General features: G+C 67.6%; 109 protein-coding genes, 1 tRNA gene and 2 pseudogenes (2 of these 112 cut by a window edge). 58 read left to right on the top strand and 54 right to left on the bottom strand.

Features of this window, described 5'->3' with window-relative positions; all coding sequences use genetic code 11:
- Both AC1RRR_RS19685 and AC1RRR_RS19680 read right to left on the bottom strand, forming a co-directional pair.
- Window positions 1-1,435, bottom strand: the 5' portion of a protein-coding gene (locus AC1RRR_RS19685) for a 6-pyruvoyl-tetrahydropterin synthase-related protein (protein WP_492815574.1). Its footprint begins 314 nt before the window's first position; 1,435 of the gene's 1,749 nt are visible here — the first part of the coding sequence; its start codon is at window positions 1,433-1,435; its stop codon lies off the left edge, out of view.
- A gap of 57 nt (window positions 1,436-1,492) precedes the next feature.
- Window positions 1,493-2,752, bottom strand: a complete 1,260-nt coding sequence (locus AC1RRR_RS19680) for a type III PLP-dependent enzyme (RefSeq protein ID WP_492815573.1) — start codon at window positions 2,750-2,752, stop codon at window positions 1,493-1,495.
- 237 nt (window positions 2,753-2,989) lie between these two features.
- On the opposite strand from AC1RRR_RS19680, the gene phnC reads away from it, so the two are divergent.
- The 8 genes from phnC (at window position 2,990) to AC1RRR_RS19640 (ending at window position 12,688) form a co-directional block, all read left to right on the top strand.
- Window positions 2,990-3,784, top strand: a complete 795-nt coding sequence (gene phnC, locus AC1RRR_RS19675) for a phosphonate ABC transporter ATP-binding protein (protein ID WP_492815572.1) — start codon at window positions 2,990-2,992, stop codon at window positions 3,782-3,784.
- Entirely contained in the window at window positions 3,781-4,812 is a 1,032-nt protein-coding gene (phnD, locus tag AC1RRR_RS19670; RefSeq protein WP_492815571.1) for a phosphate/phosphite/phosphonate ABC transporter substrate-binding protein, read from the top strand. The genes phnC and phnD overlap by 4 nt, the downstream gene beginning before the upstream one ends.
- A gap of 8 nt (window positions 4,813-4,820) precedes the next feature.
- A complete protein-coding gene (phnE, locus tag AC1RRR_RS19665) occupies window positions 4,821-5,651 on the top strand; it encodes a phosphonate ABC transporter, permease protein PhnE (protein WP_492815570.1) in 831 nt (276 codons plus the stop codon).
- 172 nt (window positions 5,652-5,823) lie between these two features.
- On the top strand, window positions 5,824-5,970 hold the full coding sequence (locus AC1RRR_RS19660) for a hypothetical protein (RefSeq protein ID WP_492815569.1): 147 nt from the start codon (window positions 5,824-5,826) through the stop codon (window positions 5,968-5,970).
- Window positions 5,971-6,078: 108 nt separating this feature from the next.
- The gene (locus AC1RRR_RS19655) at window positions 6,079-8,487 is read left to right on the top strand and encodes a TonB-dependent receptor (protein WP_492815568.1); all 2,409 of its coding nucleotides are present in this window, start codon (window positions 6,079-6,081) and stop codon (window positions 8,485-8,487) included.
- Window positions 8,488-8,750: 263 nt separating this feature from the next.
- A complete protein-coding gene (locus AC1RRR_RS19650) occupies window positions 8,751-10,010 on the top strand; it encodes an OprO/OprP family phosphate-selective porin (protein WP_492815567.1) in 1,260 nt (419 codons plus the stop codon).
- 70 nt (window positions 10,011-10,080) lie between these two features.
- Entirely contained in the window at window positions 10,081-11,124 is a 1,044-nt protein-coding gene (locus tag AC1RRR_RS19645; RefSeq protein WP_492815566.1) for a substrate-binding domain-containing protein, read from the top strand.
- Between the two features lie 250 nt (window positions 11,125-11,374).
- Complete coding sequence (locus AC1RRR_RS19640; RefSeq protein ID WP_492815565.1) at window positions 11,375-12,688, top strand: hemolysin family protein; 1,314 nt, start codon at window positions 11,375-11,377, stop codon at window positions 12,686-12,688.
- Here the strand turns inward: AC1RRR_RS19640 and AC1RRR_RS19635 are convergent.
- Together AC1RRR_RS19635 and AC1RRR_RS19630 are read right to left on the bottom strand one after the other, a co-directional pair.
- The gene (locus AC1RRR_RS19635; RefSeq protein WP_492815564.1) at window positions 12,685-13,314 is read right to left on the bottom strand and encodes a Vgb family protein; all 630 of its coding nucleotides are present in this window, start codon (window positions 13,312-13,314) and stop codon (window positions 12,685-12,687) included. The genes AC1RRR_RS19640 and AC1RRR_RS19635 overlap by 4 nt on opposite strands.
- 9 nt (window positions 13,315-13,323) lie before the next feature.
- Window positions 13,324-14,544, bottom strand: coding sequence for a helix-turn-helix domain-containing protein (locus AC1RRR_RS19630; protein ID WP_492815563.1), 1,221 nt, complete (start codon window positions 14,542-14,544; stop codon window positions 13,324-13,326).
- A gap of 129 nt (window positions 14,545-14,673) precedes the next feature.
- Here AC1RRR_RS19630 and AC1RRR_RS19625 point away from each other — a divergent pair, with 129 nt between their 5' ends.
- Both AC1RRR_RS19625 and AC1RRR_RS19620 read left to right on the top strand, forming a co-directional pair.
- Window positions 14,674-15,447 carry a DUF899 domain-containing protein gene (locus AC1RRR_RS19625; RefSeq protein WP_492815562.1) on the top strand — a complete coding sequence of 258 codons (774 nt, stop codon included), beginning with the start codon at window positions 14,674-14,676 and terminating at the stop codon, window positions 15,445-15,447.
- Between the two features lie 2 nt (window positions 15,448-15,449).
- Entirely contained in the window at window positions 15,450-15,671 is a 222-nt protein-coding gene (locus AC1RRR_RS19620; RefSeq protein WP_492815561.1) for a hypothetical protein, read from the top strand.
- Here AC1RRR_RS19620 and AC1RRR_RS19615 read toward each other — a convergent pair.
- Both AC1RRR_RS19615 and AC1RRR_RS19610 read right to left on the bottom strand, forming a co-directional pair.
- Window positions 15,668-16,759, bottom strand: a complete 1,092-nt coding sequence (locus AC1RRR_RS19615) for a glycosyltransferase family 4 protein (protein WP_454718067.1) — start codon at window positions 16,757-16,759, stop codon at window positions 15,668-15,670. The genes AC1RRR_RS19620 and AC1RRR_RS19615 overlap by 4 nt on opposite strands.
- Complete coding sequence (locus AC1RRR_RS19610) at window positions 16,759-17,601, bottom strand: UDP-2,3-diacylglucosamine diphosphatase (RefSeq protein ID WP_454718066.1); 843 nt, start codon at window positions 17,599-17,601, stop codon at window positions 16,759-16,761. Before AC1RRR_RS19610 ends, AC1RRR_RS19615 begins: the two co-directional genes overlap by 1 nt.
- Before the next feature lie 274 nt (window positions 17,602-17,875).
- Between AC1RRR_RS19610 and AC1RRR_RS19605 the strand changes: the two genes are divergently transcribed.
- Window positions 17,876-18,505, top strand: coding sequence for a TetR/AcrR family transcriptional regulator (locus AC1RRR_RS19605; RefSeq protein WP_492815560.1), 630 nt, complete (start codon window positions 17,876-17,878; stop codon window positions 18,503-18,505).
- Between the two features lie 3 nt (window positions 18,506-18,508).
- Here AC1RRR_RS19605 and AC1RRR_RS19600 read toward each other — a convergent pair whose 3' ends face one another.
- The 4 genes from AC1RRR_RS19600 to AC1RRR_RS19585 all read right to left on the bottom strand — a co-directional run bounded on the left by AC1RRR_RS19600 (window position 18,509) and on the right by AC1RRR_RS19585 (window position 21,827).
- The gene (locus AC1RRR_RS19600; protein ID WP_492815559.1) at window positions 18,509-19,096 is read right to left on the bottom strand and encodes a hypothetical protein; all 588 of its coding nucleotides are present in this window, start codon (window positions 19,094-19,096) and stop codon (window positions 18,509-18,511) included.
- A gap of 33 nt (window positions 19,097-19,129) precedes the next feature.
- A complete protein-coding gene (locus AC1RRR_RS19595; RefSeq protein ID WP_492815558.1) occupies window positions 19,130-20,113 on the bottom strand; it encodes a cupin-like domain-containing protein in 984 nt (327 codons plus the stop codon).
- Window positions 20,114-20,182: 69 nt separating this feature from the next.
- Complete coding sequence (locus AC1RRR_RS19590) at window positions 20,183-21,295, bottom strand: pyridoxal phosphate-dependent aminotransferase (protein ID WP_492815557.1); 1,113 nt, start codon at window positions 21,293-21,295, stop codon at window positions 20,183-20,185.
- A 64-nt stretch (window positions 21,296-21,359) separates the two neighbouring features.
- Window positions 21,360-21,827: an Lrp/AsnC family transcriptional regulator gene (locus AC1RRR_RS19585; protein ID WP_492815556.1), complete on the bottom strand. Its 468-nt coding sequence runs from the start codon at window positions 21,825-21,827 to the stop codon at window positions 21,360-21,362.
- 122 nt (window positions 21,828-21,949) lie between these two features.
- Between AC1RRR_RS19585 and AC1RRR_RS19580 the strand changes: the two genes are divergently transcribed.
- From AC1RRR_RS19580 to AC1RRR_RS19560, 5 genes are all read left to right on the top strand, one after another.
- Window positions 21,950-22,210, top strand: coding sequence for a DUF6356 family protein (locus AC1RRR_RS19580; RefSeq protein ID WP_492815555.1), 261 nt, complete (start codon window positions 21,950-21,952; stop codon window positions 22,208-22,210).
- Window positions 22,207-23,211 carry a putative sulfate exporter family transporter gene (locus AC1RRR_RS19575; RefSeq protein ID WP_492815554.1) on the top strand — a complete coding sequence of 335 codons (1,005 nt, stop codon included), beginning with the start codon at window positions 22,207-22,209 and terminating at the stop codon, window positions 23,209-23,211. The genes AC1RRR_RS19580 and AC1RRR_RS19575 overlap by 4 nt, the downstream gene beginning before the upstream one ends.
- A 66-nt stretch (window positions 23,212-23,277) precedes the next feature.
- On the top strand, window positions 23,278-24,708 hold the full coding sequence (locus AC1RRR_RS19570; RefSeq protein ID WP_492815553.1) for an amino acid permease: 1,431 nt from the start codon (window positions 23,278-23,280) through the stop codon (window positions 24,706-24,708).
- A gap of 70 nt (window positions 24,709-24,778) precedes the next feature.
- A complete protein-coding gene (locus tag AC1RRR_RS19565; protein WP_454718055.1) occupies window positions 24,779-25,927 on the top strand; it encodes an acyl-CoA dehydrogenase family protein in 1,149 nt (382 codons plus the stop codon).
- A gap of 228 nt (window positions 25,928-26,155) precedes the next feature.
- Window positions 26,156-27,766 carry a methyl-accepting chemotaxis protein gene (locus AC1RRR_RS19560; protein ID WP_492815552.1) on the top strand — a complete coding sequence of 537 codons (1,611 nt, stop codon included), beginning with the start codon at window positions 26,156-26,158 and terminating at the stop codon, window positions 27,764-27,766.
- Between the two features lie 108 nt (window positions 27,767-27,874).
- On the opposite strand, the gene AC1RRR_RS19555 is transcribed toward AC1RRR_RS19560, so the two are convergent.
- Window positions 27,875-28,186 carry a hypothetical protein gene (locus AC1RRR_RS19555; protein WP_066686217.1) on the bottom strand — a complete coding sequence of 104 codons (312 nt, stop codon included), beginning with the start codon at window positions 28,184-28,186 and terminating at the stop codon, window positions 27,875-27,877.
- 297 nt (window positions 28,187-28,483) lie between these two features.
- Here AC1RRR_RS19555 and AC1RRR_RS19550 point away from each other — a divergent pair, with 297 nt between their 5' ends.
- The 13 genes from AC1RRR_RS19550 (at window position 28,484) to AC1RRR_RS19490 (ending at window position 41,653) form a co-directional block, all read left to right on the top strand.
- Entirely contained in the window at window positions 28,484-30,505 is a 2,022-nt protein-coding gene (locus AC1RRR_RS19550) for a methyl-accepting chemotaxis protein (protein WP_492815551.1), read from the top strand.
- 2 nt (window positions 30,506-30,507) lie between these two features.
- Window positions 30,508-30,795, top strand: a complete 288-nt coding sequence (locus AC1RRR_RS19545; protein WP_454718051.1) for an STAS domain-containing protein — start codon at window positions 30,508-30,510, stop codon at window positions 30,793-30,795.
- The gene (locus AC1RRR_RS19540) at window positions 30,792-31,157 is read left to right on the top strand and encodes a response regulator (RefSeq protein ID WP_099581620.1); all 366 of its coding nucleotides are present in this window, start codon (window positions 30,792-30,794) and stop codon (window positions 31,155-31,157) included. The genes AC1RRR_RS19545 and AC1RRR_RS19540 overlap by 4 nt, the downstream gene beginning before the upstream one ends.
- A 68-nt stretch (window positions 31,158-31,225) precedes the next feature.
- The gene (locus AC1RRR_RS19535) at window positions 31,226-33,499 is read left to right on the top strand and encodes a chemotaxis protein CheA (RefSeq protein ID WP_492815550.1); all 2,274 of its coding nucleotides are present in this window, start codon (window positions 31,226-31,228) and stop codon (window positions 33,497-33,499) included.
- Between the two features lie 3 nt (window positions 33,500-33,502).
- A complete protein-coding gene (locus AC1RRR_RS19530; RefSeq protein WP_454718049.1) occupies window positions 33,503-33,970 on the top strand; it encodes a chemotaxis protein CheW in 468 nt (155 codons plus the stop codon).
- The gene (locus AC1RRR_RS19525; RefSeq protein WP_492815549.1) at window positions 33,970-34,839 is read left to right on the top strand and encodes a CheR family methyltransferase; all 870 of its coding nucleotides are present in this window, start codon (window positions 33,970-33,972) and stop codon (window positions 34,837-34,839) included. The genes AC1RRR_RS19530 and AC1RRR_RS19525 overlap by 1 nt, the downstream gene beginning before the upstream one ends.
- Window positions 34,839-35,873 (top strand): protein-glutamate methylesterase/protein-glutamine glutaminase, encoded by a 1,035-nt coding sequence (locus tag AC1RRR_RS19520; protein ID WP_492815548.1) that lies wholly within the window; start codon window positions 34,839-34,841, stop codon window positions 35,871-35,873. Before AC1RRR_RS19525 ends, AC1RRR_RS19520 begins: the two co-directional genes overlap by 1 nt.
- A gap of 3 nt (window positions 35,874-35,876) precedes the next feature.
- A complete protein-coding gene (locus AC1RRR_RS19515) occupies window positions 35,877-36,266 on the top strand; it encodes a response regulator (protein ID WP_454718046.1) in 390 nt (129 codons plus the stop codon).
- Window positions 36,266-36,826, top strand: coding sequence for a chemotaxis protein CheD (locus AC1RRR_RS19510; RefSeq protein ID WP_454718045.1), 561 nt, complete (start codon window positions 36,266-36,268; stop codon window positions 36,824-36,826). The genes AC1RRR_RS19515 and AC1RRR_RS19510 overlap by 1 nt, the downstream gene beginning before the upstream one ends.
- A 5-nt stretch (window positions 36,827-36,831) precedes the next feature.
- A complete protein-coding gene (locus tag AC1RRR_RS19505; RefSeq protein ID WP_454718044.1) occupies window positions 36,832-37,215 on the top strand; it encodes a DUF8776 family protein in 384 nt (127 codons plus the stop codon).
- A 6-nt stretch (window positions 37,216-37,221) separates the two neighbouring features.
- Window positions 37,222-37,824 carry a response regulator gene (locus AC1RRR_RS19500; RefSeq protein WP_492815547.1) on the top strand — a complete coding sequence of 201 codons (603 nt, stop codon included), beginning with the start codon at window positions 37,222-37,224 and terminating at the stop codon, window positions 37,822-37,824.
- Window positions 37,821-38,291, top strand: coding sequence for a chemotaxis protein CheE (locus tag AC1RRR_RS19495; RefSeq protein ID WP_492815546.1), 471 nt, complete (start codon window positions 37,821-37,823; stop codon window positions 38,289-38,291). Before AC1RRR_RS19500 ends, AC1RRR_RS19495 begins: the two co-directional genes overlap by 4 nt.
- Before the next feature lie 293 nt (window positions 38,292-38,584).
- Window positions 38,585-41,653, top strand: coding sequence for a TonB-dependent receptor (locus AC1RRR_RS19490; protein ID WP_492815545.1), 3,069 nt, complete (start codon window positions 38,585-38,587; stop codon window positions 41,651-41,653).
- A gap of 62 nt (window positions 41,654-41,715) precedes the next feature.
- On the opposite strand, the gene nagA is transcribed toward AC1RRR_RS19490, so the two are convergent.
- From nagA to AC1RRR_RS19475, 3 genes are read right to left on the bottom strand one after another with little or no spacing between them, the layout of a single operon-like run.
- Entirely contained in the window at window positions 41,716-42,852 is a 1,137-nt protein-coding gene (nagA, locus tag AC1RRR_RS19485; protein WP_492815544.1) for an N-acetylglucosamine-6-phosphate deacetylase, read from the bottom strand.
- Window positions 42,852-43,925: an SIS domain-containing protein gene (locus AC1RRR_RS19480; protein WP_492815543.1), complete on the bottom strand. Its 1,074-nt coding sequence runs from the start codon at window positions 43,923-43,925 to the stop codon at window positions 42,852-42,854. Before AC1RRR_RS19480 ends, nagA begins: the two co-directional genes overlap by 1 nt.
- Before the next feature lie 14 nt (window positions 43,926-43,939).
- The gene (locus AC1RRR_RS19475; protein WP_291872081.1) at window positions 43,940-44,683 is read right to left on the bottom strand and encodes a GntR family transcriptional regulator; all 744 of its coding nucleotides are present in this window, start codon (window positions 44,681-44,683) and stop codon (window positions 43,940-43,942) included.
- Window positions 44,684-44,978: 295 nt separating this feature from the next.
- Between AC1RRR_RS19475 and AC1RRR_RS19470 the strand changes: the two genes are divergently transcribed.
- From AC1RRR_RS19470 to nagE, 4 genes are all read left to right on the top strand, one after another.
- Complete coding sequence (locus AC1RRR_RS19470) at window positions 44,979-47,642, top strand: TonB-dependent receptor (protein WP_492815542.1); 2,664 nt, start codon at window positions 44,979-44,981, stop codon at window positions 47,640-47,642.
- Between the two features lie 290 nt (window positions 47,643-47,932).
- Entirely contained in the window at window positions 47,933-50,206 is a 2,274-nt protein-coding gene (locus tag AC1RRR_RS19465; protein ID WP_492815541.1) for a family 20 glycosylhydrolase, read from the top strand.
- Between the two features lie 38 nt (window positions 50,207-50,244).
- On the top strand, window positions 50,245-52,728 hold the full coding sequence (gene ptsP, locus AC1RRR_RS19460; protein WP_492816570.1) for a phosphoenolpyruvate--protein phosphotransferase: 2,484 nt from the start codon (window positions 50,245-50,247) through the stop codon (window positions 52,726-52,728).
- 18 nt (window positions 52,729-52,746) lie between these two features.
- On the top strand, window positions 52,747-54,486 hold the full coding sequence (gene nagE, locus AC1RRR_RS19455; protein ID WP_492815540.1) for an N-acetylglucosamine-specific PTS transporter subunit IIBC: 1,740 nt from the start codon (window positions 52,747-52,749) through the stop codon (window positions 54,484-54,486).
- On the opposite strand, the gene AC1RRR_RS19450 is transcribed toward nagE, so the two are convergent.
- Window positions 54,483-54,866: a response regulator transcription factor gene (locus tag AC1RRR_RS19450; RefSeq protein WP_454718034.1), complete on the bottom strand. Its 384-nt coding sequence runs from the start codon at window positions 54,864-54,866 to the stop codon at window positions 54,483-54,485. The two genes, nagE and AC1RRR_RS19450, sit on opposite strands and share 4 nt — an antisense overlap.
- 164 nt (window positions 54,867-55,030) lie before the next feature.
- On the opposite strand from AC1RRR_RS19450, the gene AC1RRR_RS19445 reads away from it, so the two are divergent.
- Window positions 55,031-57,856 (top strand): PAS domain S-box protein, encoded by a 2,826-nt coding sequence (locus AC1RRR_RS19445; protein WP_492815539.1) that lies wholly within the window; start codon window positions 55,031-55,033, stop codon window positions 57,854-57,856.
- Between the two features lie 12 nt (window positions 57,857-57,868).
- A complete protein-coding gene (locus tag AC1RRR_RS19440) occupies window positions 57,869-58,294 on the top strand; it encodes a response regulator transcription factor (protein ID WP_291872087.1) in 426 nt (141 codons plus the stop codon).
- On the opposite strand, the gene AC1RRR_RS19435 is transcribed toward AC1RRR_RS19440, so the two are convergent.
- The 7 genes and pseudogenes from AC1RRR_RS19435 to AC1RRR_RS19405 form a co-directional block, all read right to left on the bottom strand.
- A complete protein-coding gene (locus AC1RRR_RS19435; RefSeq protein ID WP_492815538.1) occupies window positions 58,295-59,107 on the bottom strand; it encodes a DNA adenine methylase in 813 nt (270 codons plus the stop codon).
- Window positions 59,108-59,158: 51 nt separating this feature from the next.
- Window positions 59,159-59,248 (bottom strand) — tRNA-Ser (locus tag AC1RRR_RS19430).
- 103 nt (window positions 59,249-59,351) lie between these two features.
- Window positions 59,352-59,771, bottom strand: coding sequence for a PaaI family thioesterase (locus AC1RRR_RS19425; protein ID WP_454718030.1), 420 nt, complete (start codon window positions 59,769-59,771; stop codon window positions 59,352-59,354).
- Between the two features lie 81 nt (window positions 59,772-59,852).
- Window positions 59,853-60,698 (bottom strand): MBL fold metallo-hydrolase, encoded by an 846-nt coding sequence (locus AC1RRR_RS19420; RefSeq protein ID WP_492816568.1) that lies wholly within the window; start codon window positions 60,696-60,698, stop codon window positions 59,853-59,855.
- Window positions 60,699-60,801: 103 nt separating this feature from the next.
- The gene (locus AC1RRR_RS19415; RefSeq protein WP_492815537.1) at window positions 60,802-61,509 is read right to left on the bottom strand and encodes a hypothetical protein; all 708 of its coding nucleotides are present in this window, start codon (window positions 61,507-61,509) and stop codon (window positions 60,802-60,804) included.
- Between the two features lie 127 nt (window positions 61,510-61,636).
- Window positions 61,637-61,722 (bottom strand): annotated as a pseudogene (locus AC1RRR_RS19410) (hypothetical protein); the annotation flags it as partial.
- Between the two features lie 9 nt (window positions 61,723-61,731).
- Window positions 61,732-62,757, bottom strand: coding sequence for an RluA family pseudouridine synthase (locus AC1RRR_RS19405; protein WP_492816566.1), 1,026 nt, complete (start codon window positions 62,755-62,757; stop codon window positions 61,732-61,734).
- A 107-nt stretch (window positions 62,758-62,864) separates the two neighbouring features.
- Here AC1RRR_RS19405 and AC1RRR_RS19400 point away from each other — a divergent pair, with 107 nt between their 5' ends.
- Together AC1RRR_RS19400 and AC1RRR_RS19395 are read left to right on the top strand one after the other, a co-directional pair.
- Complete coding sequence (locus AC1RRR_RS19400; protein WP_492815536.1) at window positions 62,865-65,351, top strand: TonB-dependent receptor; 2,487 nt, start codon at window positions 62,865-62,867, stop codon at window positions 65,349-65,351.
- 85 nt (window positions 65,352-65,436) lie between these two features.
- Window positions 65,437-67,134: an alkaline phosphatase D family protein gene (locus AC1RRR_RS19395; protein ID WP_492815535.1), complete on the top strand. Its 1,698-nt coding sequence runs from the start codon at window positions 65,437-65,439 to the stop codon at window positions 67,132-67,134.
- Here AC1RRR_RS19395 and AC1RRR_RS19390 read toward each other — a convergent pair.
- Window positions 67,131-67,757, bottom strand: a complete 627-nt coding sequence (locus AC1RRR_RS19390) for a LysE family translocator (protein WP_492815534.1) — start codon at window positions 67,755-67,757, stop codon at window positions 67,131-67,133. The two genes, AC1RRR_RS19395 and AC1RRR_RS19390, sit on opposite strands and share 4 nt — an antisense overlap.
- Before the next feature lie 45 nt (window positions 67,758-67,802).
- On the opposite strand from AC1RRR_RS19390, the gene AC1RRR_RS19385 reads away from it, so the two are divergent.
- Window positions 67,803-68,816, top strand: a complete 1,014-nt coding sequence (locus AC1RRR_RS19385; protein WP_492815533.1) for an acyltransferase family protein — start codon at window positions 67,803-67,805, stop codon at window positions 68,814-68,816.
- Here the strand turns inward: AC1RRR_RS19385 and hisI are convergent.
- Complete coding sequence (hisI, locus tag AC1RRR_RS19380; RefSeq protein ID WP_492815532.1) at window positions 68,774-69,172, bottom strand: phosphoribosyl-AMP cyclohydrolase; 399 nt, start codon at window positions 69,170-69,172, stop codon at window positions 68,774-68,776. The genes AC1RRR_RS19385 and hisI overlap by 43 nt on opposite strands.
- A gap of 62 nt (window positions 69,173-69,234) precedes the next feature.
- Between hisI and AC1RRR_RS19375 the strand changes: the two genes are divergently transcribed.
- Window positions 69,235-70,119, top strand: a complete 885-nt coding sequence (locus AC1RRR_RS19375; protein ID WP_492815531.1) for a DUF817 domain-containing protein — start codon at window positions 69,235-69,237, stop codon at window positions 70,117-70,119.
- Window positions 70,120-70,249: 130 nt separating this feature from the next.
- Here AC1RRR_RS19375 and folE read toward each other — a convergent pair whose 3' ends face one another.
- The gene (gene folE, locus AC1RRR_RS19370; RefSeq protein WP_454718022.1) at window positions 70,250-70,882 is read right to left on the bottom strand and encodes a GTP cyclohydrolase I FolE; all 633 of its coding nucleotides are present in this window, start codon (window positions 70,880-70,882) and stop codon (window positions 70,250-70,252) included.
- 180 nt (window positions 70,883-71,062) lie between these two features.
- Between folE and cysS the strand changes: the two genes are divergently transcribed.
- Both cysS and AC1RRR_RS19360 read left to right on the top strand, forming a co-directional pair.
- On the top strand, window positions 71,063-72,454 hold the full coding sequence (gene cysS, locus AC1RRR_RS19365) for a cysteine--tRNA ligase (protein ID WP_492815530.1): 1,392 nt from the start codon (window positions 71,063-71,065) through the stop codon (window positions 72,452-72,454).
- Between the two features lie 5 nt (window positions 72,455-72,459).
- A complete protein-coding gene (locus tag AC1RRR_RS19360; RefSeq protein WP_492815529.1) occupies window positions 72,460-73,221 on the top strand; it encodes a 3-oxoacyl-ACP reductase in 762 nt (253 codons plus the stop codon).
- A gap of 64 nt (window positions 73,222-73,285) precedes the next feature.
- Here the strand turns inward: AC1RRR_RS19360 and AC1RRR_RS19355 are convergent, their stop codons facing one another.
- The gene (locus AC1RRR_RS19355; RefSeq protein WP_492815528.1) at window positions 73,286-73,570 is read right to left on the bottom strand and encodes a GIY-YIG nuclease family protein; all 285 of its coding nucleotides are present in this window, start codon (window positions 73,568-73,570) and stop codon (window positions 73,286-73,288) included.
- A 135-nt stretch (window positions 73,571-73,705) separates the two neighbouring features.
- On the opposite strand from AC1RRR_RS19355, the gene AC1RRR_RS19350 reads away from it, so the two are divergent.
- The 6 genes from AC1RRR_RS19350 to AC1RRR_RS19325 are packed head-to-tail and all read left to right on the top strand — an operon-like array spanning window position 73,706 to window position 78,970.
- A complete protein-coding gene (locus tag AC1RRR_RS19350; protein WP_492815527.1) occupies window positions 73,706-74,167 on the top strand; it encodes an SRPBCC family protein in 462 nt (153 codons plus the stop codon).
- A gap of 24 nt (window positions 74,168-74,191) precedes the next feature.
- Window positions 74,192-74,653 carry an iron-sulfur cluster assembly scaffold protein gene (locus AC1RRR_RS19345; RefSeq protein ID WP_492815526.1) on the top strand — a complete coding sequence of 154 codons (462 nt, stop codon included), beginning with the start codon at window positions 74,192-74,194 and terminating at the stop codon, window positions 74,651-74,653.
- A 55-nt stretch (window positions 74,654-74,708) separates the two neighbouring features.
- On the top strand, window positions 74,709-74,963 hold the full coding sequence (yidD, locus tag AC1RRR_RS19340; RefSeq protein ID WP_291872102.1) for a membrane protein insertion efficiency factor YidD: 255 nt from the start codon (window positions 74,709-74,711) through the stop codon (window positions 74,961-74,963).
- A complete protein-coding gene (gene thrS, locus AC1RRR_RS19335) occupies window positions 74,960-76,942 on the top strand; it encodes a threonine--tRNA ligase (RefSeq protein ID WP_492815525.1) in 1,983 nt (660 codons plus the stop codon). Before yidD ends, thrS begins: the two co-directional genes overlap by 4 nt.
- Window positions 76,942-77,868 (top strand): glycosyltransferase family 2 protein, encoded by a 927-nt coding sequence (locus AC1RRR_RS19330; protein ID WP_492815524.1) that lies wholly within the window; start codon window positions 76,942-76,944, stop codon window positions 77,866-77,868. Before thrS ends, AC1RRR_RS19330 begins: the two co-directional genes overlap by 1 nt.
- A gap of 37 nt (window positions 77,869-77,905) precedes the next feature.
- A complete protein-coding gene (locus AC1RRR_RS19325) occupies window positions 77,906-78,970 on the top strand; it encodes an alpha/beta fold hydrolase (protein ID WP_492815523.1) in 1,065 nt (354 codons plus the stop codon).
- A gap of 6 nt (window positions 78,971-78,976) precedes the next feature.
- Here the strand turns inward: AC1RRR_RS19325 and AC1RRR_RS19320 are convergent, their stop codons facing one another.
- Genes AC1RRR_RS19320 through AC1RRR_RS19310 form a run of 3 tightly spaced genes read right to left on the bottom strand, consistent with a single transcriptional unit; the run spans window position 78,977 to window position 81,917 of the window.
- A complete protein-coding gene (locus tag AC1RRR_RS19320) occupies window positions 78,977-79,342 on the bottom strand; it encodes a hypothetical protein (protein ID WP_492815522.1) in 366 nt (121 codons plus the stop codon).
- Complete coding sequence (locus AC1RRR_RS19315; protein WP_492815521.1) at window positions 79,339-80,238, bottom strand: hydroxymethylglutaryl-CoA lyase; 900 nt, start codon at window positions 80,236-80,238, stop codon at window positions 79,339-79,341. Before AC1RRR_RS19315 ends, AC1RRR_RS19320 begins: the two co-directional genes overlap by 4 nt.
- A complete protein-coding gene (locus AC1RRR_RS19310; protein WP_492815520.1) occupies window positions 80,235-81,917 on the bottom strand; it encodes an ArnT family glycosyltransferase in 1,683 nt (560 codons plus the stop codon). The genes AC1RRR_RS19315 and AC1RRR_RS19310 overlap by 4 nt, the downstream gene beginning before the upstream one ends.
- Before the next feature lie 56 nt (window positions 81,918-81,973).
- Between AC1RRR_RS19310 and AC1RRR_RS19305 the strand changes: the two genes are divergently transcribed.
- Together AC1RRR_RS19305 and AC1RRR_RS19300 are read left to right on the top strand one after the other, a co-directional pair.
- Window positions 81,974-82,699 carry a glycosyltransferase family 2 protein gene (locus AC1RRR_RS19305; protein WP_492815519.1) on the top strand — a complete coding sequence of 242 codons (726 nt, stop codon included), beginning with the start codon at window positions 81,974-81,976 and terminating at the stop codon, window positions 82,697-82,699.
- Window positions 82,700-82,795: 96 nt separating this feature from the next.
- The gene (locus AC1RRR_RS19300; RefSeq protein ID WP_492815518.1) at window positions 82,796-83,218 is read left to right on the top strand and encodes a hypothetical protein; all 423 of its coding nucleotides are present in this window, start codon (window positions 82,796-82,798) and stop codon (window positions 83,216-83,218) included.
- Here AC1RRR_RS19300 and AC1RRR_RS19295 read toward each other — a convergent pair.
- A complete protein-coding gene (locus AC1RRR_RS19295; protein WP_492815517.1) occupies window positions 83,215-85,239 on the bottom strand; it encodes an FkbM family methyltransferase in 2,025 nt (674 codons plus the stop codon). The genes AC1RRR_RS19300 and AC1RRR_RS19295 overlap by 4 nt on opposite strands.
- A gap of 19 nt (window positions 85,240-85,258) precedes the next feature.
- On the bottom strand, window positions 85,259-85,720 hold the full coding sequence (locus AC1RRR_RS19290) for a tRNA (cytidine(34)-2'-O)-methyltransferase (RefSeq protein ID WP_492815516.1): 462 nt from the start codon (window positions 85,718-85,720) through the stop codon (window positions 85,259-85,261).
- 201 nt (window positions 85,721-85,921) lie between these two features.
- On the opposite strand from AC1RRR_RS19290, the gene petA reads away from it, so the two are divergent.
- The 3 genes from petA to AC1RRR_RS19275 are packed head-to-tail and all read left to right on the top strand — an operon-like array spanning window position 85,922 to window position 88,625.
- On the top strand, window positions 85,922-86,473 hold the full coding sequence (gene petA / locus AC1RRR_RS19285; protein ID WP_492815515.1) for a ubiquinol-cytochrome c reductase iron-sulfur subunit: 552 nt from the start codon (window positions 85,922-85,924) through the stop codon (window positions 86,471-86,473).
- Between the two features lie 5 nt (window positions 86,474-86,478).
- Window positions 86,479-87,765, top strand: coding sequence for a cytochrome b (locus tag AC1RRR_RS19280; protein ID WP_492815514.1), 1,287 nt, complete (start codon window positions 86,479-86,481; stop codon window positions 87,763-87,765).
- Window positions 87,766-87,770: 5 nt separating this feature from the next.
- Window positions 87,771-88,625 (top strand): cytochrome c1, encoded by an 855-nt coding sequence (locus AC1RRR_RS19275; RefSeq protein ID WP_492815513.1) that lies wholly within the window; start codon window positions 87,771-87,773, stop codon window positions 88,623-88,625.
- A 63-nt stretch (window positions 88,626-88,688) separates the two neighbouring features.
- On the opposite strand, the gene AC1RRR_RS19270 is transcribed toward AC1RRR_RS19275, so the two are convergent.
- Both AC1RRR_RS19270 and AC1RRR_RS19265 read right to left on the bottom strand, forming a co-directional pair.
- Window positions 88,689-89,159, bottom strand: coding sequence for a GNAT family N-acetyltransferase (locus AC1RRR_RS19270; RefSeq protein WP_492815512.1), 471 nt, complete (start codon window positions 89,157-89,159; stop codon window positions 88,689-88,691).
- A gap of 18 nt (window positions 89,160-89,177) precedes the next feature.
- Window positions 89,178-89,942, bottom strand: a complete 765-nt coding sequence (locus AC1RRR_RS19265; protein ID WP_492815511.1) for a pepsin/retropepsin-like aspartic protease family protein — start codon at window positions 89,940-89,942, stop codon at window positions 89,178-89,180.
- A gap of 95 nt (window positions 89,943-90,037) precedes the next feature.
- Between AC1RRR_RS19265 and AC1RRR_RS19260 the strand changes: the two genes are divergently transcribed.
- Complete coding sequence (locus tag AC1RRR_RS19260) at window positions 90,038-90,727, top strand: TMEM175 family protein (protein WP_492815510.1); 690 nt, start codon at window positions 90,038-90,040, stop codon at window positions 90,725-90,727.
- Between the two features lie 9 nt (window positions 90,728-90,736).
- Here AC1RRR_RS19260 and AC1RRR_RS19255 read toward each other — a convergent pair whose 3' ends face one another.
- The 7 genes from AC1RRR_RS19255 to AC1RRR_RS19225 all read right to left on the bottom strand — a co-directional run bounded on the left by AC1RRR_RS19255 (window position 90,737) and on the right by AC1RRR_RS19225 (window position 95,474).
- A complete protein-coding gene (locus AC1RRR_RS19255; protein ID WP_492815509.1) occupies window positions 90,737-91,438 on the bottom strand; it encodes a hypothetical protein in 702 nt (233 codons plus the stop codon).
- 75 nt (window positions 91,439-91,513) lie between these two features.
- Window positions 91,514-92,194 carry a dienelactone hydrolase family protein gene (locus tag AC1RRR_RS19250; protein WP_492815508.1) on the bottom strand — a complete coding sequence of 227 codons (681 nt, stop codon included), beginning with the start codon at window positions 92,192-92,194 and terminating at the stop codon, window positions 91,514-91,516.
- Window positions 92,187-92,891 carry a dienelactone hydrolase family protein gene (locus AC1RRR_RS19245; protein WP_492815507.1) on the bottom strand — a complete coding sequence of 235 codons (705 nt, stop codon included), beginning with the start codon at window positions 92,889-92,891 and terminating at the stop codon, window positions 92,187-92,189. Before AC1RRR_RS19245 ends, AC1RRR_RS19250 begins: the two co-directional genes overlap by 8 nt.
- Window positions 92,892-92,945: 54 nt before the next feature.
- Complete coding sequence (locus tag AC1RRR_RS19240) at window positions 92,946-93,434, bottom strand: hypothetical protein (protein ID WP_492815506.1); 489 nt, start codon at window positions 93,432-93,434, stop codon at window positions 92,946-92,948.
- A complete protein-coding gene (locus AC1RRR_RS19235; protein WP_492815505.1) occupies window positions 93,431-93,937 on the bottom strand; it encodes a L,D-transpeptidase family protein in 507 nt (168 codons plus the stop codon). The genes AC1RRR_RS19240 and AC1RRR_RS19235 overlap by 4 nt, the downstream gene beginning before the upstream one ends.
- A gap of 4 nt (window positions 93,938-93,941) precedes the next feature.
- Window positions 93,942-95,042 carry a redox-regulated ATPase YchF gene (gene ychF / locus AC1RRR_RS19230; protein ID WP_492815504.1) on the bottom strand — a complete coding sequence of 367 codons (1,101 nt, stop codon included), beginning with the start codon at window positions 95,040-95,042 and terminating at the stop codon, window positions 93,942-93,944.
- An 87-nt stretch (window positions 95,043-95,129) separates the two neighbouring features.
- On the bottom strand, window positions 95,130-95,474 hold the full coding sequence (locus tag AC1RRR_RS19225; RefSeq protein WP_492815503.1) for a hypothetical protein: 345 nt from the start codon (window positions 95,472-95,474) through the stop codon (window positions 95,130-95,132).
- Between the two features lie 147 nt (window positions 95,475-95,621).
- Here AC1RRR_RS19225 and AC1RRR_RS19220 point away from each other — a divergent pair, with 147 nt between their 5' ends.
- A complete protein-coding gene (locus tag AC1RRR_RS19220) occupies window positions 95,622-96,452 on the top strand; it encodes a pirin family protein (RefSeq protein ID WP_492815502.1) in 831 nt (276 codons plus the stop codon).
- 3 nt (window positions 96,453-96,455) lie between these two features.
- On the opposite strand, the gene AC1RRR_RS19215 is transcribed toward AC1RRR_RS19220, so the two are convergent.
- From AC1RRR_RS19215 to AC1RRR_RS19200, 4 genes are all read right to left on the bottom strand, one after another.
- Complete coding sequence (locus AC1RRR_RS19215; protein ID WP_492815501.1) at window positions 96,456-96,740, bottom strand: hypothetical protein; 285 nt, start codon at window positions 96,738-96,740, stop codon at window positions 96,456-96,458.
- A 170-nt stretch (window positions 96,741-96,910) separates the two neighbouring features.
- Entirely contained in the window at window positions 96,911-97,111 is a 201-nt protein-coding gene (locus AC1RRR_RS19210) for a con-10 family general stress protein (protein ID WP_454717995.1), read from the bottom strand.
- Between the two features lie 73 nt (window positions 97,112-97,184).
- Window positions 97,185-97,481 (bottom strand): hypothetical protein, encoded by a 297-nt coding sequence (locus AC1RRR_RS19205; protein ID WP_492815500.1) that lies wholly within the window; start codon window positions 97,479-97,481, stop codon window positions 97,185-97,187.
- 71 nt (window positions 97,482-97,552) lie between these two features.
- Complete coding sequence (locus AC1RRR_RS19200) at window positions 97,553-98,587, bottom strand: SDR family oxidoreductase (protein ID WP_492815499.1); 1,035 nt, start codon at window positions 98,585-98,587, stop codon at window positions 97,553-97,555.
- Window positions 98,588-98,678: 91 nt separating this feature from the next.
- Here AC1RRR_RS19200 and AC1RRR_RS19195 point away from each other — a divergent pair, with 91 nt between their 5' ends.
- Window positions 98,679-99,611, top strand: a complete 933-nt coding sequence (locus AC1RRR_RS19195) for an AraC family transcriptional regulator (RefSeq protein ID WP_492815498.1) — start codon at window positions 98,679-98,681, stop codon at window positions 99,609-99,611.
- On the opposite strand, the gene AC1RRR_RS19190 is transcribed toward AC1RRR_RS19195, so the two are convergent.
- The 4 genes from AC1RRR_RS19190 to AC1RRR_RS19175 form a co-directional block, all read right to left on the bottom strand.
- Window positions 99,603-100,448 carry an alpha/beta fold hydrolase gene (locus tag AC1RRR_RS19190; RefSeq protein WP_492815497.1) on the bottom strand — a complete coding sequence of 282 codons (846 nt, stop codon included), beginning with the start codon at window positions 100,446-100,448 and terminating at the stop codon, window positions 99,603-99,605. The genes AC1RRR_RS19195 and AC1RRR_RS19190 overlap by 9 nt on opposite strands.
- A gap of 26 nt (window positions 100,449-100,474) precedes the next feature.
- Window positions 100,475-100,723, bottom strand: coding sequence for a helix-turn-helix domain-containing protein (locus tag AC1RRR_RS19185; RefSeq protein WP_492815496.1), 249 nt, complete (start codon window positions 100,721-100,723; stop codon window positions 100,475-100,477).
- The gene (locus AC1RRR_RS19180) at window positions 100,723-101,325 is read right to left on the bottom strand and encodes a DUF2975 domain-containing protein (RefSeq protein ID WP_492815495.1); all 603 of its coding nucleotides are present in this window, start codon (window positions 101,323-101,325) and stop codon (window positions 100,723-100,725) included. The genes AC1RRR_RS19185 and AC1RRR_RS19180 overlap by 1 nt, the downstream gene beginning before the upstream one ends.
- A 64-nt stretch (window positions 101,326-101,389) precedes the next feature.
- Window positions 101,390-102,628, bottom strand: a complete 1,239-nt coding sequence (locus AC1RRR_RS19175; RefSeq protein ID WP_492815494.1) for a M24 family metallopeptidase — start codon at window positions 102,626-102,628, stop codon at window positions 101,390-101,392.
- Between the two features lie 107 nt (window positions 102,629-102,735).
- Between AC1RRR_RS19175 and AC1RRR_RS19170 the strand changes: the two genes are divergently transcribed.
- Both AC1RRR_RS19170 and AC1RRR_RS19165 read left to right on the top strand, forming a co-directional pair.
- A complete protein-coding gene (locus AC1RRR_RS19170; RefSeq protein ID WP_492815493.1) occupies window positions 102,736-103,035 on the top strand; it encodes an autorepressor SdpR family transcription factor in 300 nt (99 codons plus the stop codon).
- Window positions 103,032-103,406 carry an ammonium transporter gene (locus AC1RRR_RS19165; RefSeq protein WP_492815492.1) on the top strand — a complete coding sequence of 125 codons (375 nt, stop codon included), beginning with the start codon at window positions 103,032-103,034 and terminating at the stop codon, window positions 103,404-103,406. The genes AC1RRR_RS19170 and AC1RRR_RS19165 overlap by 4 nt, the downstream gene beginning before the upstream one ends.
- A gap of 9 nt (window positions 103,407-103,415) precedes the next feature.
- Here AC1RRR_RS19165 and AC1RRR_RS19160 read toward each other — a convergent pair whose 3' ends face one another.
- From AC1RRR_RS19160 to AC1RRR_RS19145, 4 genes are all read right to left on the bottom strand, one after another.
- Window positions 103,416-104,165 carry a tetratricopeptide repeat protein gene (locus AC1RRR_RS19160; RefSeq protein ID WP_492815491.1) on the bottom strand — a complete coding sequence of 250 codons (750 nt, stop codon included), beginning with the start codon at window positions 104,163-104,165 and terminating at the stop codon, window positions 103,416-103,418.
- Between the two features lie 32 nt (window positions 104,166-104,197).
- Window positions 104,198-104,815, bottom strand: coding sequence for an aminoacyl-tRNA hydrolase (gene pth, locus AC1RRR_RS19155; protein ID WP_492815490.1), 618 nt, complete (start codon window positions 104,813-104,815; stop codon window positions 104,198-104,200).
- Window positions 104,816-104,905: 90 nt separating this feature from the next.
- Window positions 104,906-105,505, bottom strand: coding sequence for a 50S ribosomal protein L25/general stress protein Ctc (locus tag AC1RRR_RS19150; RefSeq protein WP_492815489.1), 600 nt, complete (start codon window positions 105,503-105,505; stop codon window positions 104,906-104,908).
- A 158-nt stretch (window positions 105,506-105,663) separates the two neighbouring features.
- Window positions 105,664-106,731, bottom strand: a complete 1,068-nt coding sequence (locus AC1RRR_RS19145; protein ID WP_492815488.1) for a hypothetical protein — start codon at window positions 106,729-106,731, stop codon at window positions 105,664-105,666.
- Between the two features lie 140 nt (window positions 106,732-106,871).
- On the opposite strand from AC1RRR_RS19145, the pseudogene AC1RRR_RS19140 reads away from it, so the two are divergent.
- Window positions 106,872-106,976 (top strand): annotated as a pseudogene (locus AC1RRR_RS19140) (hypothetical protein); the annotation flags it as partial.
- A 47-nt stretch (window positions 106,977-107,023) separates the two neighbouring features.
- Here AC1RRR_RS19140 and AC1RRR_RS19135 read toward each other — a convergent pair.
- Both AC1RRR_RS19135 and pgeF read right to left on the bottom strand, forming a co-directional pair.
- Window positions 107,024-107,962 carry a ribose-phosphate pyrophosphokinase gene (locus AC1RRR_RS19135; RefSeq protein ID WP_454717983.1) on the bottom strand — a complete coding sequence of 313 codons (939 nt, stop codon included), beginning with the start codon at window positions 107,960-107,962 and terminating at the stop codon, window positions 107,024-107,026.
- 138 nt (window positions 107,963-108,100) lie between these two features.
- Window positions 108,101-108,443: the 3' end of a peptidoglycan editing factor PgeF gene (pgeF, locus tag AC1RRR_RS19130; RefSeq protein ID WP_492815487.1), read on the bottom strand. It continues 449 nt past the right edge of the window; only the last 343 of its 792 coding nucleotides appear in the window; its start codon lies beyond the right edge, outside the window — the gene reads right to left on this strand; the stop codon is at window positions 108,101-108,103.

Raw genomic sequence — 108,443 nt, 5'->3', positions numbered from 1 at the left:
GGGCGGCCTCGACGGCGACAGCGAGACTGCCGTCCGGGAACAGATTGGCAGCCGTGACCCTGGCGCCGTCGGTCTCGGCGGCGGCCAGCGGCAGGTTGGCGAAACCGCTCATGCAGAACGGATCGGCCATGTAGCGGGGGCCGCCGCCGAAGGTCGCTGGCAGGTGTTCCTCGGGCGCGCGGTGGCAGGCGATCTCGCGCGTGGTCTGGGGCGTGGCCTTATCGCCGACCTGCAGCAGGTGGAAGGCGATGGCCTCCTTCTGCATCGAAAAGCCGCGCGCGGTCGGCGCGGCGGCCGCGATCAGCAGCACAACCAGCAGCCAGCGCCGGCTGCCGTGCGCGGCGGCCAGGACGATCGCGGTGACGGCGGCGAACTCCATGCCCAGCAGCAGGCGGTAGGGGAACTGGGCCTTGGCCAGGACCTGACCGGTCAGGCCGTGCCAGGGCCAGGGCAGGGCGTAGAGGGTGAAGGCGATCAGCACACCGGCGCCCCAGGCCAGGGCCTCGCGCCGGGGCGAGGAGAGCTTGCGGCCGGCTGCGGCGACGATCGCCGCCAGGGCCGCGCCCGCGACGCCGTAGGCCAGCCAGGCCATCGACGTCGAGAATGGCTGCTGAGGCCAGCGATGCGGGGTGATCAGCGCCCAGTCATAGGGATCGGTGCCGGTCCACATCGTCCGCATCAGGGCCAGCTTCTGCATCGCGAGGGCCGGGCCCAGATAGCTGGCGGCGGCGGCCAGGCCCAGCAGGCCGGCGGCGGCGCAGCGCAGCAGGACGGCGCGGCGCTGGTCCTTCGGTGCGTCCAGCAGCTGGTGGACGACATAGGCCGGCAGCACGGTCACGCAGATCAGCATGGCGATGGCCAGGTGCGACATGACCAGGGCGGCGAAGGCCAGGGCCGCGCCGGGGACCCAGGCCCACGACCGCGCCGCGCGCTCCAGGCATAGGGCCAACAGGGGCAAGGTGGCGTAGGCCATCGTCTCGCCGATCGAGCCTCGGACATAGACGCTGACCAGGTGATAGGGCGCGGCGACATAGACCAGCGCGCCGACCAGCGCCCAGGCGTCGCCGGCCCGCGATCGCAGCCAGGCGTACATCGCCGCGCCCGAGCCCAGCATCATCAGGTAGCTGGTCCAGGCCAGGATCATCGGGTGGTCGATGGTCCCGAAGGCGTAGCGGACGAAGGCGGCGACGTAGAAGGCCAAGGGCGGATAGAAATAGAACGACGACGCGCCCATGCCGTCCCAGGCCCCGTGCAGCCAGCGCGGCGGGAAGTGGCCCTGGGCCAGGGTGTTGTTGAATTCCTGCACCCAGACGGCGTTGAACACGTAACTGTGGGTGAAGCCCGCGCCGTGGCCCAGGTCGTGACGCAGCAGGCAGAAGCTCTGGAAGGCCAGGACCAGCAGGACGACCGGCCAGCGCAGCGTCAGGTTCGACATCGGGCTACTCGAAAAAAGGCGAGGCCATCAGACCCCGCCTTCGTCATTTCGGTCGTCTTAGCGACGGCGCTTGCGCTTGCCCGCCGCGCCCTTCGGACGCGAGAAGCGGACGATCTTGCGCTCTTCGTTTTCCTGGCGGACCGCCGGGATCGAGCGCTTGGCCAGGCCGTACATCGAGGCCATCGGGGCGTCCTGCACCTGCGCGGTGTCGGTCTCGCCGAAGCCGTTGAAGCGGGTCGACATGGCGACGCCGTAAGCGCCCAGCATGCCGATCTCGATGTAGTCGCCCTCGTCGACGCTTTCCGGCAGGTAGAACGGGCCGGGCATGTGGTCGACGCTGTCGCAGGTCGGGCCGTAGAAGCGGAAGGGCTTGAGGCCTTCTTCCACGACTTCGCCGTTCTTGCGGAACAGCTTCACCGGGAAGGGCCACTTCATGTGCGCGGCGTCGAACAGCGAGCCGTACGACCCGTCGTTCAGATACAGCGCGTCGCCCTTCTTCAGCTCGACCTTGACCAGCAGCGACGAGGCCTCGGCGACCAGGGCGCGGCCCGGCTCGCACCAGAGCTCGGTGGTCTCGTGGACCATCATCTCGGCGAAGCCGCGGTCGATGGCGGCCAGATACTCGGAGAGATCCGGCGGGACCATGCCCGGATAGATCGACGGGAAGCCGCCGCCGACGTCGACGACATCGGCCAGCACGCCGGCGCGGACGAGCGCGCGCGAGGCCTGGGCCATCGCCGCCTGGTACGCCGTCGGGCGCATGCACTGGCTGCCGACGTGGAAGGACACGCCCATCAGGTCCTGGGTGGCGCGACGGGCGGCCAGCAGCAGGGCGGGGGCGTTGTGGGGCTCGACGCCGAACTTGCCCGACAGGCTGTAGGCCGCGCCCTCGGCCTGCACGCCCATGCGGACGATCAGGTTGAGGTCCTTGGCCTGGCCGGTGGCGTCCAGGATCTTGGCCAGTTCTTCGTGGGTGTCGAACGAGAAGGTCTTCACGCCATGGTCGAAGTACGCGGCCGAGATGGCGACGCGGCTCTTGACCGGATGCATGAAGGCCATGCGCGAGCCCGCGGCGTGTTCGGCCACGAGTTCGATCTCGTTCAGCGACGCGACGTCGAAGGACCGGACACCAGCTTCCGCCAGCTCACGGATCACCCACGGCGAAGGATTGGCCTTCACCGCATAAAAGACGTCGCCTTTAAATTCGGACTGGAACCAGCGCGCAGCTACGGAAACCGCGTCAGGCCGCACGAGTGCGACGGGACGTTCCGGTGACCGCTCACGGACCAGGTCCAGGGGAGATTGGTACGTGCGCAATTCACGTAACCCCCTGTTGGAAGTTAAACCCAGGCCGGCGTTAGCAGCGTTTTAGAGGACTTCGGGTCCGCCGGAGCGAGCGAAATAGGGTCATTGTTCCGGGATGTAAAGACCCTTTTGCAGCCCCGGTTTGGGGCGAATTGATCCACTGGTCGTCACAAATCCATTGCGAACCTTCCCCAAACCGGAGATCGCATTTCCCAAGCACCGAAACCACGTTAAGGATTCGCCCCGACCATGACGTCGGACCCAGTTCTCTCGATCCGCGCCGCATCCAAGACTTTCGGGTCTAGGCGCGCGCTGGACCAAGTCTCCCTCGACGTTGCGCGGGGCGAGATGATCGCGCTCATTGGCCCTTCGGGCTCCGGGAAATCCACGCTTCTGCGCTCGATCGACGGTCTGCAGACCATCGATGAGGGCGCCGGTGTGATCACCGCCTTCGGCGGACCGGTGCAGGCCAAGGGCAAGGTGTCCAGCGATGTGCGCAAGGCGCGCATCCGCATCGGCTTCATCGCTCAACAGTTCAACCTGGTCGGTCGTCTGTCGTTGTTCAGCAACGTGGCGCTCGGTTCGCTGGGCCGGATTCCTTTCTTGTCTGGGCTGTTCGGCCGCTGGCCGAAGGAAACCCGCGAGGCGGCCATGGCGGCCCTGGCCCGCGTCGGCGTGGCCGACTACGCCGCCCAGCGCGCCAACACCCTGTCGGGCGGCCAGCAGCAGCGCGGCGCGATCGCCCGCGCGCTGGTCCAGAAAGCCAAGATCATCCTGGCCGACGAGCCGGTGGCCTCGCTGGACCCGGTCTCGGCCCGCAAGGTCATGGAAATCCTGCGCGACCTGAACAAGACCGACGGCCTGACGGTCGTCGTCACCCTGCACCAGGTCGACTACGCCCTGCGCTACTGCGACCGGGTCGTGGCCCTGAAGGCCGGCCAGAAGGTCTATGACGGCCCCGCCGCCGGCCTGAAGCGCGACAAACTCATCGATATCTACGGCCCGGAATTCGAGGACGTGTTCTGGGAAGGAGCCCCGCAATGATCAGCCGTCGCTCGGCCATCGTAATCGCCGCCAGCCTGTCTGCCCTGGCCCTCGCCTCGTGCGGCAAGAAGCCCGAGGCCGCCGCGGGCGCCAAGGACACGGTCACTTTCTCGATCCTGTCGACCGAGTCGGCCCAGAACATGGAGGGCTACTGGAAGCCCATCCTGGCCGACATGGAAAAGCAGACCGGCCTCAAGGTGAAGCCGTTCTTCTCGTCCAACTACTCGTCGCTGATCGTCGCCATGGGCGCCAAGCAGACCGACCTGGGCTGGTTCTCGAACCAGTCGGGCCTGGAAGCCGTGCGCCGCTCGGGCGGTGAAGTCTTCGCCCGCACCTTCGATCCGTCGGGCACCGACGGCTACAAGTCGGTGATCATCGTCCCGGCCGACAGCAAGCTGACCCTTCAGGACCTTCTGAAGTGCGACAAGACGCTGAACTTCGGCATCGGCGACAAGAAGTCGACCTCGGGCACCCTGGCCCCGATGACCTACGTGTTCATCCCGGCCGGCGTGAAGCCCGAGAACTGCTTCAAGACCGTGCTCAGCGCCAGCCATGACGCCAACCTGGCGGCCGTGGCCAACCACAAGCTGGACGCCTCGACCAACAACACCACGGCCCTGCGCCTGAACGCCGTCCGCTCGGACAACAAGACCGGCAAGGTCAAGGTGATCTGGGAGTCGCCGACCCTGCCGGAAGACCCGATCGTCTGGCGCAAGGACCTGGATCCGGTCGTGAAGGAAAAGCTGCGCCAGTTCTTCCTGACCTATGGCCAGGGCGACACGCCCGAGGCCGCCACCCAGCGCGCCAACCTGGCCAAGCTGTCGATGGGCGGCTTCAAGCCGGCCGACGACAGCCACCTGCTGGTGGTGCGTGAGATGGAAGCCCTGGAGCAGCTGGGCCTGGCCAAGGAAACCGGCGATCAGGCCAAGATCGCCGCGGCCCAGAAGAACCTGGACGGCATCAAGGCCGAGCGCGTCGCCGCCGAAGGCAAGGCCGGCGCGGTTCCGGCCGCGCCGCCGGCTAACTGAGCCTTTTCATGCGCGAGACCATTCCGGCCCCGCCCTCTCTGGCTCCGCCTAAACGCTCGACGACGGCCATGGCCTTCGACGCCCTGATCTGGGGCGGCGTGGCCATGCTGCTGATCATCAGCTTCAAGCCGGCCGAGATCGACAAGTTCCCGCAGCTGTTCACCGAAGCCGGAAGGATGCAGGAGTTCGCGCGGGGCTTCTTCTCGCCGTTCACCGATCCCAAGGCGTTCATGGCCGCCGACTGGGGCCTGTACGTCGGCAAGATGTGGCAGACGATCCAGATGGCGCTGTGGGGCACATTCCTGGCCATCATCGTCGCCATCCCGCTGGGCCTGCTGGGCGCGGGCAACATCACGCCGGTGTGGATCCAGCAGCCGGTGCGCCGTGTGCTGGACCTGATCCGCTCGATCCCCGACCTGGTGGTGGCGCTGATCTTCATCACCGCCGTGGGCCTGGGGCCGTTCGCCGGCGTCATGGCGCTGATGTTCAACACCGGCGGCGTGCTGGCCAAGCTGTTCGCCGAAGCCGTCGAGTCGATCGACAAGGGCCCGGTCGAGGGCGTGCGCGCCACCGGAGCGGTCAAGCTGCAGGAGATCGTCTGGGGCGTGATCCCGCAGGTGGCCCCGCTGTGGACCAGTTACGCGCTGTACCGCTTCGAATCGTCCAGCCGCGCCGCGACGGTGCTGGGCCTGATCGGGGCCGGCGGCGTCGGCCAGGTGCTGCTCGATAGCGTCAACGCGTTCCAGTACGACCAGACCGGCTGCATCGTGCTGGTCATCGTGGTGGCCGTGTCGCTGATCGACCTGCTGTCGCAGATCATCCGGACCCGACTGCTGTAGACGCCACGCAATGGGGACGCCGCAAACGTCCGGAACCGTCCGAAATATCCAGGGCGCGCCGACCAACCGTCGGCGCGCCCTTCTCGTCTCAGGTGTGCTTCGTTCCGCAAATGGGGCGAAAAAGTGTCACTCCCGACCGTAGTCATCGAACAATGTTATCGATGATAAGTGCATGAATTCCATGTTCTTACGTGTATCTGGTAACGATGTTATCGCGATGCTGGAGTCTAATTGGGAGTTGCGTCGGCGTTTCAGCCTGGAAACATTTTCGGCGGCTGCTCGCGCCATGGGCGAACTCATTCCGGATATTCGTCGATAGCCGCAAATGCCGCATATTTATCACGTCTTAAAACGTACACATCCGCGTCACTGAACCATCACTGCATAGGGACTATCCCCCCGGCCAACCAAAACAGGGGTGTTTCCTATGCGGAACTATTTCGGTGGAGCGGCGACCGCCGTTCTCATGATGGCGATGGCCCAGAGCGCCTATGCCGCCGACGCGACGCCGGCCGATGACGGCACGTCCCTCGAGCAGGTCGTCATCACCGCCACCAAGCGTGAGACCAACCTTCAAAACACGCCGATCGCCGTCTCGGTGCTGAGCGCCACGGCCATGGCCGACCGCCACGCCGAAAGCCTGATCAGCCTGATGGACGGCGCTATCCCGTCGCTGCGCGTCGCCACCTTCGAAGCGCGCCAGTCGGCCCTGACGGTCGGCATCCGCGGCATCGTGCCGTTCGACGCCAACCAGACCGCCCGCGACCAAGGCGTCGGCGTCTATATCGACGGCGTCTATCTGGGCCGCCAACAAGGCCTGAACGTCGCCCTGCTGGACCTGGAGCGCGTCGAAGTGCTGCGCGGCCCGCAAGGCACGCTGTTCGGCCGTAACACCGAAGGCGGCGCGGTCAGCATCGTCTCGAAGGGCCCGTCGGGCGTGGCCGGTGGCCGCATCGTCGCCGGCGTCGGCAACTACGGCGCCTACACCGCCGAGCTGCACCAGGACTTCCAGGAGTTCAACGGCCTGTCGTTCAAGGTCGACGGCCTGCTGCAACACCAGGATCCGACCATCAAGAACCCGATGGCGGGCCAAGCCGGCTGGAACCAGTACGACCGCAAGGGCGGCCGCATCCAGGCCCAGTACAAGCCGAACGACAAGTTCAGCGCCCTGATCGCCGTCGACTACGCCAAGGACGAGAACACCCCGTTCTTCAGCCAGCTGATCAACTACAACCCCTACGGCAAGCGCGTCCGCACCCTGGCTGAAGTCACGGCCACGGCCAGCGCTCCGGCCGGCACGATCAACCCGCTGGCCCCGCTGGTGAAGATCCACACCGACCGCCAGAAGGTCTCGGACATCGGCACCGTGCAGCAGCCCAGCGTCGACGAGACGGGCGGCGCCATGATGACGCTGAAGTACAACGTCGCCCCGAACCTGCAGCTGCGCTCGATCACGGCGGCCCGCGCCGTCGCGACGAACCAGTGGGACAACTCGGGCGTCGAAGCGCGTAACGTCTTCGCCCCGAACGCCACCTTCGGCCGCTACAGCCTGTCGGACCTGTATCAGAACCAGTACAGCCAGGAATTCCAGGCTGTCGGCGACTTCGGCGACACCTTCGAGTACGTCGCGGGCCTGTACTACTTCAAGGAACACGCCAAGGAATCGGCCGCCACGCCGTTCACCAACCAGTGGAACGCCGACGGCACCGCCTACACGATCCGTTCGTCGGCCGGCACCTCGAAGGCCGCCGCCGGCACCGCCGGCTGGGAACGCGGCACGCGCTTCCTGACTCGCGCCTCGCAAGCCGACGCCGAGAGCTACGCCATCTACGGCCAGGGCACCTACACCCCGGCGACGATGGAAAAGCTGCACCTGACGGTCGGCGGTCGCTACACCAAGGACAAGCGCGACGGCACGCTCTACATCGTCAACGGCAAGGCCACGAACTTCACCTTCACCTACGACAAGGGCCGCTTCGACCCGCTGGTGAACCTGGCCTACGACGCGGCTGAAGGCGTCAACCTGTACGCCAAGTTCTCGACCGGCTACCGCGCCGGCGGCGCCAACGACCGCTCGCAGACCTTCCAGGCGTTCGACGCCGAAAAGGTCAAGGCGTACGAAGTCGGCGCCAAGATGGACTTCCTGCAGAACCGCGTCCGTCTGAACCTGGCGGCCTACGCCATGGATCGCACCGGCACCCAGATCGACTTCGACAACGTCGACACCACCCCCGGCAGCCCGACGCAAGGCGCGCACACCGAGGAAACCCGCAACGCGCCGGGTACGTCGAAGATCAAGGGCTTCGAAGCGGACCTGACCGCCCAGGTGACCGACCAGATCGTGGTCGGCGTCTCGTACGCCTACACCGACGTGAAGGTGCCGGCCGCGCCGTTCCCGTTCACCGGCAACGCCGACGTCCCGCAAGGCACGCCGTTCCCGGTCAACGTGGTCTACACGCCGCCGAACGCCGCCTCGGCCTATATCGACTTCAAGCAGCCGGTCGGCTCGATGACGTTCAAGGCTCACCTGGACGCCAACTACGCCGACGCCCAGTACTCGTTCCAGACCGAGTTCGCCGACGTCTCGCCGACCGGCAAGCTGGTCCAGAACGTGGCCGTGAAGGGCGACAGCAGCTTCATCGTCAACGGCAACCTGACCTTGGGCGACATCGCCATGGGCGACGCCGGTTCGGCCAGCCTGTCGCTGTGGGCTCGCAACCTGCTGAACGAGTCGCACATCTACCGCATCTCGGCCGCCAACCGCGGCACGATCGGTGACTATGCGAACTTCAACCCGCCGCGCACGTACGGCATCGAACTGCGCGTGAAGTACTAGGATACCTGACGAAGGGCGGCTCGGTGAGCCGCCCTTCCGACCCTTGAGTAAAGCGTCCGGCACTCGTCGGTAGACGGATTTTCTTTGTGACGTTTGGCAATGGTCTTGTTGCTGGAACGACACAGATTAACCGGCTGAAAACACTTGTCGTTTGGCTGTCATAAATTGGTGGCTGAACCGTCACGTACCGCCGTTATCCCGCAAACATCCTGATCCCGCCCAGCACGGGTGAGAGAGGCAGGGGCACTCAAGGGGATACTCAAATGAGCAGCAAGACCTCGCTGGTCGCCGGTTCGGCGCTGGGCGTTGCGCTGGCCCTTGGCCTGGGCGTCGCGGCCCAAGCCCAGGACATGTCTTATCGCTGGGCCGGCGCGCCGCAGTTCAGCAACGACGACGTCATGTTCAAGTTCCGTGGACGGATTCTCGTGGACTACGTCAATCAGGACGTGACCCGCGATGGCCCCGGCGGCGATTTCAAGACCAGCAACTGGCGCGGTCGCCAGGTGTTCCTGGGCGTCGAAGGCAAGCTGAACAACTACTTCGCCTATAAGGCCGAAGGCGGCTGGGTGAACGGCGGCGCGGCCTCGTGGGACGACGTCGTCATCGAGTACAAGCCGAACGAACAAGTCTCGCTGCTGTTCGGGAACATCAAGGCCGCCGGCCTGGAAAACCTGACCTCGACCCGCTTCATCACCTTCATGGACCGTGGTCCGTACGGTGACTTCGGCGTCGACAGCTATCTGGTCAGCGCGGTCGCCAAGTATCAGGGCTTCAACTACTCGGCCACGTTCGCCGTCCAGGGCAACAGCATCAACACCGCTGACGTCGCCAATGCCGGCGCCGACAGCAAGGAGCGCTTCGGCCTGACCGCGCGCGGCCACTTCGCCCCGATCAACACCGACACCGACAAGCTGCACGTCGCCCTGTCGTACCGCTACCGCAACCGCGGTGACGAAAGCGCCTTCGCCTATACCGGCCGCACGACGACCGCCTATACGAACGGCACCACGTTCTACACCACGGGCGCCATCGGCAACCGTGACAAGACCCTGGCCGCCGAGGCCATGTACATCCACGGTCCGTTCTCGGTCCAAGGCGAATACTCGAACATCGACGTGACCCGGGTCGGCGGCGCCGCCACCGGCAAGGATCCGAAGGTCAAGGTGGGCTACGCCTTCGTGTCGTTCTGGCCGACCGGCGAGATGCGCAACTACGATCCCGCCGCCGGCGAGATCAAGCGTCCCAAGATCCTGAACCCGGTCACGGCCGGCGGCATGGGCGGCGTCGAGCTGGCCCTCCGCTACGACTATGTCGACCTGGGCGACGCCTACGACACCCTGAACGTCAAGCCGGCGACCTCGCAGGCTGGCAAGTACACCGGCTGGACCCTGGGCCTGAACTACTACCCGGTCTCGTATGTCCGCTTCCAGGCCAACTATACCGACGGCAAGTCGGACAATATCGGCCTGAACCAGGACTACGACATCAAGCAGTTCCAGCTGCGCGCCCAGCTGGACTTCTAAGACACGCCAAGTTCTTCGGGCGGGCCGATCACGGCCCGCCCGATCCCTCTTTTGTCCTTAGGAACTGACCATGAAGAAGCTCCTGTCCTGCGCGGCCGCCGCCGTCGCCCTGTCGGGCCTGGCCGCCGTCCCCGCCCACGCCGCCCGTGACTATGTCTGGGCCGCCGGCTCCTCGACCGTGTTCCCGTTCGCCACCCGCACCGCCGAAAACTACGCCAAGAAGTCGGGCAAGAAGGCTCCGAAGGTCGAAAGCCTCGGCACCGGCGGCGGCATCAAGCTGTTCTGCTCGGGTAATGGCGAAGGCTTCCCCGACATCGCCAACGCCTCGCGTCCGATGAAGAAGGCCGAGTTCGACGCCTGCGCGTCGAAGGGCATCAAGGACATCATCGCCATTCGCATCGGCTTCGACGGCATCGTCATCGCCACCGACAAGGACGGCGCCGACTACAACTTCAAGACCGAGAACCTGTACATGGGTCTCTCGAAGACGGTCCTGAAGGGTGGCCAGTTCATCGCCAACCCGAACAAGAACTGGGACGACGTCGCCGGCGGCCTGCCGGGCAACCGCATCCAAGTGTACGGCCCGCCGCCCACGTCGGGCACCCGCGACGCCTTCGTGGAACTGGCCATCGAGGCCGGCGCCCGCAAGTATCCGACCCTGGACGCCATCCGCTCGGACAACGAAAAGAAGTTCAAGGGCCTGGTCGACCCGCTGCGCGGCGACGGCTGGATCGACGCCGGTGAAAACGACAACGCCATCGTCGGCACCCTGACCAAGACCCCGGGTTCGGTCGGCGTCTTCGGCTGGTCGTACCTCGAAGAGAACATGGACAAGATCAAGGGCGCCTCGGTCAACGGCGTGAAGCCGTCGGCCCAGACGATCTCGGACGGTTCCTACCCGCTGTCGCGCACCCTCTTCATCTACGTGAAGAAGGCCAACATCGGCGTGACCCCGGGCCTGGAAGATTTCCTGAAGGAATTCACCTCGGACGCCGCGACGGGCCGCGGTGGTTACCTGCAAGGCCGTGGCCTGATCCCGCTGCCCCCCGGTCAGCACGCCGCCCAGAAGGACGTGGTCGCCAAGAAGACCACGATGCCGCGTCCGGCCGCCTAACTGGAGCTTGGCAGCCGAAAGTGTAAGCGGTTTCGGCGCCCGCCAAGCTCCAATGCTTAGAACCGAGCCTGCTTGTCCGTTTCGGACATCCGAAACGGGCAGGCTCGGCGATCTGAAGCGTCTCAAAATATGACGAACGCCGTGGTCCTATGGGCCACGGCGTTTTTCTTTGTATAGTGGCAGGGCCGGGCCTCCCCCATGCCCGCGCCGCGGTCGCCGTCCGGGCCCGCGTCCTTGACCCTGCAGGGCCATGATTCTCGTCGCGCTCGCCGTCGTCTTCCTCCTCGTTCTTCTGAACGGGGTTTTCTCCATGTCCGAACTGGCCGTCGTCTCGGCCCGCAAGGCTCGCCTGCAAGGCTTCGCCGAGCGGGGGGACAAGGGGGCCAAGCTCGCCCTCGACATGGCCGAGCATCCGACGCGGTTCCTGTCGGCCGTGCAGGTGGGCATCACCCTGATCGGCATCTTCGCCGGCGCCTACGGCCAGGCCACCATCGCCGCGGCGCTGGATGCGTGGCTGGAAGCCAGTGTCCCGGCCCTGGCCAAATATTCCGAAGCCATCGCCACCGGCGTGGTCGTCGTCGGCCTGACCTATGTCTCGGTGATCCTGGGCGAGCTGGTGCCCAAGCGCCTGGCCCTGATGTTCCCGGACGTCATCGCCCGCAGGATGGCCCCGTTCCTGGCGATCGTCGCCATGGTGCTGCGCCCGTTCGTGACCCTGCTGACCGTCTCCACGGCCGCCGTGCTGAAGCTGCTGGGCGTGCGCGACGAGCGCAACAACGGCGTCACCACCGAAGAGATGGAAGCCGTCCTGGCCGAAGGGGCCGACGCCGGCCTGATCGAGCCCGAGGAGCGGGCGATGATCAACGAGGTGCTGCGCCTGGGCGATCGCCCGGTGCGCGTGGCCATGACCCCGCGCCGCGACCTCTTCTGGGTGTCGCTGGCCGACAGTCCCGAGACGGTCCTGTCCGAAATCCGCGCTAGCGCCCATTCGCGCATCCTGGTGGCCACCGAGGACGACCTGGACGGCGACATCGGCGTCGTCCTCAAGAAGGACCTGCTGGACGCCTGCCTGTCGGACCAGCCCCTGGACCTGAAGGCCCACGTGCAGCAGCCCGTGGCCATCCCCGAGACCATGTCGTTGCTGAAGGCCCTGGCGGTCTTCAAGCAGACTAGTCTGCACATGGCCCTGGTCGTCGACGAATTCGGCTCGCTGCAGGGCGCGATCACGCCCCTGGACCTGCTGGAAATGATCGCCGGCGACTTCCCCGAGGATCACGACGACGACGAAAAGCGCTTCATCCGTCGCGAGGACGGCAGCTGGCTGATCGACGCCCGCCTCGACATCCAGGAACTGAACGATCACCTGGGCGAGAACTTCGAGGCCGACGGCGGCTACCACACGGTGGCCGGCCTGATCCTGGACCGCCTGGGCCGTATCCCCTCCGAAGGCGAACACGTCTCCATCGGCGCCTTCGATCTGGAGATCGTCGACATGGACGGCTCGCGGATCGACAAGGTCATCCTCAAGCACTGCAAGCGCGGCAAGGGCGAGGCCGAGGGCTAGGCCCGACGCACCCGCCGCAGCCGGCCGCTGGAGCCGCCGCCACAGAAGAACCCGCCTTCGCCGTCGGCCTCCAGGCCAGAGACGAAGACGCCTTGCGGCATGTCCAGGGTTTCCAGCACCTCGCCGGTCGCGGGATCGACCCGCCGCACGTCCATGGCGTCCTCTTCGTGCGCGCCGTGCCATAGCGCGTTGCCCGTCCAGGTGACGCCGGTCACGAACCGGTTGGACTGGATGGTGCGCTGGATGGCTCCGGTCTCGGGATCGACCTGATAGATCTTGCGGTCGCGATACTGGCCCACCCACAGCGAGCCCTCGGCCCACGCCAGCCCTGAGTCCTTGCCGCCGCCGGGCGCGGGGATCGAGGCGAGCACCTCCCCGTTCGTCGGGTCGATCTTGACGATCCGGTCCTCGGACAGCTGGAACAGGTGGCGGCCGTCGAAGGCCGAGCCGGCGTGGGCGGCGATGTCGATCGTGCGCACGACCTCGCCCGTGTCGGGGTCCACGGCCTTCAGGCTGTCGCCGGCGGCCACCCACACGTGGCGACCATCGAAGGTCACGCCATGGACGTGGTCGACGCCGGGGAAGGGGCCGTATTCGCGAATGATCTGGGCGGCTGAATTTTGCATGTCGTCACCCTAGGGGCCGGCGAGACCGGTGGGGAGTAACAAGGGCGTCGTGATTCCGGGCAAGGGCGGGATCGTCCAGCGCCGGGCGCGTCCGTGGCCGACCGCGCGGGCCTTGTCGGCGGCCGCCAGGGCGTCCAGGGCCCGCTGCACCGTGCGCTGGCCGGTGTCGAGCGCCAGGGCCAGGGCCGAGCTGGACCAGGCCTCGCCATCGGACAACAGGGCCAGGACGGCCGCGTGCCGTTCATCGACGGGGCTGGCCAGCACCACGACCCGCGTGGAGGCTTCCGGTTTCAGGACGAAGCCGCGCGGGGTGGCCGACAGGCCCAGCAGGCCGCGCGCCGTCGCCCGCAGCCGGCCGATCTCGACCCGCAGTCGGGCGCGATGGCTCTCGTCGACTTGCCGTGCGCCGAAGGCGCGAGCGGCGAGGAGCTCGCGCGAGACGTCGCCGGGCCAGGCTTCAGCCAGAGCGCGGGCCAAGGCGAACAGCACCGGGCGGCGGGCCAGCGAGACCTCGCCGCCTGGCGCACGCAACACGCTGCGGCGCGCATCGACCAGCAGAGCGTCGGCGGCGTACAGCGCCTCGACCTCGGCTAAAGACAGCGATCGTTCCGCGCCAGCTTCGATCAGCCGGGCGGCTGGGGCGTCCAGCATCCGGCGGGCGGCGGCGACCTCGGCCATCAGGTCGGGGATGCCGGCCCGCCACGCGCTGGCCTCCGCCCGGTCCAGTGTCGCCCGCGCGACGCCGGCTTGCTGGCGACGCATCGCGATCCCGGCTTGGGTGAGGGCATGGATGGCCCGCAGCGCCGGCGGCAGGGCGTCGGGATCTTGCGTCGCCAGCCGTTGCTCGGCCTCGTCGAACCGGCCGATCAGCACTAGGCGACGGATGTCGAGATAACGGGCGTGCGCCGCATTGGCCCGGTCGCCGTGCGCCGCTAGAGCGCCCGCCGCGGCCTCCAGCGCCTTCGCCGGCCAGGCCAGGTCGCGCGAGGCCAGGGCGATCTCCGCGCGGGCCACGACGCAGCGGGCGCGGGCTACGGTCTCGGCGGGCGAGAAGGCGCGCTCGGCGTCGCGCAGCAGGATCTTGGCGCGCGGGAAGTCGCCCAGTTGGGCCATGGCGATGCCGCGCAGGGCCAGGGCGGGAGGATCATCGCGCAGGGCCACGCGCTTGAGCGCGCCCAGCGGATCGCCGGCCGCCAGAGCTCGCGCGGCGGCCGTGATCAGCGAGTCCATCGAAATCCCGTCACACTTGTCACTCCCACCGCAACACGATCCCACGCCAAGCCTGTCGGATCGGCGAGGGCAGGACCGTCCTTGTCGGACTCGTCCGCGTTCGCGTGCAGCACAGGGATTGCAGAAGCCATGACGACATCGACCCAAGACGACCACAAGACCGGCGCGTCGGCGATACATAAGCCGGCCATCGTCTCGCCCAAGGACTGGGAGGCGGCCTGGACGGCCATGCTGGTCAAGGAGAAGGCCCAGACTCGCGCCCGCGACGCCTTGGCTGCCGAGCGCCGCCGCATGCCGTGGATGGCGGTGGAGAAGGACTATGTGTTCGACGGCCCGAACGGCAAGGTCAGTCTGCTGGACCTGTTCGAGGGCCGTCGCCAGCTGATCGTCTACCGCGCCTTCTTCGAGCCGGGTGTGCACGGCTGGCCCGAGCATGCCTGCCGAGGCTGCTCGCTGGGCGCCGATCAGGTCAGCCACCTGGCTCACCTCGACGCCCGCGACACGACCCTGGCCTATGTCTCGCGCGCGCCCCAGGCCGACATCGCGGCGCTGAAGGCCCGGATGGGCTGGAAGATGCCTTGGTACGCCCTGACCGACAGCTTCGACGCCGATTTCGGGGTCGACGAATGGCACGGCCACAACGTCTTCATCCGCGACGGCGATCGGATCTTCCGCACCTACTTCGTGAATGTCCGCGGCGACGAGGCGCTGGGCACGGTCTGGAGCTATCTCGACATCACTCCGCTGGGCCGCCAGGAGATCTGGGAGGACTCGCCCGAGGGCTATCCCCAGACCGCGCCGTACCAGTGGTGGAACTGGCACGACAGCTACGTCGAGGGCGCGGCGCCCGACCAGCGCTGGGTCGAGATCTCCGACGCCGGCCAGACCTGGAAGGAAGACTGATCATGGCGCGCCGTCTTGTCCGGCTGTCGCGCTGGCTGGCCTTGGCGGCGACGCCGACCTTCACGGCGATGGCGCTCTGGACCGTCATCGCCGAAGCGGGCGCGCCACGGATGATCTGCTCCGTGGTCGCGCCCGCGCCGCTGACGGGCATGGTCCCGATGTACCTGCTGATGGCGGTGTTCCACCTGCCGTGCTGGGTGCGCCTGCTGAGGCGGCGAGCTTAGGCCGCCGTCTTCTTCCGCAGGCGCGCCAGGCGGCGCAGGCGACGCCAGAAGCGCGTCTTCTCCGGCTCCGGATAGGGCTGGAGGTTGCGGTAGAATTCCTCGGCGCAGGAGCGCCAGGAGAACTTCTCGGCGAACTTGCGGACCACGACGCGGTCCAGGTCCAGGCACGCCAGGCAGGCTTCCTTGAGGCCATCGGTCTGGCCGGGGGCCAGGACGCCGGCGTTGGAGCCGGGGATGATGTCCACCGGACCTGGAGCCGAGAACGCCGCCACGGGCACGCCGGCGGCCATGGCCTCCAGGATCACGAGGCCGAAGGTGTCGGTCAGCGACGGGAAGCAGAAGACGTCCGCGCCGCCGAAGTAACGGGCCAGCTCGTCGCCGAACTTGGCGCCCAGGAACTTCACTTCGGGATATTTCTCGGCCAGCTCTTCAAGCTGGGGGCCGGCGCCGATCACCACCTTGGTGCCCGGCAGGTCCAGGCTGGCGAAGGCCTCGATGTTCTTCTCGACGGCCACGCGGCCGACATTGAGGAAGATCGGACGGGCCAAGCCCTCGAACGGGTCGGGGGCGCCTTCTTCGCGCGGCTTGAAGATGTCGGTGTCGACGCCGCGCGACCAGGGCGACAGGTTGCGGAAGCCATGCTTGGCCAGCTCGTCGCGCATGGTCGGCGTGGCCACCATCAGGCGGCCCGACGGCTTGTGGAACCAGCGCATGTAGGTGTAGCCGGCCGCTAGCGGCAGCGGCAGGCGGGCCGAGACGTATTCGGGGAACTTGGTGTGGTAGCTGGTCGTGAACGGCAGCTTCCACTCCAGGCAGATCCGACGCGCGGCCAGGCCGATCGGACCTTCAGTGGCGATGTGGATCGCCTCGGGCTCGAACAGCTTGAAGCGCTCCTGCACCGGCTCATAGGCGCCGATGGCCAGCTTGATCTCGGGATAGGTTGGCAGCGGGAAGGTCGGAAACTGTTCCGGGCTGACGATGTCGACGACATGGCCCATCGCGCGCAGTTCCTGCGTCACGCGGCTCAGGGTGCGCACCACCCCGTTGACTTGAGGTTCCCAGGCGTCGGTAGCAAGCAGAATTCGCATCAGGCGGCGGCGGGCTCCGGCAACGGCTCTTCGATCCCGTCAGCGGTTGAAGCGGTGGTTGAACGCGCGCGGTCGATCACCGACCATGACCGCAGCTTGGCCCATTCCAGGATCTCGAGATGGCCGTCGGCGTGCTCGGCCAGGGCCGTGCAGCTTTCGACCCAGTCGCCGTCGTTGATGTAGCGGATGCCGTCGATGTCACGCATCTCGGCCTTGTGGATGTGACCACAGATCACGCCGTCCACCCCCCGACGCCGAGCTTCGTCGGCCACGGCGGCCTCGAAGTTCTCGATGAAATGCAACGCGTTCTTCACCTTGACCTTCAGATAGGCCGACAGACTCCAGTAGCCGAACCCCAGGCGACGCCGCAGGCGGTTCACCACAGTGTTCAGCATGAGGATGGTTCTATAGGACCAATCCCCGAGGAAGGCGAGCCACTTGGCGTGCTGGACGACGCCGTCGAACTCGTCGCCGTGGACAACCAGGTAGCGCTTGCCGTCGGCGGTCTCGTGGATCACGTCGCGGGCGACGATGACGCCGCCGAAGTGGACGCCGCAGAAGTCACGGATGCGGTCGTCGTGGTTGCCGGGGACGTAGATCACCTCGGTGCCCTTGCGGGCCATGCGCAGGATCTTCTGGACCACGTCGTTGTGGGCCTGGGGCCAGAACCAGCCGCTGCGCAGTTTCCAGCCGTCGATGATATCGCCGACCAGATACAGCTTTTCGCACTCGATATGCCGGATGAAGTCCAGCAGCAGCTCGGCCTGGCAGCCGCGCGTGCCCAGGTGCAGGTCGCTGATGAAGACGGAACGGTAGCGGCGAACGGCGACGTCGGCGCTCATGGTCGAACCCCCGTTGAGATGCCGTCAGATCGTTCCGTCCCCGGATCGGAAGATAGCGGCCAACGGCTGGCGATTAAGCTGATTGCGTGTCGCTTTAATGAAATGGGCGTGCGGCCGATTTGCCGTTGTCGCGGCGAAGCTTCTGTTGCGTCTGCCCGTGAACTGCTCAATTTCAGCGCAGTCGTCAAAAAACTGGACGCAATAGCAACCCCTTTTGCCGCTTGGGGTTGGGCTAGCTGTTGCGGTGCAACATCCATCGCACTAAGTCACCCCGATGGACGCCGCCCGCCTCGCCAAGGATACCCCCAAGTCGCAGAAGACCCGTGCGCGGATTCTGGACCAGGCCATGCGTCTGATCGCCGAGATCGGCTATCACGCCGCCACCAACCCGGCGATCGCCGACGCGGCCGGCCTGACGCGCGGGGCGATGCTCTATCACTTCCCGACCCGCGAGGCCCTCGTCGAGGCCGCCGTGGCCCATATCCAGGCCGAGCGCTCGACCCTGTTCCGCACCGCCGCCGGCAGCCTGCCCAGCGGCGCCGACGTCACCGAGCACGCGATCGACAGCTATTGGGACCTGCTGCACTCGGCGCCGTTCGTGGCGTTCGCCGAGCTGGAGGCCGCCGGTCGCACCGACCCGGCCATCCACGCCCTGCTGGCCCCGGCCCAGGCCGAGTTTGACCGCGCCCAGGCGGGCGACGACCTGGTTAAGATCCTGCACGCCGGCGCCGGCCCGCGCTTCCAGGCCAGCCGCGATCTGGCCCGGTTCATGCTGGAAGGCCTGGCGCGCTCGACCCTGACCTACGACAAGGACGGCCGGAAGGAGCGCCTGCTGCAGGTCATCAAGCGCGCCACCCACATGCTGAACCGCAAGGGCGACATTCAGGACCTCTGGCCGGAATAGGTCTCAGCTCTTCCGGGTGATCTCGATCGCCTGCCAGGCCGCATTGGGGCCTTGGCCGTCGGGATCGAAGCTGTAGTGCACGGCGCGCCAGTCCTGGCCGACCACGCGATGCCAGCCGACGGCGCTCCAGCCTTCCGGGAAGTTCAGCGGACCCCGGAAGTCGGGCAGGCTGAGCGGCGAGCCCAGCACCTTCACATAGCGCAGCTGCTTTTCCATCGCGGCCTGATCGACCGACTGGAAATAGACCCGGCAGAACGACGTGCCCGTATAATCCCCGACCGCCAGTATGACCGATTGGCCGGCGATCTGGCCGCGACGCACATCGGCGTATTGGATCAGTTCCTTGCCGCGAAGCAGCGTCGGGATCGCGTCGCCCTGCAGGCGCTCCCAGCCCTCGATCCGGACCTTGCGCAGCATCTCGCCATGATCGGCCGACTTGATGCAGACGTCGCCGAACGCTTCCAGCGGGCTGTAATAGTCGGCCGCGACCGTCGTGGCGGCGGCGCGGACGTGGTTCAGCTGGAGGACGCCCACCGCCGCCACGGCGATGGCGGCGCCCAGGAGTGACAGCGTGCGACGATCGGTTTTCATAACCGAAAGTTGAGCCACGACGCCGGCTCGCCGTCAACCGGAGAGCTTCTTACCCAGCACCTGGCGGATGCGTTTGGCGTCTTCCTCGGAGAGCTCGCCTAGCATGCCGCGGACGCCCTCTGGCAGGTGCGCCGTCGCCGTGTCGGGATCGCCGAACACATAGTGGTCGAACGTGCTCTTCCAGGCCGCCCGCTGATGCGGCGGCAAGGCGCGCAGCGCCAGCACCGCGTGCAGGAAGGCGTCCATGGCCTGGCCGCGTCCGGCGGGCGCGTTGGCCCACCAGTAGTTGGTCAGCAGGTTCACCGGCTCCAGCGAGCGCACGTGGTGCCACCACAGGTACGGGATGTAGAGCGCGTCGCCGGGCTCCAGCTCGACGACCTCGGAGACCTCCAGCGCTCGGGCGAAGTTGGGGTAGCGCTCCAGGTCCGGTTCATCGAACGAGACCATGCTGATCGGCGGACCGCCGGGGGTCTTTTCGAACGGGCCGATATAGAGGTCGGCGACGGCCTCTGGCGGGAACAGGGTGAAACGGCGGCGGCCGGCGACCACGCAGGCCAGGTTCTCGTACGGATCCTGGTGGGCGGCGACGATCACCCGGTTGCCCAGCCACAGTAGCGGCTCGACCTCGGGCGCCAGCAGCGGCGAGACGTTCTCGGCGGCGAAGCCGGGCAGATGGGCGCGGGTCGAGATCGATTGGGCCGCCAGGGTCGCCGGGTTCTCGACCTCGCGATTGGCCAGCAGGAACTCGAAGCTCTTGGAGAGGCGCGCGCGGCCGCCCTGGAAGTTAAAGCCCGACAGGTCGTCATTGTAGAAGAACCGGCCGCCGACCTCGGGCGGGACGACCAACGTGCCGACCGGCTCCTGGCGGTCGAAGCGAGCCAGGTAGTCGAACAGGGCCTCGTCGCTCTGGCGCGCGGCGGCGACGGCTGGCCAGTGGGACACCAGGCCCCGGAACACGACCGGCCGGGCGGCCGGGACGATCTCCGCGTGGAAGCGATCGGCGTCGATCGCGTTCATTTCGACTACAGGCATGACAGGTCACTGATCAGACGAGGTCTGACCAATAGGGCGTTCCCGCCAGCCCGCCTAGGCCTTGAGGGCTTTGGGCAGCACGGTCGCGAAGTAGTCCAGCTCGGCCGGGCTGGCGGTGCCGACGCGGATCCAGGTCGAGTGGGCCGGGCTGTCGAACACCCGCACCTCGACGCCCATCGCCGCTAGCGTCTTCTGGAAGGCCAGGTTCGGCTTGCCGCAATCGACGAAGACATAGGTGCCGTGCGAGGGCAGGTACTTCAGGCCATTGGCCTGGCAGATGGCGTAGATCTTCTTGCGGCAGCCTTCGAGATAGGCCTTCGCGCCGGCCAGATAGGGCTGGTCGCCATAGCAGGCCGCCGCAGCCGCCAGACCCGGGCGGCCCTTGTGGGTCGGGATCATGCTCTTCAGCGTCTTCACCCGGTCGGGGCGCGCGGCGATGAAGCCGACGCGGAGGCCGGCCATGCCGTAGACCTTGGAGAAGGTGCGGGCGACGATCACGTCGTGGCCGGCGCGGACCAGGTCCATCATCGAGTTGCGCACGGGATCGGGGCTGATCTCGATATAGGCCTCGTCGACGATCACCGGCCGGGTCTTGGCGACCTCGATGCAGAAGGCCCGCAAGGCGTCGGTGTCCAGCAGCAGGCCGGTCGGATTGTTGGGATTGCAGACATAGACCGCGCCGGCGTTGGTCGCCTGGGCGCGGGCGGCCAGGGCCGGCAGGTCGATCTGCTGGTCGGCGGCCAGCGGGACCCATTCCAGCTTGGCGCCCTGACGCTCGGCATAGAGCAGCGGCGTGGCGTAGCTGGGCTGGGCCGAGACCACGGGACCAGTCTTGCCGAACGCCGTCGACAGCAGCGACAGGGCCTCTAGCGAGCCGTTGCACAGGCCGACCTGCTCGGGCTTGAGGGCGTCGCGCTGGGCGATCAGCTTGACCAGCGGCGGTTCCAGCGCCCAGGCGTAGTAGGGCGTTTCCAGCAGGGCGTCGGCGGCGGCCTTGCGGGCGGCCGGGGCGGGGCCGAACGGGTTCTCGGTGACGCCCAGATGGGCGCGGATGGCCGGCGGGGCGGTCGGATCGACCGAGGTCTCGGCCCCTAAAACCAAGGAGGGGGCCAAAGAGGGCGCGAGGGCCGCGCCGCCGATCAGAAGTCCACGCCGGGTCGCATCCATGGGTCACGCTCCACTCGAAATCGGAGCCTAAGTGAAGCGCGACCGTGACATCCGCGCGACGGCGTCAGGTCGGACAGATTGGCAGGGCCGTCGTGAACTTGATCTGCTCCATCGCGAAGCTGGACGAGACGTCGGTGAGCGGGGCGGTAGCGATTAGGCGCTTGTAGAAGCGGTCATAGGCGGCGATGTCGCGGACCACGACCTTGAGCAGGTAGTCGACGTCGCCGCTCATCCGGTAGAACTCGACCACCTCCGGCAGGGCCTTGGCGCCGGCCGCGAAGGTCGTCAGCCAGTCCTCGTCGTGACGGCCGGTCTTCACCGCCACGAAGACGGTCAGGCCCAGATCCAGCGCCTCGCGATCGAGCAGCGCGACACGAGCGGTGATCACCCCGGCGTCCTGCAGGCGTTTGACCCGTTTCCAGCACGGCGTCTGGGTCAGGCCGACCCGCTCAGCGATGTCGGCGATCGCGACCGTGGCGTCCTCCTGGAGAATGGCCAGGATGCGCCGGTCGATTTGGTCGAGATCGATCATCTCCAGAACCCCGCAATCGAAGAATGGAATTCTCTCTACGCCGCGATCAGCGCGCAATCCAGTAATGCCTTTCTTCGAATCCTCGCCATCCTAGGGAGCCTCGGTAACCGCGCGAGGCGTCCATGGACCTGTCGTTCACCCGTCATCCCAAGTCGGTCGGCGAAAGCTACGGCGAGCACATGGGCGTGGCTTGGAGCTTTGGCTTCACCCTGCTGGGCGCGGGCCTGGCCTGCATCGTCCACGGCATCCTGCCCTTCGCCTTCGAGCGCACCGGCAGCCAGACGGTCCGCCGCCTGAACGAGCGCCTGTCGAACCGCTGCGCGCAGGCCGATTCCCATTCGGCCGACGCCCACTTCCCCCGCGGCGAAACCGTCCGGGGATGACCGCCGCCACGCTCAAGCTGAGTGCTGGCCGTCTCGGCCCCGGCCTGGTGGCCGGCGTGCTGCTGGCGGTGCTGGCCAAGCTGCTGGCCACGAGCCTGCACGCGCCCGCCCCGCTGATCGCGGTGGTGCTGGGCATGATGCTGGGCGCGCTGGGCCTGCAGGCGCAGCTGGGCGCGGGTCTCGATATCTTCGCCAAGCCGGGTCTGCGCCTGGGCGTGGCCATGATGGGCGCCCAGATCAGCTGGGCCGAATTCGCCGCCCTAGGCGGTCCGGCCATTCTGGCCAGCGGCGTCGTGGTGCTGGGCGGCCTGGCCATCGGCGCGGCTGCCGGCGTGGCCTTGGGCCTGCCGTTCGCCGAGGCCTTGATCGCGGCCGCCGCCTGTTCGATCTGCGGGGCCTCCGCTGCGCTCGCCGCATCGCAGGCCGCACCGGCCAGCCCCGCCAACCAGCGCACGACGGCCCTGGTCATTGTCGGCGTCAATCTGCTCTCGACCGTGGCCATGCTGGCCTATCCGCCGCTGGCCCACGCCCTGGGCCTGACCGCCCACCAGGCCGGGGTGTTCTTCGGTCTTTCGATCCATGACGTCGCCCAGGTGGCGGGCGCGGGGGCCTCGGTGTCGCCCGAGACCGCCAGCACGGCGGCGCTGGCCAAGCTGGCCCGCATCGTCTGGCTGGGCCCGGCGGTGATGCTGATCGGCTTCATGCTGATGCGCAGCAAGGAGGGCGGCGGCGTCGTCTCGGGCATCAAGGCTCCGCCGCTGTTCGTGCTGGGCTTCTTCGCCCTGGCCGGGGCGCGGGCGCTGAACCTGATCCCCGCCGCCATGGTCTCCACCCTGATGGCCTGCTCCAGCTTCCTGCTGCTGGCCGGCGTTGGCGCGATCTCGGCCAAGCTCGGTCCCAAGGCCCTGCTGGAGGTCAAGCCGAAGCTGGCCCTGATGCTGGGAACGGTCACAGTCGCCGTCGCCGTGCTGGCCTACGCCCTGACGAGAATTTTCTTCTAACATTCAAGGCTTGGCTGGGCACGAAACCCGCTTCATGGTCCCGACACGAGTCGGAGGGACCCTAAAGTGAGCTTCTGGACGCGCCGCAAGGCGATCGACACCATCACCGCCGGACACGCGGACAGCCATCAACTGAAAAAGACCCTGAGCTGGTACCATCTGGTCGCGCTGGGTGTCGGGGCCATCGTCGGCACCGGCATCTACACCCTGACCGGCGTGGGCGCGGGCCTGGCCGGGCCCGGCGTGATCCTGTCGTTCCTGATCGCCGGCGCGGTCTGCGCCTGCGCCGCGCTCTGCTACGCCGAGCTGTCGACCATGATGCCGGCGGCGGGCAGCGCCTACACCTACAGCTACGCGGCCATGGGCGAGCCGGTCGCCTGGTTCGTCGGCTGGAGCCTGATCCTGGAATACACGCTGGTCTGCGCGGCCGTGGCGGTGGGCTGGTCGGCCCACGCCCATGGCCTGTTCGCGGCCGCCGGCTTCCCCGACTATCTGCTGGCCGGCCCGCACCAGGGCGGCGTGGTCAACCTGCCGGCCGTGATCATCTCGATGGCGGTGGCGGGCCTCCTGGCCCTGGGCACCCGCGAGAGCGCCACGGTCAACATGATCCTGGTGTTCGTGAAGATCATCGCCCTGGCCGTGTTCGTGGCCCTGTGCCTGCCGGCCTTCGACGCCAGCCACTTCACGCCGTTCATGCCCAACGGCTTCCAGGCCCATACCCCCGCCGGCGCCGGCCCGGACGCCGCCAAGATCGGCGTCATGGCCGCCGCCAGCCTGATCTTCTTCGCCTTCTACGGCTTCGACGCGGTGTCGACCGCCGCCGAGGAGACCAAGAACCCCAAGCGCGACCTGACCATCGGCATCGTCGGCTCGATGGCCGCCTGCACGGCGATCTATATGATCGTCGCCGCCGTCGCGATCGGGGCCTCGCGCGCCGAGGTGTTCTCCAAGAGCGAGGCACCGCTGGTCTTCATTCTGGAAAGCCTGCAGCAGCCCCGCGTCGCCCAGCTGGTGGCCCTGGCCGCCGTCATCGCCCTGCCGACCGTGATCCTGGCCTTCATGTATGGCCAGAGCCGGATCTTCTTCGTCATGGCCCGCGACGGCCTGCTGCCGCGCGCCCTGTCGCGGGTGAACGCCAAGACCGGCACGCCGGTGGTCATGACCCTGCTGACCGGCGCCCTGTCGGCGGTGCTGTCGGGCTTCCTGTCGTTGAAGGACATCGCCGAGCTGGCCAATGCCGGCACGCTGGCGGCGTTCATCGCCGTGGGCGCCTCGGTGATCGTGCTGCGCCGGCGCGAGCCGAACCGTCCCCGGGTCTTCTCGACCCCCGCGTGGCAGATCGTGGCCCCGGCCGGCATCCTGGGGTGCCTCTATCTGTTCTACAGCCTGCCGGCCAAGACCCAGATCTACTTCCTGTTCGCCCACATCATCGGGGCGGTGGTCTATGTCGCCTACGGCATGCGCAAGAGCGTGCTGGCTCAGCAGGAGAAAGCCTAGGCTTCCATTCTCGGGGGCCATCGCTACAGTCGGCTTCAAAACAAGCGTTTGAAGTCGGGAGAAGAAGCGCATGGCCCTCGATCTGGAAACCCGCGAGCAGCTGCTCGAGACGGTGGCGCGTTTCGTGGCCGAGCGCCTGCGCCCCATCGAGGCCAAGGTCGCCGAGGACGACGCCGTCCCGGCCGACGTGATCGAGGAGATGAAGGCCCTCGGCCTCTTCGGCCTCTCCATCCCCGAGGAATACGGTGGCCTCGGCCTCAACATGGAGGAAGAGGCGCTGGTGGCCATCGAGCTGGGCCGCGCTTCGCCGGCCTTCCGCTCGGTGTTCGGCACCAATGTCGGCATCGGCAGCCAGGGGCTGGTGATGTTCGGCAACGACGCCCAGAAGGCCAAGTGGCTGGAGGGCATCGCGTCGGGCGAGACCATCACCTCTTTCGCCCTGACCGAGCCGGAAGCCGGCTCCGACAGCGCCGCCGTGCAGACCCGCGCTACGCTGGACGGCGACCACTACGTCCTGAACGGCGGCAAGCGCTTCATCACCAATGCCGGCAAGGCCTCGCTGTTCACGGTGATGGCCCGCACCAACCCTGACGTGAAGGGCGGGGGCGGGGTCTCGGCCTTCCTGGTGCCGAGCGGCCTGCCCGGCCTGTCGGTCAGCAAGCCCGAGAAGAAGATGGGCCAGCAGGGCGCCCACATCCACGACGTCACCTTCGACAATGTCCGCGTGCCGGTCGAGAATCGCCTGGGCGAGGAGGGCGAGGGCTTCAAGGTCGCCATGCAGGTGCTGGATCGCGGCCGCCTGCACATCGCCGCCGTCTGCGTGGGCGTGGCCGAGCGGCTGATCGCCGACTGCGTGGCCTATGCGTCCGAGCGCAAGCAGTTCGGCCAGCCGATCGCCAGCTTCCAGCTGATCCAGGCGATGATCGCCGACAGCAAGACCGAGGCCCTGGCCGCGAAAGCCCTGGTGCTCGACACCGCCCGCAAGCGCGACGCCGGCGTGGGCGTCACCCTGGAGGCGGCGGCGTCCAAGCTGTTCGCCTCGGAGATGGTCGGGCGGGTCGCCGATCGGGCCGTGCAAGTGTTTGGCGGGGCCGGCTATGTCGCCGACTATGGAATCGAGCGGCTGTACCGCGACGTGCGGATCTTCCGCATCTACGAGGGCACCAGCCAGATCCAGCAGCTGGTCATCGCCCGCGAAACCCTGAAACGGGGAGGCTAGGGGGCCTCGAAACTGCGGCAGGATGTCGCAAGTCTAGCCGTGCGCGCATGCCGCATGGGGGGTGAATTCCTCAGTCCCTGCAAAGGTTTTCAAGAACATCGCTATCCGGTTGTGCGCACTCTCGGTTGCGCGGTGTGCGTCACCTTGCCGCCCGGCCGGCGCGAATATTTAAGTTGGCATTAAGCATGCCAGACGAGCCTGCTCCCGCATTTTGAAACGGGGGCGGCTTTGAGCCAGGATCACGCGATCAACGAACGAGTGGCGTTCATGGGCCTGGACGCCAAGGCGCGCGGCGCCCTGCGTGATCTGCAGCCCGTCATCCGCAAGAATATCGGCCCGGCGCTGGACGCCTTCTACGCCAAGGTCCGCTCGACCCCCGAGACCCGCAAGTTCTTCGGCGACGAAAAGCACATGCAGGCCGCCTCGGGCCGCCAGCAGACCCACTGGGACGTGATCTCGCGCGCCGAGTTCGACGACACCTATGTCAACGCCGTGCGCACCATCGGCCAGACCCACGCCCGCATCGGCCTGGAGCCGCGCTGGTACATCGGCGGCTACGCGGTGGTCAGCGAGCACCTGATCCGCGCCGTGATCGACGAGCAATGGCCCAAGGGCTTCATGGCCAAGGGCGATCCCGCCAAGGCCGGCGACGCCGTCAGCGCCCTGATGAAGGCGGTCATGTTGGACATGGATTTCGCCATCTCGATCTATCTGGAGACCATCGAGGCCGAGCGCGTGCGCCTGGAAAGCGTGCGCCTGGCCAACGAGGCCAGCCAGAAGGCCGTCGTCCAGGCGCTGGGTGAGGCCCTCGACCGTCTGGCTCACGGCGATCTGGTCGGTCGCCTCAACACCGAGGTCACGCCCGAATTCCAGAAGCTGAAGGATGACTTCAACAACGCCGTCGGCATTCTTGAGGGCGCGATGAGCCGCGTCTCGGAAGCCACCAACGGCATCCGCTCGGGCACGGACGAGATCGGCGCCGCCGCCGACGACCTGTCGCGCCGCACCGAGCAGCAGGCCGCCAGCCTGGAAGAGACCGCCGCCGCCTTGGACGAGATCACCTCGACCGTCCGCCGCACCGCGTCGGGCGCCAAGCAGGCCCAGGACGTGGTCGCCGGCGCCAAGGCCGAGGCCGAGAAGTCGGGCGCCGTCGTCGACCAGGCCGTCTCGGCCATGGGTGAGATCGAAACCAGCTCGCGCTCGATCGGCAACATCATCGGGGTGATCGACGAGATCGCCTTCCAGACCAACCTTCTGGCCCTGAACGCCGGCGTTGAAGCCGCGCGCGCGGGTGAAGCTGGTCGCGGCTTCGCGGTCGTGGCGCAGGAAGTGCGGGCTCTCGCCCAGCGTTCGGCCGACGCGGCCAAGGAGATCAAGACCCTGATCGCCAACTCGACCGCCCAGGTCGATCGCGGCGTGGGGCTGGTGGGCCAGACCGGCGAGGCCCTGCGCGGGATCGTCGCCAAGGTGGCCGAGATCGACGACCTGATCGTCCAGATCTCGTCCTCGGCTCAGGAACAGGCCCAAGGCCTGAACGAGGTGAACACGGCCGTCAATCAGATGGACCAGGTCACCCAACAGAACGCCGCCATGGTGGAGCAGACGACGGCCGCGACCCATTCCCTCAAGGGTCAGACCGCCGAACTGATCAAGCAGGTGGCCACTTTCCGTGTGTCTGGCGCCTCGACGCCGGTCGCCGTGAGCAAGCCCGAGCCCACGCGCGCCGCGCCGCTGCCTGCGCGTCCTGTCGCCCGTCCCGCTGTTCGTCCGGGCGCCTCGGCCCCGGTCGCTCGTGGCAATGCCGCCGTGGCGATCAAGGACGAGTGGGAAGAGTTCTGAGGCATAGATTAGAGCGCCGACGTGTTCTGTAGCGCCCAAACAGCAGAACGCCCCCGCCGAACCAGTCGGCGAGGGCGTTTTGTTTCCCCCGAAAGGAGGGCGCGTAGCTTACGCGCCGCCCGGGAAGCGGAACGGAACCTTCACGGTGCCGGTCTTGGCGCCCATCGGGAGCTTTTCGGCGATGCACATCGCGGCCTTGTCGAAGCCCTTACCGGCGGCGCTGTTGTCGACGACCTTGCAGTCCGACAGCTTGCCGTCAGCGGCGTTGCACTCGAGCATCACTTGCGCGGCGTCGCGGGTGTTCGCGAACTGCTGCAGGCAACGGCCCATTTGGTCTTCGAAACCGCCGGCGGCCGAAGCGGCCTGAGCGACGAAAAAGCTGCCAGCGATTCCCGCGGCAATAGCGATCGGATATTTCATCCCGCTGCTCCTAGTAAAAGTGTCACGTCCGACGGACGACGCGCCAATCGGACGCAGGAGCCTTGTCGCAGGTTCAAGTTAAGAGAATCTGAGTCGGCGAAGAATATTGAAGGTTTACTGTCGGGTAACCATCCCGGAATCGCCACGCGACTCCCGCGTGGGCGTCTTCGCTTTATAGATTCCCCGCGTGGGCGCCTGCGACAAACTGCCCATTCGCACACGACCTCGAATTATTATGTCGAATTGGCGTTTACCAAGTCAGAGGTTGTTAGGAATCTATGGGGATTATCCCCTCTCATGTTGGCGAGCCGTGGGCACGGATCGCTGGTTGGAGGGAACCTAGCGATGAAACGAATTCGTCTCGTCGATCTGCCGTTGATCATCAAGATCGGCATCGCGCCGGCTTTCGCACTGCTCATGCTGGCCCTGATGGCCGCCGGAGCGATCGTCGTTCAGAAAAGCCAGTCGGCTGCTCTGCAAGACGTCGTGCAGACCGACATGCGCGAGAACATGGAGATTCAGGCGCTGTCCAAGCGCATCTCCAACATCAACGGTGAGCTCTACACCGTTCTCACGCACAAGGCCGGCAACATCGACGTCGACAAGAACGACGCGCGCATGGCCGCCGTGCTCAAGGAAACGGACGCGGTCAAGAAGGACCTGACGGCCCTGAAGAGCCATCTGCCGGTCAGCGAACAGGCCAAGATCGCCGAGCTGATCAAGTCGCTCGAAGAATGCCGCAGCGCCATCGACACCGTGTCGGGCATGATCGGCGTCGACTTCGGCATGGCCGTCGGCTTCGTCGCGCCGTTCGAAGAACAATACGCCAAGATGAGCGGGCAGCTGGACCAGGTGGTCGCCGCCGCCAACGCCCGCATCAAGGCCGAGACCGTCAAGCGCGAGGCTGAAGCCAAGGCCGCGATGACGATCACCATCATCATGTCGCTGGTCACCCTGGCTGCCGTCGCCGCCCTGGCCTGGTTCACGGTCATGACGACCCGCAAGTCGATCGCCGACATCGCCGGCGCCACCGACAAGCTGTCGAAGGGCGACAACACGATTGACCTCGAGAAGCTGACGCGCGGCGACGAGCTGGGCGCCATCGTCTCGGCTCTGAAGGTCTTCCGCGACAATCAGCTGCACCTGGATACGCTGCGCGCCGAGCAGGAAAAGTCAGCCGCCCTCACGGCCGACGAACGCCGCGCCAAGGAAGCCGCAGCCGCCTCGGCCGCCAAGGAAGCTTCGACCGTGGTCAGCAGCCTGGCCGAAGGCCTGGAGAAGCTGGCCCAGGGCGACCTGACGTTCCGCGTCACCGCCGACTTCCCGGGCGACTACGCCAAGCTGAAGACCGACTTCAACGGCGCCATGGGCTCGCTGCAGGAGACGATGAAGGTCATCGCCGCCTCGACCGACGGCCTGCGCACCGGCGCCGACGAGATCGCTCATGCCTCGGACGACCTGTCGCGCCGTACGGAGCAACAAGCCGCCAGCCTGGAAGAAACCGCCGCCGCCCTGGACGAGCTGACCGCCACCGTGCGTCGCACGGCCTCGGGCGCTCGCCAAGCCTCGGACGTGGTCTCGACGACGCGTGGCGAAGCGACGCATAGCGGCCAGGTCGTGCATCAGGCAGTGTCGGCCATGGGCGAGATCGAAAACTCGTCCAAGCAGATCAGCCAGATTATCGGCGTGATCGACGAAATCGCCTTCCAGACCAACCTCCTGGCCCTGAACGCCGGCGTCGAAGCCGCGCGTGCGGGTGAAGCGGGCCGCGGCTTCGCGGTCGTCGCCCAGGAAGTTCGCGCCCTGGCCCAGCGTTCGGCCGAAGCGGCCAAGGAGATCAAGGCTCTGATCTCCAGCTCGACCCAGCAGGTCAGCCAAGGCGTCAGCCTGGTCGGCCAGACGGGCGAGGCGCTGCAACGGATCGTGGCGAAGGTCGGCGAGATCGACGCGCTGGTCACCGAGATCGCGGCCTCGGCCGCGGAGCAGGCGACTGGTCTGAACGAAGTCAACACCGCCGTGAACCAGATGGATCAGGTGACCCAGCAGAACGCCGCCATGGTCGAGGAATCGACCGCCGCGACGCACTCGCTGAAGGGTGAAACCGGTGAACTGGTGCGCCTGATGGCCCGCTTCCAAGTGGGCAACGGCGCCTCGACCTACAGCCGTCCGGCTGTGGCCGACACGGCTCAGCACGCCCCGGCGCGCAACCCGGTGGCCGAGCAGCAGGCTCGCCTGAACACCTTCGCCCGTCCGGGCCGGAGCAGTGGTTCGGCGGCTGTCGCCCAGGCCCCCGCCACGGACGGTTGGGAGGAGTTCTAAGAATGGCCGCTGCGATCGCGCTGCCTGAAACCCTGGACCTGAAGGCCGCGGCCCCTCTCAAGGCCGCCTTCCTGGAACGCCGCGGCGCGGCGATCACGGTCGAAGCCGATCAGGTCCGTCGCCTCGGCGGTCTGTGCCTGCAGGTTCTGCTGGCCGCCCGCAAGGCGTGGGACCAGGACGGCCAAGTCTTTTCCATCAAGGGGCCTTCCGAGGCCTTTGTCGAAACCACCCGTCTTTTCGGCGCCGAAAGGGCGCTCCTCTCGGCGGAATTCCAAGGAGCTGAATCGTGACGCGTACGGTTCTCACGGTCGATGATTCCCGCACCATGAGGGACATGCTGCGCATGGCTCTGGTCGGCGCCGGTTTCAACGTGGTCGAGGCTGTCGACGGCGAGCATGGCCTGGAGGTTCTCTCCGCCCATCGCCCCGACATCATCATCACGGACATCAACATGCCCAAGCTGGACGGCTTCGGCTTCATCGAGGCGGTGCGGGTCGACGACGACTATCGCGCCATCCCGATCCTGGTGCTGACCACGGAAAGCGACCCGGCCAAGAAGCAGCGGGCTCGCGAAGCCGGCGCGACGGGCTGGATCGTAAAGCCTTTCAACCCGGAAAAGCTGGTCGACGCGATCCGTCGCGTCGCCGCCTAACCGGCCAGACGACAGTACCGAGTTTCACTGAGTACCCGTTGCTAGACGCGAATTAGGACGTACGGGATATGGACGAGCTAGAGGCCATCAAGGTCACCTTCTTCCAGGAATGCGAGGAGCTCCTCGCCGACCTCGAGGGCGGTCTCCTGGCTATGCAGGAAGGGGCCGGCGACCTCGAAACGGTCAACGCCGTGTTCCGCGCCGTCCACTCGATCAAGGGTGGCGCGGGCGCTTTCGGCCTCGAGCCGCTGGTGCGTTTCGCCCACGTGTTCGAGACCCTGCTGGACGCCGTGCGCTCGGGCTCCGTGCCCAACACGGTTGAGCTGGCCGCGGTCCTGCTGCGCGCCTCCGACATCCTGGCCGACCACGTCAGCGCCGCTCGCGGCCTGGGCGATGTCGACATGGGGGCTTCGGCCGCCATGGCCGCCGAGCTGGAAACCTGGACCGATCCGAACGCGGCCCCGGCTCACGCCCCCGTGGTCGAAGAGGTCGCTCCGGCCGCCGTTAGCGTTACCGCCGCCGCTGACGACGACGCGATGGATGACGACGACCTCGGCTTCGTCTTCGTGCCCCAGACCATCACGGTCGAGGCGCAGGCCGCCGATTCCGAGCCCAGCAATGTCTGGACGGTGTCGATCCGTCCGAAGTCGGACCTGTATCGCAAGGCCAACGAGACGGCGCTGCTGCTGCGCGAGCTGAACCGCCTGGGTCCGATCAAGGCGACCCTGGACGACAGCGCCCTGCCGGCCCTGGAAGACCTGGATCCGGAAGCCGCGTTCGTCACCTGGAGCGTGCGCCTGGAGACCGAGGAAGACGAAAGCGCGATCCGCGAAGTCTTCGAATTCGTCGACGGCGACTGCGACCTGGAAATCACCCGTGGCGAAGGCGGCGTCCAAGACGCCATGGCCGCGCTGCTGACGGTCGCTGAAGCCCCGGCTGTCGTCGAAGCCGTCGAGTTCGCTCCGGCTCCCGAGCCCATCGAAATCATTGCCCCGGCGCCCGTCGCCGAGGTTGTCGAGCCCGTCGCCCCGGCCCCCGCGCCGGTCGTCGAGGCCGCCAAGCCCGCCGCTGCCGCGCCGGCCGCCGCCACGCCCAAGGCCACCCCGGTCGAAGTCCCGGGTCCCGGCCAATCGGTCATCCGGGTCGACCCGGAACGCATCGATCGCCTGATCGACCTGGTCGGCGAGCTGGTCATCAATCAGGCCATGCTGGCGCAGCGCGTCGGCGAATATGGCATCGCCCCGTCCTCGAACCTGGCCATGGGTCTGGATGAGCTGGAACAGCTCACCCGCGAGATCCAGGACAGCGTCATGGCCATCCGCGCCCAGCCGGTGAAGTCGGTGTTCCAGCGCATGCCGCGCCTGGTCCGCGAAGTCGCCAACATGACGAGCAAGCAGGCTCGCCTGGTGATGGAAGGCGAGAACACCGAGGTCGACAAGACGGTCATCGAGCGTCTGTCCGACCCGATCACCCACATGCTGCGCAACGCCATCGACCACGGGCTGGAAAGCCCCGAGGAGCGCAAGGCGGCCGGCAAGAATCCCGAAGGCGTCGTGCGCCTGGCCGCCCTGCACCGCAGCGGCCGGATCGTCATCGAGGTCTCGGACGACGGCAAGGGCATCAACCGCGAGCGCGTCTTCGGCATCGCGGTCAAGAAGGGGCTGATCGCTCCCGACCTGACCCTGACCGACGAAGAGATCGACAACCTGATCTTCCTGCCGGGCTTCTCGACCGCCGAGAAGATCTCAGACGTCTCGGGCCGCGGCGTCGGCATGGACGTGGTCAAGCGCTCGGTCCAGGCCCTGGGCGGCCGCATCTCGATCACCTCGCGTCCCGGTCTGGGCTCGACCTTCACGCTCAGCCTGCCGCTGACCCTGGCCGTCCTGGACGGCATGGTGGTCGACGTCGCCGGCGAGACCCTGGTCGTGCCGCTGGCCGCCATCGTCGAGAGCCTGCGTCCCAAGCCGGAAGAAGTTCGCCCGCTGGGCCCCGTCGGCTCGGTGCTGGCCGTCCGCGACAGCTTCGTGCCGCTGATCGACGTCGGCCAGGCCCTGGGCTACCGCGACCACTCGCCCGCCCCGACAGACGGCGTCGTGCTGCTGGTCGAAGGTGAAGACGGCTCGCGCGCCGCCCTGGTGGCCGACGCCATCCATGGTCAGCGCCAGGTCGTCATCAAGTCGCTGGAACAGAACTACCAGCAGGTCGAGGGCGTCGCCGCCGCGACCATCCTGGGCGACGGCCGCGTCGCGCTGATCCTCGACGTCGACGCCACCATCGCGATGCGCCGCCGGGAAGGCGGTACGCCGCGTCCCACCGAACCCACCCTCATCGCCGCGGAGTAAGTCATGACCGACCTTGCCACCGCCTCCGGCGCTGACCGCCGGGAACTGATTTCCTTCCGTGTCGGCGACCAGGAATACTGCGTCGACATCATGGCGGTTCGCGAGATCCGCGGCTGGAGCCCGGCCACCGTGCTCCCGCAGTCGCCCGGCTTCATGCGCGGCGTCATCAACCTGCGCGGCGCGGTCCTGCCGATCATGGACCTGGCCTGCCGCCTGGGCATGCCGGTGATCGAGCCGACCGTCCGCAGCGTCTTCATCGTGGTCAAGGCGGGCGACCGCACCGTCGGCCTGCTGGTCGACGCGGTCTCGGACATCCTGTCGATCAACGACGACATGGTGCAGCCGACGCCGGACATGGCCTGCGACACCGTCCGCAACTTCGTGCGCGGCATCATCTCGATCGAAGGCCGCATGATCAGCGAGATCTCGCTGGACCGCATCCTTCCCGAACGCGAGGCTCTGGCCGCCTGATGAGCACTGCTTCCGCCTCTACCCGTGAAGCCCTCGTCGATGGCGAGTTCGCGTTCACGACCGCCGACTTCAAGCGCATCGCCGCGCTGCTGTACGACCTGGCCGGCATCAGCCTGCCCGACAGCAAGGCGACGCTGGTCTATTCGCGCCTGGCCAAGCGCCTGCGCACCCTGGGCCTGCGCACCTTCACCGACTACTGCGCCTTCGTCTCCAGCGACAAGGGCGGCGACGAGAGCCAGGAAATGCTCCGGGCTCTGACCACCAACGTCACGCGCTTCTTCCGCGAGCCGCACCACTTCGACGACCTGCGCGCCAACATCCTGGAGCCGGTCGCCGACAAGGTCCGCGCCGGGGGCCGCCTGCGCCTGTGGTCGGCCGCCAGCTCGTCGGGCCAGGAGCCCTATTCGATGGCCTTCACGGTGCTGTCGGTCTGGCCGAACGCCGCGGATCTGGACATCCGGATCCTGGGCACGGACATCGACACCAACGTGCTCGCGACCGGTCGTGAGGCCGTCTACGACGAGAGCCTGCTGGAAGGCATCCCCGCCAATGTGCGCGGTCAGTACTTCGAGCGTGACGCCGACCGCCGCAGCTGGCGCGTCAGCGAGGCTGCTCGCAGCCTGGTCGCGTTCCGGGAACTAAATCTCAACGGTCCGTCCTGGCCTATGAAGGGCCCGTTCGACGCAATCTTCTGCCGGAATGTCGTGATCTATTTCGATGAACCCACCCAGGAACGTGTTTGGAGCCGGTTCGCCCCGCTCATCGCGCCCGGCGGCCGTCTGTATGTCGGCCACTCCGAGCGCGTCGGGGCTTCGGTCACCGCGTTCGAGAGCTGCGGCCTGACCGCCTATCGAAAGGTGGGTCGCTGATGCCTAAGATTCGCGTTCTGGTCGTCGACGACTCCGCCACCATGCGGAGCCTGATCACGGCGGCCCTCAATCGTGACCCGGACATCGAGGTGGTCGGCGGCGCCGGCGACCCGTTCGAGGCTCGCGGCATGATCAAGGCCCTGAACCCCGACGTCGTCACCCTCGACATCGAGATGCCGAACATGAACGGCATCGAGTTCCTCGAGAAGATCATGCGCCTGCGGCCGATGCCGGTGGTCATGGTCTCGACCCTGACCCAGGCCGGCGCCGAAATGACGCTGCGGGCCCTGGAACTGGGCGCGGTGGATTGCGTGGGCAAGCCCGCCGACGCCACCGGCACCCAGGAAGCCCTGTCCGAGATCGTCGCCAAGGTGAAGATCGCGGCGCGCGCCTCGGTCCGCACCAACGCCGGCGCCGCGCCGGCGTCCGCGCCGACGCGCCGCAAGGACTTCATGCCCTCGGGCGACATCGTGGCGATCGGGTCGTCGACCGGCGGGGTGGAAGCCCTTCTGTCGATCCTGACCCTGTTCCCCGAGACCTGCCCGCCGACGGTCATCACCCAGCACATGCCGGCCACCTTCACCGCCAGCTTCGCCGCGCGCCTGGATCGCGCCAGCGGGGCCAAGGTGCAGGAAGCCACGGACGGCGCGCTGCTGGAGCCCGGCAAGGTCTATGTCGCTCCCGGCGGCGCCACGCACCTGGAGGTCGTCCGCTCGGCCGGTCTGCGTTGCCGCCTGGTCCAGGGCGACCCGGTCAGCGGCCACCGCCCGTCGGTGGACGTGCTGTTCAACTCGGTGGCCGCCGCTGTCGGCGACAAGGCGGTCGGGGCCATCCTGACCGGCATGGGCCGCGACGGCGCTCAAGGCCTTCTGGCCATGCGCAAGGCCGGCGCCAAGACGCTGGGCCAGGACGAGGCCTCGTGCGTCGTCTACGGCATGCCGCGCTCTGCTTTCGAACTTGGCGCTGTGGAAAAGCAGGTTTCCCTGTCCCACATGGGCCAATCCATTCTCGATCTGGCCTCCGCGAGGCGATGAACCATGCCGCAAGCTAGCTCCATCTCCGTACTCGTGGTCGACGACCAGCTCACCATGCGGGCTCTGATCCGCAATGCGTTGCAGCAGATCGGCTTCAAGGACATCCGTGAGGCGCCCGATGGCGAGGAGGCTCTCAAGAACCTCCTGGCCAAGCCGGCCAACCTCGTCATCTCGGACTTCAACATGCCGAAGATGGATGGCCTGGCCCTGCTGCGCGCGGTGCGCTCGCACCCGCCGATCCGCCAAACGGCCTTCGTCATGCTGACGGGCCGCGCCGACCGTGAACTGGTCCAGCGCGCCGTGCAGTTCGGCGTCAACAACTACTGCGTCAAGCCGTTCACGGTGCAGGGGTTGCGAGAGAAGATCGAACAGGTCTTCGGAGCATTGACCTGATGCAGTTCGCACACAACGACGACCCGGAACGGGCGATCAAGGTTCACGTGACCCAAGGCGAAAGCCATGTGACGACCGACCCGCAGGTCGTCATGACCACCGTGCTGGGCTCGTGCATCGCCGCCTGCATCCGCGACCCGCAAGCCGGCGTCGGCGGCATGAACCACTTCCTGCTGCCGGAAGGCGACGGACGCGGGGGCGGCGACGCCGTCCGCTACGGCGCCTACGCCATGGAACTGCTGATCAACGACCTGCTGAAGCGCGGCGCGCGCCGCGAGCGGCTGGAAGCCAAGATCTTCGGCGGCGCCAAGCTGTTCGACGGCCTGTCGGACGTCGGCGCCAGCAACTCCGCGTTTGCGGAACGTTTCCTGCGCGACGAAGGCATCCCGATCGTCTCGTCCAGCACCGGCGGGGTTTCTGCCCGTCGCGTCGAGTTCTGGCCGACCTCGGGCCGCGTCCGCCAGCGCCTGGTGGCCGTCGACAACGCTCCGCAGGACGTTCGTCGTCCCGCGCCCGCCCCGATGCCTGCCGCTTCCAGCGGCGATGTGGATCTGTTCTAGCGCCCATGAGCTCATCGCCGCTGCCGTTGACGCCGATCGCCCCGACCGAGGATCACCTCCCGGTCCAGGAGTTGTCGCGTCGTCTGGCGGCGGAGCTGGCCTCGGCCGCCGCCATCTGCCGCGACTGCGAGCATCTGGTCGGCGACCTGGCCAAGGAGGGCGGGGCCACGGTCGAGAACCTCGCGCGCCTGCAGGCCCTGGACGAGCTGAGCCAGCGCCTGCACGGCCTGTCCGAGGTGCTCGAGCGCGTCGGCCTGCACGCCTCCGGTGAATGGGCGATGTCGATCGCGCCGGTCCTGAACGGCCTGGGCCTGTCCGACATGGCCATGCGCCTGCGCGCCGAGGAACTGGGCGAACGCGCCGAGGCCGGCGAGCTGGACTTCTTCTAGCGGCCGATGCCGGAAGCGCTCCTCCCCTCGGCACGGATCAATCTCGAACGAGCCACGGTGCTCGTACTGGACGACAACGGCGCCTCGCTGGACATTTTGTCGCAGGTCGTCTCGGGCTTCGGCGTCAAGCAGCTGTATCGCGCCGAGACCGTCGCCGACGCTCAGGCGCTGATCCGTACCAAGACCTTCGACCTGATCATCAGCGACGTGCAGATGCCCGTCACCGACGGCATCGAATTCATCGAGTGGCTGCGCCGCGAGGGCGGCGAGACCAATCGCTACATCCCGGTGATCCTGGTCACCGGTCACACCCGCACCTCGCAGATCTTCAAGCTGCGCGACGCGGGCTCCAACTACGTCGTGGCCAAGCCGATCACGCCCAAGGTGCTGCTGGAGCGCATCTTCTGGGTGGCGCGCGAGGAGCGACAATTTATCGAATGTGATAGTTTCATTGGGCCAGACAGGCGATTCAAGCACGAGGGACCCCCGCCGGGGACGGACGGACGGCGGAAGGATGACCTCCCGGCAGAGGTGGGCGATGCGCAGACGCCCAACATGTCGGACGACGAAATCGCCAACCTGATGCGCCCAGCCAAGGTGCAGATATGACCGTCCGCAAGTTCCGTCCCCCCAACCGCCTCGCCTCGCTGATCAAGGACAAGGGCGGCATCCTGGCCAAGGACGCCGTCGCCGCCGCCGAGGCCGGGGTCGAGACCCTGCGCGAGTCGTCGATGGCCGCGCTGGATGAGGCTCTGGGCGAGATCGAGCGCCGTTTCGGCAAGGCCGCGCCCGATCGCGCGAGCGAGAACGCCGAGGTGCTGTACCTGCTGGCCTCGCGCGTCATCGACGTCAGCCTGTTCGTCGCGGACGCCGGGATCGACAAGGCGGCGATGTCGCTGTGCGGCCTGGCCGATAGCTGCGCCTCCGCCGGCGCCTGGCGCTGGGACGCCGTGGACGTGCACCTCAACGCCATGAAGCTGCTGCGGGCCCACGGCGCCGAGCTGCCGGTCGAGCATCGCGACGCCATGTTGCAGGGCCTGTACCAGGTCAGCCACTACAAGCCGGAAGAGGGCTGAAGCCCTCTCCAGCGGCCGTGTGACAGAACGCCGCTATGTGTCGAAACCGCAACGGAGTTACAAACTCCGCAGGTTGTGACCGCTTTGTGGCCTTGTCGGCCGCATCGGGCTTTGTTAGCAGTCTGATACCGGTGTCAAAAACCATAGTTCGGTTCTGACACCGGTGGCAAAAATGAAGATCAAATAAGGCTGGACGCCGGTCTCGTGGGAAGGACGCGAGGCCGGAAAGAAGGCCGAAGGCGGCGGTGACGTCGCCTCGCACCGACCAAATGGTCGACACGGGAGGAGGTTCTATGTCCAAGAAGTTCACGGGACGCGTGCGCGTCCTGCACTACGGCGTGTCCGTTGGCGCGCTGGCCCTGGCGATGTACGCCGGCGCCGCAGCCGCTCAAACCGCACCAGCCCCAGCCGCCGCAAGCGAAGAAGTCGAAGCCGTCGTCGTTACGGGCTTCCGCGCCTCGCTGGCCAACGCCCTGGACGTGAAGCGTCGTGAAAACGACCTCGTCGACGTCATCAAAGCCCAGGACATCGCCGATTTCCCCGACCTGAACCTGGCGGAATCGCTGCAGCGCGTGCCGGGCGTGTCGATCGACCGTGACGGCGGCGAAGGCCGCACCATCACCGTCCGCGGTCTGAACGCCGACTTCACCGTCGTGCGCCTGAACGGCCTGGAAGCCCTGGCCACCACCGGCGGCAAGGACGGTTCGGGCGGCGCCAACCGCAGCCGTCAGTTCGACTTCTCGATCTTCGCCTCGGAGCTGTTCAACAGCGTCACCGTGCGCAAGTCGACCTCGGCCAGCAACGAAGAAGGCTCGCTGGGCGCGATCGTCGACCTGCAGGCCTCGCGCCCGTTCGACTTCAGCAAGTTCACGATGAGCGCGTCGGGCAAGATCGGCTGGAACGATCTCTCGCGAAAGAGCGACCCGCGCTACACCTTCCTGATCAGCGACCGGTGGGACACCGGGATCGGTGAATTCGGCGCGCTGCTGTCGGTCGCCTACGCCACCCGCGCCCAGCGCGAAGAGGGCTCCTCGACCGGCCGCTGGGAAAACCCGTCGGTCGCCAACAATTCGTCGACGGCCTTCCCGTGCTTCGGCGCGGCCTACAATCCGCAGACCGCAGGCTATACGCCCGGCGGCACGACCTTCTCGAACTCGGCGGCCTGCGCCGACAGCAGCATCGGCTACGGCTATGACCCGGTCACCGGCGCCCGCGTGCCGGTCACCGGCACGACGCCCGCCAAAGCCGGCGCCGCCAACGCCCTCTGGCACCCGCGGATCCCGCGCTACGGCCGCCTGGACTACGACCAGAAGCGTCTGGGGGTGACTGGTTCGCTGCAATGGCGTCCGAACGATCGCTCGACCCTGACCCTCGACGGGATGCTGGCCAAGTTCACCAACAACCGCGACGAGACCTATCTGGAAATCATCTCGTTCAGCCGCAGCGGCGCGGGCTTGCCCCAGACGGACGTCGTGAACTTCACGGCCGACAGCAAGGGCACCCTGATCAAGGGCACGTTCGACGACGTCGACGCCCGGGTCGAATATCGCCACGACGACCTGAAGACCGAGTTCAACCAGCTCGTCCTGACCTACGACACCAAGTTCGGCGAAGCCGGCAATCTGAAGGTGACCTACGGCCAGTCGCGCTCGATCCAGGACAACCCGGTCCAGACGACCTTCTCGTTCGATCGCTACGACAGCGACGGCTACAGCTACGACTATTCGCAGAACGACAAGCTGCCGAACTTCAACTACGGCTTCGATCCGACCAATCCCGCCAACTACCAGTACAGCGCCAGCAACGCCCTGGGCGACGCCTCGCTGCTGCGCCTGCGTCCCAGCAAGGCGGTCAACACCTTCAAGACCATCCGGGCCGACATCGACTACCAGATCCTGGACGGCTTCAAGCTGCGCTACGGCGGCGCCTACAAGGAGTACGGCTTCAGCTCGTGGGAAAAGCGCCTCAACTCGCGCGTCCTGGCGGGCAACACGGCCACCACCTTCACCAACGAAGCCGCCTTCGGCCTGCCCGCGGGCGTGTCGGTCGCCGACGTCTCGCGCGTGATCTCCGGCTTCGGTCGCGGTCTGGACCTGCCGTCGGGCGTGCCGACGTCGTGGCTGGCGCCGGACCTCGAGAAGCTGAAGCAAAAGCTCGGTTACGACTGTGACTGCGTCAACGCCAACGGCGACTTCCGCCTGAGCGTCCTGAACCAGCTGGGCGCGGTGCGCAGCATCAGCGAGAAGGACACGGCCCTCTATCTGCAAGGCGACTTCGACTACGACATCTTCAACATCCCGGTGCGCGGCAATATCGGCGTGCGGTATGTGAAGACCGAGCAGGCCGCCACGGGCCACTACAGCACGGGTAACACCCCGCTGACGGTGACGACCCTGGGCGGGACCTTCTCGCAGCGCACCCCGATCGACGCCGTTCAGTCGACTTCGCGCCAGTACCACAACACGCTGCCGTCCCTGAACGTCTCGGCCCAGCCGTTCGACAACTTCTATGTCCGCTTCGCCGCCGCCAAGACGATGACGCGTCCGCAGCTGCAGAACCTGACGCCGGGCTACACGGCGATCAACCAGCAGGCCCAGACGATCACCCGGGGCAATCCGGACCTGAACCCGATGCTGTCCAACAATCTGGACCTCGGCTTCGAGTGGTATCCGGACAAGGAAACCCTGTTCTCGATCGGGCTCTTCCAGAAGGACATCAAGTCCTACATCCAGACCTCGGCGATCAACATGCCGTGGACCGAGACCGGCCTGCCGGACAACCTGCTGTCGAACGGCAACACCGCCAGCACGGAATTCACGGTCACGACCCAGATCAACAGCCCCGGCGGCAAGCTGAAGGGCTACGAGATCTCGCTGCAGCGTCCGTTCACGTTCCTGCCGGCGCCGTTCGACGGTTTCGGCGGCATCGTGAACTACACGCACGTCAAGAGCGACATCGACTACGTGATCCGCAACCCGGTCTACAACGCGGCCAAGGTCATGACCTCGCCCGCGCTGCTGATCACCCAGCCGCTGCTGAACCTGTCGCCCGAGGCCTACAACGCGACGCTCTATTACGAAAAGGGTCCGTTCAAGGCCCGCGTCTCGGCCTCGTATCGCGACCCGTACCTGATCCAGGTGGCCCCGTCGGCCACCAACAACAACGATGTTCGGATCAAGGAAAAGACCATGAACATCGATACCCAGGTCAGCTACAACATCGGCAACTTCACCATCACCCTGGAAGGCATCAACCTGACCGACCAGGAAGACAGCAAGGTCGACGACTCGACCCGCATGATCTCGGAAGAGTACGTGCACTACGGTCGTCAATTCTATCTGGGCTTCAAGTGGAAGTACTAAGCTTCCACTGGGCCTAACCTGAAACGAGAAGGGCGCTGACCTCGCGGTCAGCGCCCTTTTTGCTAGGCCGAAACGCCGTCGATCCAGGTTCGTCGGACCGACAGATCCTCGTTCAGCAGGCAGAAGTCCGCCGCACAGCCCGGCGCGATCCGGCCGCGCTGGCCTTCCAGGCCCAGGAACGCCGCGGGGGCGGCCGAGGCCATCATCACCGCGTCTTCCAGGCGCACGTCCAGCATCCGGACCGTGTTGCGAACAGCCCCGGCCATGTCGAGATCCGAGCCGGCCAGGGTGCCGTCGTCGCCGACGCAGACGCCGTCCCGGACCACGATCTGGCGGCCCTGCAGGGTGAAGCGCTTGTCGGCCATGCCCACGGTCGGCATGGCGTCGGTCACCAGCATGAAGCGGTCCAACGGCCGGGTGCGCAGGGCCAGCTTCAGGGTGACCGGATCGACGTGGCGGCCATCGACGATCAGGCCGCACCAGGCGGTCAGGCTTTCCAGGGCCGCGCCGACCGCGCCGGGCTCGCGGCTGGTCAGCGGCGACATGGCGTTGAACAGGTGCGTGAAGCCGGTCAGGCCGTGGTCCAGCGCCTGGCGCATCGTGCCGTAGAGGGCGTTGGTGTGGCCGGCGGCCACGTGCACCCCGGCGTCGGCCAGCCGCTGGATCATGTCCGGCGTGGTGCGCTCGGGGGCCAGGGTTACCAGGGTCTTGCCGACCTTCAGCGACGACAGCAGCGCCAGCGCTTCCTCGTCGATGACCCGGAACTTGCCCTCGTCGTGAATGCCCTTGCGCTTGGGATTGAGGAACGGGCCCTCGATATGGACGCCCAGCACGCCGGGCACGCCCTGCTCGATGGCCTGCTCGGTGGCGCGCATTGCCTGGTCGACGACCGAGAGGTCGTCGCTGATCAGGGTCGGCAGGAAGCCCGTCGTGCCATAGGCGCGGTGGGCCGCGCCGATCGCGGCGATGGCTTCGGGCGTAGGCGAGTCGTTGAACAGCACCCCGCCGCCGCCATTGACCTGGGTGTCGATATAGCCGGGGACCAGCAGGCCGCCGTCCAGGTCGGTGCGCGCGGCGTCGGCCGGAACCTCGGACGCGGCGACGACGCCGGTGATCTTGCCGTCTTGGATCAGTACGGCCTTGCCGGTTTCGACACCGGTGGCCGTCAGGACGCGGCCATTGACGAGAGCAGCCAGCATCAGACGGTTTCAGTGACCTTGTTGAGGTGGGGCGGGCTGTCGGGATTATAGCCGCGCGCGACCGACAGGGCGTTGGCCATGCGGTAGAAGCTCTGGATCATCAGGATCGGCTCCAGCACCGGATGGGCCGAGACGGTCGGCAGCACGCCGTCACCGGCTTCGCCCGGCGCGGCGATCAGCACCGTGGCGCCGCGCGCGCGCAGGCCCTTGGCCATGTCGTCGACGCTGGCGCGGCTCTCGTCGTTCTGGGCGAAGACCAGGGCCGGGAAACCGTCCTTCACCAGGGCCATCGGGCCATGCAGCACCTCGGCGGCGCTGAAGGCCTCGGCGTGCAGGCCGCAGGTCTCCTTGAACTTCAGGGCCGCTTCCAGGGCCACGCCGAAACCGACGCCGCGCCCCAGCACATAGAGGTTGCGGGCCAGCTTCAGGCTCTCGACGGCCGGGTTCCAGTCCAGGGTCCAGGCTTCCGCCAGGGCCTTGGGCAGGCTCGACAGGGCCGAGGTGAGCTCGGCGTCCTCGGTCCAGGCGGCGATCAGCTGGGTGATGGCGACCAGGGCGGCGATGTACGACTTGGTGGCCGCCACCGACAGCTCGGGACCGGCGTGCAGCGGGATGACCTCGTCGGCCAGTTCGGCGAGCGGCGAGTCCGTGACGTTGACCAGGGCCACGGCATAGGCGCCGGCGGCCTTGGCGGCTTTCACCGACGCCAGCAGGTCGGGGCTCTTGCCCGACTGCGAGATGGCCAGGACGACGGCGCCTTCCAGATTGGGCGAGGCGTCATAGACCGAGCTGACCGACAGGCCGGCCGACGAGGTCAGGACCCCGGCCTTGGTCTCGATCAGGTAGCGGGCGAAGGTAGCGGCATGGTCGCTGCTGCCGCGGGCGATGGTGACGACCACGCGCGGCGGGTTGGCGCGCAGGCGCTGGGCCAGGGCCTCGATCTTGCGGGCATTGGCGGTCAGCTGGGTCGCGGCGACCGAGGCGGCTTCGCCGGCCTCCAGGAACATGCGCGTCGATTCCGGCGACAACCGCTGTGCGGGGCTCTCAGGACGGGTCATGACAGTCGCCTCCAAGCTCAACTCCTAACTCAGGACAGAGAGTTCAATTCGGCGACGAAATCGTACGCATCGCCGCGATAATAGGATTGTGTGACTTCCACCGCCCGGCCGTCGCGCAGGAAGCCGCGGCGCTCGATCAGCAGGCCGGCGTCCTTGACGGGAACGCCCAGCAGGTCGGCCTGTTCGGCCTGGAACAGCACCGCGCGCAGCCGCTGCAGGGCGCGCACGGGGCGATGGCCGGTGGCCTCGAGGGCTTCGTACAGCGACGTGCCCACGGCTTCGGTCGAGGGCAGGGCGAAGGCGGCGATGGTGGTGTATTCCACGGCCATTGGCGCGCCGTCGGCATAACGGATGCGGGCGAAGCGGAAGACCGACGTGCCGGGCGACAGGCCCAGGGTCAGCGACTCTTCCGGGTTCACCTGGCCTTCGCTGCGGCTGATCCATTCGCTGCGCGGCACGCGACCGCGCGAGATCATGTCCTCGGTGAAGGACGACAGCTTGGAGAAGCTCTTTTCCACGCGCGCGGCGACGAACGTGCCCGCGCCCTGGCGGCGCGTCAGCAGGCCCTCGCTGACCAGGCCGTCCAGCGCCTTGCGGACGGTGATGCGCGAGATGCTGAATTCCTCGGCCAGGTCCCGCTCGGCGGGCAGGGCGTCGTCGGGCGACAGCACCTTCTTCTGGATGGCCTCACGCAGCGCGCGCTGCAGCTGCTTGTAGAGCGGAGCATGGTCGCCGGCGGCGTCGAGCCGGCCGATCCGTTCAGCAAACGTCATTCACAGCCCTCCCTTCACCCCCAAGGCGCCGCCCAAGTCGGATGCGCGATCGGCGCGCATCCAGCAGCGCCTCACGCCTGCTTCGATAGCATATGACCATTTTCATACCAATAAGAACGTGGTCTGCAATTGGTTTCTTTTTGGCCTTGTCAGATGCAAAAAATCCGTCACAGTCAGCGTCCGAGGCTTGAGAAGTACCAGGTTCCACGGGGTTTCCGGGGTTGATTGGTATCGAATTGGTCTTTGGGGTTTGGCTTGCGGTCCGAGCAGCCGAGCAAATGGGGAGAATTGAACGATGAAGTATTTCCACAAGGCCGTCCTGGCCGCCTCCGCTAGCGCCATGGCGGTCCTCGCCGCCGCGCCGGCCCTGGCCCAGGACAACAACGTCGAGGAAGTGGTCGTCACCGGCATCCGCGCCTCGCTTCTGCAATCCATCGAGTCCAAGCGCCGCGCCGACGCCATTGTCGACGTCGTCACCGCCGAAGATGTCGGCAAGTTCCCGAGCACCAACGTCGCCGAAGCCCTGACCATCGTCCCGGGCGTCACCGTCGACCGCGCCTTTGGCCAAGGTGAAAAGGTCAGCATCCTGGGCACCGACCCGGCGCTGAACCGCACTCTGCTGAACGGCCAGACCGTCGCGTCCGCCGACTGGTTCATTCTCGACTCGCCGGGCCGCACCTTCAACTACGCCCTGCTGGCCCCGCAGATCGTCGGCAAGGTCGAGGTGTTCAAGTCGCCCGAGCCGCGCATCGACGAAGGCAGCATCGGCGGTACGGTCATCGTCAACACCCGCAAGCCGCTGGACCTGAAGTCGGGTCTGATCGCCGGCGCGGTGAGCTATCTGTACAACGACCGCTCCAAGAAGGGCGACGCCCAGGGCTCGCTGCTGGTCAGCTGGAAGAACGAAGCCCAGACCTTCGGCGCCAGCTTCTCGGTGCAGCGCGCCGAAGACCAGCTGCGTCGTGACGGCGTCGAAAGCTACGGCACCATCGCCGCAAACCAGTGGGCCGGCGGCAACCCGGACAACCCGGTGGACTCGCGGACCCGCGGCTGCACCGGTTCGTGCGCCACGACCCTGACGTCCAACCTGAACGCCCGCAGCCCGAACGCCTTCGGCGCCTCGTACTTCGAGCAAGGCCGCAAGCGCACCACCTACACCACGGCCCTGCAGTGGAAGCCGACCGACGCCCTGTCGTTCGAGTTCAACTGGCTGAAGATCGACGCCACCTACGACAACACCAACCAGTCGATGTACGCCTTCCAGGGCAACACCTGGAACAGCCTGGGCGCCCTGACCGACCTGACCGTCAAGGACGGCGTCGTGACCAAGGCCTCGTTCAAGAACGCCCTCAGCGTCCTGGACGTGCAGTACCGCGAAGCCGGCCTGACCTCCGACACCTACCACCTGAAGGGCGGGTACAAGGGCGACAGCTGGGACCTGAACGGCGAGATCGGCAAGTCCACCGCCGACGGCGGCACCAAGCGTCAGGTCTTCCTCGAGTTCCTGAACTGGGCCGACTACACCGTCGACCTGTCGGGCGCGCCGAAGACCCCGGGCAACCTGTCCTACACGACCAACGTGCTGGGCAACCCGGCCGCCTTCGCGACCGATCCGGGCTGGAGCGGCAACCTCGTTTCCAAGCCGACGACCGACGAAGAGAAGTACGCCCAGATCGACCTGGGCAAGGACTTCGACGGCGTGATCCAGCGCGTCCAGGTCGGCTACAAGCGTCGTGAGCACGAGACCGGCCAGCAATATGCCGGCATCGCCATCACCGGCGTCGCCGCCCCGGCTTCGCTGTTCGCCGCCAGCCAGGTCCCGGGCAACTACCTGAAGGGCTTCGACGGCGTTAACAGCCAGATGCAGGATCGCTTCCGGATCAGCGGCCAGTCGATGGTCGACTACGTCCAGAGCGGCAAGTGGCTGGCGGCCGGCGCTTCGATGCCCAAGCCCTCGATCTTCGCCGCCGCCGAGTTCACGGCTGGCAACTGGAACATCGAAGAAAACATCGACGCCGCCTATGCCCAGGCCAATTTCAAGGCCGACAACATTCGCGGTAACTTCGGCGTCCGCTACGTGAAGACCTCGGTCAACAGCGCCGGCTACGTCTGCAAGCCCGGCGCGGCCTGCAACGCCGCCGCCGACTGGACCTGGCAGACGACCAAGAAGAGCTACGACAACGTCCTGCCCAGCGTGAACATCATCGTCGACGCGCGTGAGGACCTGGTGTTCCGCTTCGCGGCCGCCCAGGTGATCGCCCGCCCGAACTATGCCGACATGACCAACTACTTCTGGCTGTCGGACGGCATCCTGACCGGCGGCGGCGGCAACCCGAACCTGGATCCCTACAAGTCGAGCAACTTCAACGCCTCGGCCGAGTGGTACTTCCAGCCGCAAGCCATCCTGTCGGCCGAAGTCTTCTACAAGGATATCAACAACTACATCCTGACGCAGACCCAGCCGGAATCGTACTTCAACCAGTCGCAGAACCGGGTCACGACCTATCAGATCAGCCGTCCGTTCAATGCGGGTTCGGCCGAGGTGAAGGGTCTGGCGGTCGCCTACCAGCAGAACTTCGCCCACGGCTTCGGCCTGCTGGCCAACTACACCTATGCTGACGCTTCCGGTAAGGCCGGCGCGCCGCTGCCGTACAGCTCGAAGAACCAGATCAACATCAGCCCCTTCTATGAAATGGGTCCGTTCTCGGCCCGGGCGACGTTCAACTGGCGCTCGAAGTACTTCACCGGCGTGGACCGCGGCGACAACATGTTCGTCCGCGCCCAGAAGAGCCTGGACGCCACGGTCGGTTACGCCGTGAACCAGAACATCACGCTGTCGGTCTCGGGCCAGAACCTGCTGGACACCGAGTACTACGCCTATGCCAACACCACGGCCCTCGCGCGCGGCGTCTACCGCACGGGCCGCAAGCTGCAGGCCACGCTGAACGTCAGCTTCTGATGTTCGGCGGCGGAGGTTCCGGCTCGTCCGGAGCCTCCGACCGCAGCGCAATTGCTTCGCGCGGGGAGCTTGGTCAGGATCAGCCCATGACCGACCCGGCTCCCCACGCGATCGATCCCCTCCTGACTGCAAGCATGGAGCTGGGGCGGGACGGCCGAGGCTCTTGATCCGCGAAAGCGGATCAAGAGCCTCTTTTCCAAGGAGACGGAGCGTGGCGTTTGCCACGCTCTGGGCTGTCCCGCCCGCTTTTTGCCGGCTGTCGACTGACCTTAGTTTTGAGGCCGCGTGACATGACTTCGCTCCGCACTGTCGCCGTTTCGGCGATCGCCTTGGCCGCAGCCTTTTGCGCCACCGCCGCTAGCGCCGAGTCCGCAGGCCTCACCCTGACCCCCGCGCCAGCCAAGGCCGTCCGCGCCGAGGGGACCTTCAAGCTTTCCGCCACGACCCGGATCTCCGTCGCCAAGGGCGATGTCGAGGCCAAAGGCGTGGCCAACCAGCTGGCCGACCTGATCCAGCGCTCGCGCGGTTTCCGTCCCGTGGTGGTCGAAGGACCCGCTGCCGGCGCCATCGTCCTGACCCGCGAAGGACCGGCCGGCGAGGCCTACAAGCTCGACATCGCCCCGAGCGGCGTGACTATCGCCGCCGCCAAGCGCGCGGGCCTGTTCTACGGCGCCATGTCGTTGTGGCAGCTGGCGACGCCAGACGCGGCCAAGGGCCCGGTCGCCATCCCCGCCGCGTCGATCGAGGACGCCCCACGCTTCGCCTGGCGCGGCCTGATGATCGACAGCGCCCGTCACTTCCAGTCGCTGGACACGCTGAAGGCGGTCATCGACACCATGGCGGCGCACAAGATGAACACCTTCCACTGGCACCTGGTCGACGACCAGGGCTGGCGGCTGGAGATCAAGAAGTACCCGAAGCTGACGCAGGTCGCCGGCTGGCGCCACGACCCCGGCGCGGCCGTGAAAGATCCCAAGTACGGCGGCTTCTACACCCAGGACCAGGCCCGCGAGTTGGTCGCCTACGCCGCCGCCCGCAACATCACCGTGGTGCCCGAGATCGAGACCCCGGGCCACGCCCTGGCGCCGATCGTGGCCTATCCGGAGTTGGGCACGGCCGCGCCGGACGCCAGCCACATGGGCGACTGGGGTGTGTTCCCTTGGCTGTACAACACCGACGACGCCACCTTCGCCTTCCTGGACGACGTGCTGACCGAGGTGATGGACATCTTCCCGTCGCCCTTCATTCACGTGGGCGGCGACGAGGCCACCAAGGAGCAGTGGCAGGCCAGCCCCAAGATCCAGGCCAAGATCAAGGAACTGGGTCTCAAGGACGAGCACGAGCTGCAGAGCTGGTTCATCCAGCGGGTCGGCAAGAGCCTGGACAAGCGCGGTCGCCGCCTGATCGGCTGGGACGAGATCCTCGAAGGGGGCCTGGCCCCCAACGCCACGGTCATGTCCTGGCGCGGCATCGACGGCGCCATCGCGGCCGCCAAGGCCGGCCACGACACCGTGCTGTCGCCGCATCCGACCCTCTATCTCGATCACCGCCAGAGCGGCTCGTGGGAAGAGCCGACCGGGCGGGGCAAGATCATCACCCTGAAGGACGTTTACGCCTTCGACCCGGCTCCGGCCCAGCTGACGCCGGACGAGCGCAAGCACATCTTGGGCGTCCAGGCCAATGTCTGGACCGAGCACATGCAGACCGACGTCCGCATGCAGCAGATGGCCTTCCCGCGCGCCATCGCCCTGGCCGAGCGCGGCTGGACGCATGAGGCGGAAATCAACTGGGACGACTTCGCCCGCCGCCTGCCCGCCGAGATGGCGCGGCTGAAGGTGCTGGGCGTCACCGCCAACACCATCCCGTTCGAGCCCAGCCCCAAGCTGTCGGCCGGCGAGGGCGGCAAGACCAAGCTCGACATCTCCGCGCCGCTGGGCGTGGGCGAGGTGCGCTACACCACCGATGGCAAGACCCCGACCACGGCCTCGACAGCCTATGCCGGCGCCCTGGAACTGGCGGCGGGCACGACGGTCAAGGCCCGCACCTTCGTGGACGGCCAGGCCCTCGGCCGCGAGCGTGTCTACAAGGTCGACCCGGCCAGCTTGCAGACCCGCGTCAGCGGCCAGCTGAAGCGCTGCACCAGCCAGGTGCCGCTGCTGATGATCGACGACGCGCCGGCCGCCTTCGACAAGCGGGCGATGTTCGATGTCGACATCTTCAACCCGTGCTGGATCTGGGAAGGCGCGGAGCTGCCCAAGGGCGCGCTGCTGACCGCCCGCATCGGCCAGATCCCGTTCAACTTCCAGGTCGGCAAGGACCGCGCGAAGATCCCGCTGCACGCGCCCGCCACGCCGGGCGGCGAGCTGGAAGTGCGCCTGGGCTGCACGGGCGAGCGCATCGCCGCCATCCCGCTGGGCGACTCCGCGAAAAATCCGGCCCTGTCGACGGTCAGCGGCCGCTTGCCGGCGCAGGCCGGTAAGGTCGATCTTTGCCTCAGCTTCACGAGCAAGACGCTCGATCCGTTCTGGGTCCTCGAGCGCGTGACCGTGAAGCCCGCGAACTGAGAGTAGCTACCGTGTCCAATCTGGTTCTTTCCGCCCCGATGAAGGGCTGGCTCGCGGCGTTGGACGAGACGCCGGACGCGGTGTTCGCCGAGCGGATGCTGGGCGACGGCCTGGCGATCGACCCGCTGGACTCGACCCTGCACGCGCCGTGCGACGCGGTGGTCACCACCGTGCACCGCGCCCGCCACGCCGTGACCCTGCGGGCCGCCAACGGCGTCGAGATCCTGATGCATGTGGGCCTGGAGACCGTGGCCCTGAACGGCGAGGGCTTCACCGTCTTCGTCAAGGAAGGCCAGAGCGTGAAGGCCGGCGATAAGCTGCTGGGCTTTGACCTGGACCTGCTGGCCCAGCGCGCTCGCAGCCTGATCACCCCGGTGGTGATCACCAATCTGGACGCCTTCGAGATCGTGCGCCGCGACCAGGATCGGGCGATCTCGGTCGGCGACTTCCTGATGGAGCTGTCGCCGGTGGGCGGCGCCGTGGCCGCGAGCCAGGTGGCCGCAGGCGAGGTTGCCCGTGACGTGGTCGTGCCGCTGATGCACGGCATCCACGCCCGTCCGGCCGCGCGGATCGCCGAGACCGCCCGCAAGTTCGTGGCCGAGGTCGCGCTGGTGGCCGTCAACCGCCGGGCCAGCGCCAAGAGCCCCGTGGGCGTGATGTCCCTGGCCATCCGCCATGGCGATGCGATCCAGGTGGTGGCGTCCGGCATGGACGCCGAGGCGGCTATCGAGGCGATCGCCGAACTGATCGAAGGCGGCATGGGGGAGGGCGCTCCGGTCGCCGCCAAGAGCGCCGCGCCGGCCGTCGTGACGCCCGAACCGACCGGTCCCGCCGAACTGCCGCGCGACGGCGTGCTGAAGGGCGTACTGGCCGCGCCGGGCCTGGCGATCGGCAAGGCCGTGCGCCTGGCCTCGTCGGACATCGTCGTGCGTGAAGCCGGCGAGGGCGTCGCTCACGAAGAGGCCGCGCTCGCCGCCGCCCTCGACAAGGTCCGCGCCAAGATCGAGGCCAACGCCGCCAAGGGCGACAAGGCCCGCAAGGCGATCCTGGGCGCTCACCTGGCCTTCCTGGAGGATCCGGAACTCGCCGCCGGCGCCCGCCGCCTGATCGGCGAGGGCAAGAGCGCGGGCTACGCCTGGCGCACGGCCGTCGGCGGCTATGTCGACGCCCTGCGCGGTCTGGGCGATCGCCGCCTGGCCGAGCGCGTCGACGACCTGGTCGACCTGGAGCGCCAGGTGCTGAAGGCCCTGGCTGGCGAGGAAGACGACGCCACGGTGCTGCCGCCGGGCTCGATCCTGCTGGCCGACGAACTGCTGCCTTCGCAGCTGATGGGCGTGGATCCCAGCGCCGTGGCCGGTTTCGCCACCGCGCGGGGCGGCCCGACCTCGCACGTGGCCATCCTGGCCGCCGCCATGGGCATCCCGGCGCTCGTCGCCCTGGGTGGCGCGCTGCTCAGCGTCAAGGACGGCGCGGCCCTGATCCTGGACGCCGACAGCGGCACGCTGCGTGTGGCGCCGGACGCTCCCGCGCTGGAAGCGGCCCAGACCGCCCTGGCCCAGCGCCAGGAACGCCGCGCCGCCGCCAAGGCCGCCGCCCACGATCCGTGCGTGACCAAGGACGGCGTCCGCATCGAGGTCTTCGCCAATACCGGCTCGGTCAATGACGCCCTGGCCGCCGTGGCCAATGGCGCCGAGGGCTCGGGCCTGCTGCGCACCGAGTTCCTGTTCCTGGACCGCGAGACCCCGCCGGACGAGGACGAGCAGGCCCGCCAGTACCAGGCCATCGCCTCGGCCCTGGACGGCAAGCCGCTGATCATCCGCACGCTGGACGTCGGCGGCGACAAGGCCGCGCCGTACCTGCCGATCCCGGCTGAGGAGAACCCGGCCCTGGGCCTGCGCGGCGTGCGCGTGTCGCTGTGGCGGCCGCACCTGCTCAAGACCCAGCTGCGCGCCATCCTGCGGGTGAAGCCGCTGGGCCAGTGCAAGATCATGGTCCCGATGATCGCCAGCCTGGACGAGCTGCGCGCCGTCCGCGCCGTGCTGGACGAGGCCAAGCGCGAGATGGGCGTGGTCGAGCGCATCGAACTGGGCGTGATGATCGAGACGCCCGCCGCCGCCGTCACCGCCGACCTGATCGCCGCCGAAGCCGACTTCCTGTCGATCGGCACCAACGACCTGACCCAATATGTGCTGGCCATGGACCGGGGCAATCCCGAGCTGGCCGCCCGCATCGACGCCCTGCACCCCGCCGTGCTGCGGATGATCGACCAGACCTGTCAGGGCGCGGCCAAGCACCATCGCTGGGTCGGCGTCTGCGGCGGCCTGGCCTCCGACGTCGCCGCCACCGCCATCCTGCTGGGCCTGGGTGTCACCGAACTCTCCACCACGGCGTCGATCGCGCCCGAGGTGAAGGCCAAGGTGCGCGCCCTGTCCCTGGACGCCTGTCGCGCGCTTGCGACTCAGGCGCTCAATCAGACTTCTCCCGAGGCCGTCCGCGCCTTGGTCAAAAGCTTCGGAGCCTGATCCCCCATGAAGTCTCCGATGAAGTCTCCGCTCGAGATCCTCCAGCCCCTGGGCCGGGCCCTGATGCTGCCGATCGCGGTGCTGCCGGTGGCCGGCCTGCTGCTGCGCCTGGGCCAGCCCGACCTGCTGAACATCGGCTTCATGGCCGCGGCCGGCGACGCCATCTTCTCGAACCTCGGCCTGCTGTTCGCCATCGGCGTCGCCGTGGGCCTGGCCAAGGAAAACAACGGCGCGGCCGGTCTTGCAGGGGTGGTCTGCTTCCTGATCGCCACCGAAGGCGCCAAGACCCTGCTGCACGTCCCGGCGGACGTGACGGCGGGCCTGGTCACGGCTCACGCCGACCTGGCGGGCGCGGCCTACAAGGCGAAAGCCCTGGCCAAGCTGAGCGCGCCGATCGGCATCATTTCCGGCGTGATCGGCGGGCTGTTCTACAACCGCTTCTCGACCTTCAAGCTGCCGGAATATCTGGCCTTCTTCAGCGGTCGCCGTTTCGTGCCGATGATCGCCGGCCTGGCGGGCCTGATCATGGCTCTGCTTATCGGCGTCGGCTACGACGGCATCAATGGCGCGGTCGATACCGCCAGCCGGGCCATCGTCGGCTCGGGCGAGCTCGGTTTGCTGGTCTTCGGCTTCCTGAACCGGATCCTGATCGTCACCGGCCTGCACCATGTGCTGAACAACATCGCCTGGTTCGTGGTCGGCGACTATCACGGCGCGACCGGCGACCTGCGCCGCTTCTTCGCCGACGACCCCAGCGCCGGGGCGTTCATGAGCGGCTTCTTCCCGGTCATGATGTTCGGCCTGCCGGCCGCCTGCCTGGCCATGTACCACACCGCCAAGCCGGAGAAGAAAAAGGCCGTCGGCGGCATGCTGTTCTCGCTGGCCCTGACCTCGTTCCTGACCGGCGTGACCGAGCCGATCGAGTTCAGCTTCATGTTCCTGGCCCCGGCCCTCTACGCCGTGCACGCGGTGCTGACGGGCGTGGCCATGGCGGTGATGAACGTCCTGAACATCAAGCTGGGCTTCACCTTCTCGGCGGGCCTGTTCGACTATGTGCTGAACTTCGGCAAGGCCACCAACCCGGTTCTGCTGATCCCGGTCGGCCTGGCCTATGGCGCGCTCTACTACGGAGTGTTCCGCTTCGTCATTCAGCGCTTCAACCTCAAGACTCCGGGCCGCGAAGACGAAGAGACCGTCGCCGTCGAGATCGTCTCCACGGGCAGCGGACGCGGCGCGGACTTCGTCCAGGCCCTGGGCGGCGCGGGCAACCTGACCAGTGTCGACGCCTGCACCACGCGTCTTCGTCTGATCGTCGCCGACCAGGGCGCGGTCAATGAGCCGGCGCTGAAGGCGTTGGGCGCGCGCGGTGTCGTGCGCCCCTCCGACAAGGCGCTGCAAGTCGTGCTCGGCCCGATCGCCGACACCGTCGCCGGCGAGATCCGCGAGGCCATGGGGGCTCCGGCTCCCGTGAAGCCTGTCACGACCGCCAAGGCCGCGCCGTCGGTGCTGCCCACCGTCGAGGACGACCAGAAGGCCCAGGTACTCGCCGCCGCCCTCGGCGGCGCGGCGAACCTCAAGGTCGTCGGTACGTGCTCCAGTCGCCTGCGGGTGGTGGTCAGCGACCCCGCCGCCATCGACGAGACCGCCCTCAACGCCGCCGGCGTCCGTGGCGTCGTCCGCGTCGGCGAGCGCGCGGTGCATGTGGTGCTGGGGCCCTCCGCCGAACGCGTCGGCGAAGCGATGCGCTGCCTGCTCTAGCCGGCCAGCAGATCCCGGATCTTGGCGTTCAACTGCTCGGGCGCGAACGGCTTCATCAGGTAGCCGTTGGCCCCGGCCTGCATGGCCATGACGATGCGGTCCAGGCGGCCTTCGCCGGTCAACATCAGGATCGGGATGTCGGCGCATGCGGCGATCGACCGCAGGGTTCGGACGAGCTCGATGCCGTCGGTGGTGGGCAGGCGGACGTCGAGCACGAACAGGGCTGGCGGGGCGCTCTGGACCTTGCCCAGCATGCGTTCCCCGGTCTCGAACAGCTCGACGGAATAGCCTTGCGGGGCCAGCGCGGTCTGGAGAAACGCCAGGATCAACGGGTCGTCATCGACGACGAAGATCGTAGGCGCGACGGCGACTGACGGCATGGGTCATCCTGTCCTGGGCGCTCGAACGCAGCGCGACTCCAGCCTTGCCGCGCCCCGCGACGGGATCAAGGGGCCGCAGGTTGCATCGTGACTAACCCGCCCTTCATGCTTTTGCGCGACGGATAAGGCTTGAGCCCACGTTTGGGCGGGACAGAAAGTCCGTGATGGCCGTTGAAAACGACGAGATCGAGGTCGCGACCCTGCGCGCGCGCCTCGACCGCATGACCCGCCTGGCCACGGCCCAGACGGCCCTGGCCGAAGCCGGTCTCGACCTCGACGCCTTCATGCAGGCCATCGTCGAGCATCTGGCCGAACTGACGGGCGCCAAGGGTGCGATCGTCGAGCTGGTCGACGGCGGCGACCTCGTCTACCGCGCCGCCACCGACAAGAGCCTGATCGGCATGCGCCTGAAGCAGGACGGCAGCTTCTCCGGCCTGTGCGTGGCCGCCGCCGAGGTGCTGATCTGTGCCGACGCCCTGACCGACGGCCGCGTCGACCGCGAAGCCTGCGTGCGGGTCGGCGTCGGCTCGATGGTCTGCGCCCCGCTGATGCACGCCGCCGAAGCGCTGGGCGTGCTGAAGGTGTTCTCCGAGCACAAGAGCGCCTTCGACGACGACGATATCGAGATCCTGCGCGTGCTGGCCTCGCTGCTGGGCGCGGCCATGTCGCGCCAGCTGGCCTTCGAGCAGAACCAGCGCCTGCTGGCCGAGAAGACCGCGCAAGAAGAGCTATTCGAGACCGCCTTCCACCATGCCCCGATCGGCATGGCCTTGGTCGGGCTGGACGGCCGCTTCCTGAAGCTGAACACCCACTATTGCGACATCATCGGCTACGATGTCGCCCGGGCCCTGGCGCTGGACTTCCAGGCCATCACCCACCCCGACGACCTGAATGCCGACCTGGCGCTGCTGAACCAGCTGCTGGCCGACCAGATCCCCGGCTACCAGATGGAGAAACGCTACATCCGCCAGGACGGGGCGATCATCCCCGTGCGGCTGTCGGTGTCGCTGGTGCGCGAGAATGACGGCGCGCCCAAGCACTTCATCGCCCAGATCCAGGACCTGACCGAGGCGCGGGCCATCGAGAACCGCTACCGGCTGATGGCCCAGAACGCGACCGACATCATCGTCACCAGCGACATGCAGGGCCTGGCGACCTTCGTCTCGCCGGCCTGCGAGGCGGTGACCGGCTACGCGCCCGAGGACATCGTCGGCCGCTCTTCCCTGCAGATCACCCATCCCGACGACCAGGTCCTGGTCAGCAACGCCTTCGGCCGCTTGATCGCCGGCCAGCCGATCGACCGGGTGCGCTGGCGCGTGCTCCACAAGCTGACGGGCGAGTGGATCTGGCTGGAGAGCAACCCGGTCCTGATCCGCGATGACACCACGCGCCGGCCGACCGGTTATCTGGACGTGCTGCGCGACGTCACCGCCCAGAAGGCCCAGGAAGACGCCCTGGCTCAGGCGCGCCTGAACGCCGAGACGGCCATGCGCTCCAAGGCCGACTTCCTGGCCAACATGTCCCACGAGCTGCGCACGCCGCTCAACAGTATCATCGGCTTCACGCGCCTGCTGACCGAAAGCCGCGACCTGTCTGCCGAGGACCAGCGGCGGGTCGCGCTGGCCCACGGCGCCGGCCAGGCCCTGCACGCGGTGATCGACAACGTGCTGGACTTCTCCAAGCTGGAAGCCGCCGCCCTGGAGCTGCACAAGGCTCCGTTCGACCCGGCCGAGCTGCTGCGCCAGACCGTGGCCATGCTGGAGCCGCAGGCGGCCGCCAAGGACCTGCGTCTGAAGACCATGATCGACACCGACACGCCGGCCTGCGTGATCGGCGACGCCGGCCGCGTGCGCCAGGTGCTGTTGAACCTGCTGTCCAACGCCGTGAAGTTCACGTCCAAGGGCGGGGTCACCGCGACCCTCACCTGCCTGGGCGGGGATGCGGCCGCACCGCGCCTGCGGGTCGAGATCGTCGACACCGGCTCGGGTATCGACACCGCCAAGCAGGACGGCGTCTTCAATCGTTTCGTCCAGGCCGGCTCGTCGGTCTCGGCCCACTACGGCGGCACCGGCCTGGGCCTGGCCATCTCGCGCCAGCTGGTCCAGCTGATGGGCGGCGAGATCGGCCTGCGTAGCGCGGCGGGTCATGGCTCGACCTTCTGGTTCGAGCTGGCCCTGCCGGCCGGCGACGTCCAGACCGGGACTAAGGCCGCCTCGGCCCCCGAACCGCTGCGCCTGCCCGGCCGCCGCATCCTGGTGGTCGACGACGTCGAGCTGAACCGCGAGCTGATGCTGGCCCTGCTCAGCAAGTACGGCTGCGAGGTCGGGCTGGCCGAGGACGGCGCCCAGGCCATCGAGGCCCTGCGCGCGCTGCCGTTCGAGCTGGTGCTGATGGACTGCCAGATGCCGGTCATGGATGGCTTCGCGGCCACCCAGGCGATCCGCGCTTCGGGCGAGAGGTTCGCCGACATCCCGATCGTGGCCCTGACCGCCAGCGCCCAGCCCGAGCACCTGGCCCGCTGCGAGGCGGCCGGTATGAACGATCACCTGACCAAGCCGCTGAACCTGGCGGCGCTGGAGCGGGTGCTGGATATGGTTTTCAGGGCGTCTCCGCAGCCCGTCCTGGCAAAACCGGAAACCGACGCCGGCGAGGAAGCCCGCCGCTATCTCGTCGAGTCGATGGGCGCGGCTTCCGTGCGCTCGCTGCTGGCCATCCTGGTGGCGCAGCTGGAGAACCGCTTCGCCCAGCGCGATGCTCAGACCGTACGCGAGGACGCCCACGCCCTGGCCGGCTCGTCGGGCATGATGGGCTTTCTGGACCTGTCCCAGACCTGCCGTGAGCTGGAGGCGCTGATCGAGGCCGGTCGCGACCATGCCGCCGCTCTGGATTTGACACTGGGCCTCGTCTCGCGAACGATCGGCGTCGCCCGACGTTGGGAAGCCGAGCTCGCCGTCGCCGACGCCGCGCCTCGGCGCCAGATGATGCACTAAGGGAGTTTCGCCGTGCCCGCGTCCGCCGCTGTCCTGGTGATCGATGACGACGCCGTGGTGCGCCAGTTCGTCGAGCTGGTGCTGGCCCAGGCCGGCTACAGCGTCTCGTCCGTGGCGACCGCCGAGCTGGGCATCAAGGCCCTGCAGACCGCCCGCTGGGATCTGGTTTTGCTGGACATCAACATGCCCGACATGACGGGGCTGGAGGTGCTGCGCCTGCTGCGCAAGTACCAGAAGGTCAAGGCGGCGGTGATGATGATGACCGCGCGCGGCGACGTGGCCACGGTGCGCGAGGCGATGAGCCAGGGCGCCGACGGCTATCTGGTCAAGCCGTTCGGCCCGCAGGACCTGCTCAAGCGGGTCGAGGCCATGCTGAACCCCGAGAAGTTCCGCAGCCCGCCCAAGGGCGACGACAGCCAGATCGTCCAGCTGGACTGATCACCAGCTGAGGTAAAGCGCCTCGGACACCTTTTCGATCGGCCCGTTCAGCACCTTGGCGACAGCGGAATTGCCGCTGACCAGCGACAGCTTGCGCCGATAGAGCTCCGTCGGCACGGCCGCGCGATAGACCGTCTCGCCGCGCTGGCCGTCGAACGACAGGGCCCACGTCACGCCGCGCCGGTTCAGGTCCTCCAGCGCCGCGAACAGGGCCGCCTCGTCGATGCCGCCGATATAACGCTGGTGGTTCCCGGCATAGGGCGGGTCCAGATAGACGAAGTCGCCGGCGCGCGCTTGCGCCAGCGCCTCGCGATAATCCCGCACCACGAAGTCCACGCCCTGGATCCGCGTCGACCAGGTCCGCACGGCCTTCTCGAACCGCACCGGCAGCATGCCCTTGCGCGACAGGTGGAACGAGTTGTTGAACTCGCCGGCCTGGCTGAAGCGGACGATGCCGTTGACGCAGGTGCGCATCAGGAAGTTCAGGTCGGTCGGCCGCTGCTCGGCGTTGAACCGGGTCCGCACCGCGTAGAAGTAGCCGGGCAGGTCGTCCTGCAGCCGCCGCCACTGGTCGGCATAGTCGGCGATCAGGGCCTCCGGCGCGTCGCGCACCATCGTCCAGAAGCCGATCAGCGGGGCGTAGAGATCGCTGGCCGCCGCGCCTTCGCGGGCCAGGTGATAGAGCACCGCCCCGCCGCCCACGAACGGCTCGAAATAGCGCTCATGCGGCGGAACCAGCCGAGCGATCTCGCCAGCCTGGCTGCGCTTGCTGCCGGTCCATTTCAGGATCGACGGGACAGCGGCCAACGTCATGCGCGGTCCCGTGTGTGGGGCCGGTCGGCGATGTTCAAAGGTAAAGGGTGGTGGCGGAGAGGGTGGGATTCGAACCCACGGTGCCCTTCCAGGCACGCCGCATTTCGAGTGCGGTACATTCGACCACTCTGCCACCTCTCCAGGCCGCCGGTCCAGGAGGCTTTTGAGCCTCCCGAGGTCGAGGGCGCGATGTCTAACGGCGTCGCCGCCGGGACGCAAGCCCTTCCGTCGTGCTTTTTTCCGATCAGCCTTTTGGTCGCAGAATCATCTGGGTGCAGCGGAAAAGGGCGATGGTCTTGCCGGTGGTTTCGTTGGTCACCACGGCGTCCCAGACCTGGGTGTTGCGACCGCCGTGGACCAGCTTGGCCTCGACGGCCACGCCGCCTTCGCGGGCGGTCCCTAAGAAGTTCGACTTCAGCTCGATGGTGGTGAAGCTGGTCCCGCCCTCGGGCAGGGAGACCACGCAGCCATAGCCGCAGGCCGAGTCGGCCAGGGCGATGACGCTGGCGGCGTGCAGGAAGCCGTTGGGGGCCATGTGTCGCGGGCCGACGTCGAAGCGGCCTTTGACCAGGCCGTGTGTGGCTTCCAGCCACTGCAGGCCCAGGAGGTCGGGCAGGGAGCCGGCCTGGCCGGCGGTCAGGGCTTCGCTGAAATCCTCGGCCACGCGTCATCTCCACTAAGTTCGCATGCGAAACTTATGCGGCGAGCGCGGCGGCGCCTAGTCCGTTTCTAAAGAAAACGAGATTTAGAGTTTGGTGATGTCGACGACGGGGAAGCGGGGACCGCTCTCGGGCTCGGACGGCAGCTTGCCCGAGCGGATCGCTACCCGCAGGGCGGCCGAGGCCAGCACCGGGTCGGGCAGGAAGGCGTCGGCCGCGGTGCGCAGAGCGATGAAGTCCAGCCGGTCGATCGTCTCGTTCAGCTGGATGTTGGCGGTCTTTTCCTCGGCGATGGTCGACTCGCAGGTCTCGCCGGCGCAGACGCCCGGCAGCACGCGGGTCTGGGGCGGCAGCTTGAGGAACTTGCGGGCGTCGTCCCAGACCTTGCCGGGGTCGGCGCCGGGGATGTCGCAGCGGCCCGCGCCTTCGCCGGGGGCGAGCATCACGTCGCCGGTGAACAGCACGTCGCCCATGCGATAGGCGACGGCGCCGGGCAGGCGGCCGGTGAGCAGGATCGGGGTGAACTCGACGCCGCCCATCGGGAAGCTGTCGCCGTCCTGGGCCAGCTTGTCGAAGTCCCAGCCTTCGACATCGACCATGGGTTCGTTGAACTTGGGGGCCAGGCGCTTGAGGCTCTCGACGACGTTGGCGCCGATGCAGACCGAGGCGCCGGTCTCATATTTCAGGTGGCCGGCGGCCGAGACGTGATTGGCGTGCAGGCCGGTCTCGAGGATCCAGGTCGGCCCTAAGTCCTTGGCGCGGATGTCGGCGATGATGCCGTCCACGAAGCTGGTGTCGACGGCTTCCGTCGTCGGATCGAAATCCAGCACGGGGTCGACGATGGCGCAGAGGAAGGTGGCCGGATCGACGATCAGATAGGTCACCGTCCCGGTCGCGGGATGGCGGTATGCGGTGATTTCCGGCTGCATCAAAAAGCCTCGGACGCCCAAGGCCGGCAACATGGCCGCCAAGCTGTTAAACATCCGCGAACAGCGGCGTAGCTTTTGATGAATTTGCGCCTGATCTGAGGCTTGATCAACGGGTCCCGGCGGCCGAGCACGGATGGGCGCCTTCGCGCATGCCTTCGACCCAAAGGGGCTCGACATAGCGGCCGCCGTCGCGGAATCCAGGGGCGCAGCCGTCCGGGGCGTCGCCAGACCGGCCGGCGTTGCCCGTCATCACCGACAGGGCGACCGACTGCTGCGAGCCGCCACGCACGCGGCCATAGCCCGGGCCGTACCCATATCCGGTACCAAAGCCGCCGCCATAATAACCGCCGCCGTAGCCACCGCCGCCGTAGTACGGATCGGCATAGTAGCCGCCGCCGTGCTTGCCGAAGTCGGTCTTGGAGACGGCGATGCCGACCGTGGTGTTCTCGCCGACCGGGAACAGGCCCGAGGCGTAGACGCTGCGATAGCCGCCGGTGCCGACCGACACGCCCATCGAGCCGTGGACCTTGCGCTTGCCGTCCGCGTCGCGGTCATCCGAGAAGCCGGCGGGCAGGATGCCGCGGTGCTCGTCGTCCATCGGGGGCGAGTGATAGATGAAGTTGTCGATCTGCTGCTGGGTGGTCAGCGGGGCCGGCGTGGCGGTCGCGACCGGAGCCGGCGGGGCCTGGGCGGCCAGGGCTTCGGCGCTGGGCTTGGCCTGGGCGGTGGCGATGACTTCGTCGTCCGGCGTGGCCGCCAACGCGGGACCAGCGAGGGCGGCGCCAAGAGCGATGATCGCGAGATAGGGCCGCATGGTACGCTCCAACGATGACGAGGCTGGCACTCTAGAGCGCCAAGCCAGCGCAATTAGGGCGCTTTTGTTGCCGCCTTGGCAAGCTTGGCCCGTCTTGAGGATATGGGGCGTATTCGGAGGAACCGAAACCTCGTCCTTCGACAAGCTCAGGATGAGGTTTCTACTGATCCGACCATGGTCCTCATCCTGAGCCTGTCGAAGGACGAGGACCACGCACGGCGTCTAGAGTTCGGAGAGGCTGGCTTCCAACGCCGCCATGTCGGCCGGCAGGGGGGTCTCGAACCGCAGGGTCTCGCCGGTCACCGGATGGACGAAGCCCAGCACCGCCGCATGCAGCGCCTGGCGCTTGAGGCCCGCCGCCGCGATCATCTCGCGCACCGCCTGGGCCGGCTGGCTGGCGCCGTAGACGGGGTCGGCCAGGCACGGCGCGCCCTTGCTGGCCATGTGGACGCGGATCTGGTGGGTGCGGCCGGTCTCCAGCCGGCAGGCCACGCGAGCGGCCAGCGGCTTGTCCGGCGGTCCGAACACCGCCTCGACGCGGTAGTGGGTGATCGCGGTGCGGCCGCCCGAGCGCAGCACGGCCATCTTCTTGCGATCGCCGGGCGAGCGGCCGATCTGGGTCTCGATGGTGTCCGAGGACGGCGAGGGCGCGCCGCGCGTCAGGGCGACGTACAGGCGGTCGATGTCGTGGGTCGAGAACAGCTTGGACAGGCCCTGGTGGGCCACGTCGCTCTTGGCCGCGACCATGACGCCCGAGGTGTCCTTGTCCAGGCGGTGGACGATGCCCGGCCGCGCCACCCCGCCCACGCCTGACAGGCTGTCGCCGCAGTGGTGCAGCAGGGCGTTGACCAGGGTGCCGTCCGGGGTGCCGGGACCGGGATGGACGGCCATGCCGGCGGCCTTGTCGACCACGATCAGGTGCGCGTCCTCGTAGAGGATGGTCAGCGGCAGGGCCTGGGGTTCCGGATCGGCCGGAACGGGCGGCGGCACCGAGAGGACATAGGTCCCGGCCTTGGCCTTGCGCGAGGCGTCGGTCACCGGCTGGCCGTCCAGGCTGAGGCGGCCTTCGCCGATCAGGGCCTGCAGGCGGGCGCGCGAGATGTCGGGGAACAGCGGGGCCAGAACCTTGTCCAGGCGCTGGCCGGCCAGGGCGTCGGGCAGGTCGGCGGTCAGGCTCTGTCCATCGCCTACGGGCGAGGCGCCATCGTCCAGGACCTCGTCATCCAGTGTGTCGTCCACGCCATCCACCGGGGGTTTCATCGCTCCGTCATACTCTCGTCGCGTCGTCGACATCGGCCATGCCTACGGCCGAGGTCGAGTTTTTGTACGCATTCTTGTTTTTGGGGGGATAGTCCATGCGCACGTTCCGTACCACCGCCCTGTTGACCGCCAGCCTTCTGGCCCTGGTCGCCGCCGCTCCGGCCTTCGCGGCCGATGAGACGCCGGCCGCCAACAACGAACAGGCCACCAACCTCGGCGAACTGGTCATCACGGCCCAGAAGCACGCCCAGGACCCGGTCGAGGTGCCGATCGCGGTCACCGCCTATTCGGGCAAGTTCCTGGAGGCCATCGGCGTCAAGGCGTTCGACGAGCTGTCGGCCTTCACCCCCGGCTTCCTGGTCCAGAACCAGTCGAACAACAATTCCGGCTTCGTGATGCGCGGCATCACCTCGGATAGCGGCTCGGCCACCGACGAGACCCGCGTCTCGATCTTCCAGGACGGCGTGCCGATCTCGCGCTCGCGCGGTTCGTATGTCGAGCTGTTCGACATGGAGCGCGTCGAAATCGCCAAGGGTCCGCAATCGACCCTGTTCGGCCGCGGCGCCCTGATCGGCGCGGTGAACCTGGTGCAGAACAAGGCCAATCCGGCCAGCTTCGACTGGGCCGCCAAGGCCGAGGGCGGCACCGGCGGCTACGCGGTCGGCGAGGCCATGGTGAACTTCGCGTTCGGCAATGGCAGCGCCCTGCGCATCGCCGCCCGCACGCGCCAGAACGACGGCTACGTCAAGGACGCGGCCGGCGGTGACGCCTTCAACTCGACCGACACCCAGGCCGTGCGCCTGGCCTATCACCTGGAGCCGGGCCCGCTGAAGATCGACCTGATCGGCAACTATCAGGAAGACGACACCAGCGGCACCTCGTTCAAGAGCCACACCTTCAACCCGACCAACCCGGTGACGGGCGCGGTGCTGGGCAATACCGACGTCGGCTCGGCCGCGACCCTGTCGCCGGGCGCGGGCTTCGAAGGCGGTACGCCGCTGGGTCTGGACCGCAAGGTTTACGGCGTCACGGCCCTGGTCGACTGGCGTCTGAACGACAGCCTGACCCTGTCGTCGATCACCGCCACGCGCGCCTTCCACTCGGTGGAAGTGTTCGATCCGGACGGCACGAGCCTGCCGATCCTGACCTTCGCCGAGGACGCCCAAGGTCGCCAGCAGAGCCAGGAACTGCGCCTGCGCTATGACAACGGCGGCCGCTTCTCGGGCTTCGTCGGCGCCAACTATTTCCACGAGACCGGCTCGTGGCGCATCCCGGGCCAGTTCGACGAGCGCCTCGTTCTCGCGCTGCTGGCCGGCAACACGCCGCTGGGCATCAGCCGTCCGAACCCGCAGCCGCTGGCTGTGTTGACCAACCCGGCCTATCTGGCCACCGTGCTGCAGCTGGGCTTTGGCATCCCGTCCAGCCTGGCGCCGGGCCTGGTCGCCAACCTGAAGCCGATCCACCGCGAGACCTTCGCCAACTCCAGCGAGAACACCGCCTACGACGTCTATGCCGACGGCACGTTCAAGCTGACCGACAAGTTCGAGATCACCGCCGGCCTGCGCTACACCAGCGAGGACCGTGAAGCGGCCTATCGCTCGAGCGTCGACAACGGCGGCTCGATCCTGGGCATCCTGATCAACGCCCCGACCCCGACCAACCTGTTCCTGGCCGCCCAGCCAAACGCCGTGAACAACGCGGCCACGCCGAAGGTCGGCCTGATCGCCCAGCCGACCGCCAACAACGGCGACACCTACCGCAAGAAGATCGACGACAGCGGCCTGACCTGGCGCTTGGTCGGTCGTTACGCGGCCTCGGAAGATCTCAGCTTCTACGCGTCGTATGCCCGCGGCCGCCGTCCGGACGTGATCTCGACCAGCGCCCCGGCGACGTCGATGGGCCCGGCCCGCTTCAACGTCGTCGACGCCGAGGAGGTCAACAGCTACGAGGCCGGCGCCAAGGGCAAGCTGCTGGACGGCCGCCTGTTCCTGTCGGGTTCGGTGTTCCGCTACGACTACGACAACTTCGCCACCAGCTTCCGCCAGGGCGCGCAGGTCGTGACCCTGAACGCCGGCAAGGCCAAGGCCTACGGCTTCGAGGGCGAGGCCCGCGTCCAGGCCGGCGACTTCTGGACCCTGTTCGGCACCTACGCCTACAACCACGCCCGCCTGGAAAGCGGCCTGCGCGAGGGCAACCACTTCCGCCTGTCGCCCGACCAGACCTTCTCGGTCGGCGCCGCGTTCAGCCGTGAAGCCCTGGGCGGCAAGCTGACCTTCACCCCGACCTACACCTGGCGTTCGAAGATGTTCTTCGACGACGACAACGATCGCTCGGACCTGCAGTCGGCCGGCCTGTTCCCGGATACGAAGGTCGACGAGTTCCAGTCGGCCTACGGTCTGGCCAATGTCCGCATCGGCTTCGGCGCCGTGGACGACCGCTGGAAGATCGAGGCCTTCGTCGAGAACCTGGCTGATGAGCGCTACCTGAAGGACGCCGGCAACACCGGCGACAGCTTCGGCATCCCGACCTTCATCGCCGGCAAGCCGCGCTTCATGGGCGTGGGCGTCACGTTCCGCCGATAGATCCCTCAACCGTCATCCCGCGAGCATTCGCGGGATGACGGCGACCTTGTTCTGTTGTCTCGTACGCTTACCGGAGGGCCGCCTCATGAAGATCGATCGTCGTAAGGTTCTGGGCCTGCTGGGCCTGTCGGGCGCCGCCGCTGGCGAGGCCGTCGCTCAGCCCATCAACTACTACAAGGGCGCGGTGGCCTTCGAGCACGGGGTGGCCAGCGGCGATCCCGGAACGACCTACGCGATCTTCTGGACCCGCGTGACGCCCAAGGACACGACGACCGGCGACATCAATGTCGACCTGGAGGTCGCCGCCGATCCCGACTTCAAGACCATGGTCACCAAGTCCAGCGGCCTGCGCGCCCGCGCCAGCCGCGACTGGACCGTCAAGCACGACCTGGACGGCCAGGGGCTGAAGCCGGCGACCGAGTACTACTATCGCTTCAAGGCCAATGGCGTCACCTCGCCGGTCGGCCGCACGCGGACCCTGCCGGCCGGCAAGACCCAGGACGTCGTCCTGGCCGTGACCTCGTGCAGCCTGCACCCGAACGGCTACTTCAACGCCTATGACGCCATCGCCAAGCTGGATCGCGTCGACGCGGTGCTGCACCTGGGCGACTACATCTACGAATATGGCGGTGGTCCCAAGGACTACGGCATGAACTCGCCGGTGGCCAAGACGCGCATGCCGCAGCCGGCGCACGAGATCGTCAGCTTGGCCGACTACCGGGCCCGTCACGCCCAGTACAAGACCGACCCGGCCCTGCAGGCGGCTCACGCCCGCGCGCCGTGGATCGTGGTCTGGGACGACCACGAGACAGCCAATGACAGCTGGATCGGCGGGGCCGAGAACCACGATCCCAAGACCGAAGGCGACTGGGCCGCGCGCAAGGCCGCGGCGCTGAAGGCCTATTACGAATGGATGCCGATCCGCGACGCGCACGGCACGCTGCCCGAGGCCGCCTGGCGCGACTTCCAGTTCGGCGACGTCGCCAGCCTTTTGATGGTCGAGACCCGCCTGACGGCCCGCACCCACCAGCTGGACTACGACGTCGACATGCCGATGGTCGACGGCAAGCCGGACGTCGCCGCCTTCGTCAAAAAGTGGAAGGATCCCGCCCACCGGATGATGGGCGAGAAGCAGGAGCAGTGGCTGGCCAGCCAGGTCGGCGCCTCGACCAAGGCCGGCACGGCCTGGCAGGTGCTGGGCAACCAGGTGGTCATGGCCCGCGTCTCGCCGCCCAGCCTGTCCAAGACCATGGGGCAGGAGCAGTTCCAGGGCCTGCTGGCCAAGCTGCCCGACTACGCCAAGAAGCGCGTGGCCCTGTCGGACGCCATGTCGGCCTACGACATCCCCTCGAACCTGGACGCCTGGGACGGCTATCCGGCCGATCGCCAGCGGGTCTACGACATCCTGACCGCCGCCAAGGCCCGGCCGATCGTGCTGGCCGGCGACAGCCACATGTTCTGGGTCAACGAGCTGTGGAACGACGCCGGCGACAAGCGGGTGGCGGCCGAGTTCGGCGCCACGTCGGTGACCTCGCCCGGCTATGGCGACATCCTGCCCGGCGTGCCGCTGGGCGAGGCCTTCGCCCAGCGCAACAAGGAAGTGAAATACGCCCACCCCAGCGCCAAGGGCTACCTGCTGCTGACCCTGGAGCACGGCAAGGCGACCGGCGAACTGATCGCGGTGTCGACGATCGTGGACACCAAGTATGAGACCAGCGTGCTGAAGCGGTTTGTCGTGACGCCGGCGAGCGGTGGTGGGGTCGAGGCGCTGAAGGAGGGCTAGCGCCGCTCCAGCGCCAGCCGCAGTCCGAACGCCACGAAGACGCTGCCGGTGATGCGATCCAGCCATTGGACCACCACCGGCACGCGCAGCAGCCCCGCGATCGGCACCGTCGCCGCGATCAGGGCGGCGAACCACAGCAGGCCCTCGACCACGTGGATGCTGGTCAGCAGCAGGCCGAACCGCGCCGGATCGACGCCGGCCGGCATGAACTGGGGCAGGAACGAGACGTAGAAGATCCCGACCTTGGGATTGAGCAGGTTGGTCAGGAGGCCCCGGCGCAGCGCCGCGATCGGGCCGGCGTCGACGGGCCTCATCTCGCCCGGCTCGAAGGTGTCGCGGGGTTTCAGGATCATGCGGATCCCGGTCCAGGCCAGGTAGATCGCGCCGGCCCACTTCAGCACCGTGTAGGCCAACTCGGACGCCGTCAGCAGCGCCCCGACCCCGAACGAGGCGGCCGCGCCCCAGACCAGGCAGCCTAGGCCGATGCCGATCGCCGCGCCGACGGCGCGCTTCGGGCCCTCGGCGGCCGCGGTGCGGATGACCAGCGCCGTGTCCAGGCCTGGCGTCAGGGTCAGCAGGCCGGCGGCCAGGGTGAAGGCGATCAGGGCTTCGGATGAGGTCATCGGCGGCTTCCGGTTTCTTCAACCAATCCATGGTCTGCTGGGCGCATGACCGCAAGCCGCATCCCCGGCCTGGACGCCCTGCGAGGCCTCGCCGCCCTGCTGGTGCTGGCCTTTCACGCCCGGATGCTGTTCCCGGCGGGCGCCGTGCTGGGCCACGGCTATCTGGCGGTCGACCTGTTTTTCGTGATCAGCGGCTTCGTGCTGGCCCGTGCCTATGACGACGGCCTGGCGGCCGGCGAAGGGCGGGCGTTCATGGTTCGGCGGCTCAAACGGCTCTATCCGATGGCGCTGCTGGGTCTGCTGCTGGGCGCCGTGATCTGGCTGGTCCAGGGCAAGGATCCCGGCGTGGCGCTGCTGCTGGCGGGGCTGGCCGCGGTCTTCGTTCCGTTTCCGACCGGCCACGACGTCTTCCCGCTGAACGGTCCGCAATGGTCGTTGATGTGGGAGCTGCTCGCCAACCTGGTCTACGCCCTGATCGCGCCTTGGCTGACGACGCGGCGGCTGGTGGCGGTGGTCGTTCTAGGCGGGGTGGCTCACGCGGCCCTGACCCTGGTCTATGGCACGGGCTCGCTGGGACCTTACGGCTTCAACTGGTGGGCGGGCGCGCCGCGCGTGGTGTTCGGCTTCTTCGCCGGCGTGCTGCTGGCGCGGCTGGCGATGGCGGGACAGCTGAAGATACCGGCCCTGCCGATCGGCGCGCTATTGGCGGCGGTGGCGCTGGTCCTGGCGGCGCCGGTCCCGGAGGCCGCGCGTGGGGCGTTCGACCTGGTCGCCGCCCTGGCGTTGATGCCACTGCTGGTCGCCTCGGCGGCGCGGGCCAAGGCTAGCCGGTTGCAGCCGATCCTGGACGGCCTGGCGGGGATGTCCTACGCGCTTTACGCCCTGCACATCCCGATCCTGACGGCGTTCGCGCCCGGAAGCTTGAAGCTGCTGGCGATCCCGCTGGCCCTGGCGGCGGCCTGGGCCGCGCACCGGTGGTTCGAGCCCTGGGCCGCGGCGCTGCTGCGCCGGAAACCTCAGGGCTTTTCGACCAGCGCCCCGTCTTCCAGCACGCGGTAGAAACACGAACGGAAGCCGACGTGGCAGGCCCCGCCGTCGCCGCGCGGGCGCACTTTCAGCAGCACCGCGTCCTGGTCGCAGTCGACCCGCAGCTCGACCACGTCCTGCAACTGCCCGCTGGTCTCGCCCTTCTTCCAGAGCTCATTGCGCGAGCGGCTGAAATAGTGGGCGATACTGGTCTCGACGGTGAGCTTGAGGGCTTGGTCGTTCATCCAGGCCAGCATCAGGATCTCGCCGGTGTCGGCATGCTGGGCCACCGCCACGACCAGGCCGTCGGCGTTGAAGCGGGGAGCCAGGGCGTTTCCGCGCTCCAGATCGTGCTTGGTGTGGGCTTGGGGGAACAGGTCGGTGCTCATGGCGCCACATATGGCGCAGGGTTCGAGCCTGCGCTAGTTTCCCGCCCGCTTTAGGGGAAGCGATGACTCTGAAAGACCGCATCAAGGCCGGCGTGGCGGCGCTGGACGAGAGGGCAAGACCGTGGGCGCGCCAGTCGCGCTGGAACGGCTATGCCTACGAGTTCCTGCTGTTCGGGCTGAAGCAAGCCTGGGCCTGCCTGTTTGGCGGCCTGATGCTGGTCCTGCTAGTCGGTACGCATTTGCTGTGGCCGGCTGGCGCGCCGCTGGCGCGCTACGACTTTCTGGTGATCGCCGCCGTCGCCATCCAGGCCATGCTGCTGGCCCTGAAGCTGGAGCGCTGGGACGAGGCGCTGGTCATCTTCATGTTCCACGCCGTCGGCACGGTGATGGAGCTGTTCAAGACGGCCCACGGCTCGTGGATCTATCCCGAGCCCAGCATCTTACGGATCGGCGGCGTGCCGCTGTTCACCGGCTTCATGTACGCCTGCGTCGGCAGCTATATCGCCCGCATCTGGCGGCTGTTCGACATCACCTTCGTGCGATATCCGCCGTTCTGGACGACGCACATCCTGGCGGTGCTGATCTACGCCAACTTCTTCACCCACCACTACATGATGGACTTCCGGATCGGGCTGTTCGCGCTGTCGGCGATCCTGTTCGGCCGGACCTGGTTCGTGTTCACGCCCGACCAGACAGCGCGCCGCATGCCGATGCTGATGGGCGCGGTGCTGGTGTCGCTGTTCATCTGGTTCGCCGAGAACCTGGGCACCTTCGCCGGGGCCTGGATCTATCCCAGCCAGGCCAAGGGCTGGCACATGGTGCCGTTCGAGAAGATGGGCGCCTGGTATCTGCTGATGCTGATCAGCTTTGTGCTGGTGACGCTGGTGCACCGGCCGGTGGATGCGTGCGTGGCGCGGATCCGTGAGGGGATCCGGGCGGCGGCTTAGTGTTAAATCTGCTCCCCCGCTGGGGGAGCTGTCGGCGAAGCCGACTGAGGGGGCATCGCCGGCATAGGCCGAGCTGCCCCCTCCGGCCCTCTGGGCCACCTCCCCCAGAGGGGGAGGAGATTCTCAGACCTTACTTCCGCACCAGATCCATGAACCGCTGCTGCAGGACCTTGTCGGTCTTGAACACGCCGCGGAACTGGGTGGTGATCGTTGAGACGTCGTGGTGGTGGACGCCGCGGGTGCTCATGCATTGGTGCTCGGCGTCGATCAGCACGGCGACGCCGGCGGCCGAGAGGTGGTCCTCGATGGCGTCGGCGATCTGCATGGTCATGGTTTCTTGCGTCTGCAGACGCTTGGCGAAGATCTCGGTCAGGCGGGCCAGCTTGGACAGGCCGACGACCTTGCCGGTCGGCATGTAGGCGATCCAGGCCTTGCCCAGGAACGGCGCCATGTGGTGCTCGCAGTGGCTCTGCACGTCGATGCCGCGCAGCATGACCATGTCGTCATAGCCCTGCACGTCCTCGAACGTACGGCTAAGCTCCTTGGCCGGGTCGCCGTTGTAGCCGGCGAACCACTCGCCATAGGCGTCGACCACGCGCTGGGGCGTGTCGAGCAGGCCTTCGCGGTCGGGATTATCGCCGGCCCAGGCCAGCAGGGTCCGGACGGCGGCCATGGCCTCGTCTCGGGTGGGGCGCTGGGCGGGTTCAAGATCAAGACCGGTCTCAGAGCCGATCAGGGTTCGCTCGCGGGTCAGTGCGTCCATGTTTTGAAGGGGTTCTTCCCGGGCTGAGTTGCGCCGAAGCGCCTGTCGCTCCGGAATTACGCGTGCCACCCGTCGCGTCTCCCACACCAAACAGACGTGGTGATCGGAGCGCGTCCTAGCTATATGGGGCCGGCCCCTTCGCGGGGCAACACCTCCGTTACGTTAGGTTGCCGCGACCCAATGACCCTGAAGATCCACGACACCATGGCGCGCGAGAAGCGCGACTTCGTTCCCGCCGATCCCCAGCGGGTGACGATGTATGTCTGCGGTCCGACGGTCTACAACTACGCCCACATCGGCAATTTCCGGCCGGTGGTGGCGTTTGACGTCCTGTTCCGAGTGCTGCGCCACCTCTATGGCGAGGACGCGGTGGTCTATGCCCGCAACGTCACGGACGTCGACGACAAGATCAACAAGAAGGCCACAGACGAGGGCGTCGAGATCAAGGTCATCACCGACCGCTATCTCGCCGCCTATCACGAGGACGCCGACGCTCTGGGCGCGCTGCGCCCGACGCTCGAGCCCAAGGCTACGGACCACATCGGCGCGATCGTCGAGATGATCGGCAAGCTGGTCGAGAACGGCAGCGCCTACGCCGCCGAGGGCCACGTGCTGTTCGACACCCAGAGCTTCGCCGACTACGGCCAGCTCTCCGGTCGGCCTTTGGACGAGATGATCGCCGGCGCCCGCGTCGAGGTCGCTCCCTACAAGCGCCACGCGGCCGACTTCGTGCTGTGGAAGCCTTCGAAGGAAAACGAGCCCGAGTGGGACAGCCCCTGGGGCGCGGGCCGTCCGGGCTGGCACATCGAGTGCTCGGCCATGATCGACAAGTCGCTGGGCAAGACCATCGACATCCATGCCGGCGGCATCGACCTGACCTTCCCGCACCACGAGAACGAAGTGGCCCAGAGCCGCTGCGCCCATGACCTGCCGGTCCTGGCCAACTACTGGATGCACAACGGCTTCCTGGATATGTCCGGGGAGAAGATGTCCAAGAGCCTGGGCAACGTCATTATCCCGCACGAGCTCTTGGAGACCACGCCGGGCGAGGTGATCCGCTGGGCGCTGTTGTCGGCCCACTACCGTCAGCCGCTGGACTGGACGCCCGAGCTGATCGAGCAGTCGCGCAAGTCGCTGGACCGCCTGTACGGCGCCCTGCGTCGCGCCAAGGATGTGCCGATGGACCAGGCCATGGAGGCTCCGGCCGACACGGTCGCGGCTCTGATGGACGACCTCAACACGCCCCTGGCCGCCTCGACCCTGTTCGAGGTGTCGAGCCTGATCGAGAAGGCCGTGACGGCCGGCGACACCGTCGCCATTGCCGCCAACAAGGCCCGCCTGATCGAGGCCGGCGCCCTGCTGGGCTTCCTGCAGGCCGATCCCGACAGCTGGTTCGAAGGCGACGCCTCCGACGAGCTGAAGGCCCAGGTCGAGGACCTGCTGGCCAAGCGCCTGGCCGCCCGCAGCGCCAAGGACTGGACCGCCGCCGACGCCATCCGCGCAGAACTCGACGCCCTGGGCGTGGTGGTGATGGACGGGCCTTCGGGCGCCACCTGGCGCATGAAGGACTAAACGCCGTGACGTTCGAAAAGCAGGTGGTCCTGGTCTCCGGCGCGGGCCGGGGACTGGGGGCCGCGATCGCCCGCGCCTTCGCCGGTCAGGGCGCGTCCGTGGTGATCAACTATCGCCGCAGCGAAGCCGCCGCCCTCGCGCTCGCTGAAGAGCTCGGTGACCGCGCCGTGGCGATCCAGGCCGACGTCAGCGACCGCGACGAGACCCGTCGCATGGTCAATGAGGCCGCCGAGCACTTCGGCGACCACGTGACCACGGTGGTCAACAACGCCTTGGGCGACTTCAGCTTCAACGGCGATGGCCGCCACACGCTGCAGACGATTCCCTGGGAGGATTTTCAGGGCCAGCTGGACGTCGCGCTGCGGGGCTCGCTGAACCTGATCCAGGCCACGGCGCCGGCCATGGAACTGGCGGGGTTCGGCCGGATCATCAATGTCGGCACCAACCTCTTCCAGAACCCGGTGGTGCCGTATCACGACTACACCGCCGCCAAGGCCGCGCTGCTGTCGCTGACCCGCACGGCGGCCGGTGACCTGGGGCCGAGCGGGATCACGGTCAACATGGTCTCCGGCGGCCTGCTGCGCACGACCGACGCCAGCGCCGCGACGCCGGAGGCGATCTTCGACCTGATCGCCCAGAGCACGCCGCTGCGCCAGGTCACGACCCCGGCGCAGTTCGCCGACGCGGTCCTGTTCTTCGCCTCGCCCTGGAGCCGCGCTGTGACCGGCCAGAATCTGGTGGTGGATGGGGGTTTGGTGCGCGACTAGAGCTCGGGCGCTCTAAAATCCCCAAATTCCGACTATCCCCGCGAAAGCGGGGACCCAAGCTGAGTCAGCAGTTCAGGGTGTCGTACAGATCAGCCCAGGTCGGGTTCAGCGCCTCGATCAGCTGAATCTTCCAGGCGCGGTTCCATTTCTTGATCTGACGTTCGCGGATGAGAGCGCCTTCGCGTGTTTCGATCATCTCGTACCAAACCAGCCGGTCGACTCCGTACTTGGAGGTGAAGCCTTTGCGCAGCTTCTCCTTGTGCTCCCAGATGCGGCGGGCAAGGTCGTCCGTATGGCCGCAATAGAGCGTGCCATAGGGCCTGCTCGCCAGAATGTAAGCTGCAAACATCTGGTCCACTTGTGGAACATATAGCGAACGTTAGTGGTGCGGAAGCGCCGCTTGGGTCCCCGCTTTCGCGGGGATGTGCGGATAAGGGAATGAGCGAAGTTGAGCGGTCGTGAGCGGTAGTGATAAAGCCCGCGCATGAAACGCGCCGTCGAGCACCGTATCGGGGTCCAGGCCCCCGCCGAGATCGTCTGGGACCTGGTGTCGGACTTCGAGACCTGGAAGGACTGGAATCCGCTGTACCGCAAGGCCGAGGGCCAGCTGAAGATCGGCACGGCCCTGACGCTGGAGCAGCACCTGCCCGGCGCGCCGGCCACGGTGATCACGCCGATCGTCCAGGACTGGGTGCCATACGAGCAGTTGCACTGGCGCTCGTCGCGTCTGGGCGGCTTCGTCACGGCGATCCGTTATCTCGAGATCGAGAGCATGGGCCCCAACAACTCGACCTTCTCGAACGGCGAGCTGTTCATGGGCATGCTGCTGCGGTTCGTTAGCCGCGACGAGCGCCGCAAACTGAAGGCCGCCTTCACCGAGATGGGCGAGGCGGTGCGTGATCGGGCCGAGGCCATCTGGTCGGAACGCCAGAAGACCCCATCTTAAGTCTCGCCCTGTTTTAGGTTTGGGATGATCGACGACCTCTACAGCGCCAAGATCCTGACGCTCGTGGCCAACATGCCGCGCGCCGGGCGCTTGCCTGCGCCAGACGCCAGCAGCGAGAAGACCGCCAAGCTGTGCGGCAGCCGGATCGTCGTCGATGTGAAGGTCGAGGGCGGCAAGGTCGTCGACTACGCCCAGGAGGTTTCGGCCTGCGCCCTGGGCCAGGCGGCCGCCGCGATCCTGGGCGCCAACGTGGTCGGGGCGGAACTTTCCGACATCGAGTTGGCGCGGGACTCTCTGCGCGCTATGCTGAAGGCGAACGGTTCGCCTCCCGCGGGCCGCTTTGCGGAGCTCGCCGTGCTGGAGCCGGTCAAGGACTATCCCGCCCGTCACGCCTCGACGCTTCTGGCGTTCGAGGCGACGGTGGAGGCTGTCCGTAAGGCCACAGGCGTCGGCGAAACGCGAACTAGCACCGCCGGCGCGGCTTGATCGCCCCTCCAAGGGGGTTAGTACTTTACTGGACTAACAGGCGTCGCGCGCAGGCATGACCTTCTACGAACGCACCGTCGATTTGGGCCTTCGGGCCTACAAGTTGACGCTCTCGCCCCTCATCGGGCGGCAGTGCCGCTTCGCGCCGAGCTGTTCGGAGTACGCGGCGGCCGCCCTCAAGGATCATGGCCCGCTCAAGGGTTCTTGGTTGGCGTTGCGACGGATTTGCCGCTGCAATCCGTTAGGTGGATCGGGTTACGACCCCCCACCGCCGGCAAGCCAGCCACGCAAGTGGATATGTGAAGAATGATCGATCTGGTTTTCCCCGACGGTTCCGTCCGTCAGTATCCTGATGGCTCGACGGGGCGCGACGTCGCCGCGGCCATCTCCAAGTCGCTGGAAAAGAAGGCGCTGCTGATCAAGCTGGACGGCCAGGTGCTGGACCTGGACCGCGCCCTGACGCCCGACCTGCTGGCCGGCGAGCGCAAGTTCGAGATCCTGACGCGTGAAGCCCCGGAAGCCCTAGAGACCATCCGCCACGACACGGCTCACGTGCTGGCCGAAGCCGTGCAGGAGCTGTTCCCCGGCACGCAGGTCACGATCGGCCCGAACGTCGAGGACGGCTTCTATTACGACTTCGCCCGCGAGGAGCCCTTCAGCCTGGACGATCTGGAAACGATCGAAAAGCGCATGAAGGAGATCGTCGACCGCGACGAGAAGATCACGCGCGAGGTCTGGGACCGTGAAGAGGCCATCGCCCACTTCGACGGCATCGGCGAGCAGTACAAGGCCCAGATCATCCGTGACCTGCCGGGCACGGACACGATCACGGTCTATCGCCAGGGCAATTGGAAGGACCTGTGCCGCGGGCCCCACCTGCCGTCGACCAAGCATGTCGGCAAGGCCTTCAAGCTGACGAAGCTGGCCGGCGCCTACTGGCGCGGCGACCAGAACAACGCGCAGCTGCAGCGCATCTACGGTACGAGCTGGGCCTCGGACGCCGACCTGGAAGCGCATCTGAAGCGCATCGAGGAGGCCGAGCGTCGCGATCACCGCAAGCTGGGCAAGACGATGGACCTCTTCCACATCCAGGAAGAGGGCAAGGGCATGGTGTTCTGGCACGCCAAGGGCTGGGCGCTGTACCGCGTGCTCGAGGACTATATGCGCCGTCGCCTGGACGCGGCCGGCTACAAGGAAGTGAAGACGCCGCAGATCCTCGACAAGAGCCTGTGGGAGAAGTCGGGCCACGCCGAGAAGTTCGGCCACGCCATGTTCATGTGCGAGAGCGCCGAGGGCGAGGTCCTGGCCGTCAAGCCGATGAACTGCCCCGGCCACATCCAGATCTTCAATGTCGGCCAGAAGAGCTATCGCGAGCTGCCGCTGCGCATGGCCGAGTTCGGCGCCTGCCACCGTTACGAGCCCTCGGGCGCCATGCACGGCATCATGCGGGTGCGCGCGTTCACGCAGGATGACGCCCACATCTTCTGCCGCGAAGAGCAGGTCACGGAGGAAAGCGCCCGGTTCATCGAACTGTTGCGGAGCGTCTATAGCGATCTGGGCATGACGCTGGCCGACACCAAGTTCTCCACGCGTCCGGACTTGCGCGCCGGCACGGATGAGGTCTGGGATAAAGCAGAATCGGCTCTCTCCGCCGCTGCCGAGGCAGCCGGCGAGACCTTGGTGCTGCAGGAAGGTGAAGGCGCCTTCTACGGCCCGAAGCTAGAGTTCTCGCTGAAAGACGCCATTGGTCGAGTTTGGCAGTGCGGCACGCTGCAACTTGATTTCGTTTTGCCGGAACGATTGGACGCCGAGTACGTTTCGGAGGATGGTTCGAAGAAGCGTCCGGTGATGCTTCACCGGGCGATCTTGGGGTCCTTCGAGCGTTTCATCGGCATCCTGTTGGAAAACTACGCGGGCGCGCTGCCGGTCTGGCTGGCGCCCACGCAGGTGGTCGTGGCCACGATCACGTCCGACGCCGACCCGTACGCCCTGGAGGTCGTCGAGAAGTTGACGAAGATGGGGATGCGCGCGGAAGTGGATCTGCGTAATGAGAAGATCAACTACAAGATTCGCGAGCACAGCCTCGCAAAGGTGCCTGTGATCGCGGTGGTCGGACGTAAGGAAGCGGAAACGGGGCAATTGGCCCTGCGTCGTTTCGGCGGCGAGGGCCAAAGCGTGCTCTCGCTGGAAGAGGCGCTGCGCGTTCTGAAGAACGACGCCACGCCGCCGGACGTCAAACGCGCTCTGGGTGTTGTGCCGGAACTCGCTTCGGAGGCCGCGACCGCCTGATGAACAGCATCCTCCCGTCCGCCTCGACCCTCGCCGTGGGCGCACGTCCGGCTCGTCCGAACGTGTCCGTGGTCATGGTCGTCTATCGGACGGGAGAGGCGCTGGCCGAGAGCATCAAGCATGTGCTGGCCGAGCCGCTGGTCGACGAGTTCGTCATCGTCGACAACGGCTCCGACGGCCGCGACGAGGACATGCTGCGCTCGCTGGCCCTGACCGAGCCGCGCGTCGTGCTCAAGCAGGGCCACGGCAATATCGGCTTCGCGCGCGGCGCCAATCTGGGCGCCTCGACGGCGGGCGGCGAGTACATCGTCTTCCTCAATCCCGACGCCAATCTGCAGACCAATTGCGTGGCCTCGCTGGTCACGGCCTTCAAGGGCCAGCCGACTCCGACCATCGTCGGCGCGCGGGTCATGAACATCGACGGCACCGAGCAGCGCGGCGGTCGTCGCGGCGACGTCACGCCGATGAGCACGGTGCTCAGCTTCGGCCAGTTCACCCGTCGCCACCCGAACCTGGCCAGCTTCGAGATCCATCGCGAGAACGAGCCGCTGCCGGGCAAGCCCGTGCCGATGCCGACCATCTCCGGCGCCTGTTTCGCCATGCGCCGCCGCGACTTCGAGGCCCTCAGCGGCTTCGACGAGGGTTATTTCCTGCACGTCGAGGACATCGACCTGTGCTGGCGGGCCCGCCGCGCCGGCGGCCAGGTGCTGTTCCAGCCGAAGGCCGAGGTCGTCCATCTGGGCCACACCAGCCAGGAACACCCGCTGAAGGTCGAGTTCCACAAGGGCGTGGGCCTGACCCGCTACTTCATCAAGCGCGCCGACAGCCTGCAGCTGTTCGCCGCCGCCGTTTTGCTCGCGCCGGCCATCATGCTGATGAGCGTTTCGCGCCCGCTGCTGTGGAAGCTGACCGGACGGCCGATCTAGCTTGACCGGCCCGGAGCCGCGCCTAGGCTCCCCTGTCATGAAACGCTCGATCCTCGCCGTGCTGGCGCTCGCCCTGACGATCCCTTTCGCGGCTCACGCGGCGGAGTGGCCGACCCAGGAGAGCGACTTCATCGCCCGCGACGTCACGTTCAAGTCGGGCGAGAAACTGGCCGAGGTCCGGCTGCACTACACCACCCTGGGCACGCCGCACCGCGACGCCAAGGGCCAGATCGACAATGCGGTGATGGTGCTGCACGGCACCGGCGGTTCGGGGAAGAACTTCCTGGTCCCGGTCTTCGCCGACGAGCTGTACGGCCCCGGCCAGCCGCTGGACATAACCAAGACCTTCGTGATCCTGCCCGACAATATCGGCCACGGCGCCTCGTCCAAGCCCAGCGACGGCCTGCGCATGGCCTTCCCGCATTACGACTACGACGACATGGTCGCCTTGCAGCACAAGTTGCTGGTCGACGGCATGGGCGTGAGCAAGCTGCAGCTGATCCTGGGCACGTCGATGGGCTGCATGCACGCGTTCGTCTGGGGCGAGACCTATCCGGGCTTCGCGCAGCGCCTGGCGCCGTTTGCCTGCAACACCGTCGCCCTGGCCGGCCGCAACCGCATGTGGCGCAAGATGGCGATCGACGCGATCAAGGCCGACCCGGCTTGGATGGGCGGCAATTACACGACCCAGCCGATGGCGGGGATCCGCGCCGCCGCCGACCTGCAGATCATCGCCGGCGCCAATCCGATGGCGCTGCAGGACCAGTTCCCGACCCGCGAGGCGACCGAGAAGGCGCTGGACCAGGCCTACGCGCGCATGACCGCCAACTACGAGGCCAATAACGCCCTCTACTGGCTGGACGCCTCGCGCAACTACGACCCCTCGCCGAACCTGGAGAAGATCACCGTGCCGGTGCTGTGGGTGAACTCGGCCGACGACTTCATCAACCCGCCCGAGCTGGGCCTGGCCGAGCAGATGGTCAAGCGCATGCCCAAGGCGCGCTTCGTGCTGATCCCGGCCTCGACCCAGACGCGCGGCCACGGCACCCACACCTCGGCGAAGTTCTGGAAGGCGGACCTGGCCAAGCTGCTGGCCCAGTAGGGCAGGCTACATCGGTCCGATCGACTCGAACCGCTCGCCGTTCGGACCGACGATCGAGGTCGGGGCCTTCAGGCTCTTGGCCGGCAGCATCGCCTTGTAGCGTTCGTAGACCGCTACGCCCTTGCCGGCCTTGGCGGTCAGGCACAGGTCGTATTCGCCTTCGCGGCCCCAGGGCTGGCGCTGCGAGCTGGCGATGTCGCGGTCGGACTTCACGGCCGCAGCCACCTTCTCCGACAGCTCGCGATCGATGCCCGCGCCGTAGCTGGCGAACTTGATAGTGACGTCGCAGCGCCCGGCGGGAGTCTCCGCCATCGGCGCGGTCGCGCAGGCGGTCACGGCCAGGGGCAGCAGCAGGACAGGCAGGCGGCTCATGCGGGGAAACCTCCGGCGCGGGCCAGGGACGAGGCGGGGGCCTTGCCCAGCTTGGCGCTGACATCGCGGCCGATCTCGATCAGGGCCGCCAGATCGTAACCCGTCTCGAAGCCGGCCCGTTCCAGCATGTAGACCAGATCCTCGGTGCCGATATTGCCGGTGGCGTTCGGCGCGAACGGGCAGCCGCCCAGGCCGCCGACCGAGGCGTCCAGCACGTCGACGCCCGCTACGACGCTGGCATAGGCGTTGGCCAGGCCCGTGTTGCGGGTGTCATGGAAGTGCATGCGCAGGCGGGCGTCCGGCGCGGCGGCTCGGACGGCCTCGATGCGTTTGGTCACGACCCACGGATCGGCGACGCCGATGGTGTCGGCGATGGCGATCTCCGGGACGCCCAGGCTGGCTGCCTCGCGGGCGATGGCCACGACCTGGTCTTCGCTGACCTCGCCGTCGAACGGGCAGCCGAAGGCGACCGAGATGGTCGCGGTGATCGGTGGGCCGCCGTCGATGGCCTGGCGCTCGGCGATGGCCGCCAGGGTGTCGATCTGCTGGCGCACCGTGGCGCCCTGGTTGGCGACGCCGAAGCCGTCCGAGGCGCAGACCACGACATTGGCCTCGTCGCAGCCGGTCGACACGCAACGCTCCCAGCCGCGCATGTTGAGGACGAGGCCGATGCGGGAGTGGACGCGGTCGTGCGGCAGGGCGTCCATGATCTCTTCCGCGCCGGCCATCTGCGGCACGCGGTTGGGATTCACGAACGACACGACCTCGGTGCGCTTGGCGCCGGCGGCTTCCAGGCGGCGGATCAGGTCCAGCTTGTCGGCGACCGACAGGATGGTCTTTTCGTTCTGCAGGCCGTCGCGCGGCCCGACCTCGACGATCTGGATGAAGCGGCTCATCGGGCGGGCTCCTCTTCTTCGATCTGAGGCTCGCCGCGATAGATCGTCAGCTTCTCGTCGTCGCCGTCGGAATAGTTCAGGCCCTGGATCACGGCTACCGGACGCGGCGTCAGGCCCAGGGCGGTGAGGGCCTCGCGGAAGGGCTTCTCCTCGCGCCCTTCGACCACGGCCGGACGGCCTTCCGAGACCGCGTCGGCCGCGCCTTCGCCCGTGGTCAGCTCGGTGGCGGTGCCCAGCTGGAAGATCAGGCTGGGCTCGGAATAGCCGGTCAGGGCCACGGGGCCGGCGGCGCCGGAGCGCGGCGACAGGCGGGCCGTGTCCAGGGCGTCGGCGATGTCCTTGGACAGGAACAGGGGCTCCAGGCGCGGGATCAGGCCGGCGGTCAGGGCGATGTGGGCGCCGACGCCCAGCACCCCGGCCGTGACCAGGGCCCGCACCGAGTGGTGGCGCAGCAGCAGGAAGGCCCCGGCGATGCCGGCGGCGAGGGCGAGGCCGGCGGCCAGGACGGTCCAGACCAGGTCGTTCTTCGCGCCGAACTTCACCTGGCCATAGATGGCGACGGCGGCCAACAGAGCGGCCATCAGCACCGACAGACCCGCGCCGATCCAGCGCGGCCATTTGGCCAGCGGCTCCCGCACGGCCGCCGCCATCAGCATGGCCAGGGCGCCATAGGCCGGCAGCTCGTAGTGCACCAGCTTGGTCGGCAGGATCTCGAACATCAGCCAGGTCGGGATCAGCCAGCAGAGGGCGAACCGCACGCCGGGATCCTTGCGCCGGGTCCAGCCCAGGACCAGACCCGCCGGCAGCAGCAGGGTGGCCGGGAACGCCAGCAGCGGGGCCAGCAAGGTGTGATAGCCGAACGGCCCGGCGTGACCCTCCTGGCCGCCGGCCAGCTTGGGCGCCAGGTCTCCGCCCACGGCCGCGCCCCAGAAGGCGCCGTCGGTGGCCACGGTGATCATCATCGCCCAGGGCAGGCAGATGGCGCAGAACAGGATCAGGCCCCAGGTCCAGCCCAGGTCCTTCATCCACGCGGCCTTGCGGTCCCAGATCGCCAGGGCGGCCAGGGCGAAGAAGGCGACCAGCAGGCCGACGGGACCCTTGATCAGGGCGGCGACCGACAGGCCGAGCCAAAAGGCCAGCTTGGTCCATTTGTTGACGGTCTCGCCCTTCAGGTGGGCGGCGTAGATGCGGGCGAGGGCCGCCATGGCCAGGGTCGTGCCGCCGCACAGGGCCGCGTCGGTCTTGGCGATGAAGGCTTCGGTCGACAGCAGGAAGGTCGCGCCCAGGATCGAGCCGGCCAGCAGGCCGGTGCGCGGATCCAGCAGCGCCGCCGCGCCCCAGGCGCAGGCCGCCGCCGCCAGCATCGCGCCCAGCAGAGACGGGATGCGATAGGCCCAGATCCGGCGGTCCTCGGCGTCGGAGAACGCCTTGACGCTCATGGCCTGCAGCCAGTGGATGCCGACCGGCTTCTTGAAGCGCGGCTGGTCCTGGAACTTGATGACGACGTAGTCGCCGGTCTCCAGCATCTGCGACGTGGCTTGAGCGAAACGCGACTCATCGCGGTCCAGCGGCGGCATGGCGAACAGGCCGGGCAGGCCGGCGATCAAGGCGACGAGCGCGGCGAACAGAGGGCCGCGCCAACCGCGGCTCCAATCATCGAGGCGAGATTCAAGCGTCATGCGGCCACGTTTAGCACGATCCTTTCGTGTGGGAATTTTTCGGCTATTAGAAGCCGATGAACGCCACCCCCGACTTTTCCGTCGTCGTCCCCGTCTTTGACGAAGGCGAAGCCGCTCCCAAGCTGGCGCGCGAGATCGCGACCGCCTTCGCCGGCGACAATTACGAGATGATCTTCGTCGACGACGCCAGCCGCGACGACACCAAGGCCCGCCTGATCGCCCTGAAGGCCGAGATCCCGCAGCTGCGCGTGCTGGGCCACCGCAAGAACTCAGGCCAGAGCCGCGCCGTGCGCACCGGCATCCTGGCCGCGCGCGGGCCGATCATCGTCACCCTGGACGGCGATGGCCAGAACGACCCGGCCGACGCTCCGCGCCTGGCCAAGACCCTGCAGGCCGGCCCCGCCGTGCTGGCCCTGGTCGGCGGCGAGCGCGTCAAGCGCCAGGACAGCAGCGCCAAGCGCTTCGCCTCCAAGTTCGGTAACGGGGTGCGCAAGCGCCTGCTGAAGGACACCGCCAACGACACCGGTTGCGGGCTGAAGGCCTTCCGCCGCGAGGCGTTCCTGCGCCTGCCGTACTTCGATCACATCCACCGCTACATCCCGGCGCTGATGTTGCGCGAAGGGTATGAGGTGGCGTTCGAGCCGGTGAACCATCGCCACCGCGAGAGCGGCGTGTCGAAATATACCAACTTCGGCCGCCTGAAGGCCTCGGTTTCGGACCTGCTGGGCGTGATGTGGCTGCAATCGCGGTCGCGCAATCCCCAAGGCGTGGACGAAGCGTAACGCCTGACGGGCGAGACACCTTCACCGCAACGAAAATTCCCGCTAGGCCTTAACCATGGCATGAGACTGAATGCTCGCGCCAAAGGGGGAAGCTCGATGTTCGCAGCCATACCGCTGCTGGCGCTGCCGGTCATCATCTACAATCTGGTCGCGTTGACCCTGGCCGGAGGCTTCAAGGCCGCCGACGCCGGCGTGCGCATGAGCGACAAGCTGTTCACGATCCACATGACCTCGCGGGCCGAGTGGGGCGTCAGCCTGGGCGACCTGCTGCTGGCCGCCTCGCTGGTGGTGCTGTTCGTCGAGCTGCTGAAGTCCACGACCAGCCGCCGGATCGCCATCATCAACCACTCGCTGTCGATGGTGCTGTTCATCCTGTGCCTGGTCGAGTTCCTGCTGTTCCCGGCCTTCGCGACCTCGACCTTCTTCCTGATCACCCTGATGGTGCTGCTGGACGTGCTGGCGGGCTTCATCGTGACGATCGTGGCGGCCCGCCGCGACGTCGATTTCGGCGACCACTAGGCCAGCTTCAGCCCCATCGCCGACAGGGGCCGCTCCGGTGGCGCACCCAGGATGTTGGGCGAGCCGATGTCGCCGTGCCACCAGGTGGCGTAGCCTAGCGACTTGAGCAGTTTCAGCGCCGACTTGCTGCGCTCGTCGGGCTGGCACTCCATGTAGATCAGCGGGCGGTGGGCCTTGATGGTCTTGGCCGCGCCACGCAGCACGTCGATCTCCATGCCCTCGACGTCGATCTTGATCAGGTGGCAGGCGGAGAGATTCAGGCTGTCGATGGTGATCATCGCCACCTCCTCGCCGTCCTCGTCGTCGCGATAGACGAGGCTCTCGGCGCGGCCGCGGTCGGGCGCCAGGGTCATCATCCCGAAATTGCCGGGCTCTTCGTAGTGGATGCCGGGCAGGCGCATGGCGCCCTTCTTGGCCCCGACCAGGGTCATGTAGGTGTGGACATTGGCCCAGCTGTTCAGGGCCACGCTGGCGACCATGGCCTGGAACATGATCCGCTGCGGCTCGAAGGCGTAGACCCGGCCGGTCGGCCCCACGAAATTGCAGAAGGCCAGGGTGTGGGTGCCCATGTTGGCGCCGACGTCCAGCACCGTCTGGCCTGGTGAGATCAGCTGGCCCAGCAGGTCCAGCTCGTCGCCCGACCAGACGCCGGTCTCCTGGATGCCGCTGAAGATGTAGAGGTCGTTGCGATTGAGCAGCATCGGCCCGTAGCGCGAGGGTATGACCTCGTTGAACTCGGCGCGCGGCGGCGGCGCGGTCGGTTCGGGCGGCGCGTCGGGCAGGGTCGCCAGGGCCAGGTCGTCCGGGCTGAGGATCCTGGCGTCCGGGCAGGCCGCGCGAGCGCGCCACAGGCTGACGCCAGCGGTCATCGGGCTCCTGCGCCACGACCAGGGCAGGGCGGCCATGCGGATCGTGTCTAGGAAGGCGCTGGCGGCCGGACCAGCGCGCAGGCCGATCAGGTCCTGGCCGACCTGGTTCCACAGCAGGCCGTCGCGGAGGGCCAGCGACACGCCCTGGTCCGCCTCGGGCAGCAGGGCGGCGGGATCGGCCGAGAACAACGTCCGAGGATGGGCCAGGATAAGGTCGCCGCCGATCGCCGCGCCCGCCGCCGCGAAGGTCCGCAGGCGGACGACGCCGAAACGATCGGCCAGGCTGTCGGCCGGGTCGGTGACCAGGGTCTCGGTCGAGACGCGCACACGATCGGCGCGCGCGTCGACCCAGTCTGTGATGGCGCGCGTGACGTCGGCGGAGGCGTTGCACAGGTGCAGGTGGACGTTCCAGTCCGGGGCGACGCCCGCCAGCGATCGCGCCAGCCGCACCGCCGCCACCGCCTCGCGATCGCCCAGGGCGACGCTGACCACGGTCCTAGCGGCCTTGGTCACGACGATGTCGAACGCCTCGGGCGTGGAGAATCGTGCGTCCGGACGTTGCTGAGGCCACTCGACCGGCTGGCCCAGGCGCTCGAGCGCGGCCGCCAGGCACAGCGCGGCGACGCCGTCTGATTCTGCCTCCAGGGCCAGGGCGCAGCGGGCGGCGTCGGCGCAGCCCGCGAAGTCGCCGCGCTCCAGCCGGATCACCGCCAGGGCCAGCCATGACGGGCCGTGGGCGTAACGCTCCAATCCGCTCCGGAACAGGCCTTCGGCCACGGCCAGGTCCTGGCTGTATTTCAGCAGCATGACGCCGCAGTTGTAGTGGTGCTCGGCGACCTCGGGCTGCTGGTCACGGGCCTGCTTGAAGGCGTCGAAGGCCGCGGTCAGGTCGCCTGAGCCCGCGGCGGCCAGGCCGGCCATCGACAGGGTCACGCCCTGGTCGCCCTCAATCCCGAACACGCGCCGGGCGGCCGCGGCCGTCTCGCTCATGCGCTGGAAGCGCTGGAAGTAGAAATCCCGCGCGGCCTGCATCAGCAGCTGGAAGCGCATCGGGTCCAGCATGGCCTCGATGCGCACGGGCGCCAGCAGCATCCAGTCCGGCCGCGACCTCAGATAAGCGATGTCGGCGCCGATGCGCTCAGAATCGATCATGGGTTGATCTTAGAAAAGATCAGGCGTCCGGGAAGCCGCCTGTCTGCCTCAAGGCTTCGCCCAGAGCCATGGCGGCGGTGGTCGCCAGATTCATCGAGCGGGTTTCGGGCCGGATCGGGATGACGATGCGGCCCTGGACGGCGGCGTGGACCTCTTCCGGGGCGCCCTTGCTCTCGTTGCCGAACAGCAGGGTGTCTCCGGGTTCGAACGAAAATCGGTGGAAAGGCGTCGCGCCGCGAGTCGTGAAAAGCAGCAGGCGGCCCTGCGCCCGTTCCGGGGCGGCGAGGAAAGCTTCCCAGCTGTCATGGCGCTGAAGGTGCGCCAAAGGCCCGTAATCCAGGGCCGCGCGCTTCAAACTCTTGTCGTCCAAGGGAAAACTGCAAGGCTCGATGACGTCCAGACCGACGTCGAAACATGCGGAGAGCCGGATGGCCGCCCCGACGTTTTGGGGAATGCCTGGTTGAAAAAGTGCGATACGCATAATAAGCGAACCAACCACAAGGGCAGCAGGGGCTTTGCCGGGAATCGAAAGGGCTTGCGGACTTCGTCCGCGCGTCCGATACGACGATCCGACCGCTGCCTTGTGGCGGAGATCCGCATGCGGGTCGAGCAAGATATGGCGTCGAAAGGCGCTTCTCCAAGCCGGTCGCTTCCGCGACCTGCGGAATTAAGGGGTGACTAGGTGGCCGACACCGCCGTGGGCGCAACGACCGAGCCGGAACACGGGAGCGATCCCTCCCGGCGCGACTTTATTCACATCGCCGCGCTCGCGGCCGCCGCTGGCGGCGCCGCGACCCTGGTGTGGCCGTTCATCGACCAGATGAACCCGTCCGCCGACACGCGGGCCCTGGCCTCGACCGAGTTCGACCTGACCAAGGTCGCCGAGGGCCAGCAGGTCACGATCAAGTGGCGCGGCAAGCCGCTCTTCGTGCGTAACCGCACCAAGGCGGAAATCGCCAAGGCCGTGGCCGACGACGGCGCGTCGATGAAGGATCCGGCGACGGACGCCTCGCGCGTGAAGCCGGGCAAGTCCAACTGGCTGATCGTTGGCGGCAACTGCACCCACCTGGGCTGCGTGCCGACCTTCGGCGGTGGCGAGTATGGCGGCTGGTTCTGCCCGTGCCACGGCTCGGTCTATGACACCTCGGGTCGTATCCGTAAGGGCCCCGCGCCCCTGAACCTGGTGGTTCCGGAATACGCCTTCCTCACCGACACCAAGGTCAAGATCGGCTAAGCGAGATGAGCGGACATTCGACCTATCAACCGAAGACCGGTATCGAGCGCTGGCTCGACGCCCGTCTGCCGATCGTGCGTCTGGGCTACGACTCGTTCGTCGACTACCCCACCCCGCGCAACCTGAACTACTGGTGGACCTTCGGCGGCATCCTGTCGCTGTGCCTGGCCTCCCAGCTGATCACCGGCATCATCCTGGTGATGCACTACAATCCGAGCGCTCAGGGCGCCTTCGCTTCCGTCGAGCACATCATGCGCGACGTGAACTACGGCTGGCTGATCCGCTACATGCACGCCAACGGCGCGTCGATGTTCTTCATCGCCGTCTACATCCACATGCTGCGCGGCCTGTACTACGGCTCCTACAAGGCGCCGCGTGAAGTGCTGTGGCTGCTGGGCTGCGTGATCTATCTGCTGATGATGGCCACCGCCTTCATGGGCTACGTCCTGCCCTGGGGCCAGATGTCGTTCCACGGCGCCGTCGTCATCACCAACCTGTTCGGCGCCCTGCCGCTGGTTGGCGAAAGCATCACCACCTGGCTGTGGGGCGGCTTCGCGGTCGACAACCCGACCCTGAACCGCTTCTTCTCGCTGCACTACCTGCTGCCCTTCATGATCGCGGGCGTCGTGATCCTGCACATCTGGGCCCTGCACGTGGTTGGCCAGAACAACCCGACCGGCGTGGACCCCAAGTCGAAGGCCGACACCGTTCCCTTCACGCCGTATGCGACGGTGAAGGACGGCTTCGCGATGAGCGTCTTCCTGATCCTCTTCGCCTTCTTCGTTTTCTACATGCCCAACGCCCTTGGCCACGCCGACAACTATGTCGAGGCCAACCCGCTGGTGACGCCGTCGCACATCGTTCCGGAATGGTACTTCCTGCCGTTCTACGCGATCCTGCGCGCCGTGCCGGACAAGCTGATGGGCGTGCTGGCCATGTTCGGCGCCATCGCCTGCCTGTTCGCCCTGCCGTGGCTGGACACCTCGAAGGTGCGCTCGATGCGCTACCGCCCGACCGCGAAGATCTACTTCGTGTTCTTCCTGGTGGCCTGCATCATCCTGGGCTTCTGCGGCGCCAAGCTGCCGGACGATCCGGTGATCCCGCACCTGACCACGTTCCAGCTGGGCGGTTCGGACCTGAACAGCTTCGTGTGGCTCAGCCGCGTGGCCTCGCTCTACTACTTCGCTTTCTTCCTGGTCGTTCTCCCGGTCCTGGGTCTGGTCGAAAAGACCCTGCCGGTTCCGGACTCGATCGCTTCGCCGGCCCTCTCGGCCGACGCTCACAAGGGTTGATCCCGATGCTCCGCAAACTCTCGGTTATCGCGGCGGCGGCGGGTCTCCTGGTCGTCGGCCTCGCCGGTCCGGCCCTCGCCAACGGCGGGGCCCTGCCGGCCAAGGAAGTGCACTGGTCGTTCGAAGGCCCCTTCGGCAAGTTCGACCAAGGCCAGCTGCAGCGCGGCTTCAAGGTCTATCGCGAAGTCTGCTCGGCCTGCCACTCGCTGAAGCTGGTGTCGTTCCGCAACCTCGGCGACAAGGGCGGCCCGTTCTACAGCGAGAAGTATCCGAACTCGAACGACAACCCGTGGGTCAAGGCGATCGCCAAGGACTACGAGGTCGCCGACATCGACTCGGAAACCGGTGACGCCATCAAGCGTCCGGCCACCAGCGCCGACCACTTCCCGTCGCCCTTCGCCAACGAAGCCGCGGCCCGCGCCTCGAACGGCGGCGCCCTGCCGCCGGACATGTCGCTGCTGGCCAAGGCTCGCGAAGAAGGTCCGGACCACATCTATTCGGTCGTGACCAGCTACGTCGATCCGCCGAAGGGCCTGACGGTCCCGACCGGCGGTCACTACAACCCGTACTTCCCGGGCGACCTCAGCTCGGCCTGGCACGGCGACCACAAGCACGTCCCGCCGGGCGGCTTCATCGCCATGGCCCCGCCGCTGAAGGCCGGCCTGGTGACGTTCGACGACGGCACCAAGTCGACCCTGGACCAGCAAGCCAAGGACGTCTCGGCGTTCCTGATGTGGGCCGCCGAGCCCAAGCTGGAAGAGCGCAAGCAGACCGGCTTCGCCGTTCTGATCTACCTCGTCCTGCTCTCGGGCCTGCTGTATGCGAGCTACAAGACGGTCTGGAAGAACGAGTCGCACTGACCCGTTTCCCGGCTCTGAGATACGGAAAGGCCCGGTGGAAACACCGGGCCTTTTTCTTTGTCCCTAGACCTCCAACCGCCAGCAGATCAGCGGCCCGTCCTCGTCGTCCACCCGCTTGCCCACGACCTGGAAGCCATTGCGGGAGAGCACCGCCTGCGAGGCCAGGTTGTCGACCGAGGTTTCGGCGGTGAGCGCCAGCACACGATCATCCGCTCGCGCCCAGGCGGCCAGGTCGGCCACTGCGCGGGTGGCCACGCCTTGGCCCCAGCGGGTGGGCGCGACGCCGTAGCCGATGCGCAAGCTCCGGTCGGAAGCGTCCAGCGGCCGGGTCGGTGAGATCAGGCCGACGATCTCGGCGTCCTCGACGATCATCCAGGCAGCCGGGCTGAACACCAGGCGGATGCCGTCGGCGAGTTTGGCCAGCATGGCCAGCACTTCCGGCGGGGCCAGGGGGCTGTCGCATAGGCGATAGGGCGCTGGCGCCTCGCCGCGCAGCAGGGCGGCGAAGTCTTCGGTCTTGGCTTCGATCAACATCTTCAGGTCTCGGGAGATCTAGGGCGCGACCGACAGGGTGCGGGCGTCGGCGGCCAGGCGGAGGCGGTGGCGGCCCCATAGGCCCGTGCCCAGGGTCCCGGTCACGCCCTCGGGCAGGTCGTCGGCCAGGCTGGCGGGCACGTTCTCTGCCAGCACCCCGCCGATCGACAGGGCGCGCAGGCGGGCCGGAGCCTTGTGGCGGGCGGTCATGTCCAGCTTGCCCGTCGCGGCCGCCTCGCGCGTCGACAGCCGCGCCATGGCTTTGGAGGCCGTGTCGATCGCGAAGGCTCCCTGCAGGGCTACGGGACCGTCGCTGACTCTGGCGACGATGGTCGGCAGGCCCTCGACCACTTCGACCGGCAGGACGACCTGGCGGCGCGCGCGCCAGGGCTTGTCGATGCGCACCCGACAGTCGGCGAAGTCGATCTCGACGCTGTGGCCGGCCAGGACGTCCATGCCGATCACCCCGGCGATCGGGGTGACGAAGCCCGCGCCCCGCGCGTCCAGGTCGGCGACCCGGATCGGGACGGCCGGCGTCTTCAGCCCGGCGACCTCGACGGACAGCGGCAGCTCTGGCTCGGTGATCCCGGCCATCTGGGCCTTGGTCTCGTGCAGCAGGGTGCGCGGGGCCGACAGGTCGATGACGTAGTCGCCGGCCATGTCGCCGATCACCGCTGGTGCGATCACGGCCCCGTTCTCGAACCAGCACGCCGTCTCGCCGGCGCGCACCGTACTGGCGACGAGCATGAGCGACAGGGCCAGGACGGAAACGCGGCAACGCATGCGACGCAGCCTAGCCTAGCCGTGACGGTTGCGCGACGATCTCGACAGCTTCACCGAACGGCGTTCATCATACCGCCGGGCAGCGGAGCGTGAACATGTCGGAAGAGCACGATCCGGAGCGCGAGTCGGGCCGGCGGCTGGACGCCTTCGTCGACGCGGCCTTCGCCTTCGCCGTCACCCTGCTGATCATCGCCAGCGCCGAGCCGGCGGCCAATATCGCCGCCCTGTGGCAGGCCTTGGGCCGCATCCCCGCCTCGTTGGGGGCCTTCGCCCTGATCGCCATGTTCTGGCTGGCCTATCGCGAGTACGGGCGCCTGGTCCCGCGTCGCGACACCCTGTCGACCCTGAACGCCCTGGCCATCGTGTTCACGGTGCTGGTCTATGTCTTCCCGCTGCGGATGCTGGTCGAGTCCGGCTTCGTCTGGGCCTCGCGCGGCCTGCTGTCGGGCGAGAAGATCATCCGCACCCTGTCGGACCTGCGCGATCTCTTCCGCATCTACGGCGCGGGTTTCGCGATCCTGGCCGGGCTGTTCACGGTCCTGTACTGGCGGGCCATGCGCCATCCCCAGCGCCTGGGCGTGGACCCTGCGAACCTGACCCAGATCCGCTTCAGCTTTGAGATCTGGGCCCTGGCGGCGGCCACGGGTCTGATCTCGGCGGCCCTGACCTTCGGTCCTATGGCCAGGGCGCCGTGGCTGCCGGGCTTCGCCTACTGGCTGATCCCGCTGGTCATCGGCCTGCGCGCGCCGATGGGACGCCTGCTGCGGCGCGGACGTCCCGTCTAAGGGCCCGCGTCAGCCCGCCTGCTTGCGATCGCGCAGCTTGCACGGTGCGCCGGCCTGGGCGGCCTCGGCGCAGGTCATGGAGCTGAGCGTCGCGGCCGAGCCGGGCGCGGGATTGTCGACGACATAACCCTTGCCGTTCTTGCAGCTCAGCTCGTAGCGGGTGATCGGCGGCGTGCCGCCCGAGCCCAGATAGGCGCCGTCGGCGACCTCGCAGTCGGGCGCGATCTTGGCGGCGATCGGCGCCAGGCCCATGGCCGGCTGGAAGTTGCCGCGCATCAGGCAGTACAGCCCGCGCGGCCAGGCCTTGCCGGCGGCTTCGGCCGAGTCCTGCACGGCCAGGCAGTCCAGGGGCTGGACGTCCTCGGCGGACTTGCGGTTGATGATCCAGCCCATGGCGTCGCGGCACACCAGCTCGTAGCTGGGGACCTTGGACGGCTTGTCCGACAGCTCGGCGGCGTCGGTCACGTCGCACGGGATCTTCAGCTGGGTCGCCAGCTCCCGAGCCATCTTCACCTGCATAGGATTGCCCGACTCGCGCGGCTTGATGCGCGGGCCCGACTTCTGGGTCCGCAGGAAGTCGATGTTCTTCATGTCCTGTCGCGGCGGCGGAGGCGGCGGCATGTAACCGCCGAACTGCGCCATGGCGGGCGCGACCCCGATCGCCAGAACCGCGACGACGCTCAGAACAATCCCAGACAAAATCCGACGCATGAGTCTGCTCCCCCTCGATGCTTAAGGTTGAGAAGATTGATCCGCTATCGGCGCCTGGTCAACAGATGCGCGGCGTCAGGCTTCGGCCTTGCTGCCGCTTGAGCGCTGGAACAGCTGCAAAGTGCGCAGCAGCGACAGGCGGGCGCTGTCGGGATGGTGGCCGTTGGGCGCGACGAAGGCGTGGCCGGCCTCGTACAGATGGATCGGCAGCTCGGGGTGCGTCTCGCGGATCGCCTCGACATCGGCCAGCGGGATCATGCTGTCGGTCTTGCCAAAGTGCAGGATGGTCGGGACCTTGGGCGTCTCGTCCCGATAGGCGACGATGTCGCCGCCGTAGAAGGCCGAGACCGCGCTGAGCCCCTCGCAGCGGCAGGCCGCCAGCCAGGCCGTGGTGCCGCCGTAGCAGAAGCCCATGGCGAACACAGGCCCCTCCAGGGCGTCGATGCAGGCCTGGACGCGGGGCAGGGTCGAGACGCCCCAGCCTGTCGCCTTGCCCATGGCCATGCGGGCGTCGAGGATCGCCGGCGTGGTGTCCTCGAGCGGGAAGTCGGCGTCGGCGGCGTCCATCAGGCTGGGGAGTATGACCTCATAACCCTGCTCGGCCAGGCTGTCGGCCAGCGCGCGCAGGTGCGGGGTGACGCCCCAGATGGCGTGCAGCATGACAATGCCGCCACGCCGGGCTTCACGGGGCGGGGCGTGGTAGGCGGCGAACGGCGCGCCGGTTTCACGGCACGCCAGGGCGATGCGTTCACCCATGGCCGCCGGCCCCCTCTTTCGACGCAGAGTACTCGGCGAAGAACTCGATCGTGCGCTGGCGGGCCAGCTCGGCGTCGGCGAGATCGCTGTCGGGCCGGCCGTCATTGTTGAAGCCGTGGCCGCTGTTTTCGTAGACGTGGATCGGAACCTCGGGATGGGCGGCCCAGACGGCGGCCTTGACGTCCTCGGCGGGGATGTGGCCGTCCTTGCGGCCCAGGTGCACGATCACGGGCGTGTTCAGCGTCTGCGCGGCATTGGCGGCGATCATGCTGCCGTAATAGGCCGAGCCCGCCGCCAGGCCCTTCAGCCGGGCGGCCGACAGCCACACCAGCGAGCCGCCCAGGCAATAGCCGACCGCGAACACCGGACCACGCGAGGCCAGCTCATCGATGCAGGCCTGGATGTCCGACAGCATGGCGTCGATCCCGACCTTCTGCACGTAGCTGACGCCGGTCTGGAAGCCTTGCGGATCGTGCTCGGCGGTGAAGCCAGGCTCGGCGCGATCGAAGATCGACGGGGCCAGCACCTCGAAGCCCCGGGCGGCCCAACGCGCCACGTCGGCCTGGACGTACTGGTCGAGGCCGAAGATCTCCTGGATCACGACCACCCCGCCCTTTCGCGCGCCTTCCGGCTGGGCGTGCAGGGCGGTGAAGGCAAAGCCGTCGACGGCGGCGGTCAGGGTGATGGTCTCGGCCATGGCGGCGACTCCCTCGGAAACTGGCGGCATCCAAGGGGCGCATGGCCGCTCGGGTCAAGTCGCCCGATACGATACGCGCGTGAAGAGGTGCGATGCCCGCCGGTGGATGGCCACCATCAACTGGCGTTCGGAGAGGTCCAGGCGCTCGATCGGGATGTCGACCTTGCGACTGCCCTTGAGGGCGGACGCGACCTGCTCCAGGGCGGATGGCCGCTCCAGCTTCAGGCGCAGGCGACGGGGGTCATCCTCGCCGCCGCCTTCGATATCGGCGGTGACGATCTCGCTCCAGGCCAGGAAGAACAGAGTATCCTTCTTCTTCTCGCGCCAGCTCAGGCCGTCGGCGGCGATGATCAGGCGCGGGGTGGTGTCGAAGAAGACTGGGAGAGACAGCAGGGAAACGATCGCCGCCGAGACGAGGCCGATCCTCCAGCTCGTGGGATCGCCGAAGGCGCCGAAACCGACCATCACCAGAACGAAGATGGCGAGCCAGCTCGCTTCCTTCAGCCGCGAGGGCCGAACAACGACCGGCGCGTCGGCGCTCACGGGTTGATCCTCACGCTCGCGCCGTCGCGGACCAGGCGCCAGATCTCCTCGATCTCGGGATCGGTAACGGCGATGCAGCCGTCGGTCCAGTCCTGGCCCTTGAACGCGGCGGCCAGATGGCCTCGGCCGTTGGGCAGACCGTGGATCATGATGTCGCCGCCGGGGTCCAGGCCTCGGGCGCGGGCGGCCTGGATCTGAGCTGGCGTTGGATAGCCGATCCGCAAGGATCGGTGATAGGCGCTGCCGGGATTGCGGCCGGTGATGCGGTAGTCGCCCTCGGGCGTGCGGCGGTCGCCGGAGCGGGTCTTGGGCGCCAGGCCGCCGCGTCCCAGCGCGATCTTGTAGATCCGCACCGCGCGCTCGCCGGCGTACAGCGTCATGCGGTGGGCGGCCTTCTCGACCACGATGCGGTCGACGCTGGCGTCCGGGCCAGCAGGCGTAGCGGCCTGCGGCGAACCGCAGGCCGTCAGCAGCAGCGCCCCGATCAGGCCGAGGCGCCGCATGGTCTTAGACGTTGAAGCGGAAGTGCATCACGTCGCCGTCCTTGACGACATATTCCTTGCCTTCGGCGCGCATCTTGCCGGCTTCCTTGGCCGGGCCTTCGCCGCCCAGCTTGACGAAGTCGTCGAAGGCGATGGTTTCGGCGCGGATGTAGCCCTTCTCGAAGTCGGTGTGGATGACGCCGGCCGCCTGCGGGCCGGTGTCGCCGACGTGGATGGTCCAGGCGCGGGCTTCCTTGGGGCCGACCGTGAAGTAGGTCTGCAGGTTTAGCAGCGTGTAGGCTTCACGGATCAGGCGGTTCAGGCCCGGCTCTTCCAGGCCCAGGGTCTCGAGGAACTCGGCGCGTTCCTCGGCGTCCAGCAGGGCGATCTCGCTCTCGATCTGGGCCGAGATGACCACGCTCTTGGCATTGTCCTTGGCGGCGCGTTCGGCGACCTGGTCGCTGTACTTGTTGCCCTTGTCGGCGCTGCCTTCGTCGACATTGCAGACATACAGCGCCGGCAGCGAGGTCAGCAGTTGCAGCATGTGCCACGCCTTCTCGTCATCGGCGTCGATCTTGGCGGCGCGGGCCGGGCGGCCTTCGCGCAGCAGGGCCAGGGCGATATTGGCCAGGCGCAGCGTGTTGGCGCTTTCCTTGTCGGCGCCGACCTTGGCGCGCTTCTCAAGGGCGGGGACGCGCTTTTCCAGGCTTTCCAGGTCGGCCAGCATCAGCTCCATCTCGATGATCTCGAGATCGCTGAGCGGGTCGATGCGGCCTTCGACGTGGACGATGTCGCCGTCCTCGAAGCAGCGGGCCACGAAGGCCACGGCGTCGCAGTCGCGGATGTTGGCCAGGAACTGGTTGCCCAGGCCTTCGCCCTTGCTCGCGCCGCGCACCAGGCCGGCGATGTCGACGAAGGTGATCCGGGCCGGGATGATTTCCTTGGAGCCGGCGATCTTGGCCAGGGCGTCCAGGCGCGGCTCGGGCACGGCGACTTCGCCGGTGTTGGGCTCGATCGTGCAGAACGGATAGTTCGCGGCCTGGGCCGACGCCGTCTGGGTCAGGGCGTTGAACAGGGTGGACTTGCCGACGTTGGGCAGGCCGACGATGGCGACTTTAAGGGCCATGGAACTCTCGTGAATTTCGTTGGCGCGCGCTTAGCACGGATGGCCGTGAAAGGCGAACGCGCCGGTCCCGAGAGGCTGGCCGGAAGATCAGCCCAGGCGCGCGACGCGCGCGACCGTCTCGCCGTGGAAGGCGCAGCTGAGCTTGGCGTCGATGCAGCCTTTCATCGCCACGAACGCCTTGTCAGCCCCGCCATGGGCCGGGAGGGTCAGGGTCGCCTCGACCATGCCCTGGGCGTCGCGCGGGGCGATGTTCAACTGGGCCTTCATGGCCTGGGTCGCCGGAACGGCCTGGGCCACGACCTTGTCGGCCGGGCCTTTCATGACGATCCGGGCCGGGGTGCGGGTCTCGGTCGCCGTGCAGGCGCTCCCCAGGAGACCGACCCCTATAAGACCAAAGGCGGCGATCACGGTCAGCGCGCGAAAGCGGATCACGGCGTACCCTCCCAAGGTTGTTGGCGGAACAGTGTTACCGCTATCGCGATCTGTAAAGCGGTTTCTCAACCCTGGGTGATCGCGGCGGTTGAGGACTTGCAAGAACTGCAACCAGACCTGATATCAATGCGCGAAAGGAGCCTCCCCATGAGCGTTCGTCCCGTCCTGAAGATCGTGAAAGGCCAGCCCGCCTCGGATGGCGACGGCGTGCGGCTGACCCGCATGCTGGGCACCGCCGAGGCCCAGATGTTCGACCCGTTCCTGATGCTGGACTGTTTCGACAACGACCAGGCGTCCGACTACATGGGCGGCTTCCCCGACCACCCGCATCGCGGCTTCGAGACCGTGACCTACATGCTGGAAGGCCGGATGCGTCACAAGGACAACACCGGCCGCGAGGGCGTGATCGGGCCGGGCGGGATCCAGTGGATGCGGGCCGGCAAGGGCATCGTCCACTCCGAGATGCCCGAGCAGGCCGAGGGCCGCATGCGCGGCTTCCAGCTGTGGGTGAACCTGCCGGCCAAGCTGAAGATGAGCGAGCCGGGCTATTCTGAATTCGAGAGCGACGCGATTCCGGTCGAGGCGCGCGACGGCGGCGTCACCGTGAAGGTGATCTCGGGCGTGACCGATGGCGGCACGACGGGTCCGATCGGCGGCGGCGCGGTGGACGCCCTCTATTTCGACGTCGTGCTGCCGGCCGGGACCGTGTTCGAGGAGCCGGTCGGCGACGACCGCAGCGCCATGCTGGCCGTCTATGAAGGCCAGGTCCGCGTCGCCCACGACACGGTCGACGCCTTGTCGGGCGTGTTCCTGGGAACAGGCGACACCGTCCGGGTCGAGGCCGTCACCGACGCGCGCGTGCTGCTGCTGGCCGGCCGCCCGATCCAGGAGCCGGTCTTCTGGCACGGCCCGTTCGTCATGAACTCCCGCGAGGAGATCGTGCAGGCGTTCGAAGACTTCCAGCGCGGGCGGTTCTAGGTTCTAGCGAATGTCGACCGCGCTCTCGAAATAGGCCGTGGCGCTGCCTTCGGCATGGGCGACGATCGAGATGTCGAAGCCCTTGCCGTCGTCCAGCGCCAGGTGGACGCGGCCCTGCCGGAAAGCTTCGCGCATGGCCTCTGGGGCGCCGGTCAGGCCGCCCTTGGCCGAACGCAAGCCTCGGTTGTCCATATAGTGCAGCGAGAAGGTCACGGGATGGACCTGACGCGCGATCGTCAGTTCGCCTGCGCCGGTGTGCGGCGGCTTGGGTTGTCTTGCCATACGCATACAACGCGCGAACCGCGCTGCGGGGTGCAGCGAAAGCTGTGGAGAAAGGCGCGGCCCGGCGTTCGTCGGGGGGGCGTGTTGCCGGGCCGCTGGCGTCCGCGGCCACGATGGGCTGTCCGGACGCTAGGATAAATCGTCAGGGCGTGGTCGGTTCCACGCGCCCGCGCGCTTCAGGCGTCGCCGCGCTGACGGGGCGACGCCGAACCGCCCACGCGTCCGGCGCGGGTGGCCAGGTCGCGGTTCTGCGAGAAGCTGCGCTTTTCGGCGGGCACCGAGGCGCCGCCCTTGGCGGCGATCTCGCGCCGCTTCTCGGGCGACATGGCGGCGAAGCCACGCTTGGACTTGGACGGGGTGTCGGTTTGCAAAGCCATGGCGGCCTCCCTGTTGCTTCCGCAAAGACAAGGCCCGGAATCGCCTAAACGTTCCAAAGGCTTAGCCTTAAGTTTAGCGGACGCCGCAGGCGCGAAGCATGGCCGTGGAGGCGGCGACGGCCTCTTCGGCGGGCAGGCCGCGCGTGTCGCGGGCCCGAGCCAGGGCCGCCTTGCACGCAGGTTCATCGGCCTTGGTGAGCGGCGAGGCGGCGGTAGCAGGCTGGTGCGCCGAGGCCTCGGCGGGCGCGGGGCGCAGTCCCACGAGAACAAGGACGGTGATCGCGGCGAACAGCAGCAGGGCCGCCAGCGCCACGGCCATGACGCCGCGGCCGCCGTCGGTAGGGATGACAATCCGCTGGGTCAGAGTCATGGCGACGTCCCGCGTTATTGGCCCGCTCTTGGGATGAGACCAAGTGTTAACGCGCGACGGGGCGAGATGTTCTAGGCCCCCTCAATCAGGCCCAGCCGCAGCAGGCTCTCAGCGGCGGCGACGATGGAGTCCTCGGCCGAGCGGGGCGACCAGCCCAGCAGGCGGATGGCCTTTTCGCTGGTGGCGTTCATGGTCACGCCCAGGAACGGGACCAGCGCTTTCAGCGCCGGATTGCCCGCGGCCGCGCCGATGCGCACGACGGTGTTGGGGATCTCCTTGGTCGGGACTTTGGTCGCGGCGGGGCCTAACCGTCGCCGCAGGATCGCCGCCACGTCGCGCATCCACAGGCTCTCGCCGGCGCTGGCCAGGAAGCGCTGGCCCTTGGCCGCCGGATGGGTCATGGCGCGCAGGTGCAGGTCGGCGACGTCGCGCACGTCGACGAAGCCGGAATTGACCTTTGGGCAGCCGGGGATGCCCTCCAGCATCTGCTTGATCAGCCGGATGGAGTGCGAATAGTCGGCCCCCAGCGCCGGGCCCATCACGGCGGTCGGGTTGACGGCCGCCAACTCCAGACCGCGCCCTTCGGCGGCGATGAAGTTCCAGGCCGCGCGTTCGGACAGGGTCTTGGACTTCTGGTACGGCGCGACCTTGTCGTTCAGCTGCGTCCAGTCGGTCTCGTCGAACGGCCGCTTCATGGGCTTATGGCCCATGCCGACCGCACCGAAGGCCGAGGTCAGCACCACCCGCTTGACGCCCGCGTCCCGCGCCGCGCGCAGGACCCGGAAATTGCCCTCGACCGCGGGGATGATCCACTCTTCCTCGGTGGCATAGTCGCCGGACGGGGTGGGCGAGGCGCCGTGCATCACATAGGCGCAGCCCTCGGCGGCCTGAGCCCAGCCGGCGTCGTCGCTCAGGTCGGCCGTGACGAAACTCAGCCGATCGCCGGGCTCGGCCCCGCCGACCTTCAGATAGGCGCGAACCTCGGCCTCGCGGCCGGGCGTCCGCAGCGTGGTCCGCACCCGATAGCCCTGCGCCAGCAGCGCCAGGATGCAGTGCTGGGCGATGAAGCCCGTGCCGCCCGTCACCAGAACCAAATCGTCTCGCATGGATGTCTCCTGATCGATGGCGGGACCCTATCGAGCAGGTGTCGGACGTAGAATGCTTGTGGGTTCGCGATACTTGCGCAAAAGTCCGGAAATGGTCGTCGATCCCTTCTCCGAGATCCTGAGCCTGACCCAGGCCCAGGCCGTCCATGCCGGCGGCTTCGAGGCGGGCGGGCCGTGGGCGATCCGCTTCCGGTCGCGCCACCGGATCAAGATGTCGGCCGTGCTGCACGGCGGGTGCTGGTTCTGGTTCGAGGACGAGCCCGAGACCAAGGTGCGGCTGGAGGCCGGCGACATCGGCCTGCTGACCGCCCAGCGGAACTACATCATGGCCAGCGACCCGGGCGTCGAGCCGGTTGAGGCGACCAGCCTGTTCGCCCGAGAGGGCCTGGCCTCGGCCGTGCTGGGCGATGGCGCGGACTTCGGCTTCATCGGCGGGCACATCCTGCTCAACCCGCTCAATGGCGGGCTGCTGGCGGATGTCCTGCCGCCCTGGCTGCATATCGAGGGCGGGTCGCCGCAAGCCGCCGCCTTCGGCTGGCTGCTGGGTCGGCTGGTCGAGGAGGCGCGAGGCGATCTGCCAGGCGCCCAGCTGGCCTCGTCGCATCTGGCCCAGCTGCTGTTCACAGAGATCCTGCGCTCGCATCTGGGCGCGGGCGGTCCGCTGCCCGCCGGCTGGCTGCGGGCCCTGGCGGACGCCCGCACAGCGCCGGCCCTGCGGCTGATGCATGGCGATCCTGGCCGGGACTGGCGCCTGGACGAGCTGGCCCGGGCCTGCGCCATGTCGCGGACTTCGTTTGCCGAGCACTTCAAGACGGTCTCGGGCAAGGCGCCCCTGACCTACCTGACCGAGTGGCGGATGCGCCTGGCCGAGCGGACCCTGCGCGAGGAGGCGACCGCCGTGGCCCGGATCGGCCTGGCCCTGGGCTATGCCTCGGAGAGCGCCTTCAGCAACGCCTTCAAACGGGTGACCGGCAGCTCGCCGCGCGCCTATCGGAGCGCGGCGAGGGCGGTCGCGTCAGGGTGAGACCACGAACGCCGTCACCCGCTCGGCGAAGTCCCGCGGCTTTTCCAGATACATGAAGTGTCCCGTCGCCGGGACGGTCTCTAACTTGGCGCCGGGGACGGCGGCGGCGACCGCGCGGGCCTGGTCGAAGACGTCGCCGATGTCTACCTCACCGACCAGCACCAGGGTGGGGACGCGGATCTGGGCCAGGCGGTCCTTGGCGTCGGGGCCGGCGCGTTCGACCTTGCCGCTGGGGTTGGCCAGGTTCTGCGGATTGGCCTTGAGCAGGGCCAAGACGCGGGCGCGTTCGGCGTCGGCGGTGGGCGAGAGGATGTAGGGGTCCTTCACCGCGCCCTCGAGATTGCCGGTCTTGATCTGCACGGCCAGCTTCAGGCTGCGGGCGATGAAACCGGCCGAGGGCTTGAAGCCGCTGATCCAGGGGCCGGCCAAAACGAGGCCATCGACGGCCTCCGGGTGGGCCATGGCGAAGTCCACGGCGATGCCGCCGCCGGCCGAGGAGCCGACCAGGGTCGCGTGGGTGACGCCGGCCGCCTTCATCACCGCCGCCAGGTCATCCCCCGAGGCGAAGGGCGTGGTCGCCGCCGGAGTCTGGCCATAGCCGCGCCGGTCGTAGCGCACGACCTTGAAGCGCTGGCACAGCAGCGGCCAGACGTCATCATAGGCGGCCGAGTGGAGAATGCCGTCGTGCAGCAGCACGATGGCCCTGTCGCCGGATCCACAGGTCTCATAGGCGACCTTGCCGCCCTCCGCCTCGGCGAAGGTCTGGGCGTGAGCGATGCCGGCCCAGAACAACAGGCAGCTGGCCGCGATCGCCCGAGCGGGCGTTGAAAGTTTCATGGCGTGTCTCCGGGAAAAGGGCGCCGTCAGCCGGCGCGTTGGACGGTCTCGGTTTCGACGTCGGGCGGCTGCTCGGGCTGGTATTCCAGGATGTCGCCCGGCTGGCAGTCCAGGAAGTCGCAGATGGCTTCCAGGGTCTCGAACTTGACGCCCTTCACCTTGCCGGACTTGAGCAGGGAGAGGTTGGCGTCGGTGATCCCGATGGCGCGGGCCAGCACGTTGGAGCGCACCTTGCGTTTGGCCAGCATGACGTCGAGGCGCAGGACGATCGGCATCAGACGAAGGCCTCCCGGTCCTGCTCGATCTCGCGGCCCACCTGCATGACCTGGCCAATGACGAAGACCAGCAGGCCCAGGATGAAGGCCTGCAGGCTGGCCATGTGCGCCCAGTTCCTGTCGATCTCGTAGCCGGTGGCGGCCAGGACCAGGTGGCACAGGAACGGCGAGACGGCGTAGGCGCACAGCCAAGCCCCGACACGGCCGAAGCGGCGGGCGGCCTCGCCTGAGAACACCTCGCCTCGAGCATAGCCGGCGAACAGCGCGCGCAGGCTCCAGAACATCATCAGGATCGGCGTAGCGCGCGCGATGCCGACGCCGACATAAACCAGGCGGTGGACCAGTGGCAGCGAGCCGAACGCCACCGAATTGGGCGGGCCCTCGCCGATGTAGCAGTTGTCCGGCCCGATCCGGACCAGCTCGCCCTTGTAGAACAGCATGGTCGCGATGGCCGTCACGAGGATCGCCGCCGCCAGGGCGAACAGGCCGGTGAACAGCCAGACCGCCGCGCGGCTGCCCAGGCGCACGCGGCGCTGGGCCGGGCTTTCCTCGGGCGTGGCCGGGGCGCGGTGCAGCGGCTTCAGATGCAGAACCGTGGCCATGGCGTCCTCCATGACGTCACAGTCGATTCTAAAAAAGTTTCTGTCAATCGATATTGAGTGAGCGTCAGCCCATTGGCTTGTCGAGCGACTTGGGCGGTTGGCTGAACCAGCGCGGGCCGTCCGGCGTCAGGTGGATGCAGTCCTCCAGCCGCACGCCGAACTCGCCGGGGATGTAGATGCCGGGCTCGTCCGAGAAGCACATGCCGGGGGCCAGTTTCGTGGTCTCGGACATCACGAAGTTCACCGGCTCGTGGCCGTCCATGCCGATGCCATGGCCGGTGCGGTGCGACAGGCCCGGCAGCTTGTAGCGCGGACCCCAGCCCAGGCTGTCGTAATAGGCGCGGACGGCGCGATCGACCGAACCGGCCTCGACGCCGATCTTGGCGGCCTCGAACGCCACCTGCTGGCCTTTGGCCACGTCGTTCCAGACCTTGCGCTGGCGGGCGGTGGGCTCGCCGAACACGAAGGTGCGCGAGATGTCCGACTCGTAGCCGCCGACATTGCAGCCGCAATCCATCAAGACGACCTGGCCTTCGCTCAGCACCTGGGGCTGGCGCGAGCCGTGCGGATAGGCGGACGCCTCGCCGATCAGGATCAGGTTGAAGCTGACCCGCGCGCCCTGGCCCGTGGTGTAGGCGGCCATCAGGGCGGCGATGTCCTTGGGGCCCATGCCGGGGCGGACATTGGCGTGGGTGTGCTTGAGGGCCGCGACGGTGATGTCGGCGGCGACCTGCATCAGGGCGATCTCGGCCGGCGACTTGATCATCCGGCAGCCGCGGAACACCGCCGCGCCCGAGGCGACCTCGGCCCCCGGCAGCGCCGCCTTCAGGCCGTCGACGATGAACAGGCGCGTCGTCTCCTCGACGCCGATCTTGCCCGAGGCCAGCTTGCGGTCGGCCAGCAGGCCGGCGGCGATGGCATAGGGGTTTTCGTCCTCCTCCCAGGGGCGGATCTCGGCCGGCACGCCCAGGCTCTGGCGGATCGAGGGCTCCTCGAACTTGGGCATCACCATGCCGACCTGGCCTTCGCGCGGGATGATCGCCAGGCAGGGGCGCTCGCTGCGGCTCCACTGCACGCCGGTGAAATAGTCCAGCGACGAGCCGGCCTCGGTGACGATCGCCGACAGGCCCAGCTGGACCATCAGCGCCTGGGCGCGGGCCAGGCGCGAGGCGCGCTCGGCGGGGCCGATCAGGGCGATGCCGTCGGTCAGCTTCTTGTCCTGCTTGGCCCAGGCCGGAGCGGCGGCGAGGGCGCCGACGCCCGCGAGAACGCCACGTCGCGAGAGGTCTTGAAAAGCCGTCATGTCATCCTCGGGAAGCTCGACAGTCTTTTCGGCCCGCGCGCCCTGATCTGGCAAGCGCCTCCGATGCAGGCTTGCCAACAATTCTACATTTAGCTAAATGACTAATTATGAGCCAGGTCTTCAAAGCCCTTTCCGATCCCACCCGCCGGCGCGTGCTGCAGCTGCTGCAGCGCGGACCATTGAGCGCAGGGGAGCTTTGCGACCATTTCGAATTCTCCAAGCCGACCATGTCGGCCCACTTCGCGGTGCTGAAGGAAGCCGACCTGGTCCATGCCGAGAAGTCGGGCAAGTCCGTCCTCTACCATCTGAAGCTCTCGGTGCTGGAAGAGGCGCTGCTGGGCTTCGTCAACTCCTTCGGCGATCCGTTGGAAGCGCCGGAACCCCAAGAGCCGGAGATCGTGCGATGAACAAGGAACTGGTCGGCAGCTTCGCCTGGGGCGGTGGCATCGTCGCCCTGGCGCTGGCCGCCACCCTGGCGCGCAAGCTGGGCTATGTGGATCAAGAGACCGTCATGCGGATGGTCATTGGCGCCAATGGCCTGATGATCGCCTGGTACGGCAATCGCATGCCCAAGACCTTCGTGCCGGAAGCCTGGGCCAGGCAAGCCCGGCGGATCGCGGGCTGGTCGCTGGTGCTGAGCGGGCTGGTCTATGCCGGCCTGTGGGCGTTCGCGCCGATGCAGACCGCGGTCGTCGGCGGCAGCGGCGCGATCATTGTCGGGATCGCCGTGACGCTGGGCTACTGCCTGGCGCTGCGCGACAAGGCGAAAGTCGCCTAGCCCACCGCCTTATCCCACCGCTTGGGCCGCCAGGTCGCGCCAGCCCTTGGCTTCCTTGCGGAAGTGGCTGTGGGTCTTGGACAGGCGCTTGTCGATCTCGGCCAGCTTGGCGCGGGCCTCGTCCTTGCGGCCCATGCGGGCCAGGAAGACGGTGTAGCGGGCGATCCCCTCGAAGCCCGGATAGTGGTCGGCGGCCCAGCTCAGCGCCGTCTCGGCCTGCTCCTCGCGGCCCAGGGCGTGGTAGACGCGGCCCAGGGCCAGCATGGTGTGGGGCGTGCGGCCGGCATTGGGCTGCTCGCCCAGCTTTTCCAGCAACGGCAGGGCCTCGGCCGGGCGGTTCAGCTCGATCAGGGCGTTGGCGCGGCCCAGCAACAGCTGGGCGTCGTCGGCGTACATGCCCGTCAGGCTGTCGGCATAGAGGCGTTCGGCCTCGGCATGCTTGCCAAGCTCGGTCGCGGCCACGGCCATGCGGACGCGGTTGGCGACCGTGGGGGCGTCATCGACGGCCTGGGCGGCTTCACGATATTCGCGCTGCGGATCCAGGGCCTTGCGGGCCGCCGCGCCGACATTGCGCGCGGTCTTGCCGCCCCAGAACTGCGGACCCAGCACGGCGACCAGATAGACGGCCCCGCCCACGGGCTGGAACGCCAGGATGATCCACAGCCAATACATCTGCTGGCCCGTGCGCACGGCGTGCACGCACAGCGCGATCGAGAACAGCATCGACAGGCCCAGCAGGGGCAGCGGGAGCGAGAGCATGCTTGGCTGTTTCTCTCGACCTGGGCCGGTCGTCAATCGTCCTTGGCGGGCTTCCTGGGATCCGCCTTCGGGGCGGGCGCCAGGCGCATCACCTCGGCCTGGTAGCGCTCGTCGTCGCCCACGGCGGCGAAGGGCAGGGCGTCGGCCAGGGCGTCCAGCATCGGGTCCAGCCACTGGTGCTCGACCTTTTGGAAGTCGCCCAGCACATAGTGCATGACCGCGTCCTTGTGACCCGGATGGCCCACGCCAATGCGGCCCCGGCGGAAGGCGTCGCCGACCTGGCTGGTCACCGAGCGGATGCCGTTATTCCCCGCAGCCCCGCCGCCGGCCTTCATGCGAAAGCGGCCCGGCGCCATGTCGATCTCGTCGTGGAAGACGATGACGTCCGACGGCGCCAGCTTGAAGAACTTCATCGCCTCGCCCACGGCGCGGCCGCTCTCGTTGTAATAGGTCTTGGGCTTGAGCAGCAGCAGCTTGACCACGCCGTCGGGCGTCGAGACCTGCCCCTCGCAGGCCAGGCCCTGGAAGCGCGCGCGCCACGGGGCCGTGCCCCACTTCCGCGCCAGGGCGTCGACGGCCATGAAGCCGACGTTGTGGCGGTTCTTCTCGTACTTGGGCTCGGGATTGCCCAGGCCGGCGAGGATCAGCATCGCTTGGATCTCAAGAGGACAAAGAAAAACGGGCGGACCCGAAGGCCCGCCCGCTTCTTAGATCGGTTCGGAAACCAGACCGAGAGGCGATTAGCCTTCGGTGGTGGTGTCGCCGGCGTCCGACTGGGCGGCCGACGAGGCCTTCAGAGTCGCGATCACGAAGTCGCGGTCCACGGCCGGCTTCACGCCTTCCGGCAGCTTCACTTCCGAGATGCGGATGGTGTCGCCGATGTCGTGCGAGGCCAGGTCGATGACCAGCTCTTCCGGGATCTTGTCGGCCGGGCAGGCCAGTTCGACGGTGTGACGGATCACTTCCAGCGAGCCGCCCTTCTTCATGCCGACCGAGATGTCGTGGTTCTTGAAGTGGACCGGCACTTCGATCTTGATCAGCTGGTGCTCGCTGACGCGGAACAGGTCGAAGTGGATCGGCTCGTCGGTGACCGGGTGGAACTGGACGCTCTTGGCGATGACGGCTTGCTTTTCGTCGCCGTGTTGCAGGGTCACCAGGTGGCCCAGCAGCTTGCCGGTGTACAGCGACTTGCGGAATTCGTTGACCTTCACGGCGATGTTCACCGGAGCCTTGCCGCCGCCGTACAGGGTGCCGGGGACCTTGCCCTCGCGGCGCACGGCGCGCGCGTTGCCGGTGCCGGCGCCTTCACGGACTTCAACGTTCAGAATGATCTCGACCATGGTCATGTCTTTCTAGAGAGCCGAACGCTCTCTGCTGCGACCCAGCGCCTATGGCTGTATTGCCACGCTCGCCAGCGTCTTTTTAGGGTCGCGCTACATACACAAAAGGGCCGGGCGACGCAACGCCCGGCCCTTTCGCTAGATTTTGAGGGCTGAAATCAGCCCTTCTTCTTGGCCGCCGTCTTGGCCTTGCGCGAGTTGGAACCGGCGCCCTTCACGGCGATCGACTCCTTGACCGGCAGGGCGCGCGGCGGCTCGGGCGGCAGGCTGGCGCCGGCGCCCTTGACCACGCAGGCGCCCGTATCGATCAGGATGTGCTGACCCAGGCAGAAGATGTCCTCGTAGTGCGGCTTGGACACGGCCAGGCACTGGTAGAGGTTCAGCTTGGCCATGTTCAGGCAGTTGGCCGTGGCCCAGTCGGTGCTGAGCGCGTCGATGGTCGGCAGGTTGTTGTCGCCGGCCGCGCCCAGGGCCGCCAGGGCCGCCACGGCCAGGCCGCGGATGACGATCGGCTGGTAGGGGGCGGGAGCCGCGCGCGGGGTCAGGCCCAGCGGCTGGCCGCCGGTCGAGGCCTGCTGCAGCACGGCCACGTCGGCGCTCTCGGCCAGGGCCGGGGTGGCCGACAGGGTCTTGGCCGAGGCCAGGCGACCGTCGCGATCGACGACCGAGGCCTTGGACCACGAGGCCTTCTGCACGTCATAGGCCGACTGCTTCACGGCCTTGCCGGCCATGTAGACCTTCAGGCCGTCGCCGCCGATCTGGTCGATGATCAGGCCCGCGGCGCTGTCGGCGCCCTTGAACACGGCCGCGTAGGATGGGTTGGAGGTGATGTTGGCGATCATCTCCTGGCGCTGGGTCGGATTGGCCGCCACTTCGCGCACCGAGGCGACGAAGGTCGGGTCCTGCAGGGCCAGGACGGCGGCATAGGCCACCGCGCCGTTCAGGAACGACTTGCTTTCATAGGCGGCGCCGACCTTCAGCGAGGCCTGGATCTGGTCGCCGTTCTGGAAGCTGGACGACACCTGGCCGGCCCGCGCCATATAGCCGCGGAAGGCGCTGGCGCGCTCGACCAGGCTGGCTGACAGGGTGATCGGCGGCGGAGGCGGCGGCGCCTGGACGACCGGCGGCGGGGCGGGGGGCGGCGGCGAGCTACAGGCGGCCACCAGGGCGGCCAGCGCCACCACGGTCGTCGTCAGGACGACGCGCGTACGCGAAATGGAACGCATTCTCGAAACTTCCCCATCAAGTCTTGGCGGCCGGCAGGTCCCCGAGGCGGCGCATAGCAGCCCGGGCCGGCGAGATTGTGACTGTCGCCCCGTTAACCAGACTTTTACAAGCGTGACCGTGCGAGAGGCGAGTTTAGAGACTGCTCCGCCCCCACAAGCAGAAAAAAGCGTGTCATCCCGGCCGCAGCGAAGCGGAGAGCCGGGACCCAGGAGCCATGGCAATGCGGCTGCCCCTGGGTCCCGGATAGCCTCTGCGAGGCTTCCGGGATGACACGTATTTTTAGAGCCGCCCTTAGTCGAACAGCTTCGACACCGACTCTTCGTTCGCGATCCGGCGGATGGCTTCGCCGATCAGCGGGGCGCACGAGACGTAGCGGATCTTGGGGCAGGCCTTGGCGGGGTCCGAGGCTTCGATCGAGTCGGTGACCACCAGCTCGGTCAGCACCGAATTGGCCACGCGATCCACCGCCGCGCCCGACAGCACGCCGTGGGTGATGTAGGCGCTGACCGACTTGGCGCCGTGGCTCATCAGAGCCTGGGCGGCGTTGCACAGGGTGCCGGCCGAGTCGGCGATGTCGTCGAACAGGATGCAGCGGCGATCCTTGACGTCGCCGATGATGTTCATGACTTCCGATTGGCCCGGTCCCGAGCGGCGCTTGTCGACGATGGCCAGGTCGGCGTCTTCCAGGCGCTTGGCCAGGGCGCGGGCGCGCACCACGCCGCCGACGTCCGGCGACACGACCATCAGGTCCTCGCCCATCGGATAGTTGCGGCGGATGTCCTCGGCCATCAGGCGCGAGGGCAGCAGGTTGTCGGTCGGGATGTCGAAGAAGCCTTGGATCTGGCCGGCGTGCAGATCCATGGTCAGGACGCGGTCGGCGCCCGAGCGGGTGATCAGGTTGGCGACCAGCTTGGCCGAGATCGGCGTGCGGCCGCCGGTCTTACGGTCCTGGCGGGCATAGCCGAAGTACGGCAGCACGGCGGTGATCCGCTTGCCCGACGCGCGCTTCAGGGCGTCGATGCAGATCAGCAGCTCCATCAGGTTGTCGTTGGCCGGGTAGCTGGTCGACTGGATGACGAAGACGTCCTCGCCCCGCACGTTCTCGTCGATGGTGACGAACACCTCGAGGTCGGCGAACCGGCGCACCTGGGCGCGGGTCAGCGGCATGTCGAGATATTCCGCGATCGCCTGGGACAGCGGGCGGTTGGAGTTGCCGGACAGCAGCTTCATGGGGATATCTCGGGGGTGGGGGGCGGCCGATGCGGGGCCTTCTAGCAGTGATCGCCCCGGGCACAAGTGTTAACGGCCAGACTTTTTCGCTTCCGTACGCGGAGCATCGGCCGCGTGGCTTCGGCGCCTCATGATTCCCTAGGCTTCCAGGCTGATCGCCGACAGCAGGCGGCCGTAGTCGCCCTCGTTGTTCAGGAAGGCGCGGCGGTTGGAGAAGAACCACTCTTCCTCCGCCCGCGTGTCGCGGCCGACCCATTCGCGGCGCTCGACGCCGGCGGTCTTCAGGCGGTCCAGCACGAACGACGGCAGATCGAAGAAGCGCTTGTCCTCGGCGACGCCCGGCTTGAAGAACCGGCCCGAGCCGGGGCAGTCGGCCTCGAAGCGGTGCAGGAAATCCAGGCCCACCTCGTAGGACCTGGGACCAATGCAGGGGCCGACGACGCCGGTGATGCGCTCGGGTTTGGCGCCCAGCTCGACCATG

The organism is Caulobacter sp. GW821-FHT12D05 (assembly GCF_058807295.1).
This window is presented reverse-complemented; position numbering and strand designations above follow the sequence as displayed.

Excerpts from the sequence above, each read along its gene's own strand:
- phnC (WP_492815572.1), top strand. The coding sequence starts at position 2,990 with ATGACGTCGGACCCAGTTCTCTCGATCCGCGCCGCATCCAAGACTTTC.
- phnD (WP_492815571.1), top strand. The coding sequence starts at position 3,781 with ATGATCAGCCGTCGCTCGGCCATCGTAATCGCCGCCAGCCTGTCTGCC.
- phnE (WP_492815570.1), top strand. The coding sequence starts at position 4,821 with ATGCGCGAGACCATTCCGGCCCCGCCCTCTCTGGCTCCGCCTAAACGC.
- AC1RRR_RS19660 (WP_492815569.1), top strand. The coding sequence starts at position 5,824 with ATGAATTCCATGTTCTTACGTGTATCTGGTAACGATGTTATCGCGATG.
- AC1RRR_RS19655 (WP_492815568.1), top strand. The coding sequence starts at position 6,079 with ATGCGGAACTATTTCGGTGGAGCGGCGACCGCCGTTCTCATGATGGCG.
- AC1RRR_RS19650 (WP_492815567.1), top strand. The coding sequence starts at position 8,751 with ATGAGCAGCAAGACCTCGCTGGTCGCCGGTTCGGCGCTGGGCGTTGCG.
- AC1RRR_RS19645 (WP_492815566.1), top strand. The coding sequence starts at position 10,081 with ATGAAGAAGCTCCTGTCCTGCGCGGCCGCCGCCGTCGCCCTGTCGGGC.
- AC1RRR_RS19640 (WP_492815565.1), top strand. The coding sequence starts at position 11,375 with ATGATTCTCGTCGCGCTCGCCGTCGTCTTCCTCCTCGTTCTTCTGAAC.
- AC1RRR_RS19635 (WP_492815564.1), bottom strand. The coding sequence starts at position 13,314 with ATGCAAAATTCAGCCGCCCAGATCATTCGCGAATACGGCCCCTTCCCC.
- AC1RRR_RS19630 (WP_492815563.1), bottom strand. The coding sequence starts at position 14,544 with ATGGACTCGCTGATCACGGCCGCCGCGCGAGCTCTGGCGGCCGGCGAT.
- AC1RRR_RS19625 (WP_492815562.1), top strand. The coding sequence starts at position 14,674 with ATGACGACATCGACCCAAGACGACCACAAGACCGGCGCGTCGGCGATA.
- AC1RRR_RS19620 (WP_492815561.1), top strand. The coding sequence starts at position 15,450 with ATGGCGCGCCGTCTTGTCCGGCTGTCGCGCTGGCTGGCCTTGGCGGCG.
- AC1RRR_RS19615 (WP_454718067.1), bottom strand. The coding sequence starts at position 16,759 with ATGCGAATTCTGCTTGCTACCGACGCCTGGGAACCTCAAGTCAACGGG.
- AC1RRR_RS19610 (WP_454718066.1), bottom strand. The coding sequence starts at position 17,601 with ATGAGCGCCGACGTCGCCGTTCGCCGCTACCGTTCCGTCTTCATCAGC.
- AC1RRR_RS19605 (WP_492815560.1), top strand. The coding sequence starts at position 17,876 with ATGGACGCCGCCCGCCTCGCCAAGGATACCCCCAAGTCGCAGAAGACC.
- AC1RRR_RS19600 (WP_492815559.1), bottom strand. The coding sequence starts at position 19,096 with ATGAAAACCGATCGTCGCACGCTGTCACTCCTGGGCGCCGCCATCGCC.
- AC1RRR_RS19595 (WP_492815558.1), bottom strand. The coding sequence starts at position 20,113 with ATGAACGCGATCGACGCCGATCGCTTCCACGCGGAGATCGTCCCGGCC.
- AC1RRR_RS19590 (WP_492815557.1), bottom strand. The coding sequence starts at position 21,295 with ATGGATGCGACCCGGCGTGGACTTCTGATCGGCGGCGCGGCCCTCGCG.
- AC1RRR_RS19585 (WP_492815556.1), bottom strand. The coding sequence starts at position 21,827 with ATGATCGATCTCGACCAAATCGACCGGCGCATCCTGGCCATTCTCCAG.
- AC1RRR_RS19580 (WP_492815555.1), top strand. The coding sequence starts at position 21,950 with ATGGACCTGTCGTTCACCCGTCATCCCAAGTCGGTCGGCGAAAGCTAC.
- AC1RRR_RS19575 (WP_492815554.1), top strand. The coding sequence starts at position 22,207 with ATGACCGCCGCCACGCTCAAGCTGAGTGCTGGCCGTCTCGGCCCCGGC.
- AC1RRR_RS19565 (WP_454718055.1), top strand. The coding sequence starts at position 24,779 with ATGGCCCTCGATCTGGAAACCCGCGAGCAGCTGCTCGAGACGGTGGCG.
- AC1RRR_RS19555 (WP_066686217.1), bottom strand. The coding sequence starts at position 28,186 with ATGAAATATCCGATCGCTATTGCCGCGGGAATCGCTGGCAGCTTTTTC.
- AC1RRR_RS19550 (WP_492815551.1), top strand. The coding sequence starts at position 28,484 with ATGTTGGCGAGCCGTGGGCACGGATCGCTGGTTGGAGGGAACCTAGCG.
- AC1RRR_RS19545 (WP_454718051.1), top strand. The coding sequence starts at position 30,508 with ATGGCCGCTGCGATCGCGCTGCCTGAAACCCTGGACCTGAAGGCCGCG.
- AC1RRR_RS19535 (WP_492815550.1), top strand. The coding sequence starts at position 31,226 with ATGGACGAGCTAGAGGCCATCAAGGTCACCTTCTTCCAGGAATGCGAG.
- AC1RRR_RS19530 (WP_454718049.1), top strand. The coding sequence starts at position 33,503 with ATGACCGACCTTGCCACCGCCTCCGGCGCTGACCGCCGGGAACTGATT.
- AC1RRR_RS19525 (WP_492815549.1), top strand. The coding sequence starts at position 33,970 with ATGAGCACTGCTTCCGCCTCTACCCGTGAAGCCCTCGTCGATGGCGAG.
- AC1RRR_RS19520 (WP_492815548.1), top strand. The coding sequence starts at position 34,839 with ATGCCTAAGATTCGCGTTCTGGTCGTCGACGACTCCGCCACCATGCGG.
- AC1RRR_RS19515 (WP_454718046.1), top strand. The coding sequence starts at position 35,877 with ATGCCGCAAGCTAGCTCCATCTCCGTACTCGTGGTCGACGACCAGCTC.
- AC1RRR_RS19510 (WP_454718045.1), top strand. The coding sequence starts at position 36,266 with ATGCAGTTCGCACACAACGACGACCCGGAACGGGCGATCAAGGTTCAC.
- AC1RRR_RS19505 (WP_454718044.1), top strand. The coding sequence starts at position 36,832 with ATGAGCTCATCGCCGCTGCCGTTGACGCCGATCGCCCCGACCGAGGAT.
- AC1RRR_RS19500 (WP_492815547.1), top strand. The coding sequence starts at position 37,222 with ATGCCGGAAGCGCTCCTCCCCTCGGCACGGATCAATCTCGAACGAGCC.
- AC1RRR_RS19495 (WP_492815546.1), top strand. The coding sequence starts at position 37,821 with ATGACCGTCCGCAAGTTCCGTCCCCCCAACCGCCTCGCCTCGCTGATC.
- AC1RRR_RS19490 (WP_492815545.1), top strand. The coding sequence starts at position 38,585 with ATGTCCAAGAAGTTCACGGGACGCGTGCGCGTCCTGCACTACGGCGTG.
- nagA (WP_492815544.1), bottom strand. The coding sequence starts at position 42,852 with ATGCTGGCTGCTCTCGTCAATGGCCGCGTCCTGACGGCCACCGGTGTC.
- AC1RRR_RS19475 (WP_291872081.1), bottom strand. The coding sequence starts at position 44,683 with ATGACGTTTGCTGAACGGATCGGCCGGCTCGACGCCGCCGGCGACCAT.
- AC1RRR_RS19470 (WP_492815542.1), top strand. The coding sequence starts at position 44,979 with ATGAAGTATTTCCACAAGGCCGTCCTGGCCGCCTCCGCTAGCGCCATG.
- AC1RRR_RS19465 (WP_492815541.1), top strand. The coding sequence starts at position 47,933 with ATGACTTCGCTCCGCACTGTCGCCGTTTCGGCGATCGCCTTGGCCGCA.
- ptsP (WP_492816570.1), top strand. The coding sequence starts at position 50,245 with ATGAAGGGCTGGCTCGCGGCGTTGGACGAGACGCCGGACGCGGTGTTC.
- nagE (WP_492815540.1), top strand. The coding sequence starts at position 52,747 with ATGAAGTCTCCGCTCGAGATCCTCCAGCCCCTGGGCCGGGCCCTGATG.
- AC1RRR_RS19450 (WP_454718034.1), bottom strand. The coding sequence starts at position 54,866 with ATGCCGTCAGTCGCCGTCGCGCCTACGATCTTCGTCGTCGATGACGAC.
- AC1RRR_RS19445 (WP_492815539.1), top strand. The coding sequence starts at position 55,031 with ATGGCCGTTGAAAACGACGAGATCGAGGTCGCGACCCTGCGCGCGCGC.
- AC1RRR_RS19435 (WP_492815538.1), bottom strand. The coding sequence starts at position 59,107 with ATGACGTTGGCCGCTGTCCCGTCGATCCTGAAATGGACCGGCAGCAAG.
- AC1RRR_RS19415 (WP_492815537.1), bottom strand. The coding sequence starts at position 61,509 with ATGCGGCCCTATCTCGCGATCATCGCTCTTGGCGCCGCCCTCGCTGGT.
- AC1RRR_RS19400 (WP_492815536.1), top strand. The coding sequence starts at position 62,865 with ATGCGCACGTTCCGTACCACCGCCCTGTTGACCGCCAGCCTTCTGGCC.
- AC1RRR_RS19395 (WP_492815535.1), top strand. The coding sequence starts at position 65,437 with ATGAAGATCGATCGTCGTAAGGTTCTGGGCCTGCTGGGCCTGTCGGGC.
- AC1RRR_RS19390 (WP_492815534.1), bottom strand. The coding sequence starts at position 67,757 with ATGACCTCATCCGAAGCCCTGATCGCCTTCACCCTGGCCGCCGGCCTG.
- AC1RRR_RS19385 (WP_492815533.1), top strand. The coding sequence starts at position 67,803 with ATGACCGCAAGCCGCATCCCCGGCCTGGACGCCCTGCGAGGCCTCGCC.
- hisI (WP_492815532.1), bottom strand. The coding sequence starts at position 69,172 with ATGAGCACCGACCTGTTCCCCCAAGCCCACACCAAGCACGATCTGGAG.
- AC1RRR_RS19375 (WP_492815531.1), top strand. The coding sequence starts at position 69,235 with ATGACTCTGAAAGACCGCATCAAGGCCGGCGTGGCGGCGCTGGACGAG.
- folE (WP_454718022.1), bottom strand. The coding sequence starts at position 70,882 with ATGGACGCACTGACCCGCGAGCGAACCCTGATCGGCTCTGAGACCGGT.
- cysS (WP_492815530.1), top strand. The coding sequence starts at position 71,063 with ATGACCCTGAAGATCCACGACACCATGGCGCGCGAGAAGCGCGACTTC.
- AC1RRR_RS19355 (WP_492815528.1), bottom strand. The coding sequence starts at position 73,570 with ATGTTTGCAGCTTACATTCTGGCGAGCAGGCCCTATGGCACGCTCTAT.
- AC1RRR_RS19350 (WP_492815527.1), top strand. The coding sequence starts at position 73,706 with ATGAAACGCGCCGTCGAGCACCGTATCGGGGTCCAGGCCCCCGCCGAG.
- AC1RRR_RS19345 (WP_492815526.1), top strand. The coding sequence starts at position 74,192 with ATGATCGACGACCTCTACAGCGCCAAGATCCTGACGCTCGTGGCCAAC.
- yidD (WP_291872102.1), top strand. The coding sequence starts at position 74,709 with ATGACCTTCTACGAACGCACCGTCGATTTGGGCCTTCGGGCCTACAAG.
- thrS (WP_492815525.1), top strand. The coding sequence starts at position 74,960 with ATGATCGATCTGGTTTTCCCCGACGGTTCCGTCCGTCAGTATCCTGAT.
- AC1RRR_RS19330 (WP_492815524.1), top strand. The coding sequence starts at position 76,942 with ATGAACAGCATCCTCCCGTCCGCCTCGACCCTCGCCGTGGGCGCACGT.
- AC1RRR_RS19325 (WP_492815523.1), top strand. The coding sequence starts at position 77,906 with ATGAAACGCTCGATCCTCGCCGTGCTGGCGCTCGCCCTGACGATCCCT.
- AC1RRR_RS19320 (WP_492815522.1), bottom strand. The coding sequence starts at position 79,342 with ATGAGCCGCCTGCCTGTCCTGCTGCTGCCCCTGGCCGTGACCGCCTGC.
- AC1RRR_RS19315 (WP_492815521.1), bottom strand. The coding sequence starts at position 80,238 with ATGAGCCGCTTCATCCAGATCGTCGAGGTCGGGCCGCGCGACGGCCTG.
- AC1RRR_RS19310 (WP_492815520.1), bottom strand. The coding sequence starts at position 81,917 with ATGACGCTTGAATCTCGCCTCGATGATTGGAGCCGCGGTTGGCGCGGC.
- AC1RRR_RS19305 (WP_492815519.1), top strand. The coding sequence starts at position 81,974 with ATGAACGCCACCCCCGACTTTTCCGTCGTCGTCCCCGTCTTTGACGAA.
- AC1RRR_RS19300 (WP_492815518.1), top strand. The coding sequence starts at position 82,796 with ATGTTCGCAGCCATACCGCTGCTGGCGCTGCCGGTCATCATCTACAAT.
- AC1RRR_RS19295 (WP_492815517.1), bottom strand. The coding sequence starts at position 85,239 with ATGATCGATTCTGAGCGCATCGGCGCCGACATCGCTTATCTGAGGTCG.
- AC1RRR_RS19290 (WP_492815516.1), bottom strand. The coding sequence starts at position 85,720 with ATGCGTATCGCACTTTTTCAACCAGGCATTCCCCAAAACGTCGGGGCG.
- AC1RRR_RS19280 (WP_492815514.1), top strand. The coding sequence starts at position 86,479 with ATGAGCGGACATTCGACCTATCAACCGAAGACCGGTATCGAGCGCTGG.
- AC1RRR_RS19275 (WP_492815513.1), top strand. The coding sequence starts at position 87,771 with ATGCTCCGCAAACTCTCGGTTATCGCGGCGGCGGCGGGTCTCCTGGTC.
- AC1RRR_RS19270 (WP_492815512.1), bottom strand. The coding sequence starts at position 89,159 with ATGTTGATCGAAGCCAAGACCGAAGACTTCGCCGCCCTGCTGCGCGGC.
- AC1RRR_RS19265 (WP_492815511.1), bottom strand. The coding sequence starts at position 89,942 with ATGCGTTGCCGCGTTTCCGTCCTGGCCCTGTCGCTCATGCTCGTCGCC.
- AC1RRR_RS19260 (WP_492815510.1), top strand. The coding sequence starts at position 90,038 with ATGTCGGAAGAGCACGATCCGGAGCGCGAGTCGGGCCGGCGGCTGGAC.
- AC1RRR_RS19255 (WP_492815509.1), bottom strand. The coding sequence starts at position 91,438 with ATGCGTCGGATTTTGTCTGGGATTGTTCTGAGCGTCGTCGCGGTTCTG.
- AC1RRR_RS19250 (WP_492815508.1), bottom strand. The coding sequence starts at position 92,194 with ATGGGTGAACGCATCGCCCTGGCGTGCCGTGAAACCGGCGCGCCGTTC.
- AC1RRR_RS19245 (WP_492815507.1), bottom strand. The coding sequence starts at position 92,891 with ATGGCCGAGACCATCACCCTGACCGCCGCCGTCGACGGCTTTGCCTTC.
- AC1RRR_RS19235 (WP_492815505.1), bottom strand. The coding sequence starts at position 93,937 with ATGCGGCGCCTCGGCCTGATCGGGGCGCTGCTGCTGACGGCCTGCGGT.
- ychF (WP_492815504.1), bottom strand. The coding sequence starts at position 95,042 with ATGGCCCTTAAAGTCGCCATCGTCGGCCTGCCCAACGTCGGCAAGTCC.
- AC1RRR_RS19220 (WP_492815502.1), top strand. The coding sequence starts at position 95,622 with ATGAGCGTTCGTCCCGTCCTGAAGATCGTGAAAGGCCAGCCCGCCTCG.
- AC1RRR_RS19215 (WP_492815501.1), bottom strand. The coding sequence starts at position 96,740 with ATGCGTATGGCAAGACAACCCAAGCCGCCGCACACCGGCGCAGGCGAA.
- AC1RRR_RS19210 (WP_454717995.1), bottom strand. The coding sequence starts at position 97,111 with ATGGCTTTGCAAACCGACACCCCGTCCAAGTCCAAGCGTGGCTTCGCC.
- AC1RRR_RS19205 (WP_492815500.1), bottom strand. The coding sequence starts at position 97,481 with ATGACTCTGACCCAGCGGATTGTCATCCCTACCGACGGCGGCCGCGGC.
- AC1RRR_RS19200 (WP_492815499.1), bottom strand. The coding sequence starts at position 98,587 with ATGCGAGACGATTTGGTTCTGGTGACGGGCGGCACGGGCTTCATCGCC.
- AC1RRR_RS19195 (WP_492815498.1), top strand. The coding sequence starts at position 98,679 with ATGGTCGTCGATCCCTTCTCCGAGATCCTGAGCCTGACCCAGGCCCAG.
- AC1RRR_RS19190 (WP_492815497.1), bottom strand. The coding sequence starts at position 100,448 with ATGAAACTTTCAACGCCCGCTCGGGCGATCGCGGCCAGCTGCCTGTTG.
- AC1RRR_RS19185 (WP_492815496.1), bottom strand. The coding sequence starts at position 100,723 with ATGCCGATCGTCCTGCGCCTCGACGTCATGCTGGCCAAACGCAAGGTG.
- AC1RRR_RS19180 (WP_492815495.1), bottom strand. The coding sequence starts at position 101,325 with ATGGCCACGGTTCTGCATCTGAAGCCGCTGCACCGCGCCCCGGCCACG.
- AC1RRR_RS19175 (WP_492815494.1), bottom strand. The coding sequence starts at position 102,628 with ATGACGGCTTTTCAAGACCTCTCGCGACGTGGCGTTCTCGCGGGCGTC.
- AC1RRR_RS19170 (WP_492815493.1), top strand. The coding sequence starts at position 102,736 with ATGAGCCAGGTCTTCAAAGCCCTTTCCGATCCCACCCGCCGGCGCGTG.
- AC1RRR_RS19165 (WP_492815492.1), top strand. The coding sequence starts at position 103,032 with ATGAACAAGGAACTGGTCGGCAGCTTCGCCTGGGGCGGTGGCATCGTC.
- AC1RRR_RS19160 (WP_492815491.1), bottom strand. The coding sequence starts at position 104,165 with ATGCTCTCGCTCCCGCTGCCCCTGCTGGGCCTGTCGATGCTGTTCTCG.
- pth (WP_492815490.1), bottom strand. The coding sequence starts at position 104,815 with ATGCTGATCCTCGCCGGCCTGGGCAATCCCGAGCCCAAGTACGAGAAG.
- AC1RRR_RS19150 (WP_492815489.1), bottom strand. The coding sequence starts at position 105,505 with ATGGTCGAGATCATTCTGAACGTTGAAGTCCGTGAAGGCGCCGGCACC.
- AC1RRR_RS19145 (WP_492815488.1), bottom strand. The coding sequence starts at position 106,731 with ATGCGTTCCATTTCGCGTACGCGCGTCGTCCTGACGACGACCGTGGTG.
- AC1RRR_RS19135 (WP_454717983.1), bottom strand. The coding sequence starts at position 107,962 with ATGAAGCTGCTGTCCGGCAACTCCAACCGCCCGCTGTCCCAGGCGATC.